Raw genomic sequence first — 112,667 nt, 5'->3', positions numbered from 1 at the left:
ATGCCGTCACCGAGGAACAGGATGACGTTCTTGGCCTTGCCGGACATCGCACCATTGGCCGCAGCCTGGGCGGCCCCGCTGCGGTACCACCACTGCGGGGTCTCGCCGGCCGGATGGGCGACGGGATCGACGGCGACCTTCAGGCCGGCCGGGGCGGACGCGGGGGCGGAGCTGGCGCAGGCGCCCAGCAGAAGGGTGGTGGCGCAGGCGGCCAACAGGGAGACGGAACGACGCATGGACGCTGGGATCTCACAAACTGTAACGGGACATTCATTATGCCCGCCCCAGCAAGGCACGCCGATGACACACTGATTTGCCGGCCGGGCGGTCGTTCTGCGGGCTGCCTTGGGCTATCGTGCCAGCATCCCTTCCTTCCCCTCTGGATTGCCTATGAAGCTGGTCTCTGCCTGGCTGCGGATTCCGTTCTGGCAGCGCGTGGTCGGTGGCTTCGTGCTCGGCGCGCTGGCCGGCTGGGCGCTCGGCCCGGCCGCGGAAACGTGGTTTGGCCCGCTCGGTGAGCTGTACGTCACCCTGATCAAGATGATCGCCGTGCCGCTGGTGTTCTTCGCGGTCATCAACGCGATCTCGTCGCTGCACGGGCAGAAGTCCGTGGCCGCGCTCAGTGGGCGCACCTTCCTGTGGTTCGTGATTACCGCTGCGCTGGCAGTGTGTGTCGGCCTGGCCGTGGGTACGGTGCTGCAGCCCGGCGCGGGTGGCCTGCAGTTGTCGATGGCCAGCAACTACGTGCCGCGCGAAGTGCCCAGCGTGGTGCAGGTGCTGCTGGACGTGGTGCCTGCCAATGTCTTCTATGCGCTGTCCGGCATCGGCACCAAGGTCAACGCGGCCGGTGAGACCGTGCTGGCTGCGGGTCGCGGCTCGATCCTGCCGGTGATCTTCTTCGCCGGCCTGGTGGGCTTTGCCATCGTCAAGCTGGGCGAGAAGGTGACCGAGGCGCGCAAGCTGGTTGGCCAGATGAGCGACATCATGATCCAGGTGACCCGCTTCGTGCTGGAAGTCACCCCGATCGGCACCTTCGGCCTGATCGCAGGCCTGGTCGGCAGCTATGGGTTCGAGAAGCTGCTGCCGCTGGGCCATTTCGTGCTGGCGTTGTACGTGGCCTGTGCGCTGCACATCGTGGTGGTCTACAGCGCGCTGCTGCTGGCGCACGGCCTGAACCCGCTGAAGTTCTTCCGTGGCGCCGCACCGGGCATGCAGGTTGCGTTCGTCAGCTCGTCCAGCTTCGCTGCGATGCCGGTGGCGCTGCGTTCGATCACCCACAACCTGGGCGTGAACAAGGACTACGGTTCGTTCGCGGTGCCGCTGGGCGCCAGCATCAAGATGGACGGCTGCGGCGCGATCTATCCGGCGCTGTGCGCGGTGTTCATTTCGCAGTACAGCGGCGTGCCGCTGACCCCGGAGCAGTACGTGGTGGTGCTGATCGCCTCGGTGCTGGGCAGCTTCGGCACCGCCGGCGTGCCGGGTACTGCGGTGATCATGGCCACGGTGGTGCTGAGCGCGGCGAACCTGCCGCTGGAGACCATCGGTTACCTGTATGCCATCGACCGCATCCTGGACATGATGCGCACGATGACGAATGTGACCGGCCAGATGCTGGTGCCGGTGCTCGTGGCCAAGGAAACCGGGCTGCTCGACCAGGCGGTGTATGACAATCCGTCCAGCAATGTGGGCGTGGACGATCCTGACCCGACTCCGCCACGCAGCTGAGGTTGCGTGGAGATGAAAGGCCCGCCTGACCGGCGGGCCTTTTGTTTGGGAGCTGGTTGGCGCGGTGGCGGCCAAGGCGGGTCCTGGTAGATCCACGCCATGCGTGGATGGAGGCAGTGCCGACCAACGGTCGGCACCCACCAGGGCAGGCGGCGCGATGCCGACCTACCGGGGGGGCGCAAACAAAAAAGCCGCTGCGGGGCAGCGGCTTTTTGTCTTTCAGGCGGCGCCGTAGCACCAGCGGGTCAGAGGTCGACCCGGCGGGCCTGCATGAACTTGTTGCCCCAGTAGCCACTGAGCAGGGTGTCCACGCGGACGTCCTTGCCGGAGCTCGGTGCGTGCAGGAAGCGGCCGTCGCCGACATAGATGCCGACGTGGTCGACGCGGCCCTTGCGGCCGAAGAACACCAGGTCACCTGCGGCCAGCGCGGTGCGGTCGTTGATCAGTTCGGCGTTGTCATCGTGGGCCATCTCGCGCGAGACGCGCGGCAGCTCGATGCCCAGGGCCGAACGGAACACATAACCGACCAGGCCGCTGCAGTCGAAACCGCTGTCCGGGTTGCTGCCACCCCAACGGTACGGGGTGCCCAGCAGGGTCATCGCGCGGCGCAGCAGCGACTGCACCTTGCCGTTGTCGGCGGCGGTACCGACAACGCTGCCATTGGCGGCGCTGCTGGTGTCGTAATTGGCGAGCAGGCGGCTGAGGTCGCCGGCCACCACGGCCGAGCGGTCCATCAGCGGAATGGTGTCGTTGGCGGCCAGGTGCGGCAGCAGGGCGGCCAGCGTGGCGCTGGCGGCGGCATCGACGCGGCTGCGCTGCGGAGCGGCAGCCTCGGCCTTGGCGGCCGGTCGGGCGGCGCTCTCGGCCACCGGGGCCGGGGGCACATCGGAACGGTTCGGAGCGGTCTGCGACCAGGCCGGAAGGCTGGTCAGGCACAGTGCCAGGCCAAGCAACAACGGGCGGGCACTGCGTGAAGATACGGAAGTCTGGCCTTCGCTTTTCAGGTCGTCAGTCGTCACGCGTCGGTCACAGGAAAAAAACGATGGGGCATCATGCCCTGTAAAAGCGCCGATAAGTTAAAAATTCCGTTAGTAAAACGTTATTTCAGCAGTGATTTTCGTCACAGTTTTGAACATATCGCCTGTTCATTTTAGCGAAGGACGCGTTTCGCCCCCGTGTAGTGGTCTTTCCAGTAGGGGCCGCTGAGCGAGTCGAGGCGTACCGTCCCGCCGGTACTCGGCGCGTGCACGAAACGCCCCTCACCTACATAGATGCCGACATGGGTGACGCTGCCTCGGCTGCCGAAGAACACCAGATCGCCGGTGGCCAGGCGCTGCGGATCGATCTTCGGGCCCTGTACCGCGGCCAGGTCGCGCGAGGTGCGCGGCAGTCGCAGGTCCAGCATCTCGCGATAGACATAGGCGACCAGGCCGCTGCAGTCGAAGCCCGAATCCGGGGTATTGCCGCCATAGCGGTAGGGCGTGCCGACCAGGCTGATGGCCCGCATCAGCACCGAGTTGGCGGCCTCGGGGTTGTCCGGCACGGTCTTCGGCCAGTTCGCCGTCGGCGGCGGCGGCGCCGGGCGGGTGGCCTTGCCGCCTCCACAGGCGGTCATCAACACGGGCAGGGCCAGCAACAGGGCCGGGGCGAGAAACCGGCGCGGGCCGGACGAAACTGGCGTGATGTGCATGATCTCCGGATAATGCGCCACCTTGGATTGGCCGTCATGATGGCGGCGTCCCCGCCGGGCGACAACCCGCCCCAACCCGCCTGCCTCCGGCAGATCCAGACAGAGTTGCGCATGAAGATCGAAAAAGACCGCGTTGTCCGCTTCCACTACACCGTTTCCGAAGTCGGCCAGGAGCCGATCGAGTCGTCCAAGGACCGCGGCGAGCCGCTGGCGATCCTGATCGGCCACGGCAACATCATCCCGGGCCTGGAAAACGCCATGATGGACAAGGAAGCCGGCGCGACCTTCAACGTCGACGTCAAGGCGGCCGATGCCTACGGCGAGCGTCGTGAAGGCCTGTCCCAGCGCGTGCCGAAGAAGCACTTCGGCAACACCAAGCTGGCCCCGGGCCAGCAGGTCGTGCTGCAGACCAACTTCGGCCCGCGTGCGGTGACCGTGCAGAAGGTCGGCATGAGCGTCGTCGACGTCGACCTGAACCACCCGATGGCCGGCAAGGATCTGCACTTCGACGTCGAGATCGTCGACGTGCGCGAAGCCGGCAAGGAAGAGATCGACCACGGCCACGTCCACGGCGACGGCGGTCACCAGCACTGATCGCAGCACGATCGTGATGGATGCAGCGGCCCGCTTCGGCGGGCCGTTGCGTTTCTGGAACACGGCGCGGCCATCCATGGCGTACGCGCCGGCGGCATAATGGCGGACCTGCCTGACGGACGCCCCGTGAACGCCGCTTCTCCTTCCCTGCAGCCGGTCGCTTCCGGCGAACGCATCGCCGTGCTGGACGTGCTGCGCGGTGCCGCGCTGCTGGGCATCCTGCTGATGAACATCGAGGCCTTCAGCGGACCGCTGGACCTGGCCTTCACCGGCATCGACGTGCATTGGCAGGGCATCGACTACTGGGCCGATGCCTTTGTGTACGTGTTCGTGCAGGGCAAGTTCTTCACCCTGTTCTCGCTGCTGTTCGGCGCCGGCTTCGCGGTGATGGCGCAGCGCGCTGAGGCCGCCGGGCGCGACTTCACCCCGTTCTACCTGCGCCGCAGCGCTGGCTTGCTGCTGATCGGCCTGTGCCACGCGCTGCTGGTCTGGTCCGGCGACATCCTGGTGATGTACGCGTTGGTCTCGTTGCCGTTGCTGGCCTGCCGCGAGGCGCCGCGCAGCTGGCTGCCGTGGATGGGCGTGATCGTCTATCTGGGCGGCGTTGCGCTGATGCTGCTGGTGGGCGCGATGGTGTCGATGGCTTCGGCCGAAGAAGTGCGGGGCATGCTTGCCGAGGCGCAGCAGAGCATCGACCTGCAGCGGCAGGTGTACGGGCAGGGCAGCTGGGCGCAGGCCACTGTGCAGCGCCTGAGCGAGTTCGGCACCTCGATGGGCGCGCTGCTGATCACCGGTCCGGAAGTGCTGGGCATGTTCCTGATCGGCAGCTGGTTCGCCGCCAGCGGCGCGTTGGCGACGCCGGAGCGCTTTCCGCGGCTGTACGCGGTGCTGCGTTGGGGGGCACTGCCGCTGGGCCTTGTGGTCACGCTGCTGGGTATTGCCTGGAAGCCCTACCTGGCGCCGGGTGCCTACGGCCTGCCGGTGACAGCGGCGATGGCGCTGGTGACGATCGGTGGCCTGCCGATGTGCCTGGGTTACCTCGCGTGGATCGTGCATTGGCGTGCGCGGTTGGCCTGGCTGGCACCGGTCGGGCGCATGGCGCTGACCCACTATCTTGGTCAGTCGCTGCTGTGTACCTGGACCTTCTACCACTATGGCCTGGGCAGGTTCGAGATGATGCCGCGCAGCGTGCAGCTGTTGTTCGCGCTGCTGCTGTTTGCCGCGCAGGTGGTCTTCTCGCACCTGTGGCTGCGCCATTTCCGCTTCGGCCCGATCGAGTGGGTATGGCGTGCGATGACCTATTGGCAGTGGCCACCGGTGCGGCGCAGGACGGAGCAGGGGTGAGCGATGGGCGCGCATGCGCTGAGCTGATCGGCCGCGCGCCCGCGCATCCTCACGTCTGGCTTGCAGCGGGGCATGGCATGCTCGGCATCAGCATGAGCGCCGGCACCGGCCAGCTGATCGCCGATCTCGTCTGCGGCCGCACGCCAGCGATCGATCCTGCCCCTTACCGACCCGAGCGATTCCGATGAGCACTGCACCTTATGATTACGACCTGATCGTCCTTGGCGGCGGTTCCGCCGGCCTGGCCGGTGCCATCCGTGCAGCGCAGCATGGCAAGCGCGTGGCGATGCTGGAACCGGGCGAACTGGGCGGTACCTGTGTCAATGTTGGCTGCGTGCCGAAGAAGGCGATGTGGCTGGCGGCCGATCTTCACGAGCGCATCGGCCTGGCCAATGCGATGGGCTTCGATGTCGAGGCACGCCCGGCGCTGTCGTGGAAGGAGCTGGTGATCCATCGCCAGGCCTACATCACCAACATCCACACCAGCTACCACAAGCGCCTGGATGAAACCGGCGTGGTGCGCATCCCTGCGCGCGGCCGTCTGCTCGATGCGCATACCGTGGCCTGCAGTGACGGCGTGCATTACAGCGCCGAGCACATCCTGATCGCCACCGGCGCGCATCCGCTGCGCCCGGATATTCCCGGCGCGGAACTGGGCCTGGTTTCCGATGATTTCTTCGATCTGCGTGCGGCACCGGCCGAGGTGGCGATCATTGGTGGTGGCTACATCGCGGTGGAACTGGCCGGGTTGCTGCAGGCACTGGGCAGCAAGGTGAGCCTGCTGGTGCGGGGCCAGCGGCTGCTGGATCGCTTCGATTACGAGCTGACCGATCAGCTGGCCGAGAACCTGAAGCAGCAGGGCGTGCGCATCCATTTCGGCTATCGCCTGCGCGAACTGCAGCGCGATGGCGAACGCGTACGTGCGTTCGGTCATGATGGCCCGCTCGACAGCGTGTTCGATGCAGTGTTCTTCGCCACCGGCCGGCGTGGCAACAGTCGCGACCTGGGCCTGGAAGAGCTGGGCATCGGCATCGGCGAGCACCAGCAGGTGGAGGTGGACGAATGGCAGACCACCTCTGTGCCGAGCGTGCACGCGGTGGGCGACATCGCTGGCAAGGTCGGCCTGACGCCGGTGGCGGTGGCCGCTTCACGGCGGCTGATGGACCGCCTGTTCGGTGGACGTCCGCAATCGAAGATGGATTACGAGAACGTGGCCAGCGTGGTGTTCTCGCACCCGCCGCTGGGTGCAGTGGGCATGAGCGAAGAAGAAGCGCGCGCGCGTTTTGACCAGGTGAGCGTTTACCACAGCCGTTTCCGCCCGATGCTGCAGGCGCTGGCCAACGGCACCCAGCGCAGCCTGTTCAAGATGGTGTGCGCGGGCCCGGAGGAGCGCGTGGTGGGTATCCACCTGCTGGGCGAAGCGGCCGACGAGATCCTGCAGGGCTTCGCGGTGGCGGTGAAGATGGGCGCGACCAAGGCCCAGTTCGACGACACCGTGGCGATCCACCCGACCTCGGCCGAGGAAGTGGTGCTGATGCGCTGAGCCCGCAGTTGTAGAGCCGAGCCCACGCTCGGCTGCTTTTCGCCCAGGCTTGGCGAAGCCGAACGCAGGCTCGGCTCTACAGGGCACCGGGGGCGCCCGTGCGACAATGGGCGCCCCCACGCCTTACCGGGCCGCTCTGCGCGGCCCGCCGTCGTCCTGATGTCCACGCCCGCTTCCCGCATCGCTACGGCTTCCCCCCGCATCGCGCTGGGGGGTATCGGCCTGGCCGCGATCGGCGCCATCGCCGCCTCCGGCAAGGCCATCATTGTCAAGCTCGGCCTGCGTCATGGCGTCGATGCCACCTCGCTGCTCGCCCTGCGCATGCTGATGGCGCTGCCGCTGTTCGTGCTGATGGCACTGTGGGCTGCGCGCCGGGCAGAGCCGCTGTCCTGGGCCGACCGCGCCCGCGTGCTGTGGCTGGGCTTCACCGGCTACTACCTGTCCAGCCTGCTCGATTTCCAGGGCCTGCAGTACATCAGCGTGACCCTGGAGCGGCTGATTCTTTACTTGAACCCGACCCTGGTGTTGCTGATCAACGTGCTGCTGGCACGGCAGCGGCCGGGCCGCTGGCAGATCGGCGCGCTGGTGCTGAGCTATCTGGGCGTGCTGCTGGCCTTTGGCCACGATCTGCAGCGCGAAGGTGGGCAGATCATCGTCGGCAGCCTGCTGGTGCTGGGCAGTGCGCTCAGCTACGCGCTGTACCTGTTCGGCAGCGGGCAGGTGGTCGCGCGCATCGGTGCAGTGCGGCTGACGGCCTATGCCAGCTGCGTGGCCAGCGTGCTGGTGCTGCTGCATTTCGCGGTGACCCATCCGCTGCCACTGCTGTGGCAGGCACCGGCGCCGGTACAGTGGCTGTCGCTGGTCAATGCCACTGTCTGCACGGTGCTGCCGGTGCTGGCGATCATGTTGGCGGTGCAGCGCGTGGGTTCGTCGCTGGCCGCACAGGTCGGTATGCTGGGCCCTGTTTCCACCATCGTGATGAGCCTATGGCTGCTCGACGAACCGATGGGGCCGGCACAGATCGCCGGCACCGTGCTGGTGCTGATCGGCGTTCTGCTGGTGACCCGCCTGCGGCGCTGACGCCGGAGCAGGCGCGTGCGCGCATCCTGGCGGTGATCCGCGCGATCCCGGCGGGGCAGGTGATGGGCTACGGCCAGGTGGCGATGCGCGCGGGCCTGCCCGGGCGTGCACGCCTGACCGCGCGCATCCTGGGCCAGAACGACGACCCGGACCTGCCCTGGCACCGCGTGCTGCGCTCGGATGGGCGCATCGCCATGGAAGAAGGGTCGGCGGGCTGGCGCGAGCAGTCGCAGCGGCTGCGTGCCGAGGGCGTGGTGGTTGAGAACGGCCGGGTGCAGATGCCCACGACCGATCCGGCGGTAGCGCTGGATGCTGCCGTATGGGGGCCGGGCTGAGCGCCGCTGGCGACTGAACAGGCCGGACCTGCGGGTCGCCAACAAGGCGCGGTGCGGCGGCTATGATGGAGGTCGTTCCATGCCGGTGCTCCCATGTTCCCGCGACTGCCAACCGTCACCAAGGCCCTGCTGATCGCCAACGCGATCCTGTTCCTGCTGCAGCAGCCGTTCCTGCTCGGCATGCAGACCTTTGAGCCGTTCATGCTGCAACCGCTGCAGCAGGGCTTCGATGCGTTCTCGCCGGGTGGCAACTTCCAGCCTTGGCAGCTGCTGACCTATGGCTTCCTGCATGGCAGCTTCGGCCACCTGTTCTTCAACATGCTGGCGGTCTTCATGTTCGGTGCGCCACTGGAGCAGACCTGGGGCGAGAAGCGCTTCCTGCTGTATTACCTGGTCTGCGTGGCCGGTGCCGGTGTCTGCCAGCTGCTGGTGGGTACGCTGCTGGAGAACCCGGCCACGGTGCTGGGTGCCTCTGGCGGCGTGTTCGGCCTGCTGCTGGCCTACGGCATGCTGTTCCCGAACCAGCGGGTGATGCTGCTGTTCCCACCAATCCCGATGAAGGCGCGCACCTTCGTGATCCTGTTCGGCGTGGGCGAACTGGTGCTGGGCATGACCGGCTGGCAGCCGGGCGTGGCCCACTTCGCGCACCTCGGCGGCATGCTGTTCGGCTGGTTGCTGATCCGCTACTGGCGCGGCCAGCCGCCGTTCAACAAGCGCCGACCGCCCGGCCCACCGAAGCGCCCGAACCATCTGCGCAGCGTCAAATGATCCGAAGGATCATTTGACGCTGTAGGTGCCGACCGTTGGTCGGCACGCCTTCTCCCACGCGGGTAGGTGCCAACCTTGGTTGGCACGCCCTCACAGATCCTGCAACACTACCTGCGCCGCATTGTGACCTGGCGCGCCGGTCACGCCGCCCCCGGGATGTGTTCCCGACCCGCACAGATACAGGCCGGGCAGGGCACCACGATAGCCAGCCTGGCCAACCATCGGCCGTGCCGAGAACAACTGGTTGGCACTGAGCGCTCCGTGGAAGATGTCGCCGCCGATCAGGCCGAAGGTGCGCTCCAGATCCAGCGGTGACAGCACCTGGCGGCCCAGTACGCTGCCAGCGAAACCCGGCGCATATCGTTCAACGGTGGCGATCATCAGATCGGCCACCGTTTCACGATGATCATCCCAGTGACGCCCACCGGGCAGCACGGGCGCCACGTGCTGGCAGAACAGGCTGGCCACATGCTGCCCGGGCGGCGCCAGCGAATCGTCCAGCGTGCTGGGAATGAGCATTTCCACGATCGGTTCGCGTGACCAGCCATTGCGACGCGCATCCAGCCAGGCACGGTCCATGTAATCCAGGCTGGGGGCCATGATGATCCCGGCGCTGAGGTGATCGCCGGGACCGGGCAGAGCGCGGAAGTCCGGCAGCTGCGACAGCGCGACATTCATCCGGAACGTGCCCGAACCGCAGCGCCAGTTCGCCATGCGTTCGCGCGTTGCGTCCGGTACCTGCTCCGGTGCCAGCATCTGCTCGTACAGCAGCTTTGGATTGACGTTGGCGATCATCGCGCGTGCGCGCAGGATTTCGCCGTTGGCCAGCGCCACGCCCACGACACGACCCTGCTCGATCAGCAGGCGTTGCACACCGGCATCCACGCGCAGCTCAGCGCCGGCCTCCCGCGCGGCAGTGGCGATGGCCTGGCTGATCGCGCCCATGCCACCGATCGCATGGCCCCACGCACCTTTCAGGCCATTGCACTGGCCGAACACGTGGTGCAGCAGTACGTAGGCACTGCCCGGTGTATAGGGGCTTGCGTAGTTGCCGACGATGCCATCGAAGCCGAACAGCGCCTTGATCGGTTCGCTTTCGAACCAGCGATCCAGATACTCGGCTGCCGACAGCGTGAACAGGTCCAGCAGCTCCTGCCGCAGCGAGGCATCCAGCGTGGCCAGTTCACGACCAAGACGACCCATCTGCCACAGCGCAGGCAACGCACGCCAACCACCCGCCACGCCCAAGTCCGGGGGCGCGCGCAGGGCCCAGGCGCGCAGCACGTCGGCGAAGATCTCCAGGCGCGCTTCGTATTCGGGTAGCCGCTGTGCATCCCGCTCGGAAAACTTCGCGACCTCGGCCTGGGTGCGGCCCGGTGCGGACAGCAGGTAGCGGCCGTCCGGCAATGGCAGGAAGTTGTTGGCCGGGCGATTGATGATGCGCAGCCCATGCGCATGCAGCTGCAGGTCGTCGATCACCTTCGGCTGCAGCAATGACACCGTGTAGGACGCCACCGAGTTGCGGAACCCGGGGTGGAATTCCTCGGTGACCGCCGCGCCGCCGAGAACGCCACGACGTTCCAGCACCAGCACCTTCTTGCCAGCGCGTGCGAGATAGGCCGCGCAGACCAGGCCGTTGTGGCCGCCACCGATGATGATCGCATCCCAGGACATCAGCACCTCGGAAAAAGGGGACGGAGGGAATTAAGTCGCAATCCGCATCTGCGCACAGGGGGGAAGAAACGACTTAATCCCCTCCGTCCCCTTTTTGGATTGCCGCTTCGATGGTGGCGATGTCGATCTTCTTCATCGGCATCATCGCGTTGAAGGCGCGCTTGGCCAGTGCCTTGTCCTGGCTGGTCACCGCTTCGATCAGCATGCGTGGGCTGATCTGCCAGGAAACGCCCCATCGGTCCTTGCACCAACCGCACTGGCTCTCCTGCCCGCCGTTGCTGACGATGGCGTCCCACAAGCGGTCAGTCTCGGCTTGGCCCTCGGTCTGGATCTGGAAGGAGAAGGCTTCGCTGTGCTTGAACGCGGTGCCGCCGTTGAGGCCGACGCAGGGGATGCCGCAGACCGTGAATTCGACCGTCAGTACGTTGCCTTCCTTGCCGTCCGGGTAGTCGCCCGGGGCGTGGTGGACAGCGGTCACCGCGCTGTCGGGAAAGGTGTTGGCATAGAAGGTGGCGGCCTCGAGCGCGCCGTTGTCGTACCAGATACAGATCGTGTTCTTGTGTGCCATGTCCGGCTCCACGTTGGACGAAGCCGCAGCGATAGCACGCGCAGTGTTAACCCGGGATCGTGCTGCACCCGCAAAAAAAGAGCGCCCGAAGGCGCCCTTTGTACTAACAGTGCGGCCGCGGGCTCAGCGCCAGACCTTGATCTGGTCGGCTTCGCTGCGCTGCATCGGCTGCCCGGCCTTGCAACTGAAGGTGGCACCGAACGCCGGCAGGTTGGCCAGCGTGCCGTTGCTGCGCCACAGGCCCGGTGCGCGGATGTCGGCAGTCAGGCGGCGCGCGGCCTCGTTCGGCGACAGCTGCTGTGCCCACAGCGTCGACCAGGCGCGGAAGAAGCCCTGCTGCTGTGCCTGCTTGGCCTTCGGCTCCTGCGCGGCATACGCCGCCCATGCCAGTTCCAGGCCGGCGATGTCGGCCAGGTTTTCTTCCTGGGTGAGCGTGCCGTTGACCTTGGCACCCTTCACGCCCGGGAAGTCGTAGGCGCTGTACTGCGCGGCCACGCGATTGCCGAGCAGGGTCCAGGCGGTCTTGTCGGCCGGGGTCCACCAGCTGCGCAGCTCACCCTTGGCATCGACCAGAGCGCCCTTGGCATCGATCGCACGGGTCAGCTCGTGGCCGACCAGGCCCCCGAAGCTGCCGAACTTGTCGGCGGCGTCGGCCTTGGCGTTGAACACCGGGCCCTGCAGGATCGCGGCGGTGACGATCAGGCGGTTCTGCGCCAGGTCGTAGGCCAGCGACGGCTGCTGCGGCAGCACGTCCCAGCGGCGGTCGGCATTGCCCTTGCCGATGCGCTTCATTTCCTCGCGGTGGCGCCAGGTCGATGCAATCAGCATGTTGCCACCAAACGAGCCGCGCCCCATCGGCTGCACGCTGTAGTCCAGGTCGCGCAGTGGAGTGCCGATCTCGATCTTCAGCGCAGCCAGCTTGGCCTGCGCTTCGGTCTTGGCTTCGGCACTCATCCAGCTGCTGTTCTTTACCGCCTCGATCTGTACTTCGCGCACCTTGTCGACGATCCATGCGGCCTGGCGACGATCTTCGGCCGACAGGTAGCGGGCGGCGTACTCGCGGCCGACCATCGGGCCGGCGGCCACGTTGATCGCATCGAGCACGCTTTCCCAGCGCTGCGGTGGCAGGGTTTCGCCGCGCAGCACGCGGCCACGGAATTCGAACTCGGCGTCGCGGTAGGCCTTGGACAGGTACGGCGCCATCGAGTCGCCCACGCGCCAGCGCAGGTAGGCTTTCCACTGGTCCGGCTTGAGCTTGGTGACCATGCCATCGAGCTGCTTGAACAGGCCCGGATCGGCCAGCGAGACCAGGTCGTCATCCACGCCCTGTGCCTTCAGGAACGCGTCCAGCTGCAGGTTGCGGTAGCGGCTGTTGAGCTCCTTTGTGGAGATCGGCGCGTAGTTGTTGAACGGGTTGTTGATGCCGGCCAGCGACTGCGCGTTGCGCGCCAGCTCGGTCTCCAGCGCGATCACCGCCTGCGATTCGGCATCCAGCTTGGCCGCCGGGGTGCCGGTCAGCGCCAGGATCTGCTTGACGTAGTTGCGGTAGCGGCCCATCAGCGCCACGGTATCGGCGTCGGTGCGGGTATAGAACGCCGGATCCGGCAGGCCCATGCCGCCCTGCATGAAGTAACCGATGTGGCGGTCCAGTGCCTTCAGGTCGACGTCAGGGCCGAAGTTGAAGGCGACCGGGATGCCCACCTGGTGCAGCGCGGCGATCGAGGCCGGCACATCCTTGGCCTTCTTGATGGCGTTGATGCGGGTCAGCAGCGGGGCGATTGGATTGGAACCGTCCGCTTCCACGGCGGCTTCGTCAAGGCCGCTGGCCCAGAAGTCACCCAGCAGCTTCTGCACATTGCCCTGCGGCGACTTCATCGCGGCGTCGAGCAGTTCACGCTGCTGCTGGCGGCTGCGGTCAACCAGCTGTCCCAGCGCGGTGACGGCGCCGGTCTGCGGCACCGGGTTGGCCTTCAGCCAGCCTGCATTGGTGGCGTCGTAGAAGTCGCTGCACTGGGCGCTGACGGCCGGGGCGCGTGCGGCCTTCTTCTTGGCGGCGGCAAACGCATCTTGGGTCGGGACCAGAGTCGCCAGGCTGATGCCCAGGGCGATGGCAAGCGGACGGAAGTTGGGCATGTGGAACGAATCCGTGATGGATTGAGGGCGCGCGCACTATAGCAAGCCAGGCATGGGCGCGGGATGCACGCGTCGCGGTGCATTCGCCGACCAAGGTCGGCAGCTACCGGGGAGCGCCGGGATCAGTAGATCCACGCCATGCGTGGATGAAAGACACCCGGAAAACAAAGGCCCGGGAATTCCCGGGCCTTTGCAGGTCTGCAACAGCGTCAGCCAGGACTTACCAGATCACCACCTGCTGCTCGCCGGTGCGGGCCATCGGCGAACCGGCCTTGCACTGGAACGCGGCGGCGAAGGTCGGCAGGTTCGACGGCGCACCCATGGCACGGAACTGCGCCGGGGCGTGCGGGTCGGTGGCCAGGCGGACCTTGGCGTTTTCCGGGGTGTACTTGGTGCGCCACACGGTGGCCCAGTTGAAGAAGAAGCGCTGGTCTCGGGTGAAGCCATCGACCTTCGCATCTTCCTTGCCGGCGGAGGCCTTCTGCAGGGCGTCGTAGGCGGTGGCCAGGCCACCCAGGTCGGCGATGTTCTCGCCCAGGGTCAGGTGGCCGTTCACCGCCTGGCCGTCGACCTTGTACTGGTCGAACTGCTTGACCAGCTTGCCGGTGAGGCCTTCGAAGTTCTTCTTGTCGGCCGGGGTCCACCAGTCTTCCATGTTGCCGGTCGGCCCGAAGCGTGCACCCTGGTCGTCGTAACCGTGGGTCATTTCATGGCCGATCACCGCACCGATGCCGCCGTAGTTCAGCGCGTCGTCGGCCTTCGGATCGAAGAATGGCGGCTGCAGGATGGCGGCCGGGAACACGATCTCGTTCTGCAGCGGGTTGTAGTAGGCGTTGACGGTCTGCGGGGTCATGCCCCACTCGGTCTTGTCCACCGGCTTGCCGATCTTGGACAGGTTGAACTTGTAGTTGAACTCGTTGGCCGCGCGCACGTTGCCGAGGAAGCTGTCGCGCTGGGTCTGCAGGCCCGACCAGTCGCGCCACTTGTCCGGGTAACCGATCTTCGGGGTGAAGGTCTCCCACTTGGCGATGGCCTTGGCCTTGGTTTCCTCGCTCATCCAGCTCAGGCCCTGGATGCGGTCCTTCAGCGCGGCGGCCAGGTTCTTCACCAGTTCTTCCATCTTCGCCTTGGCTTCCGGCGAGAAGGCAACCTTCACGTACAGCTGGCCGAAGGCTTCACCGGCATCATTCTCGATGGTGCCCAGCACGCGCTTCCAGCGCGGCTTCTGTTCCTTCTGGCCGTTGAGGGTCTTGCCGTAGAACTCGTAGTTCTCCTGCACGAAGGCGTCAGCCAGGTACGGCGAGGCACTGTCCACGGTGTGGAAGCGCAGGTAGGCGCGCCACACCGACGGATCGGTATCGCCCAGCGCCTTGCTCACTTCCTCATGGAAAGCCGGCATGGCCAGCGAGAACTTCTCCGGCGCGGCCACGCCCTGCGACTTGAAGAACTCGGTCCAGCTGAAGTTCGGGGTCAGCTTGTCGGCGTCGGCCAGGGTGACCGGGTTGTAGTACAGCTCGACGTTGCGCGACAGCTCGACGCGCGACTTGGAGGCCTTGGCCAGGCGGGTTTCGAACTTGACCACGTCCTCGGCCTGCTTGGCCGCGTCGGCCGCGGCGACGCCGGACAGCTCCAGCACCTTGGCGACGTGTGCCTGGTAGGCCTTCAGCTTGTCGGCGTTCTTGGCATCGGTGTAATAGGTGGTATCCGGCAGGCCCAGGCCGCCCTGGCTGGCGTAGGCCATGTTCATGGTCGAGTTCTTGAAGTCCGCTTCGGCGCCGAAGCCGAACAGGACGTTGTCACCCTTGGCGGCGCTGGTGCGCAGGTAGTTGGCGATCGCCGCCTTGTCCTGCAGGCCGTCGATCGCCGCCAGGTCGGCCTTCAGCGGCTCGATGCCCTGCGCGTTGATCTTCGCTTCGTCCATGCCGGTCGCCCACAGGTCGCCGACGATCTTCTCGATGTGGTTCGGGTTCTTGACCTGCGCGACCTGTTCGGCCAGCTGGTGCTGCACGGCCACCGAGCGCTCGTCGAGGATGGTGAACGCGCCCCAGCTGGTGCGGTCGCCCGGGATTTCATTGGCGGCCAGCCACTTGCTGTTGACGTAGTCGCCAAAGGCGGTGCAGGCGTCCTTGGTGGTGTCCAGGTCGCTCGGCTGGAAGGCGTTGTAGGCCGGCAGCTTGCTCTCGTCCAGCTTATAGGTGGTGGCTTCGGCGGTGGCCGGGGCGGAGGCGGCGGCGTCCTTGGCCGGGGTTTCAGTCTTGCCGCAGCCGACCAGCGCGGCCGAAACGGCCAGGGTCAGCAGCACGATCTTGGGAGTACGGGTCACTTGAATGGCCTCCGGGCCGAGTGAGTCAGGGAGTGGCCGCAGGTGCGACCGTGGGCCGAACGATACGCCGCCGGCCAGACCTGCAAGGGTGTCGAAGGTCATGGTCGGGCGCAAGGGCTTTTGCCGGGCCCGGAAAAGGCAGACCCGGCAAAAGCCGGGTCTGTCGGGTGTTGCGGTTCTGGATGGATCAGAACTTGTAGGTGGCGCCCATGTACATGTAACGGCCGATGTTGTCGTACATCGCCGAACCGACGTCGGAGCCGAAGTAGTTCACCGGCGGATCCTTGTCGAAGGCATTGTCGATGCCCAGGTAGACGTCGATCTTGTCACCCGGGAAGCGGTAGCCGAACTGGAAGTTGTGGTACGTGTACGAGCCGTTGCGGATCGGGCTGGTCTGTCCCGGGTTGGCCTGGTAGCTCTTCGGCTGCACACGCAGGTTCGGGCCGACGTAGGTCATGTCCCACGACGCGCGCCACTGGCCCAGCGAGTACTTGGTCTGCAGCTGGCCACGCCAGCGCGGATCGGTCACCCAGGTGACGTTCTCGTCGTACTCGTTCGGGAAGGCCTGGAAGGCCCACTCGCGCGACTGCAGCAGACGGGTGCCCACCAGGCGGATGACGGTGTCACCCTCGGCCAGCTTGAAGCGGTAGTCCATTTCCAGATCGACGCCGACGCGACGCGAGCGGGCGAGGTTTTCGTTCAGCGCAACCCAGCGGCTGATCGAGTATTCCGGGAAGGTGCGGCCGCCAGCATCGGTCTTGCCGCCCACCGGTGCGCGTTCGATGAAGCCGCAGAAGCTGTTGTTGATCCCCCCCGGCGAATCCACGCAACGGGTTGCATTGGTCTGCGCGGTCACCGCACCAATGGCGTCCTTCAAGCTGATCCACCAGTAGTCGATGGACATGCCGAAGCCCTGCAGGAAATCTGGCTGCCAGACCAGGCCATAGGTGAAGCTGCGTGCGCGTTCCGGCTTCAGGTCCGGATTGCCGCCGCTGACGCCCGGGCGGGTGGCAGTGTAGGTGTCGACCCAGCCGACCGGCACGCCCAGCGCCGAGCAGTTGGCCTGGCGCAGTGCCGGGTCCGCCGCGGTGTTCGGGCGGTTCGGGTTGGTGGCCAGGTAGTTGCAGGGGTCGTTGACCGTGGCGAAGTTTTCGCTCTGCGGGTTGTACAGCTCACCGATGCTCGGTGCGCGCACCGCCTGCGACAGGGTGCCGCGGGCACGCAGCGACGGGATGATGGTCCAGTCCAGGCCCACCTTCCAGGTGGTGGTCTTGCCGATGCTGCTGTAGTCCGACCAGCGGCCTGCGGCGTCCAGGGTCAGGTTGTAGATGCCCGGGATGTCGGCCAGCAGCGGCACGGTGGTTTCAACGAAGGCCTCGCGCACGTCGTACTTGCCCATGCGGTTGGGAATGGCGTTGAGGAAGGTCAGGCCCTGCGCGGCCAGCGGATCGGTGATTTCGCGGCTCTTTTCGCGGCGGTATTCAACGCCACCAGCCACGCCGACGTCACCGGCCGGCAGGCTGAAGAGCGAGCCGTTGGCCAGCGATGCGCTGAACACCGACTGCTGCAGGCGCGAGTAGTTGAACGAATTGACGTTCATCCAGTCACGTGCAGCTTGGGTCACCGCGCCGTTGCCGAACACCGAGAACGGCACGCAGCCTTCGCGGGCGAACTGCGAGTACACGCGGTTGCCGTTGTTGGGGTTGGTCGCGTTCGGGTTCAGCGTGGTGCGGCAGACGATCTGGCCAGTGGCCGGGTTGACCACGGTATCCAGGCCAGCCTGCCAACGCTCGTTGATACGGTTGTTGAGGTTCCAGCGCTTGACTTCGCTCTGGCCCCAGTTGCCGTAAACGTCGTAGGTCCAGTTCTCGGTCAGGTTGCCTTCCATGCCCAGCACAAAGCGCTGGGTGTTGCGCTCCACGTGCTCACCACGCTGGCCGGCGTCGACGTTGAAGCGGCTCAGGGTTAGCTGGCTCAGGCCGGCGCTGGTCATCAGTGCACGCAATTCCGGCGACACGTAAGCGTTATCGCGCTGGATGCGCAGGGTCTGGTCGAACGACGGCTGTGCCAGGAAGTCGGACACCGTTTCGGTGTACTTGCCCTCGAAGTACAGGCGGTGGTTGTCGGTCAGGTCGAAGTTGACGACCGTGTTGATGCTCTTGCGGTCGAACTTCGGCTGCAGGTCGGCAACCGAGTTCAGGTCGGCGAAATCACAGTTCACGCAACTGGTTGCGCTGACCACGGTGCCGTCGTAGCGCTGCTTGCGGAAGGTGCCATCCGGGTTGAACTGATAGCGGTTGCCCCAGGTAGCCGGATTGTTCGGGTTGAAGGTACCAATGTTGAAGGTACCGCCGAAGGAGATCGAGTGGTTGCCGCCCGGGCCTGCAAGCACGGTTTCCGGGTTGCTTTCGCTGGACGGCTTGCTGCTGTCGTAGTTCGGGTTGCGCACCGACACCAGGAACTCGTTGCCGATGGCGCGGTCGGTGCGGACGAAGCGGTCCTGCTTGCTGTACTCAAGGGCGACGGCGGCGTTGCCGCGGCCACCAGCGAAGTCGGTGCCGGCCGAGGCGCTGATGAAGGAGCGGTTGAAGCCGCCTTCGCTGGCCATGCCGGTCTGACCGCGCACTTCGGCGCCGTCGAAGGACTTCTTCATGATGAAGTTGACCACGCCAGCCACGGCGTCGGCGCCGTACACAGCCGAGGCACCACCGGTGATCACTTCCACGCGCTCGATCCATTCCACCGGGATGGTGTTGACGTCCACGGCCGAGGAACCCGAGGTCGCGCCGACGTGGCGGCGGCCATTGACCAGCACGAGAGTGCGCGAGGTGCCCATGCCACGCAGGTCCATCAGACCCACGCCGGCGGTGCCGATGAAGCGGGTCGAGTTGCCCAGCGTGTAGGTCGGTGTCAGTGCTGGCAGGCGCGTCATCAGATCGCCGATGTTGTTCGCACCGGTGGCACGAATCTCCTCGGCGGTGATGGCCGTGACCGGCGAGGGGGTCACAAAGCCCGTACGCGCAATGCGCGAGCCGGTCACACTGACGCGATCGAGGTCGATCGGGTTGGAGGAGGCTTCCTGCGCGAAGGCAGGTGCTGCGGCCACGGCGAGCAGACCGACGAGCAGGGCGCTGCTGAGCGGGTGACGGCCAGGTGGGCGGTTGTACGTCATCGTTATGGGTCCCCTAATGAATTGAAGCGTGCTGTTCCGTCCGTTCGTTACATCTAAGTTCATATAACGGGCGTCGTTCATGGAACCTAACACGGCCTTAACGAGAAATGCATACAAATGTCACAAAATGGTACCTGGGTGCACTTCGGAGTTGGCTGAAAGTGCAACAAATACAATCGTTTAATATCAATTGTGATCTGCCGGCGACAACTTGATGACGCGAAGCTGAACGTGGTGAGATGGGCCACTTTGCGCAAATAGGCGTTTCATCATCCGTCCAGGAGCGGTGTTCATCAGAGGGGCGGAGGAAGCTGCCGTAATTGGCCTGCCGCGTGGCGATCCCCTTGCCTGGCGACTAGGCCGTCGATGTGTCGGAACTGCCTTTGCGTAGCTTTCGTAGTTCCAAATCGACTTCGGGTTGCCCAGCAGGTCCTGGAAGTCCTCACCCGGCTGCACCTGCACTTCATGCTTCAGCATGTTGGTGTAGTTGTCCGAGAACTGCAGCGAACCGAAGCGGCCGATGTCTTGCAAGTACGTGAAGCCGACGGTAAGGGTCTGCAGGTTCTGGCAGGCTCATCTTCGGGGGGGGCACAGCGAGCTCAGGTTGCTGGCCGAATCGCGTACGACCCAGTCGGCCACGTTCTGACGGGTGGATGAGGAGCTCTTCGGCAAGTCGTTGCGGCAGCAGTACTCGGCCAGCAGCAGCGGGTCTGTGCTGGCTGCATCAACTTCGTTCTCGATCTTGCAGTTGTAGCAGTCGGCCGAGATCGACAGGTTTCTACAACCGGGGTATGGGCCGATTCGGCCAAGTTGCACTCGGTTTCTACGGCTACATGCCGAAGAATAGTGGTCAGGCGGCAAACGCGCTTGTGCCGTTCGTGGAGCGCGTGGATGCGTTCGATGAGCCCAAGTGCCAGCTCCGCTGGGGCCGGGAATGGGCAGGCCCTGTTCCACCAGGGCCTGTTCTTCCATCCGCTCAGGCCGGACACGAAAAAGCCCCGCCATGGCGGGGCTTTTCCGTTGCTGCGGTTGCGGGATTACTTCACGCCGAACGCGTACTTGGCCTGCACGTAGATCGCGCGCCCGTAGGCGTTGTACAGGTAGTTGTTGTACGGCTGGCCGCTGGTGCCGGCGAAGCTGTAGCGCTGGTTGTCCGGCATCTTGTTGAACACGTTGTTGACCATCAGCGACAGGGTCAGGTTTTCCATCGCGCGGTAGTTCACGCTCAGGTTGTAGGTGGTGTAGGAACCCCACTTGCCTGCCTTGTAGCCGGAGCTGTGGACGTAGTCATAGCCGTTGCCCACGTAAGCCATGTAGTTCGGCGTCTTGCCGATGTAGTTGGCATACAGGGTGGTGGTCCAGTTGTCCTTGGCCCAGCCGATCGAGCCGTCCGCGCGTACCTTGGCGTACGAGTCATACACCCACATCGCATACGGGTCGTGCAGCAGGTCCAGGAACTCGTCACCCGGCTGCGGCTGCAGCTTGCGCTTGAGCATGTCGGTGTAGTTGGCCGAGAACTGCAGCGAACCGAAGCGACCGATGTCCTGCACGTACTTGAAGCTGGCGGTCAGTGCTTCCAGGTTCTGGCGGGCGACGTTCATCTTCGGCGTGTAGATCTCGTCGAGCACGCCCGATGCATCACGGGTGATCCAGTCGTCGACGTTCTGGCAGCTGGCCGAGGTGTTGTTGGACTGGCCGTTGCGGCAGTAGTACTCGGCCAGCAGCAGCTGGTCGGAGCTGAGCGTATCGACCTCGTTCTTGATCTTCCAGTTGTAGTAGTCGACCGACAGCGACAGGTTGTTGATGGGAGCCCACACGACGCCTGCATTCCAGACATCGGCGGTGATCGGCTCCAAGTCGGGGTTGCCCGAGCGGGTGCCGAACACCGAGACGCTGTCGTACGGGCAGCCGGTGGTGTTGGCCGGGTCGTAGCCCAGCTGGCCGCAGCGGTAGTAGTCGGTGGAGCCGTTGGCGTAGTAACCGCTGCGACCCTGGAAGGCATCGGACAGGGTCGGTGCGCGGAACGCCGTACCGTACTTGCCACGGAACAACAGGCTTTCGATCGGGCGGAACTCGATGCCGACGCTGTAGGTGGCCTTGTCCACGGTGTTGCTGCCGATCTTGAAGGCGTCATAGCGGCCGGAGCCGGTGACGGTCAGCGTTTCCAGCAGCGGCATGCGCAGTTCGGTGGTCACCGCGTAGTTGCTGCGATGGCCGGCACCGGATACGGCGGTGGTCCCCCACACGCTGCCGTCCATCAGGCCCGGGTCGGGCGTGTAATCCCAGCCTTCACTGCCGCCTTCCAGAACCACGGCGAAGCCGGCATCGCCACCCGGCAGCTTGAACAGCGAGCCATTGGTGACCTGGGCGCGGGCCAGGTTCTGCCAGGTGCGGCTTTCGCTGTAGCTGTAGCCGGTGAAGCTCTGGAAGTCACCGGCGGGCAGCGGTGCGTAGAACGCTTCCCAGTTCGGGCTGTAGATGTTGTAGCCGGTGCTGGTGGTACCCAGCACCGGGCCCAGCACACGCTGCTCGAAGTAGTCGTTGATCGGGTCGTTCCAGCGCACGAAATTGCGCTCGGTCAGCTTGTACTCGCCACGGGTGAAGCTGAGGCTGTAGTCCCAGTTGCCTGCGGTGCCGCGGCCGCCGAGGGTGACCTGGTAGGCCTTGTTGCGGTCGGTGTTCATGATGTCGCGGTAACCGCCGCCACCGATGTCCTCCGGCGCGAACACGCGCTGCAGGTTCATGTACTGGCCGCTGGCCTGGTCGTAGAAGCGGCCCCAGCCCGAGGAGGTGCCCCACCAGGTGTAGCCGGAACCGGTGGCGTACTTGACCTCCTCCAGGCTGTACAGCGCGTCGCCGAACAGCTGGAAATTGTCGTTCACGTCGAAGGTGGCCGAGCTGTAGATCTGCCCGCTTTCCTTGCCGTTCTTGATGGTCTTGTACCCGGTGCCGTAGACCGAGCCGCAGGCCTGGCCGGTCGGACGGGTACCGAGCACGGTGGTGCCGTCGAACTGGCCCGCTACGTTGGCGCACCGGTTCGGGTCCATCATCGCGTAGCGGTTGTTGGCGGCCGGCAGCAGCACCAGGAAATCGTTGGAGACGTACTGCGGGCTGTAACCGTCGGGGTTGTTGACCTTGGTCAGGTCGCGCTGGTAACCCCAGATCGGGCTGGTCTTCTCATACTGCACGTTGACCAGTGCATGGAAGCGGTCATCCTTGGAGTTGAAACCGCGTGCGCCGCTGAAGCGGAAGCTGTTGCCGCCACCTTCGCTGTAGGCACCGCCGCGCACATTGAGCACGCCGCCATCCATGCGCTCCTTGAGAATGATGTTGACCACGCCGGCGATCGCGTCCGAGCCGTACAGCGACGACTGACCACCCGGCAGGATCTCGATGCGCTCGACGATGTCGATCGGGATGCCGCTGATGTTGTTGAAGGTATCGCCGCCGTTGTACAGCGCCGGATACGAGAGCATCGGGCGGCCGTTGATCAGGTACTTGGTATAGCCCGGGCTGAGGCCGAACATGCCCGCCGCTTCGGCGCCCTGGGTGAAGGATGCGGAGGTCTGGCCACCCTGCAGGCCGCCCGTGGACAGCGAGGACTGCTGCAGGACATCGGCGACGCTGGTGAAACCGCGGGTCTGGATATCCTCGGCGGTGACGGTCAGGACGGGCGTGTGGTTCTCGATCTCGGTCTGCGGAATCAGCGACCCGGTGACGGTCACACGATCAAGCTGGGTCGGCGCATTGCCGTCCTGGGCCAGGGCGGTGCCGGAGGCCAGGAGGGTGCCGAGCAGGGCGAGGGTCAGAGGGTGGCGCGAGAGCGTGGAACGTTGGCGAGACATGGTGGATCCCCGTAGTGAGCAATGTCTTGGCGGCGCATTCCCTGCGCATTAACAATTCGTTCAGTGTGACTCCATTCAGGTCGACCGTAACACGTCGTTAACGCTGCCAACACAGGTTTGTCACATCAAGGTGCCGTTGGGAGATGAAAAAAACGCTTCAGAATCAATGGATAAGGCGATTTGTTTTGGCATGTTTCAAAAGTTGGCGGCGTGCAAGGGAACATGTCGGCATTGCGGATATGCCTTGTAGATCAATGCGTTGCCTTGGATCAGCGCTGCCGGGAACCCGGATGTTTGTGCGTTGTGGATCACACTTTCTGCTACAGGCCGGACGGGAGGGTGGGGCGCAGTGGTGCAAAAAAAAGGCCCCGCCGAAGCGGGGCCTGGTCCAGACACGCGGTCCGGAATACGACGGGATCAGAAGTCGTACTTGACCTGGGCCGAGATCTGACGGCCGTAGACGCTGTAGAAGCCGTCGTTGAACGGGGTCGATTCGTTGCCCGGGTAGTTGTAGCGCTGGCCTTCCGGCAGCTTGTTGAACACGTTGTTGACCATCAGCGACAGGGTCAGATCGTCCTGTGCCTGGTAGTTCAGGCTCATGTTGTACGTGGTGTACGAGCCCCACTTGCCGGCCTTGGCGCCGGAGGAGTGGACGTAGTCATAGCTGCGGCCGGTGTAGGCCAGGTAGTTCGGGGTGCTGCCGACGTAGTTCGCGTACACGGTGGTGGTGAACTTGGAGATGGCCCAGCCCACCGACACGTCGCCGCGTACCTTGGCGAAGTTGTCGTAGTACCACATGTTGTACGGATCGCTCAGCAGGTCCAGCTTCTGCGCACCCGGCAGGGCCACCACTTCACGCTTGAGCATGTTGGTGTAGTTGCCGGAGAACATCAGCGAACCGAAGCGGCCCAGGTCCTGCTGGTACTTGGCACCGACGGTCACCGCTTCCAGGTTCTGGCTGGCCACGTTGAGCTTCGGGGTGTACACGCGGGTCAGGTTGCCACCGGCGTCGCGGGTCACCCAGTCGGTCACGTTCTGGCAGCTGGCCGAGGTGTTGTTCGGCAGGCCGTTGTGGCACTGGTACTCGGCCAGCAGCAGCTGGTCGGTGCTCAGGGTCTTGACCTCGTTCTTGATCTTCCAGTTGTAGTAGTCGACCGACAGCGAGAAGTTGCTCACCGGGGCCCACACCACGCCTGCGCTCCACACGTCGGCGGTGATCGGCTTCAGTTCCGGGTTGCCGGACTTTTCGCTGTACACCGAGGTGGTCTTGTAGAACGAGCAGGCTTCGTCACGCAGCGCGTAACCCATCTGGCTGCAGCGGTAATAGTCGTTCTGGCCGGAGGCGAACGAGCCGCTCATGCCCTGGAAGGCATCGGACAGGGTCGGCGCGCGGAACGCGGTGCCGTACTTGCCGCGCAGCAGCAGGCTTTCCACCGGACGGTATTCCAGGCCGATGCTGTAGGTGGCCTTGTCGACGGTCTTGTCGGCGATCTTGAAGGCGTCATAGCGGCCCGAGGCGCTGATGGTCAGCGACTCGAATACCGGCATGCGCAGTTCGCTGGTCACCGCGTAGTTGCTGCGGTGGCCGGCACCGGCCACGGCGCTGGCGCCCCACGCGTTGCCATCGACGAAGGCCTGGTCGGGCGAGTAATCCCAACCCTCGCTGCCGCCTTCCAGCACGACGGCCAGGCCGGCGTCGCCACCCGGCAGGGAGAACAGCGAACCGTTGGTCACCTGCACGCGACCCAGGTTCTGCCAGGTCTTGCTGCGGTGGGTGCCATAGCCGGTGAAGCTGGCGAACTGGTCCGGGGTGATCGGCGAGTAGAAGGCGGTGTAGTTCGGGTTGTAGATGCCGAAGCCATCAGCAGTGGTGCCCAGGCGCGGGCCCAGCACGGTGTCGCCGAAGAAGCCTTCGATCTTGTCCTTCCAGCGCGCGAAGCGGTTCTGGTCCAGACGGTATTCGCCGCGGGTGAAGCTGGCGCTGTAGTCCCAGTCGCCGACCATGCCCTTGCCGCCCAGGGTGACCTGGTAGGAACGGCTCTCATCGGAGTTCAGGATGTTGTTGTAGTGGCCCGGGCCGATTTCTTCCGGCGCGAAGGCGCGCTGCAGGTTCACGACCTTGCCCAGGCCCTGGTCGTAGAAGCCGCCCATCACCGACTTGGTGCCCCACCACAGGGCGCTGGAGCCGGAGGTGAACTCGGTCTTTTCCTTGCTGTACAGCACGTCGGCGAACAGCTGGAAGTTGTCGTTCACGTCGAAGGTCATCGACGAGTAGAACTGGCTGCTGTTCTTGCCGTTCTTCAGGGTCTTGTAGCCGGCGCTGTACACCGAGCCGCACGATTCGCCCGATGCACGCTTGCCGACGGTGGTGGTGCCGTCGTACAGGCCTGCCACGTTGGCGCAGCGGGTCGGGTCCATCATGTACAGCTTGTTGTCGGCGTTGCCGATGACAGCAAAGTCGTTCGACGGCAACTGCGCGGTGTAACCGACCGGGTTGTTCTGCTTGGTGATGTCACGCTGGTAGCCCCAGATCGGGCTGCCGTTTTCGATCTGCACGTTGACCAGCGCGTGGAAGCGGTCGTCGAACGCGTTGAAGCCCTTGGCGGCGCTGAAGCGGATGTTGCTGCCACCACCTTCGGTGTAGGTACCGCCACGGATCGACATCGTGCCGCCGTCCATGCGTTCCTTCAGGATGATGTTGACCACGCCGGCGATCGCGTCCGAGCCGTACAGCGACGACTGGCCGCCCGGCAGGACTTCGATGCGCTCGACGATGTCGATCGGAATGCCGCTGATGTTGTTGAACGACTCGCTGCCGTTGTACAGCGCCGGATACGAGAGCATCGGGCGGCCGTTGATCAGGTACTTGGTGTAGCCTGGATTCAGGCCGAACATGCCGGCGGCTTCGGCGCCCTGGGTGAACGCACCCGAGGTCTGGCCACCCTGCAGGCCGCCGGTGGTCAGCGATGACTGCTGCAGCACTTCAGCAACACTGCTGAAGCCGCGGGTCTGGATGTCTTCGGCGGTGATGGACATCACCGGGGTCTGGGTTTCGACCTGGGTCTGCGGGATCAGCGAACCGGTGACGGTGATCTTGTCCAGGTTGGTCGCCTTGTCTTGGGCCATTGCCGGGGCGGCGGCCATCAGAGCGGAAATCAGGGCGACGGCGAGCGTGTTGCGACGTGCGGTATTGCTGACGTGTTTCATGTAGTTCCAATGGAGAGCAAAAAACAAAAACGGCACTGCGCATGCGCCATCGCGCGGGCCGGAAAAGCGGGCTCCGCAGCTCAAAACAGTGCTGATCGAACGTAACATGAACTTAACAATCTGTGCACGAATCCGTCGCAATCCTGAATTTCAGTCAGGTTACGTCCAGCTTGTATGATGTCGGGTTATCCCCCTGACTCCGCCGGTGCTCGTTGTGAACAGTTCTCCCCGCCGTCCCCATGCCAGCCAGGTCCAGAAGGGACTTACGCCGCATGCCCGCATCCGCAATGTCATCGCGGTCGGTTCGGGCAAGGGCGGCGTCGGCAAGTCCACCACCTCGGTGAACCTGGCTGTGGCGCTGCAGCAGCTCGGTGCGCGGGTGGGCGTGCTCGACGCCGACATCTACGGCCCCAGCGTGCCGGCCATGCTGGGGCTGTCCGGCCGCCCGGAAAGCCCGGACAACAAGAGCATCGAGCCTCTGCGTGCGTTCGGCGTGGACACCATGTCGATCGGCTACCTGATCGAAGAAGACACCCCGATGATCTGGCGCGGCCCGATGGCCACCTCGGCGATGACCCAGCTGTTCAACGATACCCTGTGGGACGACCTGGATTTCCTGCTGATCGACCTGCCGCCGGGCACGGGTGACATCCAGCTGACCCTGACCCAGAAGATTCCGCTGGCCGGTGCGGTGATCGTCACCACGCCGCAGGACATCGCCACGCTGGATGCGAAGAAGGCGCTGAAGATGTTCGAGAAGGTCGAGGTGCCGGTGCTGGGCATCGTCGAGAACATGGCGGTGCACACGTGCAGCAGCTGCGGGCACATCGAGCACCTGTTCGGCGAGGGCGGCGGCGAGCGCATGGCCGCGCAGTACGGCGTGCCGCTGCTGGGGTCGCTGCCGCTGCAGATCGGCATCCGCGAGCAGGGCGATGCAGGCACGCCGATCACCGTGGCCCAGCCGGATTCGGCATCGGCCCAGGCCTATCGCCATGCCGCGCAGCGCCTGATCGAGGAAGTCGGCAAGCGCCCGCGGGCCTCGATCCCGATCCTGTCCTCGCTGCTGTAAGTGGAGGCGCAGGGGCCGCCGGCGCAGGCCGGCCCCCTGCTAGAATCCTCGCGCCCCCTCGTACCCCCAGGACAAAGCATGAGCATCAAGAGTGACCGTTGGATCCGCCGCATGTCCGAGCAGCAGGGCATGATCGAGCCGTTCGAGGCCGGGCAGGTCAAGCAGGCCAACGGCCAGCGCATCGTCAGCTACGGCACGTCCAGCTATGGCTATGACGTGCGCTGCTCGCGTGAGTTCAAGGTGTTCACCAACATCAACTCGACGATCGTCGATCCCAAGCACTTCGATCCGGGCAGCTTCGTGGATATCGTCGGCGATGAGTGCATCATCCCGCCCAACAGCTTCGCGCTGGCGCGTACCGTGGAGTACTTCCGCATTCCGCGCGATACCCTGGTGGTGTGCCTAGGCAAGAGCACCTACGCGCGCTGCGGCATCATCGTCAACGTGACGCCGCTGGAGCCGGAATGGGAAGGCCACGTCACCCTGGAATTCAGCAACACCACGCCGCTGCCGGCGCGCATCTACGCCAACGAAGGCGTGGCGCAGATGCTGTTCTTCCAGGCGGCCGCCGATGACATCTGCGAGACGTCGTACCGCGACCGTGGCGGCAAGTACCAGGGCCAGACCGGCGTGACCCTGCCGCGGACCTGAAGATTGCAGGCGATTTGTAGAGCCGAGCCATGCTCGGCTTCAAGGCAGGGCAGCCGAGCATGGCCCGGCTCCACATGAAGGAAGGCGGCGCAATGCGCCGCCTTTCTTATTTGCCGCGACCGAACAGCATCGCGATGCCGACACCCACCAGGGCCACCGGCCACCAGGTCAGCAGCAGCTTGGACAGGTTCAGGTGCGTCCAGCCGAGATTGCTGGCGAGCATGAACAGGCCGATCAGGATCAGCAGGACGGCGGCAACGAGGTTGAATCGCATCGGGTCGGCGAAGGCTCAGGACAGGGCCGGATATCCTAGCCGTTCCTTCCAGTAGGCGACATGCTGGTCCAGCGCCGCCGGCTCGTAGCGGTGCGCCGGGCCGCTGCCCCAGACCGGGCCCGGCCAGGCCGGATCACCGTCGTGGCGGCCGATCACATGGAAATGCAGCTGGCGCACGATATTGCCCAGCGCCCCGATGTTGATCTTTTCCACCCCGTCGGAGCCCTTCAGGGCCTTGCAGGCGCGGTTGAGCTCGGTGCGGAGCTTGTCCTGCTGCTCGCCGTCCAGCTCGATCCACTCGGTGACCCCGGCCAGGCGCGGTACCAGCACCAGCCAGGGGAATCGTTCGTCGTTCATCAGCCGCACTTGCGACAACGGTCCTTCCGCCACCAGCACGCTATCGGCGGCCAGGCGTGAATCGAGTTCGAATTCGCTCATCCAAGATGCTCCGAGAAGAAGTCCAGGGTGCGTTGCAGCGCCAGGGCGGCGCTGTCTGGATCATACGCATGTCCGACCTCCCGGTTGAAGGCATGATCGGCCGGATAGACGTAGGTGGCCATCTGCGGCAGCTTTTCGCGGTGGGCCTGCACGGCTTCTGGCGGGATGCTGCGGTCCTGGGCGCCGAAGTGGAAGATCACCGGGGCCTTGGGCGCCTCGTCGAGGAACTGCACGTTGCGCGCACCGTAGTAGCTGACCGACGGCAGCCCCAGGCGCAGTGCGGACAGCATCGCCACCGTGCCGCCCCAGCAGTAACCGACGGTGCCGACCTTGCCGTAGGGCGCCAGCCGGGTGGCCGCCGCGCGCACGACCTCCAGCGCCCGTTCCATGCCCAGCGCGCCGACCCGTTCCAGGCCCTGCTTCACGCCGTCGGCGTCGTAGGGCAGCGCGTCCGGATCGGCGTCGGGGCCATCGAGCAGGTCAAAGAACGAGGGCGCCAGCACCGCATAGCCTTCCGCCGCGAAGCGTTCGGCCACGCTGCGGATATGCGGATTGGCGCCGAAGATTTCCTGCACCACCACCAGGCCGCCGCGCGCGGTGCCTTCCGGCAGGGCCTGCCAGGCCCGTACCGGGCCGTGATGCGTATCCAGGGTGATCCACTCGGCCATCGTCATCTTCCTCGTTGCTGGAAACAGAACTGCATTGTCGGTGCTGCGCCGGTTAGCGCGGCGTCAGTGGCTGTGCCGGATCGGTCGGCTGGGCATACAGAGCGCGGCCGCCAACCCCGGTATACTGGCGCCCTTTCAGGCCCCGGCCCCCAGGAACCCCTGCCATGGCGGCAGGGGCCCAGGCCCCCAGAGTCCCGCGATTTCCATGTCCCAGCTGAACCCCAAAGTCGGCTTCGTCAGCCTTGGCTGCCCGAAGGCCCTCGTCGATTCCGAGCGCATCCTCACCCAGCTCCGTTCGGAAGGCTACGACATCGTCCCGTCCTACGATTCGGCCGACGTGGTGGTGGTCAACACCTGCGGCTTCATCGATTCGGCGGTGACCGAGTCGCTTGACGCGATTGGCGAAGCGATGAACCAGAACGGCAAGGTCATCGTCACCGGCTGCCTGGGCAAGCGCCCGGAGCAGATCCGCGAGGCGTACCCCAACGTGCTGGCGGTGTCCGGCCCGCAGGATTACCAGAGCGTGATGGAAGCGGTGCATGAAGCACTGCCGCCCAAGCACGATCCGTTCGTGGACCTGGTGCCCGACTACGGTATCAAGCTGACCCCGCGGCACTACGCGTACCTGAAGATTTCCGAGGGCTGCAACCACAAATGCAGCTTCTGCATCATTCCGTCGATGCGCGGCAAGCTGGTTTCGCGCCCGGTCGACGAGGTGCTGCGTGAAGCCGAGCGCCTGGTGCGTGGCGGCGTGCGCGAGCTGCTGGTGGTGTCGCAGGACACCTCGGCCTATGGCGTGGATGTGAAGTACGCCGAAAAGATGTGGCGCGACAAGGCCTACCAGACCCGTTTGAAGGCGTTGTGCGAAGGCCTGTCGGAGCTGGATGCATGGGTGCGCATGCACTACGTGTACCCGTATCCGCACGTGGACGAAGTGGTGCCGTTGATGGCCGAGAATCGCATCCTGCCGTACCTGGATATCCCGTTCCAGCACGCCAGCCCGCGCATCCTGCGCCTGATGAAGCGCCCCGGCGCGGTGGAGAAGACCCTGGAGCGCGTGCAGAACTGGCGCCGTATCGCGCCGGACATCACTGTGCGTTCGACCTTCATCGTCGGCTTCCCGGGCGAGACCGAAGCCGAGTTCGAGGAACTGCTGTCGTTCCTTGACGAAGCGCAGCTGGATCGCGTGGGTGCGTTCGCCTATTCGCCGGTTGAAGGGGCGACCGCCAACGATCTGCCCGATGCTGTGCCGGAGGAAGTGAAGCAGGAGCGTCTGGCCCGCTTCATGGAGAAGCAGGCGCAGATTTCCGCTGCACGCCTTGAGGCCAAGATCGGCACCGTGCAGCAGTGCCTGGTCGACGCCATCGAAGGCGACATCGCCGTGGCCCGCTCCAAGGCCGATGCCCCGGAGATCGACGGCCTGGTGCACATCCAGAATGCCGACCAGGTGCCGCTGCGCGTGGGCGAATTCGTCGAGGTGGAGATCACCGAGAGCGACGAGCACGACCTGTATGGTGACGCGCTGACGGCCGCCCCCCGTCCGGCGTTCGACCTCAAGGTGCTGTGACCGCAGCGACGGCCGCCACCGGCAACGGCGGCGGTTCACGACGCTTCGTACCGCCGCCACGTGCGGCGGTAGCTGCACGGCAGTTCGAGCATCCGCTGTTTGCCGGACTTCAGGACTTCCGTGACCTGCTGGACGGCACCGCGTGGCCGTCCATCGCGGCGCTCGATGCACGTCTGGCCGTGCCTGGCAAGCGCCTGGTTGAACAGGACGCCGCGTTGCTGGCCGATGGCCTGCATTATGAGGCGCGTATCGCGCAGGGACGCATCGCCACCCGTGCCGGCAACTGGCACGACCTGTTCAATGCGCTGGTGTGGGCCTCACAGCCGCAGCTGAAGCGCGCGCTCAACGTGCGGCAGTGCCTGCATATCGAGGCGATGCCTCCCGGCCAGCGCAATCGCGCGCAGGCCGCCTTGACCCAGTTCGACGAAACCGGCGTGATCGTGCGTGTGCGCGATGACTCACTGCGGGTTGCCTGGGATGCACACGACTGGCCCGCGTTGTTTGACCCGGTGAACTGGCAGAGCGGTGACATCGCCATCACCGTGGTATTCGGGCATGCGCTGATGGAACAGGCCCTGCTACCGGGGCGATTGCTGGTCGGCAAGTGCGTGGTGGTGCAGGGCGATGTCGAAGCCGCCTGTGTCGACGTGGTGAGCGCTGCCATTGCCGAGGGCAGGGCGGTGACCGATCCGCTGCAGCTGCGTCCGCTGCCGTTGGCTGGAATCCCAGGCTGGCACGACGTGCAGGATTCCGCCTTCTACCGCAATGCCGACTATTTCCGCCCGCTGCGTGCAGGGCGCACGTACCCGCCACCGTTGTAGAGCCGAGCCCATGCTCGGCTGCGTTGCCCATCAGCCGAGCATGGGCTCGGCTCTACAACGGCGGCGAGGTCGGGCATGGCTCGACGCTACACAGGCTCGTACTCCACGCCGATCACTGCAAAGGTGAACTGCCCGCCGGGCAGCTCCACCGAGAACTCATCATCCAGCCGCTTCTTCAGCAGCGCACGCGCCAGGGGGGAATCGATGCTGATCCAGCCCAGGCCCGCATCGGTCTCATCCGGGCCGACAATGCGATAGCGGCTGGTGTCGCCGCTGTCCACGTTCTCCAGTTCCACCCACGCGCCGAAGAACACTGCGAGCGGATCGGTTGGCGTCGTATCGACCACGCGCAGCGATTCCAGCCGCTTGGTCAGGTAGCGCACGCGGCGGTCGATCTCGCCCAGTTGCTTCTTGCGGTAGGTGTACTCGGCGTTTTCGGAACGGTCGCCTTCTGCTGCAGCGGCGGCGAGCGCTTTCACCACTTCCGGGCGGCGCACGCGCCATAGCTCATCCAGCTCGGCCTTCAGTCGCGCATGCCCGGAAGCGGTGATCAGGGCGGTGCTTTTTTCTGCGGGGGGACGCCAACGGGACATGCAATACGACTTCTTTTCTGGATGACAAATGAGAGAGCAGGGTCAGATCCCTTTCCAGCGGAAAGGGCTCTGACCCCAGCAGGGGCAGCTAGCGCTTGCCGCCGAAGATGCCACCGAGGATGCCGCGCACGATCTGGTTGCCCAGCTTGGTGCCGACAGTGCGCGTGGTCTGCTTGGCCATGGTTTCGATCATGCCCTGGCGGCGCTTGGTGCCGAAGATCGCGTCCTTGATGGCCTGGCCGAAACCTCCTTCCTGAGCTTCGTCCTGCTCGCGGCTGCGCGCGGCCGGCGCCTGTGCCTGCTCGATGCTCTTCTGCGCGCGCTGGGCCAGCAGTTCGGCGGCCGATTCGCGGTTGATCGCGGCGTCGTAGCGGCTGCCGACCGGGCTGCCGGCGCGTACCTGTGCACGCTCGGCCTCGGTGATCGGTCCCATCCGGCAGCGCGGCGGCGCGATCAACGTCTGCTGCACGGGCGTCGGCACGCCCTTGTCCTGCAGCGTGGATACCAGTGCCTCGCCGGTGCCGAGCTGGCTCAGCACCTTGGCCACGTCCAGCTTCGGATTCGGCACGAACGTCTCGGCCGCGGTTCTCACCGCCTTCTGGTCGCGCGGGGTGAACGCACGCAGTGCGTGCTGAACGCGATTGCCCAGCTGGCCGAGAATGTTGCCCGGCACGTCGTCGGGGAACTGCGAGCAGAAGTACACGCCCACGCCCTTGGAACGGATCAGGCGCACCACCTGCTCGATGCGCTGCACCAGCGACGGCGGTGCATCATCGAACAGCAGGTGCGCTTCGTCGAAGATGAAGACCAGCTTCGGCTTGTCCAGGTCGCCCACTTCCGGCAGCTGCTCGAACAGTTCCGACAGCAGCCACAGCAGGAAAGTGGAATAGAGTTTGGGCTTGAGCACCAGCTGGTCGGCGGCGAGGATGCCGATCATGCCGCGGCCGTCGTGGTTGACCCGCATGATGTCGGCCAGTTCAAGTGCCGGTTCGCCGAAGAAATTCTCGCCACCGTCCTGCGCCAGGCGCAGCACCGAACGCTGGATCGCCGCGATCGACTGCGCACTGACCAGGCCGTACTCGGTGGAAATGTCCTTGCGCTCCTCGGCAACCAGGCCGAGCAGGGCGCGCAGGTCGTCCATGTCCAGCAGCAGCAGGCCGCGGTCGTCGGCCAGCTTGAATACGATGTCGAGCACCCCGGCCTGGGTGTCGTTCAATTCGAGGATGCGCGACAGCAGGGTCGGGCCCATCTCGCTGACCGTGGTGCGCACCGGGTGGCCCAGTTTGCCGTACAGGTCCCAGAAGATGGTGGGGCTGGCGGCTGGCGCATAGTCGGCCACGCCGATCTCGGCGGCACGCTGGAGCAGGTTTTCTGCGCCGGTGCCGGGCACGGCCAGGCCGGAGACATCGCCCTTCACATCGGCCAGGAACACCGGCACGCCCCGTCGCGAGAAGCCCTCGGCCAGGGTCATCAGGGTCACGGTCTTGCCGGTACCGGTGGCGCCGGCCACCAGGCCGTGGCGGTTGCCGAGTTTCGGCAGCAGGGTGACGGCAACATCGTCGGTAATGCCTTTGCCGAGCAGAATCGGATCCATGGTCCAGCCCTTGTGATGAATAGCCCAATGTTAACGCCGGCAGTGACGGTCCGAAGGTCGGCTTGCCCGGACCTTGGCGGCGCCGCTACTCTGCCTGCCTGTTTCGCACACAGTGCCATCAATGCCCGTTCCTGTCCTGATTTCCCGCGGTTGGCCGCTGCTGGCCCTGGCCGGCCTGGTTTCCCTGGCGCCCGACGCCCACGCACAGCGGGTTTCGGCCCGGGACAAGGTGAAGGTGGATGCGCTGCAGCAGCGCATGACCGCCGCCGAAAAGCGCTACGGCGATGCCCTGCTGCTGGTCGCCAACGCCGATCCCAAGGGCAGCAACGAAGCCGATGCCGCGCTGGAGGACATGGAAGATGTCCTCAACGACTGCGTCAAGCAGAAGGGCTGCCAGATGGGGACCCTGCTGGCCAGCTACAAGCGCCTGCTCAAGCACGACGCCGATGCCGCCGCCAGCGATGACGTGGCCGATGAGGGCGGTGACCGTCTGGAAGCCGACCCGGACCACATCGGCCCCCTCACCGCCGACGTGCCCGAGGCCGCGCGCGCTGCCGCGCTGTTGAACGACAAACGGCACGCCTTCGACAGCATGGTCGAGTACAACCCGGCGGTGCAGGCCGGCATCCGTCGCTGGCTGACCGACATGCGACCGGCGCTGCTGACCAGCTACGAGAATTACCAGAACCTGCGCGCGGTGATGTGGCCGGAGTGGGAAAAGCGCGGCCTGCCCGAGGCGCTGCTGTTCGGGATCATGGCCAAGGAATCCAACGGCCGTGTGCATGCTTCCTCGCGCGCCGGCGCCGCCGGCCTGATGCAGTTCATGCCGGCCACCGGCCGCCGTTTCGGCCTGGGCCCGGACGGCACCGGCTTCGATACCCGCTTCGACGCGCGCAGCGCCGCTGAAGCCAGCGCCAGCTACCTCAACGAGCGCCTGCGCGAACTGAACAACAACGTGGAAATGTCGGTGGCCGCCTACAACGGTGGCGAAGGCCGTGCCGCGCGCGTGTTCAAGCAGAGCGCCGGCCAGAGCTTCTGGACCGACAGTGTCTACAACCAGTTCCCGGGCGAGACCAAGGACTACGTGCCGATGGTGATTGCCGCGGCCTGGATCTTCCTGCACCCGCAGCAGTACGGCGTGGAGTTCCCGAAGATCAGCGCGCAGCCGGCCACGCTGCGGCTGGCAAAGTCCACCACCATCTATGAATTGACCATCTGCCTGGGCAGCCACGGTACCCGCGATGGCTACATGCGTGCGCTGCGCAACCTCAACCCGCGCTATGAGGCCGATGGCTGGATTCCGGCCGGTACGCTGATCAACGCCACCACCCGCATCGCCGGCCTGTACCAGCGCAACTGTGTCAGTGGTCCGCGTGCCGACCTCGCCCGCACGCTGATCACCGCTGATCTCAACGCGGCGATCAAGCGCCCGACCGCGGCGAGCTATACCGGCAGCGTGGCGGTGGGTGGTGTGGTGCCGGTGGCCGACGCGGCTGCATCCACCAGCGTGCCGACCGCACCGGTGGCTGCAGTGGCGGCACCGCGCCCGGCGCCGGCCGCCCGGCCGAAGCCGGCGCGCAGCCACAAGGTGGGTCGGGGGGAGACCCTGGGCGCCATCGCCGCGAAGTTCCAGTGCGACCTGCCGACCCTGGCCCGCGCCAACGGCCTGAAGGCGCCGGCCTACAGCCTGCGCCAGGGCCAGACGCTGAAGCTGCAGGGCTGCGACAAGTAATTCCCCCGACCCCTGGAACCCGCATGGATCTCGAAGACACCCGCAACCTGTTCGCCAACCTCCGCGAGAACACCGACTGGGACATCAACGGCCCGTTGCTGTGGGGGTATTTCTTCGTCCACGCCAGTGCCGAGCCGCTGCAGGCGCTGGCCCAGCACCTGCAGGCACAGGGCTACACCTTCGTGGAACTCTTCGAGCAGGAACCGGAAGAGGGCGACGCGCCGTTCCACGTGCTGCACGTGGAGCGCGTGGAAATCCACGACGAAGCCTCGCTGGACCGCCGCAACCAGGAATTCGCGGCGCTGGCCGCGGAGCACGGCGTGGAAGACTACGACGGCATGGACGTCGGCCCAGCACCGGTCCTGCAGTAATCCGCTTCTGACTGTAGAGCCGAGCCCGTGCTCGGCTCTACAGACCCGGTAGTGCCGGCCGCTGGCCGGCATTCCGTTGAATCCATCCACGCGTCGCGTGGATCTACGGTCAGCGCAGCTTTGCCAGGGCCTGGCCCAGCTGCACCGGATGCTCGGCATCCAGATGCGGTGCGAATTCGGCCACGCCCGGCGGCAGCAGCACCACCACGGTCGAGCCGTAATTGAAGCGTGCCATCTCGGCGAAACGCTCCAGCTTGATGCCCTTGCCGCGGTAGTCCTTGCGGGTGATGCGATCGCCGTAGGCCGGGATCTCCTCGCCGCTCCATACGGTTTCCACGCCGGACACCAGCAGCGCGCCGACCATCACGCTGACCATCGGGCCGAAGCTGGTGTCGAAGTGGCAGACCAGGCGCTCGTTGCGGGCGAACAGGCGCGGCACCCCGTTGACGGCCGCAGGACCGACACTGAACAGGCGTCCTGGCACGTGCACGGTTTCACGCAGGGTGCCGGTCCACGGCATGTGCACGCGGTGGTAGTCGCGCGGCGACAGGTACACGGTGGCGTACAGACCGTCGTTGTACGGCTTGGCATCCTCGTCGCTGCCCAGCAGCTCGGCGGCGGTGAACGACTGGCCCTTGGCCTGGAAGATGCGGCCGGCCTCGATCTTCCCCAGCTGGCTGATGCGGCCGTCGGCCGGCATCACCAGGCTGCGCGGATCGGCATCGGCCACGCGCGCGCCCGGCTTCAGCGCGCGGGTGAAGAACTGGTTGAAGGTCGCATAGCTGCGCGGGTCCGGGTTGGCCGCTTCGTCCAGGTTGACGTTGAACTTGCGGGTGACGGTGTCGATCAGCCAGCGCGACACGCGCGGATCGTCCGAGTACGCCAGCGAGCGTGCCATCGAGGACAGCAGGCGATGGGGCAGGGCGTACGTCAGGGCGGTGGTGAGGCTCATGGGGCGGTTTTCTCGGTCAGCTTCTGCAGGTCGCGGGCGATCGCCGGCGCATTGAACGGGGGGCGCACCAGGCCGGCAAGGCGGCCCTGCGGGTCGAGCACGGCCAGGCTGGCCGAATGCTCGACGGTGTAATCCTCGGGGTTTTCGTCGAAATGCTTGCCCGGCACTTTCTGGAACACGAAACCCAGCGAGGTGGCGAAGCGCTCCAGCGAGGGGATATCGGCGGTGGCGGCCAGGGTGTCCTTGTGGAAGCCGTGCACGTACTCGCCCAGGCGGGTGGCGCTGTCGCGGTCCGGGTCGACCGAGATGAACAGCACGCGCGGGCGCAGGCCATCGGGCAGGGCCTCCCACTGGTTCTGCGCGCCGGCCAGCTCGGCCAGGGTGGTCGGGCAGACGTCCGGGCAGAAGGTGAAGCCCAGGAACACCAGGGTCCAGTGGCCCTTCAGTTCGCCCGGGATCAGGCGGGTGCCGTCGGACTGGGCCAGGTTGAAGTCGGGCAGTTCACGCGGCTGCGGGTACAGGGTGACCGCTTCGGTGGCCGGGGCGTTGGCCGGCGGCTTCGGCGCGAACACCTGCTGGGCGGCCAGCAGGCCAAGCCCCGCCGCCAGGGCGATCAGCAGGATGATGCCGGCATTGCGATTGAACATGGGGGCTCCCACGCGAAATGGGCTCCATCATACCGGCTGCGGCCCGATCGTTTCCGCCGCAACGGATGCTGCCGCGGGCGCCAGCCCCTATAATCGGGGGCCACTTTGCCCGCAGTACCGCCATGACCGCTGAAACGGCCGCCGAACTCCACACGATCATCGATCTGATCCGCTACGGCACCAGCCGTTTCAACGAAGCCGGGCTGACCTTCGGGCACAGCTACGACAATGCGCTGGACGAGGCAACCCAGCTGGTGCTGCACAGCCTGCACCTGCCGCACGACCTCGGCCCGGCCTACGGCCAGGCACGCCTGCTGCGGGCCGAAAAGCTGCGCGTGCTGGAACTGTTCCAGCGTCGCATCGACGAACGCATCCCCGCTGCCTACCTGACCGGTGAGGCCTGGTTCGCCGGCCTGAGCTTCAAGAGTGACACGCGCGCGCTGGTGCCGCGCTCGCCGATCGCCGAACTGATCGAATGTGGTTTCGAACCGTGGCTGGCCGGCCGCGATGTCAGCCGCGCGCTGGATCTTTGCACCGGTTCGGGCTGCATCGCCATCGCCATGGGCCACTACTACCCGAACTGGGAAGTGGACGGCGTCGACCTGAGTGACGACGCACTGTCGCTGGCCGAGGAGAACAAGGAGCGCCTGCAGGCGCACAACGTCACCCTGATCAAGTCGGACCTGTTCAATGGTCTGACCGGCCGCCACTACGACCTGATCGTCACCAACCCGCCGTACGTCACCAACGACGAGACTGATGCCCTGCCGCAGGAATATTCCTACGAGCCGGAAATGGGCCTGCGTGCCGGTGACGATGGCCTGGACCTGGTGCTGAAGATCCTGCGCGATGCCCCGCTGCACCTGAGCGAAGACGGTCTGCTGATCTGTGAAGTGGGTGAGTCCGAACAGCATCTGGTCAAGCTGCTGCCGGAAGTCGATTTTTCCTGGATCGAGTTCAAGGTCGGCCAGATGGGCATCTTCGCGGTCGAATGCCGCGAGCTGATCGCCCACAGCGCACGCATCACCGAACTGGCGGCGCAGCGCCCGTGAGCTCCAATTCGTTCGGCAAGCTGTTCACCGTCACCACGTTCGGCGAGTCGCACGGGCCGGCCATCGGCTGCGTGATTGATGGCTGCCCTCCGGGGCTGGCGCTGGACGCGACCGAATTCGCCCACGACCTGCAACGCCGTGCGACTGGCAAGAGCCGGCACACTTCCGCGCGGCGCGAGGCCGACGAGGTCGAGATCCTGTCCGGCGTATACGGGGGCCTGACCACCGGCACCCCGATCGCGCTGCTGATCCGCAACACCGACCAGCGCAGCAAGGATTACGCCAATATCGGCCAGCAGTTCCGCCCGGGCCATGCTGACTACAGTTACTGGCACAAGTACGGCATCCGCGATCCGCGTGGCGGTGGCCGTTCCTCGGCACGCGAGACCACCATGCGCGTGGCCGCTGGCGTGGTCGCCAAGAAGTGGCTGGCCGAGCGTTTCGGCGTGACCGTGCGTGGCTACCTGTCGCAGCTGGGCGACATCACCCCGGCCGGTTTCGACTGGTCGGCGGTGGAAGACAATCCGTTCTTCTGGCCGCACGCCGCACAGGTACCGGAACTCGAGGCGTACATGGATGCGCTGCGCAAGTCCGGTGATTCGGTCGGTGCGCGCGTGGACGTGGTCGCCGACAACGTGCCGCCGGGCTGGGGTGAGCCGATCTACGGCAAGCTTGATGGCGAACTGGCCGCTGCGCTGATGAGCATCAATGCGGTGAAGGGCATGGAGATCGGCGACGGATTCGCCAGCGCCGCGCAGAAGGGCACTGAACACCGCGACCTGCTGACCCCGCAAGGCTTCGCCAGCAACCATGCCGGCGGCATCCTCGGTGGCATCTCCACCGGCCAGCCGGTCGTTGCGTCGATCGCCCTGAAGCCGACGTCCAGCCTGCGTCTGCCGGGCCCGTCGCTGGATACGGACGGCAACGTGGTCGAGGTGGTCACCACCGGCCGCCACGATCCCTGCGTCGGCATCCGCGCCACGCCCATCGCCGAAGCGATGGTGGCGCTGGTGCTGATGGATCAGGCGCTGCGTCATCGCGCGCAGTGCGGCGATGTCGGCACGATCACCCCGCGCATTCCCGGGCAGATCGATGGCTGACACGCGGCCGACCGTGTGGGTGAGCCAGCCGCTGATCGAGGCGGCCATCGCGCCGCTGCGCGATCGCGTGCAGCTGCGCAGCACCGACACCGTCACCGCCTGGTCGCCGGACCAGATCGCCGCACAGCTGGCCAGCGCCGACGGCGCGATCATCACCCTCAACGAGCGCATCGGTGCGGCGCAGGTGGCCGATGCCAAGCAGCTGCAGGTGATCGCCAATGTCGGCGTCGGCTACAACAACCTGGATGTCGACGCGCTCAGCGCGGCCGGCATCCTGGCCAGCAACACGCCGGACGTGTTGACCGAAACCACCGCCGATCTCGGTTTCGCGCTGCTGATGGCAACCGCGCGCCGGATCACCGAGTCCGAGCGCTGGCTGCGTGACGGGCAGTGGCAGCAGTGGTCGTTCCAGACCATGCTGGGCGCGGAGGTCCATGGCAGCACACTGGGCATCCTTGGCATGGGCCGCATCGGCCAGGGCATCGCCCGCCGCGGCGCGCACGGTTTCGGCATGAAGGTGCTGTACCACAACCGTTCACGGTTGCCGGCCGACACCGAGGCGTCGCTCCGCGCGACCTACGTGGACCTGGATACACTGCTGGCACAGTCCGACCATCTGGTAATGGTGCTGCCCTACACGCCGGCCTCGCATCACATCATCGATGCGGTTGCCCTGACGAAGATGAAGCCGACGGCAACCCTGGTGAACATCGCCCGCGGCGGCATCGTCGACGAACTGGCGCTGGCCGGCGCACTGGCCAACGGCCACCTGGCGGCCGCTGGCCTGGATGTGTACGAGGGCGAGCCGAAGGTGCGCCCGGAGCTGCTGGCGCTGCGCAACGTGGTGCTCACGCCGCATATCGGCAGCGCCTCGCTGGCCACGCGCACGACGATGGTACAGCTGGCCGTGGATAATCTGGCTGCCGGGCTCGGCCTGGATGGTGGCCCGTCGCGCATGCCGAGCGCGATCAACGCTGACGCGGCGATGGCCGCGCGCGTGATGCTGGGCAAAAAAACCGGGAAACGATAGGGAACCTCCGCGCGCCCCGCTTGAGGAGGTTCCCCGAACCCAGCTGTCGTGCGTGTTTTCCCCCATTCCCGTTTTCGTGAGAGTTCCCCATGAGCAATGCACAGCGCAGTTTCCACGTCGCCGTCGTCGGTGCCACCGGCGCCGTTGGCGAGACCATGTTGTCGATCCTGGCCGAGCGTGATTTCCCGGTCGGTAGCCTGAGCGTCCTCGCCTCCGAGCGTTCGGCCGGTGGCGAGATCGAATTCAACGGCCAGAAGGTCAAGGTCCAGGACCTGGCCACCTTCGATCCGACCGGTGTCGAGATCGCGCTGTTCTCGGCTGGCGGCAGCGTGTCCAAGGAATACGCACCGAAGTTCGCCGCCGCCGGTGCGGTGGTGATCGACAACTCCTCGGCCTTCCGTTACGACGATGACGTGCCGCTGGTGGTGTCCGAGGTCAACCCGGAACAGGTCGCCAACCGTCCGCGCGGCATCATCGCCAACCCGAACTGCTCGACCATGCAGATGCTGGTGGCGCTGGCGCCGCTGCACCGCAAGTACGGCATCGAGCGCATCAATGTGTCCACCTACCAGTCGGTGTCCGGCGGTGGCCGCTCGGCGATGGAGGAACTGGGCAAGCAGACCGGCCAGCTGCTCAGCTTCCAGGAGATCGATCCGCAGCGCTTCCCGGTGCAGATCGCCTTCAACCTGATCCCGCACATCGATGACTTCCAGGACAATGGCTTCACCAAGGAAGAGATGAAGCTGATCTGGGAGACCCGCAAGATCCTCGGTGACGACAGCATCCTGGTGAACCCGACCGCGGTGCGCGTGCCGGTGTTCTACGGCCACTCCGAGTCGGTGGCGATCGAGACCCGCGACAAGGTCACCGTCGCTGAAGCGCGCGCGCTGCTGGAGCAGTCGCCGGGCATCGAAGTGGTGGATCGTCACGAGGCCGGTGGTTACCCAACCCCGGTCACCCACGCCTCGGGCACGGACGCGGTGTACGTCGGCCGCATCCGCGAGGACCTGTCGCACCCGCGTGGCCTGAACCTGTGGATCGTGTCGGACAACGTGCGCAAGGGCGCTGCCCTGAACGCCGTGCAGCTGGCCGAGCTGGTCGCCGCCGAGCAGCGCTGATCACAGCGGTTGCCTCACCGGTAGTGCCGGCCGCTGGCCGGCATTGCCGTGATGTGTGGACGTGCGTGTCTGCTGGCCAGCGGCCGGCGCTACCGAAGGTCCCCTCGGTGGGTGCGGACCCCGGTCCGCACGCTTTATAGTGTCGCCCATGAATAAACGGGCCAGGGGCGCGAAGCGCCCGCTCCTCTATCTTTCCACCGCGCTGCTGGCCCTGGCCAGCAGTTCGGCGCTTGCCCTGGGCTTGGGTGACATCCGTGTCCTGTCCAAGCCGGGCCAGCCCCTGCTGGCCGAAATCCCAGTAGTCTCGGCCGATCCATCCGAACTGGAGAACCTGCGCGTCGCGCTGGCCTCTGCGGTCACCTTCGAACGCGTTGGCCTGCAGCGGCCGGCCGGGCTGGTCAGCGAGCTGCAGTTCGAACTGACCCGCAATGCGCAGGGCAGGGCGGTGGTGCGGGTGACCTCGCAGACGCCGGTCGAAACCCCGTCGCTGAGCTTCCTGATCGAGGCCGACTGGGGCCAGGGCCGCTTGGTGCGCGAATACTCGGCACTGGTTGATGCGCCCTCGAGCGCACTGGCGGTGGCCGAACCGGAAATCGTCGCGCCGGCCGGTACCCTCTCCAACACCATCGTCCGTGACGTTGCACCGGCACCGGCCGCTGCGGAGAGCGCAAGCGCACCTGCGCCGTCCACTGCGGCAGCGCCGGCACCTGCATCGGCTCGCCCGCGTGCAGGGGCTGCACCCGCTGCCGCGCAGGCAGCCGATGGCAGCGTCATCGTCCAGCGTGGGCAGACCCTGTCGCAGATCGCCAGCGCGGTGGCCCGCGGCAACCAGGTCAGCCGCGACCGCGCGATGATCGCCCTGCTGCGGGCCAACCCGGAGGCCTTCATCCGCGGCAACGTCAACCTGCTCAAGCAAGGCGCCGTACTGCGCATGCCCGGCAGCGATGCACTGGCGGCGGTCGATGCCGCCGAGGCCGCAGCGCTGGTGCGCGAGCATGCAGCGCAGTGGCGGCAGGCGCGCACCGTGCCGCAACCGGCGGGTACCGTCGCCCCGATGGCCGCGGCGGCAACCACGAACGCTTCTTCCCCGGCCGCGGCCAATGGGGCACGACTTGAAATCGCTCCGGCGCTGGCTTCCGACGCCGCGCGCGTGGGCACAACCACCGGCACTGGAGCCGGCAGCGAGGGTGACATGCTGGGCAACGAACAACTGCGCCAGGCACGCGAGGACATCGCGACCCGCGATGCCGAGATTGGCGAGCTGAAGCAGCGCGTCGCCGACCTGGAAAAACTCAAGGAACAGCAGCAGTCGCTGATCGCGATGAAGGACAACGACCTGGCCGCCGCGCAGCAGCGACTGGCGCAGGCACCGGATACCCGCGATGCGGCAACGCCGTGGTACTGGCTGGGGCTGCCGGTGCTGCTGCTGGCGGCCGGTGCAGCCTGGCTGCTGCGTCGTCGCAAGCCGTCGCCGCTGCCGCCGCTGCGCGACGAAGACGATGCCGCCGGCCTGACCGCTGCGGTACCGGCGGGCGCGGCGCTGGATACCCTGGCCGAGCAGTCCTCGTGGTCGTCGGAGGTGCCCGAAGCGGGCCGCCAGGAGCCGGCGATGCCGGCTTGGGCGAGCGAAACCGGGGGGCAGGATGACGTGGCTGCCGAACCGGTCGCCGACGTCGCCGCCCAGGCTGACTGGCAGGCGCAGACGCTGCGCGATGACGAAGTGATGGAGCTGCCCGAGGCAGTGACCGACCTGCCGCGCTGGGACGAGCCGGTGGCCACGCAGGAGGATTCCGCGCCGGCCGCCGCCGCGCAGGATGAGCCGCTCGCGCAGGCGGCCCCTGGCGAGGTGGCAGTGCCGGACTACGCGCTGCACGCCGAACAGCAGCCGCAGTTCCGCGGCGTGTTCGACCTGCCGGCCGAGCACCCTGACGGCGAGGCTTCGGGCGCAGCGCCGCATGACGCGCTGGCCGCGGCGGCGCATGAAGACGGTACTGCGCCGCCGGCCAGCGATGCCGGCTGGGCGCCGCGCGCCGGGCAGGAACGCCTTGAGCTGGCCATCGCCTACCTCGACCTGGGCGATGCCCAGACCGCGCGTACGTTGCTGCAGGAAGTGGCCGAGGGCGGCGACCTGCACTGCCAGGCCCAGGCCCGCGAACTGCTGGCCCGCCTGCCGTGATCGACCCTACCGACAAGGACCGCGCCATGAGCCGCGAGCGCCGCATCGACTACGTTGAATTCGCTTCCACGGATCCTGCAGCCAGCCGCGCCTTCTTCGAGAAGGCGTTCGGCTGGTCGTTCGTAGACTATGGCAGCGACTACACCGCGTTCGACGACGGCCGCCTGCAGGGCGGCTTCTTCCGCGGCCAGCCGCTGCGTGCCAGCGATGCCGGTGCCCCGCTGCTGGTGCTGTACGCTGACCAGCTGGCACCGATCGAAGCGGCGGTGCTTGACGCTGGCGGTGAGATCGTGCGGCCGGTGTTTTCCTTCCCCGGCGGCAGCCGTTTCCAGTTCGTCGAGCCTGGTGGCAACGAACTGGCGGTGTGGTCCGAACGCGATCCGGCCTGAGCGCCGCCCCTCCCGCAACATCTGAGGTAGCACATGCGTTACGCGCTTGGCGTCGAGTACGACGGCAGCGATTTCAGGGGCTGGCAGAACCTGGGCGAGGGTGGCCCGAGCGTGCAGGCCAGCCTTGAGCAGGCCCTGTCGTCGGTGGCCGATGCGCCGCTGCAGGTGGTCTGTGCTGGCCGCACCGATGCCGGCGTGCACGGCCAGTGCCAGGTCGTGCATTTCGATACCGACGTGCTGCGCGATCCGCGCGCGTGGATGCTGGGCACTACCACCCGCCTGCCGCGCTCGATCGCAGTGCGCTGGTGCGTGCCGGTGGCCGAGGATTTCCACGCGCGTTTCTCCGCGCGCGCACGCCGCTACCGCTACCGCCTGCTCAACCGCGAAGTGCGGCCCGCGCTGGACCGGCAGACCTTGAGCTGGGAGCGCCGCGCGCTGGACGAGACCCTGATGCACGCCGCCGGCCAGGCCCTGCTCGGTGAGAACGACTTCAGCGCGTTCCGTTCGGTGCAGTGCCAGGCGCTGCACGCCCGGCGTGAGCTGCAGTCACTGCAGGTCAGCCGCCAGGGCGAGGTGATCGAGGTCGCCGTGCAGGGCAATGCATTCCTTCATCACATGGTCCGCAATATCGTCGGATCGCTGATCCTGGTGGGCAGTGGCGAGAAGCCGGTGGAATGGATCGCCGAACTGCTGGCCGGGCGCGATCGCACCGTAGCCGGTCCCACCGCACCGCCGCAGGGCCTGGTGTTCCTTGGGCCCCTGTACCCCGACAACTGGCACCTGCCCGCCGAGGTCACGCTATGAGCCGTTCCTACTACCGCACACGCATCAAGTTCTGTGGCATGACCCGGGCCGGCGACGTCCGCCTGGCCGGTGAGCTGGGCGTGGACGCGGTGGGTTTCATCTTTGCCCGTGAAAGCAGCCGCCGGGTCGCTCCGGCCGAGGCACGCGCGATGCGCCAGGCGATCGCGCCCATGGTCGACGTGGTGGCGCTGTTCCGCAACAACAGCAAGGAAGAAGTGCGCGAGGTGCTGCGCACGGTACGACCGACCCTGCTGCAGTTCCACGGCGAGGAAGACGAGAGCTTCTGCCGCAGCTTCAACATGCCGTACCTGAAGGCGATCGCCATGGGCGGCCGTGAAGAGATCAACGCCCGCACCCTGCAGCTGCGCTATCCCAGCGCCGCCGGCTTCCTGTTCGACAGCCACGCGCCGGGCGGCGGTGGCGGCACCGGCGTGGCCTTCGATTGGGGCCGCATTCCGACGGGCCTGCATCGCCCGTTCCTGCTGGCCGGTGGCCTGAACCCGGAAAACGTCTACGACGCGGTGCTGGGTACCCTGCCGTGGGGCGTGGATGTCTCCAGTGGCATCGAACTGGAGCCGGGCATCAAGGACGGCGATAAGATGCGCACCTTCGTCGAGGAAGTGCGCCGCGCCGATTGCACGGTTCTTGAGTGATTGGCGTCACTATTTGCCGTGATTTGGACCTGGATTTGAGCCTGCACGCATTCTTCACATAGGATGGACCCAAGCGCGCCTGCCATGAGGGTCGGCGCGGGGATCGACGGGACGTGCATGGCGCGTCCCGAACGGGCGGCCGCCGCCCACAGCCCAGGAAGGCAAGCGATGCAGGAGTTCCTCACCGTCGTGTTCGGTTTCCCGACCCTGCCGTACAGCATCGTGCTGGCGGTGGCGGTGCTGTATTGGGCACTGGCGGCCTTCGGCCTGGTCGACGACGGGTTTGGCGATGCCGGCGCCGATGGGGCGCTGCATGGCGACCCACATGATCTGCAGGGACTGTCCGCACTGCTGGCGCGTTGGGGCCTGGGTGGGGTTCCCCTCATGCTTGTGGTGACGCTGCTGGGTTTCTTCGCCTGGATCGTCACCTATTTCGTCCATCTGTTCGTGCTGTTGCCGCTGCCGGACCTGCTGCGCTGGGCGATCGGTGCGGTCGTGGCCCTTCTGGCGCCGTTGCCGGCGGTTCCGTTCACCGCGCTGCTGCTGCGCCCCGTCCGCAGGTTCCTGCTGCGCCTGCGCCCGGTGGCGCAGGCCTCGCTGCTGGGGCGTACCGGCGTGGTTGCCTCGCCGAAGGTGGATGCCCGCGGCGGTCACGCCACCTTCGACGATGGCGGCGCCGGACTGGTGCTGCAGGTGCGCAGCGAGATCGAACTGCAGCGTGGCGAGCGCATCGTGCTGGTCGAACACGTGGCTGATCAACACCATTACCGGGTGGTCCGCGCCGACGCGGTCGCCCTCGACTTCCAGGACAACCTGCTTCCGGGCAACAAGGAGAATCACTGATGACGTTGGCAACCATGGCCCCCTTCCTGATCGGCGTAGCCGTGCTGCTGGTCGCACTGCTCGGCCTGGCCGGCCTGTTCAAGGCCTTCTACCGCAAGGTCGACCAGGGCGTGGCCCTGATCGTCAACGACATGAGCTCCACGCCCAAGGTGCACTTCACCGGTGCGCTGATCATCCCGGTGCTGTACCGCGCCGAGCTGATGCGGATCAGCCTGATCACGCTGCAGATCGACCGCCGCGGCAAGGAAGGCCTGATCTGCCGCGACAACATGCGTGCCGATATCGCCGTGGCGTTCTACCTGCGGGTCAACGAGACCCAGGCCGACGTCCTGCGCGTGGCCAAGGCCATCGGTGCCGACCGTGCATCGGACAAGCATGCCGTCGACGAGCTGTTCAACGCCAAGTTCTCCGAAGCGCTGAAGACGGTCGGCAAGAAGTTCGACTTCACCGAACTGTTCGAGAAGCGCCAGGAGTTCCGCGACGAGATCATCGCGGTGATCGGCAATGATCTGAACGGCTACGTCCTTGAGGACGTGGCGATCGACTACCTGGAGCAGACCCCGAAGTCGCTGCTGGACCAGTTCAACATTCTCGATGCGCAGGGCATCCGCAAGATCACCGAATTGACGGCTGCGCAGAACGTGGTGACCAACGAGCTGGAGCAGAACGAGAAGCTCGCCATCACCAAGAAGAACGTGGAAGCGCGCGAAGCGCTGCTGGCCCTGGAACGCCAGCAGGCCGAAGCCGAAGCACGGCAGAAGCGTGAGATCGAGACCATCCGCGCACGCGAGGAGGCCGAGACCGCCAAGGTGCAGGAGGAGCAGCGCCAGTTGTCCGAGAACGCCCGCATCGAAGCGCAGCAGCTGATCGAGATCCGCGACCAGAACCGCCTGCGCGAAGTGGAAGTGGCCGAGCAGAACCGCCAGCGTGCCGTGGCCATCGAGGCCGAGCGCGTGGAGCGCGCACGCCAGCTGGAGCAGGTCACCACCGATCGTGAAGTGCAGCTGCAGGGCGTGGAGCGTGACAAGGTGGTCGAGCAGGGCAAGATGGACGTGGCCAACATCACCCGTGAACGCATCTCCATCGACAAGACCGTGGCGCAGGAAGAGGAGCGCATCAAGGAAGTGCGCGAAGTCTCCGAGGCCGACCGCCAGAAGCAGGTGCTGATCCTGGAAGCCGAGGCCAAGGCGCAGGAAGCGCTGGTGCGCGAAGTCAAGGAAGCGCAGGCGCGCGAGACCGCTTCAAAGCATCGCGCGGTGGAACTGACCACGCTGGCCCAGGCCGAGCATGAAGCGGCCGGCAAGCAGGCCGAAGCCAAGCGCCTGTTGGCCGATGCCCTGCGTGCCGAACAGGCAGCGCCGGGCCTGGCCGAAGCGCAGGTGCGTGAAGCTTCGGCGCTGGCCATCGAGAAGGTCGGCATTGCCGAAGCGCGCGTGATCGAAGCCAAGGCCGAAGCCAGCCTGAAGCAGGGCAGCAACGAAGCCCGCGTTCTGGCCGAGACCCTGCAGGCGCAGGCGCAGGGTGAAGAAAAGATGGGCCTGGCCCGTGCCACCGCCACCGAGTCGCTGGGCAATGCCGAAGCCGGAGTGGTGCAGAAGAAGCTGCTGGCCGAGGCCGAGGGCCTGGTGCGCAAGTTCGAAGCCATCGCCTCGCTGAGTGACCAGGCACGTGGCCATGAAGAGTTCCGCATGATGCTGGACAACAGCCTGAAGCAGGCGCTGGCCTCGATCGAAGCCGGCAAGGAAGTCTCGCGCGAGAACGCCAATGTCATCGCCAGCGCGCTGCGCAACGCCGATATCGACCTGGTCGGCGGCGACGGCGGCATGTTCGAGAACCTGGTCAAGGCGGTGTCGCTGGGCAAGTCGATCGAAGGCTTCGCCGGCAAGAGCCCGATCGTGCAGGAGCTGATGCAGCGCTACCTGGGCGTGGCCGTGGCCGAACCGGCGCCGCGCCAGATCGCCGAGGATGCCGAAGCGGTACCGACCGTGTCGGCTACCGTGGTCGACAGCGCCCGTTGATGCATCGGGCGATGGCCGTCGCCATCGCCCGCCCGCGCCGGCCGCAACCGCGGCCGTCCGCCCGTGAGCCGGAAACCTGCTGATGTCTGAAACCCATCCGTCCGCCGAATCCACTGCGCCGGAGGCCGGCGGCAGCACCGTCGACCAGGCTGTCGCCCAGGGCGGCGCCTACGAAGTCCTGCGCCGCCGCCTGGCCGAGCAGGGCCAGCGCCTGCAGGGCCTGGCCGAAACACTCAACCGCCAGCGCCTGGCCGAGTTCGGCGATAGCCGCCTGGAGGTGGTCGGGCGCTTCCGCATCCGCAGCGACAACAACTGCGTCGGCCGTGACATCGTGCAGGTGGGCCCGGACCGCCTGCTGTTCGGCTACAACGTGTTCATCGGGTTGAAGACCCAGACCCGCATCGAGGATGTGTTCGGCCTGTACCGGCTGGTGCAGGGCAGCGACGGCTACGACGTCGCTGCCCTGGAACTGAAGGGCAGCTTCCTCGACCAGCCCGGCTTCGTGCACGATTTCAACGAGCTGTATGCCTACTACAAGCACGCGCGCCTGCTGCAGCTGATCGTGGTCGGCGACAAGCTGCTGGCCTCGTTCCAGATCGGCGAGCGCAGCAGCGACGTGCGCGTGTTCCGCTGGGCGCTGTCGCGCGAGGGCGAGCTGACCTACCTGGATGCGCGCGGTGAGCGCGATATCGCGCTGCCGCCGCCGTTCGACTTCGAATGGACCCGGGCGACCCGCGACCTGGCGGTCAACGGCCGCCATTCGCACCTGAACATCCTCGACACCCTGTTCGTGGAAACCACCGGTGGCGACCTCACCATCAAGGTCGAAAACAACACCGAAACCGGACAGGGCATCTACAGTGAACCCGTGGAGGACAGCACGCAGTCGCTGGACGACGCCCAGTTCGAGTTCGCCCGGGTCGGCTCGCTGGTATTGCTGAAGGTGCTGCCGTACCGCGAGACCGAATGGCGCGGCCTGATCTACAACACGCTGACCGGCGGCATCGTGCGCAATGATGCGATCGTGCAGGCCTGCGTGCAGCTGCCCGAAGACCATGGCGTGATCTTCCCGGGTGGCTATTACCTGCAGGGCGGCGAGCACAAGGCATTTGATGCCTCGATGGCCGGCATGCAGTTCAAGCGCAGCATCCGTTCGCCAAACGGCGAGGACGTGCTGTACATCTTCTACGAGCGCGAAGGCGGGCGCTCGGCGCTGTTCGTCTACAACACCATCCAGCGCGTGCTGCAGAACCCGGTGTTCGGCCATGGCTACGCCTTGATGCAGGACGGGCGCATGGTGCTGTTCCATGCCGAGGGCAGCGAACCGACCCGCATCCATCCGATGCAGGTCTGGCAGACGCCGTTCAGCAGTGACGAGTTCGCCGCCAACCGGCCGCCCGGCAACACGTTCATGGGCCGCATCGGCAACGCCGAGCTGGTGCGCGGCATTTCCAACCTGTTCAACCTGGCGCGCGAGATCGATGGCCAGGACGTGTCGGTACAGCGCTACCAGCGCCTGGTGGCCGATACGCGGCGCCTCTTTGATGCACACCACTGGCTGGGTGACGCGGCCTGCGATGGCGCCGAGGCGCTGCTGCGGCAGATCAGCGCGACCGGCGAATCGGTGCTGGACGAGTACGAGAAGGTGCAGTCGATCCGTCAGCAATCGGCGCAGGCGATGCTGGAGGCCGAGGCCGCGCACAAGGCGCTGCTGGGCCGGCTGCAACCGCAGAACTGGAGCGAGGTGCAGGCCTTCGTCGAGGCCCTCAACGCGATCACCGCATTGCGCGGGCGGCTGCTGACCCTCCGCGAGCTGCGCTACATCGACACCGCGCGCATCGAGGCGATGACCGTCGAACTGGTGGAGGCACAGGACCGTGTTGGCGCCGCCACCGGTGACTTCCTCGCCGGCGAGGAAGCGCTGGCGCCGCTGGCCACGCGCCTGCAGGCGCTGGATGATGCCGCGCAGCAGGCACAGACGGCGCGCCAGCTGGACGAGCAGTTGGAAGGCCTGCGTGGCATGGCGTCCGACCTGGACATGCTGTCCGAGCTGATGGCCGGCCTGAAGGTGGACGATGCCACTGCCCGCACCCGCGTGGTCGAGTCGATCTCGGTGCTGTACGGTCGCCTCAACCAGGCGCGCGCGCGTGCTGACCAGCGCCGCAGGTCACTCGGTTCGGCCGAGGCCGTGGCGCAGTTCGCCGCCCAGTTCGCGCTGTTCTCGCAGTCGATCACCAGCGCGCTGGCGCTGGCCACCGACCCCGAACGTGCCGACGAGCAGTTGTCGCGCCTGCTGGTGCAGCTGGAGGAACTGGAGAGCCAGTTCGGCGAACACGAGCAGTTCCTCGGCGACATCCTGAGCAAGCGCGAAGAGCTGGTCGAGGCCTTCGAAACGCACAAGCAGGCGTTGCTGGATGACCGCCAGCGCAAGGCGCGCTCGGTACTGGATGCGGCCAATCGGATCCTCGACGGCCTGGCCAGGCGCACCGAGCGCTTCGCCACCGCCGATGAGCTCAACGCGTTCTTTGCCGGTGATCCGCTGATCCTCAAGCTGCGTGAGCTGGCCGAGCGCCTGCGCACGCTGCACGACAACGTCAAGGCCGACGACATCGAGGCGCGGCTGAAGGGCGTGCGTGACCAGGCGGTGCGCCAGCTGCGCGACCGCAGTGACCTGTACGAAGCCGGCGGCAACGTGGTGCGGCTGGGCCCGCGCCATCGCTTCAGCGTCAATACGCAGGCACTGGACCTGACCCTGTTGCCGCGTGGCGACACGTTGGCCATCCATCTGACCGGCACCGACTTCCTGGAGACCCTGCACGATCCGGAGCTGGACGCACTCAAGCCGTTCTGGCCGGTCACCCTTGACTCGGAATCGCCCACGCTGTATCGCGGCGAGTATCTGGCCGGCAGCCTGCTGCTGGCCGCGCAGGAGGGGCGCGATGGCCTCGATCTGGCTGCGCTGCAGCACGACGTCGCCAACCCGGAAGCGCTGGATCAGCGTGTGCGTGCGTTCGCCGCACCACGCTATCGCGAAGGCTACGAGCGTGGCATCCATGACCACGATGCGGCACTGATCCTGCGTGCGCTACTGCCCTTGCAGCAGGCGGCCGGCAGCCTGCGTCACGCACCGCGGGTGCGTGCGCTGGCGTTGCTGTTCTGGGCCGCTGAGCAGCGGCGCGAAGCGGTGGCGCAATGGCCGGCGCGGCAGGTGGGCGCCGAGGCGCTGGCACGCCTGCTGGGGTCCGACGAAGGGCGCCTGGCGTTGCGCACAGAAATGGCCGAGGCGCTGCTGGGGTATGCGCAGTCCCACGCGTTGCCGTTCGATGCCGATGCCGCGGAGGCTGCAGCCGCCTATCTGGGCGAAGAACTGGCGGCGGGCGATCCGGTGTTCAGCAGCAGCCGCCACGCGGTGGCGCTGCTGGAGGCATTGGCCGAGCAGCTGGAACAGGCGGGGCAGCGTGAGGCGGTCGAGCGTGCCCTGCAGCGCGGCCAGGATCCACTGGCTACGCGTTGGTCATTGGCTGGGCAGTGGCTGCGCGCAGTGGCGCGGATGCCGGCGCATGCGCAGCATGCCGGCTATGTCGACGAAGCCGCCGCGTTGCTGCTGGTGCAGCGCCAGTTGCGCACCCGTGCCAGCGATGCCGCACTGCAGGCGGAGGTCAATGGCCTGCTGGGTGAACACGCACGCATCAGCAATGGCGCGCTGGAGGTATCGCTGGATGATTTCCTCGCGCGCCTGCAGCAGCACCTGCGTCATTTCGTGCCAGCGTTTCATGCCTACCAGGCGCTGCGCCAGGGCATCATCGGTCGCGAGCGCGAGACCCTGCGGCTTTCCGAGTTCAAGGCGCGGCCGCTGTCCTCGTTCGTACGCAACAAGCTGATCAACGATGTCTACCTGGGCGTGATCGGTGACAACCTGGCCAAGCAGATGGGCACGGTCGGCGAGAACAAGCGCAGCGACCTGATGGGCCTGCTGATGATGATTTCGCCCCCGGGCTATGGCAAGACCACGCTGATGGAATACGTGGCGCACCGCTTGGGCCTGGTCTTCATGAAGATCAACGGCCCGGCGCTGGGCCACGAGGTGCGCTCGCTGGACCCGGCCCAGGCACCGGACGCGACCTCGCGGCAGGAGCTGGAGAAGCTCAACCTGGCGCTGGAAATGGGCAACAACACCATGCTGTATGTGGACGACATCCAGCACACCCATCCCGAGTTCCTGCAGAAGTTCATCTCGCTGTGCGATGGCACCCGCCGTATCGAGGGCGTGTGGCGCGGTCGCACCCGCACCTACGACATGCGCGGCAAGAAGTTCTGCGTGGTGATGGCCGGCAACCCGTACACCGAGTCCGGCGAGGTGTTCAAGATTCCGGACATGCTGGCCAACCGTGCCGACATCTACAACCTCGGTGACGTGCTCGGTGGCATGGAGGCCGCCTTCACCCTCAGCTACATCGAGAACAGCCTGACCTCCAATCCGGTGCTGGCGCCGCTGGCCACGCGCGACATGGCCGACCTGTATGTACTGGTCGACCGCGCGATGGGCAAGGAGGTCTCGACCAACGGCCTCAGCCACGCCTACAGCAGCGCGGAGATCAACGAGATCACCGCCACCCTGCAGCGCATGCTGCGTGTGCGTGACGTGGTCTACCGGGTCAACCAGCAGTACATCGCCAGCGCCGCACAGGACGACCGCTACCGCACCGAGCCGCCGTTCCGCCTGCAAGGCAGCTACCGCAACATGAACAAGCTGGCCGAGAAGATCTCCCCGGTGATGAACGAGGACGAACTGCAGCAGTTGATCTCCGACCACTACCTGGGCGAGGCGCAGCTGCTGACCACCGGTGCCGAAGAGAACCTGTTGAAGCTGGCCGAACTGCGCGGCGTACTGGATGACACGCAGGCGCAGCGCTGGGCACAGATCAAGCGCGACTTCCTGCGCAACAAGGCCATGGGGGCCGACGACAGCGATGTCGGCGGGCGCGTGGTGGCGCAGCTGGCCGATATCGCCACCGCGCTGCAGCTGCCACCGCCCGCGCCGGAAGCGATCGCCGTTGCGGACCCGGCGCCGTGGCCGGCGCTGCTGGAGGCCCTGCATCGCCTTTCAGAGGCGCGTCCGGCCGCTGCGCCGGCGCCGGTCGCGGCAGCCCCCGGCGTGCCGGCCACGGCCTTGGCCGAAGACCTGCAGGCGGGCCTGGCGCCGCTGGTGGAGCTGCTGGCGGCATCGCAGGCGCAGCAGGTGCAGGTGTCGCAGACCCTGGCCGCGTTCGCCGGCTGGGCGCGACAGCAGGTCGAGCGGGGCACGCCGAGCGCTGTGGTGGCGCAGCGCGCGCGCGTACGCCGCGCCGCGACGCCGGAGGAGCGGGCGCTGGATGAGGCGCTGATGCGCCACTTCTACGGCGAGTCATTGCCACCGGAAGACGGCGATGGCATGCCGGCATCCACGCCGAAGCCGCCGCCGCTGCCGTGACCACGCGCGTGCCACTGCCGCCACCGATGCTGCCGGATACGGTCGATGTCGCTGCGCTGGCCGACTATGGTGCGCCGTTGCTGCAGGCGCTGGCGCGGCGCGAAATGCCGTTGCCACCGGGTGCGGGCGAGCGCCTGGTGGCTGCGCTTGCGCGCATCGCGCTGGCCCTGCAGGCCGGCAACCCGGCGCAGATCCGGCAGCAGGAAGGCTGGTGGGGACGGCTGCTGGGGCGCGATGTCGCTCGCGAAGCAGAAGGGCACGCGCTGCAGTCGCAGCTGGGCGTACTGGCCCTGCAGGCGCGTGAGCAGGCCCAGCACCTGCAGCAGCACATGCATCTGCGGGCCATGGCCATCGTTGAGCATTCCGCGGCGGCCGCGGCGCTGGACGGCTGGGCCGAACTGGCTGCGTCGCGGCTGACGACGCTGGATATCGCCGGTCAGGCCGCGCTGTCGCACCGGCTGGACCATCTTCGCCGGCTGGCCTCGCTGCGCCGCCTGGAAGCCGGCCAATGGCAGCTGCTGCAGGACCAGGACAACATGCTGCTGCAACGCTTCGCGCGCATCCATGACGTGCTGCTGCCAGCCTGGCGGCAGGCTGCACTGGCGGGCCAGGCCGCTGCGGGCGCTGCGTTGGCCGGCAAGGCTGCCACGTTGCACGCACAGATCGATGACGAGGTGGCCGCGGCTCAGGCTAGACTGCCTTGAGCCGGCCGCCGCTGCCGCTTACCCAACTGCAAGGAGACTGCCCGATGACCCAGGACAGCCAGACCCCCGGTGCCCTCGTACCCGGCACGACCACCGCCACTGCGCTCGACGAAGGTGCACTGCAGGCGCTTGGGCTGGTCCGCGAGGATCTGCCGCGCATCGCCGAGATCCGTCTGGAACTGGACGATCTGCGCCCGGGCAACCTGCAGGTGTTCGGCCGCGAGGCGGCCACGCGCACCGCCGCGTTCTCCAGCCAGTTGCTGGACCAGGTCCGCAATCGTGACCTGGATGCCAGTGGCGAGAAGCTGGGCGAGGTGGTGCGCATCGCGCGCAGCCTGAAGCTGGACGGCTTCGCCCAGCGTTCGAAGGTGCCGGTGATCGGTGGCCTGATCGACCGCATGCGCGCCTCCAAGGGCGAGCTGGTGCAGAAGTTCAGCGACACCAACGCGCAGATCGAACAGCTGCTGGCCGACGTCGGCGTGCAGCAGGCGTTGATGGGCAAGCGCGTGGGCGAGTTCGACCGCATGCACGATATCGTCCGCGAAGAACGTCGTGCGCTCGGCCTGTATGCGGCAGCGGGCAAGCAGCGGCTGGCCGAACTGCAGGCCGAACAGCTGGCCGGGCAGGCCAGCGAGGACCCCCAGCAGCGCATCCGCCAGGGCGAGATCGACAATGCGATCCGGTTGATCGAGAAGCGCGTGTCCGACCTGCAGCTGATGCAGCACGCCGCCGATCAGTCGCTGCCGATGATCCGCCTGATCCAGGCCAACGCGCTGCAGCTGATCGAGAAGTTCAACACCGTCCGCGACATCACCATTCCGTCGTGGAAGCGCCAGTTCGCCATCCAGCTCTCGCTGGGCGAACAGAAGGCTGCGGTCGAACTGTCCACGGCCATCGATGACGCCACCAACGAACTGATGCGCCGCAATGCCGACCTGCTGCGCCAGGCCTCGGTGGATACCGCGCGCAGCAACCAGCGCGGCGTAATCGACGTGGCCACGCTGCGCCATGTGCACGACCAGCTGATCGCCACGGTGGAAGAAGTGCGCAGCATCCATCGCGAAGGGATGCAGCAGCGGCAGCAGGCGGAAGCGGAGCTGTCGCGCCTGCGCGAAGACCTGCAGCAGCGCCTGGCCACACCGACCGCCAGCTGAAAAAAGGGGACGGAGGGAATTAAGTCGTTTGTGCCACTTGCGACTTAATTCCCTCCGTCCCCTTTTTGTTGTCATCGGAGTTGCTGGCCCAGCCAGTCGGCGAGCGCATCCACGCGCGCATCAGGTGGTCCGTCCGGTTGCGCCAGCACCCAGAAACCACCAGTGGCGGCAAACCCCCACGGCGCGACCAGTCGTCCGGCGGCCAGGTCCTCGGCCACCAGTGGCTCGGGTGCGATCGCCGGGCCCAGCCCGGCCACCGCTGCCTCCAGCAGGTAGTACAGATGCTCGAAGGCCGTGCCCAGCTGCAGCTTCGCGGGGTCCAGAGAGTGCGCCTGCGCCCACGCCGGCCACGCCTGCGGCCGTGAGCTGGTGTGCAGCAGCGTCTCCTGCAGCAGCGCCGAGGGCGGTACATGCCGCAGGCGCTGCGCGGCCGGATGCGAGGGGGCCACTACCACGCCGACCCGTTCCGGGGCCAGCTCACGCACCTGCCAGCCCCGGGGCCACGGCCCCTGTGCCAGCAGCAGTACCGCATCCAGTGCCGCCTGTGCCTCGGTGAAGCTGCCATCCAGCGCTGACCACTGCAGGCGCACGCCGGGCAGGGCGGCCTGCAGCGCAGGCAGGCGCGGGATCATCCAGCGCGCCAGCACGCTGCCGCTGCAGCCCAGTACCAGCGCCGGGGCCGCCGCCGGCCGCCGCAGTTCGCGCACGCAGTCTTCGATGCCGCCGAAGGCCTCGCTGCACGCTGCCTGCAGCCGCGTGCCCGCAGCGGTCAGGCGCAGGCCGCGACCGGCACGCTGGAACAGCGCCAGGCCGAGATGGTCTTCCAGCAGCTTCAGCTGCCGGCTGACCGCACCGTGGGTGACATGCAGGTCGTGTGCGGCGCGGCCGACGCCGCCGAGACGGGCGGTGGCCTCGAACGCACGCAGCGCATTGAGTGGCGGCAGCAGGGAACGGCTCATGTGAGATTTCCTGACGATATGCGCAAGATAATATCCATTTTCCGGTCAAGACCCGTGCGCTAGAGTATCCACCTGTCTCGAACCAGCGGTCGCTTCCATGTCTGCCTCCCCCATTGCCGACTACCACGCCTTCCCGGATGCCCAGGGCCATTTCGGCCGCTACGGCGGCAGCTTCGTTGCCGAAACCCTGGTGGGTCCGCTGCAGGAACTGGCCCAGGCCTATGACCAGGCCCGCCAGGACCCGTCATTCCAGGCTGCCTACGACCGCGACCTGGCCCACTACGTGGGCCGGCCGAGCCCGATCTACCACGCCCAGCGCCTGAGCGACCATGTCGGCGGCGCGCAGATCCTGCTCAAGCGCGAAGACCTGAACCACACCGGCGCGCACAAGATCAACAACACCATCGGCCAGGCGCTGCTGGCCGCGCGGATGGGCAAGAAGCGCATCATCGCCGAGACCGGTGCCGGCCAGCACGGTGTTGCCAGTGCCACCGTTGCCGCCCGCCTGGGCCTGGAATGCGTGGTGTACATGGGCGCCACCGACATCGAGCGGCAGAAGATCAACGTCTACCGCATGAAGCTGCTTGGCGCGACGGTGGTGCCGGTCACCTCCGGCTCGGCCACCCTGAAGGACGCGCTCAACGAAGCGATGCGCGACTGGGTGACCAACGTGCAGGACACCTTCTACATCATCGGCACCGTGGCCGGCCCGGATCCGTATCCGCGCATGGTCCGTGACTTCAACGCCATCGTTGGCCGCGAGGCACGCGAGCAGATGCTGGCCGAGTATGGCCGCCTGCCCGATGCGATCACCGCGTGCGTCGGCGGCGGCAGCAACGCCATCGGCCTGTTCCACGCCTTCCTCAACGATCGCCAGGTCGAGATCGTCGGCGCCGAAGCCGCCGGCGACGGCATCGGCACCGGCCGCCACGCCGCATCGATCGCCGCCGGTCGGCCGGGCGTGCTGCATGGCAACCGCACCTATGTGCTGTGCGACGACGACGGCCAGATCATCGAGACCCACTCGGTGTCGGCCGGCCTGGACTATCCGGGCGTCGGCCCGGAGCATGCTTTCCTGGCCGATACCGGCCGTGCGCGCTACCTGGGCATCACTGATGAAGAAGCGCTGCAGGCCTTCCACCTGCTGGCGCATACCGAGGGCATCCTGCCGGCACTGGAGTCCAGCCACGCACTGGCACAGGCGATCAAGCTGGCGCGTGAGCGTCCGCGTGACCAGATCGTGCTGTGCAACCTGTCCGGCCGTGGCGACAAGGACGTGCACACCATCGCCGCGCGCGAAGGGCTGGTGCTGTGAGCGCGCTGCTGCGGAACAGCGGGGTGCTTCTGCTGGTGCTGGGCCTGGCCGCGTGCCAGCCGCCGGAACCGCCAGTGCTTGCGCCGGCTGCCAAAGCCACCGCGCAGCCCGCACAGCAGCCGGCCGCCAACGATGACCTCGACCCGATGGCGCGTACGCCGATCGTCGATCCGCCGTCTGCGGAAGAGAGCAACGACGACAACGCCCCCGCCGTCGCCTCGGTTGCGCTGGACCATGCCGGCGAAGTGCTGGTTGGTCAGCACATGGGGGACCTGAAGTCACTGGGGCCGTGGAAGGCACAGGGCGCGAAAGAGTTCTTCGAAGGCGACTGCGAGTACTACGTCGGCAGGGGGTTGCCGCCGGGCGTGTCGATGATGACCGACGACGACCGCGTGGTCCGATTTGATCTGAAGCCGGGCGACGACCCGGAGCTGCCGGTTGAACAGCCCGGTCCCTTCGGCCTGCGCATCGGCATGACCCGTGCCCAGGCCATGGCGCAGTTCCCGAAGCCGCCGGTATCCAGCCCGCATGCCTACGACGGTGACCAGGGCGAGTACCTCACCTGGCAGGACCCGGGTTCGGACCTGGGCATCCGCCTGGAACTGTTTGAAGGGAAGGTCACCCGGATGTACTGGGGAACCAGCGATGCGATTGAACTGATTGAAGGATGTGCCTGAAATGCCCGTATCCCGACTCGATGCCTGTTTCCTGCGTCTGCGCGAACAGCAGCGCAAGGCGCTGATTCCCTTCGTCACCGCCGGTGATCCCTCGCTGGAGGCGACCGTGCCGGTCATGCACGCACTGGTCGAGGCCGGCGCCGACGTGATCGAACTGGGCGTGCCGTTTTCCGACCCGATGGCCGATGGCCCGACCATCCAGCGCAGCTCCGAGCGCGCGCTGGCACGCGGCGCCGGCAGCCGCTACGTCCTGCAGGCCGTGGCGCAGTTCCGCGAACGCGATGCGCAGACCCCCGTGGTGCTGATGGGCTACCTCAACCCGGTGGAGATCCATGGCTACGCGGCCTTCGCCAAGGCCGCCGTCGACGCCGGCGTGGACGGCGTGCTGCTGGTCGACCTGCCGCCGGAAGAAGCGGGCGATGCCCAGCAGGCGTTCGACGCAGCCGGCCTTGCACTGGTCCTGCTGGCGTCGCCGACCACCAGCGAGGCGCGAGCCGACAAGCTGCTGGCGCTGGCCCGTGGCTATCTCTACTACGTCAGCTTTGCCGGTGTCACCGGCGCGTCCGAGCGCCTGGACAGCGATGCCGCCAGTACCCGCCTGCAGGCGTTGCGCGCGCGCGCATCGGTGCCGGTGGTGGCGGGCTTCGGTATCAAGGATGCCGCCAGTGCCGCGGCCATGGCCCGCCAGGCCGATGGCGTGGTGGTCGGAAGCGCGCTGGTGGCGGCGCTGGCGGAAGCGGGCTCGGCGGAAGACGCGGTGCAGCGCGCCCGGGCCTTCCTCGCCCCGCTGCGGCAGGCGCTGGACGCGTAACAGGACTGCCGGCCGCTGGCCGGCGTCCTCCTGATGGCTGGCGTGCAAAGGCTGCCGGCCGGCGGCGGGCACCGTCCAGCACCTAAACGTACGTCCCAGCATGGTTTTTTCCCGCTGCCCCGCGGCTGGCAAGGGGGTGCACGGGCGGGGAAAGCGGAGCTAGACTGTCCGCCTTTGCGGCCCCAGGGCCGCCCTGAACGGAAGTGTCCTCCCGCATGAGTTGGCTCAGCAAGTTGATGCCGTCCGGCATCCGCACCGACAACACCCCCAGCAAGAAGCGCAGTGTCCCCGAGGGCCTGTGGGAAAAGTGCAGCAACTGCGGCAGCGCGTTGTACCGTCCGGAACTGGAAGAGAACCTGGAAGTCTGCCCGAAGTGCGGCCATCACATGGCGATCCGCGCGCGCGCGCGCCTGGCCGCCCTGTTCGACGCCGACAGCACCACCGAGATCGGTGCGCGCCTGGGGCCGACCGACCTGCTCAAGTTCAAGGACCAGAAGAAGTACAGCGAGCGCATCAAGATCGCGCAGAAGAATACCGGCGAGTACGACGCGCTGATCGCCATGCGCGGCCTGCTCAAGGGCCGTGCGCTGGTGGCATCGTCTTTCGACTTCGCGTTCATGGGCGGCTCGATGGGCTCGGTGGTCGGCGAGCGTTTCGCACTGGCCGCAGAAACCGCAGTCGAGATCGGGGCGCCCTACGTGTGCTTCTCGCAGAGCGGTGGCGCCCGCATGCAGGAAGGCCTGTTCTCGCTGATGCAGATGGCCAAGACCTCGGCCGCGCTGGGCAAGCTGCGTGAAGCCGGGCTGCCGTACATCTCGGTGCTGACCCATCCGACCACCGGGGGTGTCTCGGCCTCCTTTGCGATGCTGGGCGACATCAACATCGCCGAACCGCAGGCGCTGATCGGCTTCGCCGGCCCGCGCGTGATCGAGCAGACCGTGCGCGAGAAACTGCCGGAAGGCTTCCAGCGCTCGGAGTTCCTGCTCGAACATGGTGCCATCGACCAGATCTGCGATCGCCGCGAGCTGCGCGACCGCCTGTCCGACCTGCTGGCGATGCTGGGCCGTCAGCCGGCGCCGGAGGTGGCTTGATGGGAGGCCGCAAGTACTTTGGTACTGATGGCATCCGTGGCCGGGTCGGCCAGGGCGTGATCTCGGCCGACTTCGTGCTGCGCCTGGGCAACGCCCTGGGCCGTGTCCTGGTCGCCCAGCGCGGCCAGGACGGGCGCCGGCCGATCGTGGTGATCGGCAAGGACACCCGCATTTCCGGCTACATGTTCGAGGCGGCGCTGGAAGCCGGCCTGGTGGCCGCCGGTGCCGACGTGCAGCTGCTGGGGCCGATGCCGACGCCGGCGGTGGCGTTCCTGACCCGTACGCTGGGCGTGGATGCCGGCATCGTCATCAGTGCCTCGCACAACCCGCACTACGACAACGGCATCAAGTTCTTCTCCGCTCAGGGCGAGAAGCTCGACGATGCCACCGAGCTTGCCCTCGAAGCGGCGCTGGACGTTCCGTTCACCACCGTCGAATCGGAGAAGCTGGGCAAGGCGTCGCGTGGCCGCGAGGCGGTCGGCCGCTACATCGAGTTCTGCAAGGCCAGCGTGCCGCGCGCGTTCGACCTGCGTGGCGTACGCCTGGTGCTGGACTGCGCGCACGGCGCCACCTACCAGATCGCACCGCTGCTGTTCCGCGAGCTGGGTGCCGAGGTGATCGGCATTGGCGCCGAGCCCAACGGCGTCAACATCAACGCCGGCGTGGGCTCCACCCATATCGACAATCTCGCGGCCAAGGTCCGCGAAACCCGCGCCGATCTCGGCATTGCCTTCGACGGCGACGGCGACCGCGTGCTGATGGCCGACGACCAGGGCAACCCGGTCGACGGCGACGACCTGCTTTACATCCTGGCCCGGGCATGGAAAGCCGAAGGCCGCCTGCGCGGCCCGGTGGTCGGCACGCTGATGAGCAACTACGGCGTGGAGAAGGCCTTCGCCGATCTGCAGATTCCGTTCGTGCGCAGCAATGTCGGTGATCGCTATGTGCACCAGGCGCTGATCGAAGGCGGTGGGGTGCTCGGCGGCGAAGCCTCCGGCCACCTGCTGTGCCTGGATCGGGCCACCACCGGTGACGGCATCGTCAGTGCGCTGCAGGTGCTGGTGGCGTTGCGCAACAGCGGGCAGACCCTGCGCCAGGCATTGAAGGGGCTGGTGCGGGTGCCGCAGAAGACGGTCAACGTGCGGCTGGGCAATGTCTCGGCCAAGGCCACCGTGCAGGCCGACAGCGTGCAGGCCGCGCTGGCCGTCGCGCAGCAGTCAGTGGCCGGCCGTGGCCGTGCGTTCCTTCGCCCGTCCGGTACCGAGCCGGTGGTGCGTGTCACGGTCGAGGCCGACGATGCAACGCTGATGCAGGACACGCTGGACCGCCTGTCCGCGGCGGTACGTGAAGCCGCCGCCTGAGGCAGCTGCGCATTCGCCCAAACAGAAACGCCCCGTAAAGCCGGGGCGTTTTTTCGTTCAGGCGGCAAGGCTGCGCGAGGCTCACGGCCCCGGCACCATCTTCTTCTGCCGCGCCTTGAAGCCATTGAACAGCGGCGCGATCAGGGGGGTGTAGCTCTGGGCGATGCGCTTGCGCAACCAGCTCGCCGGGCGGTTGCGGATCGCGAAGCGGTAGATGCGTTCCGGATCGCCGCCGACTACGTTACGGCCGAACGGGTGGGTGGTGTGCAGGTAGCGGAAGCCGTGCTCGCGTGCCACCTCGATGTGGTCCTGGTCGAAATCGCCGTAAGGCCAGCACAGCGTATCGGACACCTCGCCGAGCTTGTCCCGCAGGACTTCGCGCGAGACTGCCAGGTCGTGGCTCAGGCCCGCACGGCGCTGTGCGCGGTCCAGGTCGTCGCGGCGCAGCCAGCGGGTGTGGGTATGGGTGTGGCAATGCACTTCGAAGGTGCCGGCGGCGATGGCCGCGCGCGCTTCGCTCCAGCGCATCATCACGTCGTCGCTGCGGTTCTGCTCGTAGATCGCCGCTTCGCAACCGCGGTGGTCCGGCGTGGCAGGCAGCACTGCCCCGGCAAGCCCCGCGTGGGGCCGCTCCGGGCCTTCACCCATCCAGCCGGTGACCACGAACACCACTGCGTGCATGCCGTACTTCTGCAGGATCGGGTGCGCATACACCCAGTTGTCCAGGTAGCCATCGTCGAAGGTGATCACGATCGACTTGCGCGGCACCGGCTTGCCGGCCAGGAAGCCGGCGTACTGGTCCAGTGTCAGCGAAGTCCAGCCGTTGCCGGCCAACCAGGCGATCTGGCTTTCGAAATTTTCCGGTGACACGGTGATCATGCCCGGCGACGGACTGACGTGGTGGTGCATGAGCACCGGTACGGTTCGGGCATCAGCCATGTCCCAGCTCCTTCAGCCACTGGCGGTAGTAGTGTTCGGTGGTCTCACCGTGGCCATCGGGGGTGAACCGGTGCGCGCTGTGCATCCAGTCCCACCCGGCGCGGCCCATCTGCCGCCGCCGTTCCGGATCTTCCACCAGCAGGCGCAGTGCGCCTGTCAGGGCTGCATTGTCGCCCAATCGGGTGAGGATCGCATTGCTGCCCTCGACCACCATCTCCGGCACGCCACCTACGCGCGTGGCCACGATCGGTACCCCGACATAGGCAGCCTCCAGCAACACGGTACCGGCCGCTTCCTTGTGCGAAGCCAGCGCGAAGATGTCGAAGCCGGCCATCAGCCGGCACGCGCCGTCACGATAGCCGAGCAGGTGGACCTGTTGCTGCAGCCCATTCTCGTCGCGCAGCGCCTGCAGCCGATCCATGATCGGCTGGCCATCGCCGATCACCACCAGGTGCAGGTTCGGATGCGTCCTGCACAGCGGCACCATCGCCTGCAGGAGGTCGGCATGGCCCTTGGGTCCGCGCAGCACCGCCACGCAACCGACCACGATGTCCTGCTCGCCGAAACCGAGCTCGGCGCGCACCTCCGCGCGCACCTCCTGCAGGCATTGCCAGGGATCGGCCTTGCGGATCTCGCTCCAGCGCGGCGGGACTGCAATTGGCGGCACGATACCGATGTGCTCGGCCGGAATGCCGCGCTCCGTCAGCAGCTGCTTGACGAAGCTGCTGACGGTCATCACCCGGTGCGGCAGGCCGGTATAGGTCAGCAGCGAGTTGACCGGGCTCATCAGGTGGCGCGAGCGTATTACCAGCGGTGTGCCGCCCAGGCGTGCACCGGCGGCGGCGATCAGCGCGTCACGGCGGCTGGTGGTGTTGACCACGTCGTAGCGCTCGCGACGCACCAGGCGCGAGACCGACCAGATGCCGCGCAGCAGGCGCAGCAGGCCCCCCATGCGCAGGGTGTGCACGGTGAAACCGTCGTCGCGTGCCAGCTTGGCCAGTCGCGCTTCGGGCTGGCACAGCAGCGCCACCTCATGGCCACGCGCGCGCATCACCTGCATGTGGCGGAAGATGTAGATCTCCTGTCCGCCCATTCCCTTGGCGGCTTCGGTGTGCAGGATGCGCAGCGGACGGTTCATGCGGGATCGATCCTTGAAGGTCAACGATTGCGGAAGCGGGTCAATGCTTCCCATGCAGTTCGTACGGCAGCCGCATCAGGGGCCTGCTGGGGCAGCGGAAGGTAGTGCCGGTCCAGCGCTGTGGCGTTGCCGAACTTGTCGAACACGTAGATCGCGTCGCCATGGCGTATCGCGCGCTGCGACCAGCTTTCGACCACCAGGGCACGCGGGCCCTGCGGTTCGGCCAGCAGGTCCTGGCCGGTGCTGTAATCGCTCAGCGCGTTCTCGCAGCCCAGTGCATGGCGCATCAGTGTCGGTACCCAGTCTTCGTGCGAGCTGGTGCGGGCGTCGCGGCCAGTGGCCCTGCCTGGCCAATGCAGCACGAACGGGACCTGCAGCTGGTAGTCGGAGAAGTTGCCGTTGTGGCCCCAATAGTTCAGCTTGAGGTCGTTGAACTCTTCGGCATGGTCGCCGGTGACCAGCACGATGGTGTCCTCGGCCAGGCCCTGTGCGCGCAGGTCGTCCAGCAGCGAGCCGATCAGGCTGTCTGCGTAGTGCACGGCGGTGCGGTAGCGGTTGAGTTCCGGCGTCGGGTCATGCTCCGGGCCGAATTTGAGGAAGTCGATGTCCGCAGCCATCGGCGTCGCCACGGGCGGGTAACCATCGGGCATGTGGTACGGCGCGTGGGTGGAGTCGAGGAACACGAAGCCAAACCACGGGCGCTGCGCCGCCTGGCTGGCGCGGATGTCCTGCTGCAGTGCACTGATGATCGCGCGGTCGCGGCCGTCGGACTTCAGTGCCGATGGCCCCTGGTGCAGCTGGTCGCGCACATCGGCGAATGCCGTGCGATCGAATTCCGGGCTGTACAACGGCGCACTGCCGTACAGGTGCAGGTCGTAGCCCTGCTGGCCCAGCACCTGGAACAGCTGCGAGCCGCGCTGCTCGTCGAGCATGCTTGGCCAGTAACCACCGGGCAGGCCGTACAGCAGCCCGAACAGGCCGTAGCGGGTGGCATTGCCGGTGCTGAAGTGCTGGTCGAACACGCGCGCGTCCTGCGCCAGCGCCGACGTATTGGGCATCAGCTGCGGTGTCAGCACGTCCTGGCGCAGCGATTCCAGCACCACCATCAGCACATTGGGACGATGCGGGTTCTGGCACCGCAGCGGGTGCAGTGGGTACTGCAGCTGCGCATGGCGCGGGTCGGGCAGGCCGGCCTGCTGCTGGCTGACCACGCCCAGGCGCCGCATGAAGCTCTTGGCGGTGATCGGTTGCGCCCACGGCAGGTAGTTCCACTGCGCGATCACATCGCGGTCGCCGCGGGCGTCGTAGTAGGCGGTGGCCACCTGGCCGCCGGCCATCAGAAGCGCGACCGCTGCCCACGCCTGCAGCACCCGTCGCCGGCGCGGCACTGCCGGCAGCAGCTTCCAGCACGCCCAGGCCAGCAGGCCTTCGGCGGCGAAGACCGCGGCGACCAGCAGCGCGACCTGCAGCCAGGTCTTCCAGGACAGGGCGACCTGGTCCTGCAGGGCGCCGCCGAACACCATGTTCACGACCATGGCGTTGAGGTGGAAGCGATACAGGGTGAACACCTTGGCGTCGACCAGCAGCAGGCACAGCCACAGGCCCTGCAGGAGAACGGCGCTGATGCTCAGCGTACGGGCAGTGCGTGGCCACAGCCCCAGCAGCAACGGCAGCAGGCCGGCCAGCGCGCCGAACGCGAGCAGGTGGCCGGGCAGGGCGATCGCGAGGTAGGCCAGGCCCGCGCTGCCGCCTGGATTGTCCCGCAGCGGCACGTTGCCCAGTGCGATCGCCGCAGCCAGGACTGCATTGCCGGCGACGAACAGCGACCACCAGGCCAGCCGGCGCCAACGCCGGGTGGAGCCTTCAAGGGCGAGTGCGGCAGGGGCGGCTGCAGACATGGCGAAGCGGATTCAGGGAGCGGGGAAAAGGTCGGGCGCCACGTGACGGAAGCGTTAATCCGCGCGCGGGTCGCGCATTGTATCGGTTTGTTTCTTCGTATCGAGTGGCGTCCCCCGGGCGATCTGTCACAATGTTCAGGCGGGCCATGAATGCGCTGGCCCCCCAGACCCAATGACAAGCCAGGAACCGCTGTGAGCCAGATCCCCACCCTCGACATCACCCGTTTCGACAGCGACCGCGAGGCCTTCGTGGCCGAGCTGGGCGCGGCCTATCGCCAATGGGGATTCGCGGGCATCCGCAACCACGGCATCCCGCAGGCCGACATCGACGCGGCCTACGATGCCTTCAAGGCCTTCTTCGCCCTGCCGGAAGAGGTCAAGCGCAAGTACCACGTGCCTGGCAGCGGCGGGGCCCGCGGCTATACCCCCTTCGGCGTGGAGACCGCCAAGGGCTCCAAGCACTTCGACCTGAAGGAGTTCTGGCACATCGGCCGCGAGATCGCTGACGACTCCAAGTACCGTGACGTGATGGCGCCGAACCTGTGGCCGACCGAAGTAGAGGGCTTCCGCGAGCGGGGGTACGGCCTGTACCAGGCGCTGGACAACCTGGGGTCGCGCGTGCTGTCGGCGCTCGCCCTGCACATCGGCCTGCCGGAGAATTTCTTCGCCGACAAGACCAACTTCGGCAATTCGATCCTGCGCCCGATCCACTACCCGCCGATCACCACCGACGACATCCCGAACGTTCGTGCCGGTGCTCATGGCGACATCAACTTCATCACCCTGCTGGTGGGTGCCAGTGCCGCGGGCCTGGAAGTGCAGTCGCACGACGGCGAGTGGGTGCCGTTCACCTCGGACGCGGACACCATCGTGGTCAACATCGGCGACATGCTGCAGCGCCTGACCAATCATGTGTATCCGTCGACCATCCACCGCGTGGTCAATCCTCCGGGCGAGCTGGCGCGCCAGCCGCGCTACTCGGTGCCGTTCTTCCTGCACCCGAACCCGGACTTCCTGATCGACGTGCTGCCCTCGTGCATCACCCCGGAGAACCCGAGCCGGTACCCGGAGCCGATCACCGCCCACGGCTTCCTCGAGGAGCGCCTGCGCGAGATCAAGCTGAAGTAAAGAGAAGTGAGGCCGCCGAAAGGCGGCCTTTTTCTTTGCAGGGCTTCGCCCTGCACCCGTAGAGGCCAAAGCCAAAGCCAAGGCCCAAAGCCAAATCGGCTCTGGGTTTCTGCGTGTTGGGCGGGGCGGCGTGGGTTGGCAGGACACGCCGTGAACCCGTCCTTGGGGGCTCGATGGCGCCATCCATGGCGCCAACGGTCCTGCCAACCCACACCGCCCCGCCTTCGACGGTTTCCCGGTGGCGCTGGGTAGGTGTCGACCGTGGTCGACGCGGTAGATCCACGCCATGCGTGGATGAGATCTGTCAGATCGAAGTGGGTTAGGGGGTTGGTCCAGCCGGCAGCAACCCGGAATGCAGCTTTTGCCTTTGCTCTTGCTCATCTTTTTTCCTTCCGTGGCGGGCGGAACCGCCGGAATGTGTCAGAGGTCGGGCGGGTGGGGATGACGGGGGTGTCCGCGGCATGGATGCCGCGGCCGAGCCCCCACGGACGGGTTTACGGCGTCCCCCGCCATCCCCACCCGCCCGGCCAAGCCCCAGATCTAGTCGGGCTCTCCGCGACCAACCAAACCCCGCCCCCGGCCACGAGGGGCTGCGCCGTTGGCTGAAAACCCATGTAACCGCTTACACAGAAACGGATTTTTGCCGTAGCGGGTATCATGAGCGGCTGACTTCACACAGGAGCCACCCGCTCATGCGCCGCAAGATCGTCGCCGGAAACTGGAAGCTGCACGGCAGCCGTCAATTCGCCACTGAACTGCTGGAGCAGGTGGCCGCCGGGCTGCCGCTGGAGGGCGTGGACGTGGTGATCCTGCCGCCGCTGCCGTACCTGGGCGAGCTGGTCGAGGACTTCGGCGCGACCGGCCTGGCCTTTGGTGCACAGGACGTCAGCAGCAACGAGAAGGGCGCCTACACCGGCGAGGTCTGCGCAGCCATGCTGGTCGAGGTCGGGGCCCGCTATGGCCTGGTCGGCCACTCCGAACGCCGCCAGTACCACCATGAAAGCAGCGAGCTGGTCGCGCGCAAGTTCGCCGCCGCCCAGCATGCTGGCCTGGTCCCGGTGCTGTGCGTGGGCGAGACCCTGGAACAGCGAGAGGCCGGGCAGACCGAAACGGTCATCGCCAGCCAGCTGGCGCCGGTACTGGAACTGGTCGGTGCGGCCGGTTTCGCCAGCGCCGTGGTCGCCTACGAGCCGGTCTGGGCCATCGGCACCGGCCGTACCGCCAGCAAGGAGCAGGCGCAGCAGGTGCACGCGTTCATCCGTGGCGAAGTCGCGCGTATCGATGCTAGAATCGCCGATTCACTGCCCATTGTTTACGGCGGTAGCGTGAAGCCCGACAATGCCGGGGAACTGTTCGCGCAGCCGGATGTCGATGGTGGGCTGGTCGGCGGCGCCTCCCTGGTGGCCGCGGACTTCCTGGCCATCGCACGGGCGGCGGCCGCGAACTAATCCTAGAAGTATTGTCCGAGGGCGGTTTCCAATGCTGATGTTGATCCTCAATGTCGTCTACGTGCTGGTCGCTGTGGCCATGATCGCGCTGATCCTGATGCAGCGTGGCTCGGGTGCGGCGGCAGGTTCGGGCTTTGGTGCCGGTGCCTCGGGCACGGTGTTCGGTGCGCGTGGCGCCTCGAACTTCCTGTCCAAGTCGACCAAGTGGCTGGCTGTCGTGTTCTTTGGCATCAGCCTCTTCATGGCCTGGTATGCCGGTCACGGCACCCGTCCGGCGGCCGACCAGGATCTGGGTCTGATGTCCGCCCCGGCAGCGACCGCTCCGGCGGCTCCGGCGGGCGAGTTGCCGGCCGTCCCGAAGGCCGATGCGGTCCCGGCAGCCCCGGTTCCGGCCGCCAATGTGCCGGCTCAGGCGGAATCTTCGGTTTCTGGTGAAGAAAAGCCTTCGGAAGGCTCCCAGAAAGACTGAAGCCGGTTACAATACGCGGCGCATCGGAAAGATAGTCTGATGTGATCGTTTGCCCAGGTGGCGGAATTGGTAGACGCACTACCTTGAGGTGGTAGCGACGCAAGTCGTAGGGGTTCGAGTCCCCTCTTGGGCACCATTTGTAAGTAAAGCGGGTTCGTCTGGCGCGCAAGGCGCCAGGCAGGTTCCCGTCCACTCCCCCATGCCAAAGCGCCTGCAGGCGCAGCGGCAGAGGCAAGAGAGAATCGCTGTGCTGGCCGAATATTTGCCGTCTCTGCTGTTTCTGATCGTTGCCACCGGTATCGGCGTTACGCTGATGCTGGTTGGTCGATTCCTCGGTCCCCGCCGCCCCGATCTGGAAAAGCTGTCGCCGTATGAGTGCGGCTTCGAAGCCTTCGAAGACGCGCGCATGAAGTTCGACGTGCGCTACTACCTGATCGCGATCCAGTTCATCGTCTTCGACCTGGAAATCATCTTCATCGTGCCGTGGACCCAGGTCTTCATGGAACTGGGCGCCCGTTCGCTGGTCACCATGGGCCTGTTCGTCGGCATGCTGTTCCTCGGTTTCATTTACGTCTGGAAGAAGGGAGCGCTGGAATGGGAGTGATTCAGACTCTCGATGGCCTCATGAACAATCCGTCGCCGGAAGGCCGGGTTGATGACATCCTGCGGCCGGAAGGCGACAACCCGCTGCTGGAAAAGGGCTTCGTCACCACCAGCGTCGACGCACTGCTGAACTGGGCGCGCACCGGCTCGATGTGGCCGATGACCTTCGGCCTGGCCTGCTGTGCGGTCGAGATGATGCACGCCGGCGCCGCGCGCCTGGACCTGGATCGCTACGGCGTAGTGTTCCGCCCGTCGCCGCGTCAGTCCGACGTGATGATCGTGGCCGGTACCCTGGTCAACAAGATGGCCCCGGCGCTGCGTAAGGTCTACGACCAGATGCCGGACCCGAAGTGGGTCATCTCGATGGGTAGCTGCGCCAACGGTGGCGGCTACTACCACTACTCCTATTCTGTGGTGCGCGGCTGTGATCGCGTGGTGCCGGTGGACGTCTACGTCCCGGGCTGCCCGCCGACCGCCGAGGCGCTGGTGTACGGGATCCTGCAGCTGCAGAAGAAGATCTGGCGTACACAGACCATCGCCCGCTGACCCCTTCACCTGACTAGAGCGCGCCAAGCCCCCATGGCAGAGCAAGCATCCTTCATCGACCGACTCTCCGCACGTTTCGCTGGTGCGAAGGTCATCGTGGTCGAACCCCGCGGCGAAGTGACGCTGGAAGTGCCTGCCGCCGAGTGGCACGCCACCGCCCTGGCGCTGCGTGACGAGTTTGGTTTCGAGCAGGCCGTGGATCTGTGCGGCGTCGACTACCTCGGTTATGGCTCCGACGAATGGGACACCGCCGATGTGTCCTCGCAGGGCTTCAGCCGAGGCGTCGAAGGCAAGGCCCAGGGCCGCTTCGCGTGGGGCGAGTTCCCCACCGAGGAAAACGGTGCCGACGGTGCCCGCCCGCAGCACATGCCGACCCAGCGCTTCGCCGTGGTCGCGCAGCTGCGTTCCTACCAGCACAACCTGATGATGCACCTGCGCTGCTTCGCCCCCGACGAAGCACTGCCGGTGGTGTCCTCGCTGACCAGCATCTGGCCGGGCCTGAACTGGTTCGAGCGCGAGGCGTTCGACCTGTACGGCGTGATCTTCGAAGGCCACCCGGACCTGCGCCGGATCCTGACCGACTACGGTTTCGTCGGCCATCCGTTCCGCAAGGACTTCCCGCTGATCGGCAATGTCGAAGTCCGCTACGACGAAGAGAAGAAGCGCGTGATCTACGAACCGGTCACCTCGGTGGAGCCGCGTGTCGGCGTGCCGCGCGTGATCCGCGACGACGCCCGTCTGCAGACCGCAGAAGGTGAGCGCGCGCAGGAGGCAGTGAAGTGAGCCACGTACACCAGGCCGGCGAAGCATTCGCCAGCAACGCCGCCGAGAGCCGGCAGGAAATCCGCAACTACACCATGAACTTCGGCCCGCAGCATCCGGCCGCTCACGGTGTGCTGCGCCTGATCCTGGAAATGGACGGTGAAACCATCATGCGCGCCGACCCGCACGTGGGTCTGCTGCACCGTGGTACCGAAAAGCTGGCCGAGTCCAAGCCGTTCAACCAGTCGATCGGCTACATGGATCGCCTGGATTACGTGTCGATGATGTGCAACGAGCACGCCTACGTGCGCGCGATCGAGACCCTGATGGGCATCGAGGCGCCGGAGCGTGCCCAGTACATCCGCACCATGTACGATGAAATCACCCGCATCCTCAACCACCTGATGTGGCTGGGCTCCAACGCGCTCGACCTGGGCGCGATGGCGGTGATGCTGTACGCCTTCCGCGAACGCGAAGAGCTGATGGACTGCTACGAAGCGGTTTCCGGCGCGCGCATGCACGCGGCGTACTACCGTCCGGGCGGTGTCTACCGCGACCTGCCGGACCACATGCCGAAGTACAAGGAATCGCGCTGGCACAAGGGCAAGGCGCTGAAGCAGCTCAATGCTTCGCGCGAGGGTTCGCTGCTGGACTTCCTGGAGAACTTCACCGTCGAGTTCCCCAAGCGCATCGACGAATACGAAACCCTGCTGACCGACAACCGCATCTGGAAGCAGCGTACCGTCGGCATCGGCGTGGTCACGCCCGAACTGGCCCACCAGTGGGGCATGACCGGCGTGATGCTGCGCGGTTCGGGCATTGCCTGGGACCTGCGCAAGAAGCGTCCGTACGCCAAGTACGATGCCGTCGATTTCGACATCCCGCTGGGCAAGGAAGGCGACTGCTACGACCGCTATCTGGTCCGCGTTGCCGAAATGCGCGAATCCAACCGCATCATCAAGCAGTGCGTGGCGTGGCTGAAGGCCAACCCGGGCCCGGTGATGGTGAAGAACTTCAAGGTCGCTCCGCCCAGGCGCGAGGACATGAAGGACGACATGGAAGCGCTGATCCACCACTTCAAGCTGTTCAGCGAAGGCTACTGCGTGCCGGCCGGCGAGACCTACTCGGCGGTGGAAGCCCCGAAGGGCGAATTCGGCTGCTACCTGGTCTCCGATGGCGCCAACAAGCCGTTCCGCGTGCACCTGCGTGCGCCGGGCTTCGCCCACCTGTCCTCGATCGATTCGGTCGTGCGCGGCCACATGCTGGCTGACGTGGTGGCGATGATCGGCACCTACGACCTGGTGTTCGGCGAGGTTGACCGGTAATGCCGTCCGCCACGCCAACGCCCGCTGCAGGCAGCCGGCGCAAGCCGGCGCCGCAGTTTCTGGAATTTCACGTTATGCATTTCGCTGAGGTCGGCCGATGAAGGCGACAGGTAATTTCGAGGCGGCGCGCGACGTCGACCCGATGGTGGTGCTGAGCGACAAGACCCGCGCTCACATCGATCACTGGCTGTCCAAGTTCCCGCCGGACCGCAAGCGCTCTGCCGTGCTGCAGGGCCTGCATGCGGCCCAGGAGCAGAACCAGGGCTGGCTGACCGACGAACTGATCGCCGGCGTGGCCAAGTACCTGGACCTGCCGCCGGTGTGGGCCTACGAGGTCGCCAGCTTCTACTCGATGTTCGAGACCGAGAAGGTGGGCCGTAACAACGTGGCCATCTGCACCAACATCAGCTGCTGGCTCAATGGCGCCGAGGACATCGTGCGCCATTGCGAGAAGAAGCTGGGCATCAAGCACGGTGAATCGACCCCTGACGGCCGCGTCTACCTCAAGCGCGAGGAAGAGTGCCTGGCCGGCTGCGGTGGCGCGCCGATGATGGTCATCAACGGTCACTACCATGAGCGTCTGACCCTGGAAAAGGTCGACGAGCTGCTGGACGGGCTGGAGTAAGGGCATGGCACATCACCACGAATCCAAGGGTCCGGTCGGCCCCGCGCCGCTGCCGCACCAGGTGGTCTATACCACCTTGCATTACGACACCCCGTGGTCGTACGAAAGCTACCTGAAGACCGGTGGCTACGCTGCCCTGCGCAAGATCCTCGAAGAGAAGATCCCCCCGGAGCAGGTCATCGAGATGGTCAAGGCCTCGGGCCTGCGCGGCCGCGGTGGCGCAGGCTTCCCGACCGGCCTGAAGTGGTCGTTCATGCCCAAGGGCAACATGCAGAAGTACATCCTCTGCAACTCGGACGAATCCGAGCCGGGCACCTGCAAGGATCGCGACATCCTGCGCTACAACCCGCATTCGGTGGTGGAAGGCATGGCGATCGCCTGCTACGCCACCGGTTCGACCGTGGGCTACAACTACCTGCGCGGTGAATTCCACCACGAGCCGTTCGAGCACTTCGAGCAGGCCCTGGCCGACGCCTATGCGAACGGCTGGCTGGGCAAGAACATCCTCGGCAGCGGCGTGGACATCGACATCTACGGTGCGCTGGGCGCCGGCGCGTACATCTGCGGCGAAGAAACCGCGCTGATGGAATCGCTGGAAGGCAAGAAGGGCCAGCCGCGCTACAAGCCGCCGTTCCCGGCCAACTTCGGCCTGTACGGCAAGCCGTCGACGATCAACAACACCGAAACCTACGGTTCGGTGCCGGCGATCATCCGCAACGGCCCGGAGTGGTTCAAGGGCCTGAGCCTGACCGCCAACGGCGGCCCGAAGTGCTTCTCGGTGTCCGGCTGCGTGCAGAACGGCGGCAACTTCGAAGTACCGCTGGGCACCACCTTCGACGACCTGCTGGAAATGGCCGGTGGCCTGCGCCCGGGCCGCAAGCTCAAGGGCGCGATCCCGGGCGGCGTGTCGATGCCGGTGCTGACCGCGGCCGAGCTGAAGGGCCTGCCGATGGACTACGACACCATCCGTGCGCTGGGCTCCGGCCTGGGCTCGGGTGCGATCGTCGTGCTCGACGACAGCGTCTGCTGCGTCAAGTTCGCCTGCCGCATCAGCCAGTTCTTCCACAAGGAATCCTGCGGCCAGTGCACCCCGTGCCGTGAAGGCACCGGCTGGATGCACCGCGTGCTGGAGCGCATCGTCGCCGGCAAGGCCACGATGGAAGACCTGCACCAGCTGAAGGCAGTGGCCGGGCAGATCGAAGGCCACACCATCTGTGCGTTCGGCGAAGCGGCTGCATGGCCCATCCAGGGCTTCCTGCGCCAGTTCTGGGGCGAGTTCGAGTACTACATCGTCAACGGTCATTCGATGGTTGACGGCAAGAAGGTGGAGGCAGCCGCTGCATGAGCGCGCAACCCGTAAATCCGAGCGTCCCACCCGATCACGTCACCATCGAGATCGATGGCAAGTCGCTGGTCGTGCCCAAGGGCTCGATGATCATCCAGGCGGCCGACAAGGCCGGCATTCCGATTCCGCGCTTCTGCTATCACGAGAAGCTGCCGATCGCCGCCAACTGCCGCATGTGCCTGGTGGACGTGGAGAAGTCGCCGAAGCCGGCGCCGGCCTGTGCCACCCCGGTGATGGACGGCATGAAGGTCGCCACCCGCAGCGAGAAGGCGCTGAAGTTCCAGCGCTCGGTGATGGAGTTCCTGCTCATCAACCACCCGCTGGACTGCCCGATCTGTGATCAGGGCGGCGAGTGCGAGCTGCAGGACGTGTCGCTGGGCTATGGCCGTTCGGTCAGCCGCTTCAACGAGCGCAAGCGTGTGGTGCCGGACGAGGACATGGGTCCGCTGGTTGCCACTGAGATGACCCGCTGCATCCAGTGCACCCGCTGCGTCCGCTTCACCGCCGACGTTGCCGGTACCTACGAACTGGGTGGCATGTACCGCGGTGAGAACCTGCAGATCGGTACCTTCGACGGCAAGCCGCTGACCACCGAGCTGTCCGGCAACGTCGTCGACGTCTGCCCGGTCGGCGCGCTGACCAACAAGGTGTTCCAGTTCCGCGCCCGCCCGTGGGAACTGACCGCGCGCGAGTCGCTGGGCTATCACGACGCGATGGGTTCGAACCTGTTCCTGCACGTGCGTCGCGGCGAAGTGCTGCGCACCGTGCCGCGCGACAACGAAGCCGTGAACGAGTGCTGGCTGTCCGACCGTGACCGCTACTCGCACCAGGGCCTGTACAGCGAAGACCGTGCGGTCAAGCCGCTGCGCAAGGTCAACGGCGAGTGGAAGGAAGTGAGCTGGGCCGAAGGCCTGGCCGCGGCCGCCGAAATCCTCAAGGCCAACCAGGGCGACAACCTGGGCGTGCTGGTGCACCCGTCGACCTCGAACGAGGAAGGCGCACTGCTGGCCCGCCTGGCCAAGGGCCTGGGCTCGGGCAACATCGACCACCGCATCAACAACCGCGATTTCTCCGACGCCGCAACCGCCGAAGTGTTCGGCCTGCCGCTGGCCGAGATCGAGGGCGCCGACCGCATCGTGGTCCTGGGCAGCAACATCCGCCACGAACTGCCGCTGCTGCACGCTCGCCTGCGCAAGGCGCAGACCACCAAGGGCGCGAAGATCCACGTCGTCAATCCGGTGGACTTCGACTTCGCCTTCAGTGTCGCCGGCAAGCAGATCGTTGCCCCGTCGAAGTTCGTCGACGCGCTGGCCAACGTCGAGCTGCGTTCGGCAGTGCAGGGCGGCAACAACACCGTGCTGATCGTTGGTGGCATCGCCGAGAACCACCCGCAGGCTGCCGCTATCCGCGCTGCCGCGCGTGACTTCGCTGCCGCTACCGGTGCCAAGCTGTGCCGCATCCCGCAGGGCGCCAACGCCGTTGGCCTGACCCGCGCCGGCGTGCTGCCGGCTGGCAAGGACGTCGCCGCGATGCTGGCGCAGCCGCGCCAGGCCTACGTGGTGTACGGCCTTGAGCCGGGCCTGGACTTCGCCGACGCCCCGGCCGCCCGCAAGGCGCTGGCCGGTGCCCAGGTGGTGGCCTTCAGCCAGTTCGCCTGCGCCTCGACCCGCGACGTTGCCGACGTGATCCTGCCGATCGGTGCGCTGCCGGAAATCGATGCCACCCTGACCAACCTCGATGGTCGCGAGCAGTCGGCCCGTGCCGGCGGCAAGCTGCCGGGCGAGGCCCGCGAAGGCTGGCGCGTGCTGCGCGCACTGGGCGGCGACATGGCCCTGGCCGGTTTCGACTTCACCGACCTGGCCGGCCTGCGTGCCAGCCTGGCCCCGGTGTCGGTCACCGTCGCTGCTTCGGCGCAGCCGGCAGTTGCCGGTGAAGGCCTGGAAGTGGCTTCGACCGCCGCGATCTACCGCACCGATGCGGTGGTCCGTCGCGCGCCGGCACTGCAGTCGCATCCGCTCAACAACGCCCCGCGCATCGTGCTGAACGCAGAAGATGCCGCTCGCCTGCAGCTGCAGGAAGGGCAGATGGCCAAGGTCGGCACCGACGCCGGCAAGGCCACCCTGCCGGTGGTGGTCGACGCCCGCGTCGCTGCGGGTTCGGTCTGGATTGAATCGGGCCACGGCGCGACCGCGCCGCTGGGTGCCGCTCGCGTATCGGTGGTGGCTGCATGAACGAATTGCTGTTGAACGCGGTCGACCCGCTGCACCAGTGGCTGCTGGGCCTCGGTGACATCGGCGCGCTGATCTGGATCATCCTGAAGATCCTGGTGATCGCCGTGCCGGTGATCATCTCGGTGGCCTTCTACGTGGTCTGGGAACGCAAGCTGATCGGCTGGATGCACGTCCGCCACGGCCCGATGTACGTGGGCATGGGCATCTTCCAGGCCTTCGCCGACGTCTTCAAGCTGCTGTTCAAGGAAGTGGTTCAGCCGAGCAGCGCCAACAAGGCGATCTATCTGCTGGCCCCGCTGATCACCCTGGCCCCGGCCTTCGCGGCCTGGTCGGTGGTGCCCTTCGATTCACAGATCGTGCTGTCCAATGCCAACGCCGGCCTGCTGTACCTGCTGGCGATGACCTCGCTGGGCATCTACGGCATCATCCTGGCCGGTTGGGCATCGAACTCGAAGTACGCGTTCCTGGGTGCCATGCGCGCCTCGGCGCAGATGATCAGCTACGAAATCGCCATGGGCTTCGCCCTGGTCGGCGTGATGATCGCCTCGGGCAGCCTGAACCTGAGCAACATCGTCGCTGCGCAGGCCGGCAGTTCCGGCTTCTTCGACTGGTTCCTGCTGCCGCTGTTCCCGCTGTTCGTCATCTACTGGGTGTCGGGCGTGGCTGAAACCAACCGCGCGCCGTTCGACGTGGTGGAAGGCGAATCGGAAATCGTTGCAGGCCACATGGTCGAGTACTCCGGCGGTGCGTTCGCCCTGTTCTTCCTGGCCGAATACGCGAACATGATCCTGATCAGCTTCCTGATCTCGATCTTCTTCCTCGGCGGCTGGCTGAGCCCGGTCCAGGGCTGGGTCGATTTCGGCAATGTCTCGCCGCTGGTCGACTGGATCTGGAAGGGCGGTGCACCGTGGTTGTTCGTCAAGGTGTTCTTCTTCGCCAGTGCCTACATCTGGTTCCGTGCCAGCTTCCCGCGCTTCCGCTATGACCAGATCATGCGCCTGGGCTGGAAGGTCTTCATCCCGCTGGCCATTCTGTGGATCGCGGTTACCGCCGTCATGGTGTTCTTCGGCGTGATTCAAAAGGGCGTCTAAGTGATGAACAGGATTACCCATTACTTCAAGAGCCTGCTGCTGCTCGAACTGCTGGCCGGCCTCTGGCTGACGCTGAAGTACAGCTTCAAGCCGAAGTACACGATGATGTACCCGATGGAGAAGTTCCCGCAGTCGCCGCGCTTCCGTGGCCTGCACGCCCTGCGCCGTTATCCCAACGGCGAAGAGCGCTGCATTGCCTGCAAGCTGTGTGAAGCGGTGTGCCCGGCGCTGGCCATCACCATCGACTCGGCCAAGCGCGAGGACGGCACCCGCCGCACCACCCGCTACGACATCGACCTGTTCAAGTGCATCTTCTGCGGCTTCTGCGAAGAAAGCTGCCCGGTGGACTCGATCGTCGAAACCCACATCCTCGAGTACCACTTCGAGAACCGTGGCGAAAACATCGTTACCAAGCCGCAGCTGCTGGCCCTTGGCGACCGTCTCGAGTCCGAGATCGCCGAGCGTCGTGCAGCCGATGCCGCTTACCGCTGAGGTCGAGAGATGGATTGGGTAAATATCGCTTTCTGGGTGTTCGCCATCGCGGCAACGGTTTCGGCCGGTGCGGTGATCAGCGTGCGCAACCCGGTTCACGCCGTGCTCTGCCTGGTGCTGACCTTCTTCTCCATTGCCTGCGTGTGGCTGCTGGTGGGCGCCGAGTTCCTCGGCGTGGCGCTGGTGCTGGTCTACGTTGGCGCGGTGATGGTGCTGTTCCTGTTCGTGGTGATGATGCTGGACATCGACCCCACCAAGCTGCGTGAGGGCTGGGTGCGCTACCTGCCGGTCGGCCTCATTGTCGCGGTGGCGATGCTGGCGCAGATGCTGATCCTGATCGGCGTCAAGGCACGCTCGGTCACGCCGTTCCCGGCCGACAACGCCGCTGCGGTCGCCGCCGACAGTTCCAACATCACCTGGCTGGCACGCACGCTGTTCACCGAGTACCTGCTGCCGTTCGAGTTCGCCGCCGTCATCCTGACCGTGGCCGTGGTTGCCGCCGTGATGCTGACCCTGCGCCGCCGTACCGGCGTCAAGAGCCAGAACCCGGGCGAGCAGACCATGGTCAAGGCCGGCCAGCGCCTGCGCATGGTCAAGATGGGTGCCGAAGCACCGGTCGTGCACAGCAACAGCAAGCCGGCCACCGGCGAGGAGACCCAGCCGTGATTACCCTTGGCCACATCCTTGCGCTTGGCGCGGTGCTGTTCGCCATCAGCCTGGCCGGCATCTTCCTCAACCGGAAGAACGTCATCGTCCTGCTGATGTCGATCGAACTGATGCTGCTGTCGGTGAACATCAACTTCGTCGGCTTCTCGCGCCAGCTGGGCGATCCGTCCGGCCAGCTGTTCGTGTTCTTCATCCTGACCGTCGCCGCCGCGGAAGCCGCCATCGGCCTGGCGATCCTGGTGACCCTGTTCCGTACCCGCCGCACGATCAATGTCGGCGAAGTCGATTCGTTGAAGGGCTGATCCACAGATGGAAATCACTCTCTCCAAGAGTCTGTTGATCGCAGTGGTGCTTGCGCCGCTGTTCGGCAGCATCATCGCCGGCCTGTTCGGTCGCCAGGTCAAGCGCTTCGGCGCGCAGACCATCACCATCCTCGGCGTCGCGGTGGCCTGCGGCCTGTCGATGTACACGCTCTACCAGCTGCTGTGGGGCGGCGCACAGCCGTTCAACCAGAACATCTACACGTTCTTCGAAGTCGGCCAGTACTCGGCCCACGTCGGCTTCATGGTCGACAAGCTGACCGCGATGATGATGGTGGTGGTGACCTTCGTGTCGCTGCTGGTCCACATCTACACGATCGGCTACATGCAGGACGATCCGGGCTACCAGCGGTTCTTCAGCTACATCTCGCTGTTCACCTTCTCGATGCTCACCCTGGTGATGAGCAACAACTTCCTGCAGCTGTTCTTCGGCTGGGAAGCGGTGGGCCTGGTGTCGTACCTGCTGATCGGCTTCTGGTTCAAGCGCCCGACCGCGATCTTCGCCAACATGAAGGCGTTCCTGGTCAACCGCGTCGGCGACTTCGGCTTCCTGCTCGGCATCGCCGGCGTGCTGTGGGTGTTCGGCACCCTGGACTACTCGCAGGTGTTCTCGCAGGCCGGCATGCTGGCTGATCCGCGCGCCCAGCTGCAGATCTGGGACGGCACGATCCTGGGCATGCAGCTGCTCAACGAGCCGGTGATCTGGTCGATCGCTACCGTCATCTGCATCTGCCTGTTCATTGGTGCCATGGGCAAGTCGGCCCAGGTCCCGCTGCACGTGTGGCTGCCCGACTCGATGGAAGGCCCGACCCCGATCTCGGCACTGATCCACGCCGCGACGATGGTGACCGCCGGTATCTTCATGGTCACCCGCATGTCGCCGCTGTTCGAGCTGTCGCAGACCGCGCTGAACTTCGTGCTGTTCATCGGTGCCACCACCGCGTTCTTCACCGGCCTGATCGGTATCGTGCAGAACGACATCAAGCGCGTGGTCGCGTACTCCACGCTGTCGCAGCTGGGCTACATGACGGTTGCACTGGGCGTGTCGGCCTACTCGGCAGCCGTGTTCCACCTGATGACCCACGCCTTCTTCAAGGCGCTGCTGTTCCTGGGTGCCGGCTCGGTCATCATTGCCATGCACCACGAGCAGGACATGCGCAAGATGGGTGGCCTGCGCAAGTACATGCCGATCACCTTCATCACCATGTGGATCGGTACGCTGGCACTGGTGGGTACGCCGTTCTTCTCCGGCTTCTACTCGAAGGACACCATCATCGAGGCCGCCGAGCTGCACGCGCACCTGTCCGACAACTGGGTGGCCACCTACGGCTACTGGGCAGTGCTGGGTGGCGTGATCGTCACCAGCTTCTACAGCTTCCGCCTGCTGTTCCTGACCTTCCACGGCAAGGAGCGTTTCCGCGACGTGCATCATGACGATCATGGTCACGGCCATGACGCTCACCACGCCGCCGACGCCCACCACGGCGATGCGCATCACGATGACCACGGCCATGGCCACGGTCCGCATGAGCCGCACGAAACCCCGTGGGTGGTGACCTTGCCGCTGATCCTGCTGGCCATCCCGTCGATCGCCATCGGTTTCTTCAGCATCGGTCCGATGCTGTACGGCACCGACTGGGCCGGCCACCATGCCCACGATGCCATCAAGGGCCAGGCGCATACGTTCTTCACCGGAATCGTCGACTTCTACGATCCGGCCAAGAACACCATCGGCTTCCTGGGTGAGGAGTTCCACGGCCCGGTCGCCTTCGCGCTGCACGGCATGATGGCTCCGGCGTTCATGCTGACCGTTGCGGGCTTCCTGCTGGCCGCACTGTTCTACCTGTGGAAGCCGGACCTGTCGGGCAAGGCACGCAAGGCCTTCGCTCCGCTGGTGTCGGTGCTGGAAAACAAGTACGGCTTCGACAAGCTGTGGATCGATGGCTTTGCCGGTGGCAGCGTCAAGCTGGGCAAGGTCTCGCGCTGGATCGACAGCAACATCGTCGACGGCGTGGTCAATCTCTCGGCACGTGTTGTGGACGTTGCAGCCGGCGTGCTGCGTCGTACCCAATCCGGTTTCCTCTATCACTACGCCTTCGCGATGATCATCGGCCTGATTGCCCTGCTGGGCGTGCTGATGCATTACCTGCGTTGATGACCTGTACGGAATAAGAAGACGTGTCGAACTGGCCTCTACTCAGTGTCCTCATCTGGCTGCCGATCATCGGTGGCGCCCTGATCCTTGCGATCCGTGATGCGCAGACCGCCCGCTGGGCGTCGCTGGGCGTAGCGGTGCTGACGTTCGTGGCGAGCCTCTCGCTGCTGAGCGGCTACAACGCGGGCATCGACGGTCTGCAGTTCGTCGAGACCCATGCCTGGATCCCGGCGTACAAGATCGGCTACAACCTGGGCGTGGACGGCATTGCCGTGGCGCTGATCCTGCTGACTACCCTGGTCAGCGTGCTTGCCCTGATCGGCGCCTGGAGCGCCATCGACAAGCGCGTGAACCAGTACGTGGCGGCTTTCCTGATCCTGGAAGGCGTCACGGTCGGTATCTTCGCGGCGACGGACGCGATGCTGTTCTACGTGTTCTTCGAGGCGATGCTGATCCCGATGTTCCTGATCATCGGTGTCTGGGGCGGCCCGCGTCGCATCTACGCTGCGCTGAAGTTCTTCCTGTACACCTTCCTCGGCTCGGTGCTGATGCTGGTGGCACTGATCTACCTGTACATGAAGGGCGGCAGCTTCCAGCTGGCCGACCTGTATGCACTGCCACTGTCGGCCAAGGAACAGACCTGGATCTTCTTCGCGTTCCTGATCGCCTTCGCGGTCAAGGTGCCGATGTTCCCGGTCCATACCTGGCTGCCGGACGCCCACGTGGAAGCGCCGACCGCCGGTTCGGTGATCCTGGCCGCCATCGCCCTGAAGATCGGTGGCTATGGCTTCCTGCGCTTCAACCTGCCGATCGTCCCGGACGCGTCGCAGGAATGGGCCTGGCTGGTGATTGCGCTGTCGTTGATCGCAGTGATCTACGTTGGCCTGGTCGCCCTGGTGCAGGACGACATGAAGAAGCTGATCGCCTATTCGTCGATCGCGCACATGGGCTTCGTCACCCTGGGCACCTTCATTGCCCTGTGGCTGGTCCGTGAAGCCGGCAACGCCGATGCCGCCCGCCTGGGCCTGCAGGGCGCCATGGTGCAGATGATCTCGCACGGCTTCGTCTCCGGCGCGATGTTCTCCTGTGTCGGCGTGCTGTACGACCGCATGCACAGCCGCCGCATCGCCGATTACGGCGGCGTGGTCAACGTGATGCCGTGGTTCGCCACCTTCGCCATGCTGTTCTTCATGGCCAACGCGGGCCTGCCCGGTACCAGCGGTTTCGTTGGCGAGTTCATGGTCATCCTGTCGGCCTTCCAGCGCAATCCGTGGATCGCGCTGGGCGCGGCCACCACCCTGATCATCGGCGCCGCCTACACCCTGTGGCTGTACAAGCGCATCTTCTTCGGTGAAGTGGCCAACAGCCATGTTGCCGAACTGAAGGACATCAACGGCCGCGAATGGCTGGTGCTGGGCGTGTTCGCCATCGGCGTGCTGGCCCTGGGCATCTATCCCAAGCCGCTGACCGACCTGATGGAGCCCTCGATCGCGAAGCTGGCGATGCAGATCGCATCCAGCAAGCTGCTGTAATTCCAGGATTTGATGATGACCACCTCGCCGCTGCTGCCATTGACCGCCGCTGACCTGCCACCGCTCGCTCCCGAGCTGGTGCTGATCGGCAGCGCCTTCGCCCTGATGATCCTCGACCTGTTCGTCAGCAACCGGAACAAGATCGTCACCCACCTGTTCTCGCTCGCTGCGCTGGCCGTGGTGCTGTTCATGCTGGTCACCGGCGTGGGCGGGCAGGGCGAGGTCTTCCATGGCATGTTCGTGCGCGATACCGCCGCGGACGTGATGAAGACCGGGATCGTGCTGCTCAGCGGCCTGACCCTGGTCTACGGCTGGCGTTACCTGCGTGACCGCAACCTGTTCCAGGGCGAGATCCCGGTGCTGATCCTGTTCGGCACCGCCGGCATGATGATCCTGGTGTCGGCCGGCAGCCTGCTGATGGTCTACCTGGGCCTGGAACTGCTGGCGCTGTGCTCCTACGCCCTGGTCGCCAGCAACCGCGAAAACGGCCTGGCCTCGGAAGCGGCGATGAAGTACATCGTGCTCGGCTCGCTGGCCTCTGGCCTGCTGCTGTACGGCATGTCGCTGATCTACGGCGCTACCGGCAGCCTGCACCTGGACGTCATCCGTGACGCCATCCCGCACTCGGAAGAGCGCGTGCTGCTGATCACCGGTGCGGTGTTCATGATCGCCGGCGTCGCCTTCAAGCTGGGTGCCGCACCGTTCCACATGTGGCTGCCGGACGTGTACCAGGGTGCCCCGGCACCGATCGCACTGTTCATCAGCTCGGCGCCGAAGCTGGCCGCCTTCGGCATGGCCTACCGCCTGCTGGAAATGGGCGTGGGTCCGCTGTCGACCGAACTGCAGCTGCTGATCGCCGGCCTGGCCGCAGTCTCGCTGGTCATCGGCAACCTGATGGCCATCGCGCAGAGCAATCTCAAGCGCATGCTGGCGTTCTCCACCGTCTCGCACATCGGCTTCCTGCTGATGGGCATCGCCGGTGGTGGCGCACAGGGCTATGCCGCTGCGCTGTTCTACGCATTGGCCTACGCCATCATGTCGACCGCCGCCTTCGGCGCGATCATCGCGCTGTCGCGTGCCGGTTTTGAAGCCGAGAACATCGAGGACTTCAAGGGCCTCAATGCCCGCAACCCGTGGATGGCCGGCCTGGTGCTGTGCATCATGGCGTCGCTGGCCGGCATCCCGCCGTTCCTGGGCTTCTGGACCAAGCTGGCGGTGCTGGGCGCGGCCGTCAACGGCGGCCTGCTGTGGCTGGCCATCCTGGGCGTGCTGTGCGCCGTGGTCGGCTGCTTCTACTACCTGCGCGTCATCAAGGTCATGTACTTCGATGAGCCGGTGGGCGAGGCCATGCCGCGCAACAACGACCGCGTGCTGGGTGTGGTGCTGGGTGTCAATGCCCTGGCGCTGCTGGCCTTGGGCCTGGCCTGGAACCCGATCATGGTCTGGTGCCAGCAGGCATTTGCGCATCTTGCATAAAAGTTGACACAAAGCTGCGCGATTCGTGTAATATGCGCAGCCTGAGTTGTCACTGCAGCGGTTCAGCCAGAACATCGTTGCGGTAGCCCCCCTCGAAAGAGCAGGGCAGCAGTTCAAACACTTCCGGTGCGGGGTGGAGCAGTCTGGCAGCTCGTCGGGCTCATAACCCGAAGGTCGCAGGTTCAAATCCTGCCCCCGCTACCAACTTCGGATCGGCGCCAACCGATTTGATGAATGAGGGGAAGCTTGCAGTTTTTGGAGCAACCGCTCATAATTCCGCTTCTGATGCGGGGTGGAGCAGTCTGGCAGCTCGTCGGGCTCATAACCCGAAGGTCGCAGGTTCAAATCCTGCCCCCGCTACCAAGTAGAGAAATCGCCTTCGAAGTGCTGCTTCGAGGGCGTTTTTCTTTGGGGTCTGCGTCGTTTCTGCGTGATCGGGGTCAGATCCCTTTTCCCGTGGAAAAGGGATCTGACCCCAGGTCCGCACCTTGCACCAGCGCGGTGCAGCCGCTATCATCAGCGGCCTAGCAGTACCCCTGAAGGCGGCCTCCCAGCGGGAGTCCGGACCCGGAAGGAGGGCCGCAACCGGCAGGCAATGCAGGTTGCAACCGGAATCCAGTCACCGGAGTCTTTCCGGAAAAGGGGCCCAACGGGCCCTTTGTCGTTTCCGGGGCGTCATGTTTCCACGCCGGCCAAGGCCGGCACCCAACCATAGAGATCAAGGCAGGCTGTGAGCGACAAGGCAACCGACATCGCGAATCTGCTCGCCCCGACCGTTGTGTCGCTGGGCCTGGAGCTGCTGGGCGTTGAGTATCTGCCGGCCCCCGGCGGTGCGACCCTGCGCCTTTACATCGACGTGCCGCTGGCTGAACAGCCCGAGCGCATCATCAATGTCGACGACTGCGAGCGGGTCAGCCGCGAAGTCTCGGCGCAGCTGGACGTCGAAGACCCGATCAGCGGCAATTACACGCTGGAAGTGTCCTCGCCGGGCGTGGACCGCCCGCTGTTCAACCTGGAGCAGTTCGGCCGCCACCAGGGTGAATCGGCCAAGGTCACGCTGAAGCTGCCGCAGTACAACCGTCGTCGCCTGCAGGGCCGCATCGAAGCGATCGACGAGGCCGCGGGCACCATCACCTTCATCGTCGACAAGGCTGAAGTGGTCGTGTCGGCCGACAACATCGACAAGGCACGGATCATGCCCGACTGGGTGGCGCTGGGGCTGGCCCCGAGCAAGCCGACCGGTCCGGCGCCGAAGCGTCCGAAGCCGAACACGAATTCTTCTTCCAACGAGCCGGCGGCAAAGAAGCCGCGCGCGGAGTGAGCCAATGAGCAAGGAACTGTTGCTGGTAGTCGACGCAGTCGCCAACGAGAAGGGCGTGCCGCGTGAAGTGATCTTCGATGCCATCGAGGCCGCCCTGGCCTCGGCAGCGAAGAAGCGCTATCCCGAGGAGGAAGTGCTGACCCGCGTGGTCATCGACCACAAGGATGGCAGCTACGAAACCTTCCGCCGCTGGGAAGTGGTGGCCGATGACGTGGTCATGGAATCGCCGGATCGCCAGATCCGCCTGATGGACGCCGTCGACGAGGCCGAAGGCGTCGAGGTCGGCGACTACATCGAAGAGCAGATCGAGAACCCGGACTTCGGCCGCATCGCTGCCCAGGCCGCCAAGCAGGTCATCGTCCAGCGCGTGCGCGAAGCCGAGCGCCAGCAGGTCGTGGATGCATGGAAGGATCGCGTGGGTGAGCTGATCACCGGTGTGGTCAAGCGCGCCGAGCGCGGCAACATCTACGTCGACCTCGGTGGCAATGCCGAAGGCTTCATTCCGAAGGACAAGGGCATTCCGCGCGACGTGCTGCGTGCCGGCGACCGCGTGCGCGGCTACCTGGCCGAAGTACGCTCGGAGCCGCGTGGCCCGCAGCTGTTCATCAGCCGCGCCGCGCCGGAGTTCATGATCGAGCTGTTCAAGCTGGAAGTGCCGGAAGTCGGCCAGGGCCTGGTGGAAATCAAGGCCTGCGCCCGCGATCCGGGCGACCGCGCCAAGATCGCCGTGCTGGCCCACGACCAGCGCACCGATCCGATCGGTGCCTGCATCGGCATGCGCGGTTCGCGCGTGCAGGCCGTGTCCAACGAGCTCAATGGCGAGCGCGTGGACATCGTGCTGTGGAACGACAACCCGGCCAACTTCGTCATCAACGCGATGGCTCCGGCCGAAGTGCAGTCGATCATCGTCGATGAGGACAAGCACTCGATGGACCTGGCCGTTGCCGAAGACCGCCTGGCCCAGGCGATCGGCAAGGGCGGCCAGAACGTGCGCCTGGCCAGCCGCCTGACCGGCTGGCAGCTCAACGTGATGACCCAGGACCAGGTCACTGCCAAGTCGGAGGCCGAGCAGGCTGCCGCCCGCCAGCTGTTCATGGACAAACTGGAAGTGGACGAGGAAATCGCCGGCATCCTGGTCAGCGAAGGCTTCGGCACCGTCGAGGAAATCGCATATGTCCCGGTCGGCGAACTGCTGGCCGTGGAAGGTTTCGACGAGGACATCGTCGAAGAGCTGCGCGCTCGTGCCCGCGATGCGCTGCTCAATGAGGCCCTGGCAGTCGAGGAAGGCCTTGAAGACGGCCAGCCGGCGCAGGACCTGCTGTCCCTGAAGGGCATGGACGAAGCCACCGCATATGCGCTGGCCGGCCACGGCGTGCGTACCAGCGAGGACCTGTCCGACCTGGCCGCCGACGAGGTCATGGACTTCGGCATCGAAGGACTGGATCAGGCGCGCGCCGCTGCGCTGATCCTGGCCGCCCGTGCCGAGGAGATCGCCCGACTGGAACGCGGCGAATGAGCCGGCAATGAACAGGGCCCTGAGCCGCTCAGGGCGTAGAATCCGCGCCACCTCCAGATGCGGGGGGGCGCCCACAAGATCATAGGATCCGAATGTCGCAGCAAACCACCATCCGCAAGCTTGCCGAACTGGTCAACACGCCGGTCGAAAAACTGCTGGAACAGCTGGCCGGTGCCGGCATGAAGTTCAGCGGTCCCGACCAGGTCGTGACCAGCTCCGAGAAGGTAAAGCTCCTGGGCTTCCTTCGTCGTTCGCACGGCAAGCCCGAGCAGGCCCCGGAAGAGACCGATCAGTCTGCAAAGAAGATCACGCTCAACCGCCGGAAGCAGCAGGAAGTGACGGTCAATTCCGGTCGCAGCAAGACGACCGTGAATGTCGAGGTGCGCCAGAAGCGTACCTACGTCAAGGATGGTGCTCGCGCCATGACGCCGGACGAAGAGCGCGCCGACATCCTGCGCAAGCTGGAAGAGTCGCGTGCGCGCAACCTCGCCGAACAGCAGGCCCTGGCCGAGAAGGATCGTCTGCGCGACGAGGCCATCGTCCGTGCCCGTGAGGAAGAGGCTGCCGCCAAGGAACGCGCCGAGGCCGAGAAGAAGGCCGCCGAGGAAGCTGCGGCTGCGGCCAAGGCGGCCGAGGCACTGGCCGCCAGCAAGCCCAAGCGTGCTCCGATCGACGAAACCGCGCCGCGCCCGCCGCGCGCCCCGGCCGCCGCCCCGGCTGCGCCGCGTGGTGCTCCGCCGCCGCCGCCGCGCAACGACGAGCGCAACAACCGCAGCGCGCCGCGCAACGAGCGTGGCCCGGGCGACCGCTTCGCCGGCCAGATGCACCTGTCGGCCGCCGACCGTGCGCGTCGTGGCAACAGCAACAACAGCAATTCGCGTGGACGTCCGGGTGGCCGCAACCAGACCGGTGGCCGTCGCGACATGTCGCGTGGTGGCAACAATGCCGGTCCGCACGCGTTCGAACGCCCGACCGCACCGGTCGTGCGTGAAGTCGCGATCGGCGAGACCATCACCGTGGCCGACCTGGCGCAGAAGCTCGCGCTGAAGGGCGGCGAGGTGGTGAAGGCGCTGTTCAAGATGGGCGTGATGGTGACCATCACCCAGTCCATCGACCACGACACCGCTGCGCTGGTGACCGAAGAACTCGGCCACAAGGCGATCCGTGCCAACGACAACGATGCCGAAGACGCGCTGCTGGCTTCGACCGGTGAAAACCAGGGCGAAGCCGTACAGCGCCCGCCGGTGGTCACCATCATGGGTCACGTGGACCACGGCAAGACCTCGCTGCTGGACTACATCCGCCGCACCAAGGTTGCCCACGGCGAAGCCGGCGGCATCACCCAGCATATCGGCGCCTACCACGTCGAGACGCCCAAGGGCGTCATCAGCTTCCTGGATACCCCGGGCCACGCCGCGTTCACCTCGATGCGTGCCCGCGGTGCCAAGCTGACCGACATCGTGGTGCTGGTGGTTGCTGCCGACGACGGCGTCATGCCGCAGACCAAGGAAGCGATCCAGCACGCCCGTTCGGCGGGTGTGCCGCTGATCGTGGCGATCAACAAGATCGACAAGTCCGGTGCCGACCCGATGCGGGTCAAGAACGAGCTGCTCTCCGAGCAGGTCGTGGCCGAAGAGTTCGGTGGTGACATCCAGATGGTGGAGATCTCGGCCAAGACCGGCCTGGGCATCGACGACCTGCTGGACGCGGTGTCGGTGCAGGCCGAACTGCTGGAACTGAAGGCCGTCGACGAAGGTCGCGCCTCGGGCGTGGTGATCGAATCGTCGCTGGACAAGGGCCGCGGCCCGGTCGCTACGGTGCTGGTGCAGCAGGGCCGCCTGAAGAAGGGCGACTACCTGGTGTGCGGTATCCAGTACGGCCGCGTGCGTGCGCTGTTCGACGAAACCGGCAAGCAGCCGGAGTTCGCCGGCCCGTCGATCCCGGTGCAGGTCCTGGGCCTGTCCGGTGTGCCGGAAGCCGGAGACGACTTCGTGGTGGTCGAGGACGAGCGCCTGGCCAAGGATGTTGCGCAGCAGCGTGAGACCAAGCGCCGTGAGTCGCGCCTGGTCGCCACCGCTGGCAGCCGCATGGAAGACATCATGGCGACCCTGGGCAAGGGCGAGGGCCAGCAGGTCCTCAACCTGGTCATCAAGGCCGACGTGCAGGGTTCGGTGCAGGCCCTGAGCCAGGCACTGGTCGCGCTGTCCAACGACGACATCCGCATCAACGTGATCCACTCCGGCGTCGGCGGCATCACCGAATCGGACGCCAACTCGGCGGCTGCTTCGAAGGCCACCGTCATCGGCTTCAACGTGCGTGCGGATGCTTCGGCCCGCCGCATCATTGAATCCAACGGCGTCGACCTGCGTTACTTCTCGATCATCTATGACGTGATCGATCAGGTGAAGCAGGTGGCATCCGGTCTGCTGGGCGTGGAGATCCGCGAAGAGATCATCGGTATCGCCGAGGTCCGCGACGTCTTCCGCAGCTCCAAGCTGGGCGCCGTTGCCGGCTCGATGGTCATCGAGGGCGTGGTCAAGCGCAACAAGCCGATCCGCGTGCTGCGCGACAGCGTGGTGATCTTCGAGGGCGAGCTGGAATCGCTGCGTCGCTTCAAGGAGAACGTCGAGGAAGTCCGCAACGGTACCGAATGCGGTATCGCGGTGAAGGCCTACAACGACGTCAAGCCAGGCGACCAGATCGAGTGCTTCGAGCGTATCGAAGTGCCGCGCACCCTGTAATGCTGCAAGGTGGCCCGACCAACGGTCGGGCCCTACCATGTACCTGTAGCGCCCGACCGTTGGTCGGGCGACAATCGAATCAAAGGTAGCGCCCGACCGTTGGTCGGGCGACAACTGAACCAAGAGCTGCTCGTGCCCAAGACTTTCCATCGAACCGACCGTGTCTCCGCCCAGCTGCGCCGTGAACTCGGCACCCTGGTGCACAACGCCGTGCGCGAGCACGGGTTGCCCTCGGTGAGCGTGTCCGACGTGGAAATCACCCGCGACATGGCCCATGCCAAGGTGTTCGTCACCGCCCTGATGCCGGAACGCTCGGCTGAAGCCGTGGCCGGCCTGAAGGAGCTGGGCTACCGCCTGCGCATGGACCTGGCCCGTGCGATGAAGCTGCGCCACGTGCCGGAGCTGCATTTCCACTACGACGATTCGGTCGACCGTGGTGAGCACATCGACAACATCCTGCGCGACCTGCCCGATACGCTGGCCGCGGAGAAGCGTCGCGAGAGCGACGAAGAATAAGCTAGCGCCGGGCCCATGCCCGGCGTCTTTCCATTCCGGCAACGCGATGCCTGTGCGGGCCGCGCCGCTGCAGCCGAGCATGGCTCGGCTCTACAACATCCTGTCATGACCCGATTTCAGTTCCGCCGCCTGGATGGCATCCTGCTGCTCGACAAGTCGACCGGCATGAGCTCCAACGCCGCCCTGCAGGGGGCGCGCCGCCTGTTCCGTGCCGAGAAGGGTGGCCACACCGGCAGCCTCGACCCGTTGGCCACCGGCCTGCTACCGCTATGCTTCGGCGAGGCGACCAAGATCGCCGGCCTGCTGCTGGGTTCGGCCAAGGCGTACGATGCCGAGATCGTGCTCGGCCAGACCACGGATACCGATGATGCCGAGGGCCAGGTGCTGCTGCAGCGTCCGGTGCCGGCGATCAGCGCCGAGGCCCTGCAGGCTGCGCTGGCTCCACTGACGGGGAACATCCGCCAGCGGGCGCCGATCTATTCGGCGCTGAAGCAGGGCGGTGAACCGCTGTATGTGAAGGCCCGCCGCGGCGAGGCCATCGAGGCCCCGGAGCGCGAGGTCCAGGTGCACGCCATCGAGGTACTCGAGCAGCAGCCGGAACGGCTGCGGCTGCGCGTGACCTGTGGCTCCGGCACCTACATCCGCAGCCTGGCACGCGACCTCGGCGAACGCCTGGGCTGCGGCGCCCATATCAGTGCGCTGCGCCGGCTGTGGGTCGAGCCGTTCCGTGAACCGGTGATGGTCACCCTGGACCAGCTGCGGGTGATGGCCGAGGCCGGCGACGAGGCGGGCATGGACGCGCTGCTGCTGCCGTTGGCGGCCGGCCTGGCCGAGTATCCGCGGGTCGACCTCGACGCCGCCCAGGCTCACCGTTTCTGCGTCGGCCAGCGCCAGCGTGACATGTCCTGGCCGCATGGCCTGGTGGCCGTGTTCGGTCCGGACGATGCTGTCCAAGGCCTGGGCCAGGTCGACGACAGTGGCCTGCTGGCCCCGCAGCGCCGTTTCAACCTCTGACCGGGCAGGGTGGTTCAGCCCCGGTCCTTGTCCCGGAAGCCCCTGGCCGTTACAATTTCGCGGCCGTTTTCCGGCAACCTGCCTCCCGCAGGTTTCATCCTCGTAGTCCACGGCGAGCCTGGCGGTGCGCGAAGCGCGTTCCTGCCGGCCACGCATCACAGAGAAAAAAGAAATGTCGATCGACACCCAGAAGGTCATTGAAGACAACAAGCGCAGCGCCGCTGACACCGGCTCCCCGGAAGTCCAGGTTGCCCTGCTGACCGCCCGCATCGAACTGCTGACCGGCCACTTCAAGACCCACAAGAAGGATCACCACAGCCGCCGCGGCCTGCTGCAGATGGTCAACCGCCGTCGCAGCCTGCTCGACTACCTGAAGAAGAAGGACGTCGAGCGTTACAAGGCCCTGATCGAAAAGCTTGGCCTGCGTCGCTAAGCAACGAATCCCCCGCGGCGCAGCGATGCGCCGCGGTTTTGTTTTGTAGCACCGCAATCCCCGATTCAGGCCGGAACGATCCGGCCACCCGCTGGCGGCAAGGGTCGCCGACGGTCCAAATTCGCAGACAGCATCCCCAAGGACACCCTCCGTGGCAAAAATCACCAAAACCTTCCAGTACGGCAAGCACACCGTCACGCTTGAGACCGGCGAAGTCGCCCGCCAGGCCAGCGGTGCGGTCATCGTCAAGATGGACGACACCGTACTGCTGGTCACCGCCGTCGCCGCCAAGAGCGCGCGCGAAGGCCAGGACTTCTTCCCGCTGACCGTCGATTATCAGGAAAAGTTCTACGCCGGCGGCCGCATCCCGGGTGGTTTCTTCAAGCGTGAAGGCCGTGCAACCGAGAAGGAAACGCTGATCTCGCGTCTGATCGACCGTCCGATCCGTCCGCTGTTCCCGGAAGACTACAAGAACGAAGTGCAGATCATCGCCACGGTCATGTCGCTGAACCCGGACGTGGACGGCGACATCCCGGCCCTGATCGGCGCCTCGGCTGCCCTGGCCCTGGCCGGCACCCCGTTCATGGGCCCGATCGGCGCTGCCAAGGTCGGCTACAAGAACGGCGAGTACATCCTGAACCCGACCGTCAGCGAACTGGCTGACTCGCAGCTGGAGCTGGTTGTCGCCGGTACCTCCAACGCCGTGCTGATGGTCGAATCCGAAGCCGCGCTGCTGTCCGAGGAAGTGATGCTGGGCGCCGTGACTTTCGGTCACCGCGAAATGCAGAAGGTCATCAACGCGATCAACGAGCTGACCGTCGAAGCTGGCACCAAGCCGTCGACCTGGGAAGCCCCGGCCAAGAACGACGCGCTGATCTCCGCCCTGAAGGAAGCCATCGGCCCGCGCCTGGGCGAAGCCTTCCAGGTGCGTGACAAGCTGCAGCGCCGTGACGCCATCTCGGCGATCAAGAAGGACGTGTTCGAAGCCCTGGCCGGCCGTGTGGCCGCCGAAGGCTGGAACCCGGCCGAGCTGTCGAAGGAATTCGGCGAACTGGAATACCGCACCATGCGTGACTCGGTGCTGGACACCAAGGTCCGCATCGACGGCCGTGCGCTGGACACCGTCCGCCCGATCACCGTGAAGACCGGCGTGCTGCCGCGTACCCACGGCTCCTCGCTGTTCACCCGTGGCGAAACCCAGGCCATCGTGACCATCACGCTGGGCACCGCCCGTGACGGCCAGGTCATCGACGCCGTTGCCGGTGAGTACAAGGAAAACTTCCTGTTCCACTACAACTTCCCTCCGTTCTCGGTGGGTGAGTGCGGCCGCATGATGGGCCCGAAGCGCCGCGAAATCGGCCACGGTCGTCTGGCCAAGCGCGGCGTGCTGGCTGTCATGCCGTCGCTGGAAGCCTTCCCGTACACCATCCGCGTCGTCTCGGAAATCACCGAGTCGAACGGTTCTTCGTCGATGGCGTCGGTCTGCGGCTCGTCGCTGGCCCTGATGGACGCCGGCGTGCCGGTGAAGGCACCGGTGGCCGGTATTGCCATGGGCCTGGTCAAGGAAGGCGACCGTTTCGTGGTCCTGTCCGACATCCTGGGTGACGAAGATCACCTGGGCGACATGGACTTCAAGGTGGCCGGTACCGCTGAGGGCATCTCCGCCCTGCAGATGGACATCAAGATCGAAGGCATCACCGAAGAGATCATGAAGCAGGCCCTGCAGCAGGCCAAGGCTGGCCGTCTGCACATCCTGGGTGAAATGGCCCACGGCCTGACCGCTCCGCGTGAGGAGCTGTCGGACTACGCGCCGCGCCTGCTGACCATCAAGATCCACCCGGACAAGATCCGCGAAGTGATCGGCAAGGGTGGCTCGACCATCCAGGCCATCACCAAGGAAACCGGCACCCAGATCGACATCCAGGACGACGGCACCATCGTCATCGCGTCGGTCAACGCCATCGCTGCCCAGGCTGCCAAGGCCCGCATCGAGCAGATCACCTCGGACGTCGAGCCGGGCCGCATCTACGAAGGCAAGGTCGCCAAGATCATGGACTTCGGTGCGTTCGTCACCATCCTGCCGGGCAAGGACGGCCTGGTCCACGTGTCGCAGATCTCCAGCGAGCGCGTCGAGAAGGTCGGCGACAAGCTGAAGGAAGGCGATGTGGTCAAGGTCAAGGTGCTGGAAGTCGACAAGCAGGGCCGTATCCGCCTGTCGATGAAGGCCGTCGAAGAAGGCGAAGGCGCCTGCGCCGAATAATCGGTACTGCTGATCGTGCGGTGGGTGAGGACCGTTGGTCCTCACGCTTTCGCAAATGAAAAAGCGGGCTTCGGCCCGCTTTTTCTTTGCCTCGATGTTGTGAAGAGACGCTCATCCAGGTCGCTGCATGTCCTGCTGCAGTGCATGATCGCCGCCACGCAGCCATCGTTCTGTCACGGTTGCATGGATCGCGCCTGTCCATGGGACGACATGCCGCGACATCCGTACCGCAGCCCTATCGGTTTGCTAACGTGGCGGCGCCTTTGAACCGGGAGATCCCATGTTCCGCCAGACCGTGGCCGTCCTTGCCGTGCTGATTGCCGGTGCCTTGCCCATTGCCGCGCACGCAGCGCCCGCACAGCAGCCGATCTTCGGCGCCTATTACCCTGGTGGATCGGCCGAGCGCTTTCCGGTGTCGAGCATTCCGGCCGAGCGCCTGACCCACCTGTTCTACGCGTTCTCCACCATCGAGGACGGCCGCTGCACGGTCGGTGCGGAAGCGCCGAAGAATTTCGCCGCACTGGCCGAACTCAAGAAGGCGCACCCGCACCTGCGCACGCTGATTTCCATTGGCGGCTGGGGCGCAGGCGGCTTCTCCGATGCGGCACTGACCGAAACCAGCCGCAAGCGCCTGGTCGACTCATGCATGGCGCTGTTCTTCGAGCGCCATGCAGGCAGCTTCGATGGTGTGGACATCGACTGGGAATTCCCGGTCAGTGGTGGGCCGAAGGAGCTGGCACACCGCCCGCAGGATCGCGCCAACCTGACCCGGCTTGCGCAGGCCTTCCGCCAGGCACTCGATGCGCGCGGTCGCAAGGTTGGCCAGCCGATGCTGCTGACCGCCGCGTTGGCCGCCGGTCGCCTGCAGGCCGATGGCCCCTATGATCCGGCGGCGAGCTACGACCTGCCGGCGCTGGCCAGGGTGTTCGATTTCATCAACCTGATGAGCTACGACATGGGCACCGGCTTCTCGTCGGTGTCGACCTTCAATGCGCCCTTGCATGAAGTGCCGGCCGATCCGCTGGCGCCGGAGCTGCGTCGCTGGAACAACGTGGCCGGCGCGGTGCAGTACTACCGCGAGCACGGTGTACCGGCCGACAAGCTGGTGCTGGGCGTGCCGTTCTACGGGCGCGGCTTCAAGGTCACCGGCGATGCACCGGATGGCCTGTATCAGCCTTACAGCACACCGGCCGACGCCGGCGACTGGCGGGTGATCAAGGCGCGCTATCTCGACCAGCCGGGCTGGACCAGGCACTGGCAGCCGCAGGCGCAGAGCCCGTGGCTGTACAACGCCGAACAGAAGGTCTTCATCAGCTATGAAGACCCGCGCTCGATCGGGCTGCGTGCGCAGTTCGCCCGCGAGCAGGGCCTGGCCGGGGTGTTCATGTGGGAGCTGACCGGCGACGACGAGCAGGCCAGCCTGCTCAACGCCATGCTCGGCCCGTGGCAGAAGGCGCGCATCGGCGATTGAGTCGCGTGCTGGCGCCGGGCTCATGCCCGGCGACGCTTCAGTTCGCCCAGACGCTGTTCGGATCGCCGTTGCGGGCGCGGCGCTGGCTGGCGACGGCCAGGCGGGCGAAGCCGAAGGCCATGGCCAGCGCGATGGCATCGATCCAGAACAGCGGCCACTGGCCACGCCCGGCGGCGCGCCACAACCAGTCACCATTGAGTGCACCGTGCAGGACCGGCACCAGTGCAGTGCTGATCGCTGCGGCCCACAGCAGTTCGCGCGCGGCCTGCGCGGGACGGCGCAGTGCAGCCCACAGCGCACAGGCTGCCCAGCTGCCGAAGCAGGCCCAGCGGATGCCGTGGTCGACCGCCGACGGTGCCAGCCGCTCCAGCACCAGTGCGGTGACGAACGCGATCGAGATCGCCACGCACAGGCCGATGCACACGCCGACCGTGGCCCGCGCCATGTTCACACCGGCACGTGGCTGTTGCGGCTGGCGACGCTTGCGCCGCGACTCGATCCACAACAGGTTGCCGGAGTAGAACAGGAACGCACCGCCGAGGCCGAGCAGGAAGTACAGCCAGACCACCACGCCGTTGCCGAACTCACCGAAGTGCAGCGCGTAGACGGCGCTGAGCGTGGCGTGGTTGGCGTCGCGCTGGCCCGGCAGCTGGGAGGCCAGCAGGTCGCCGCTGGCCACGTCCAATGCCACGGCACCAAGCGGACCGAGGGTGCCACTGGCCTCGCCGGTGATCTCGATCGTGGCGTTGGCATCGCCGCCATTGGCCAGCTTCAGGTAGGCCGGCTCGAAGTTGGCCACGCCCTGCGCGCGGGCCACTTCAAGTGCGCGCGCATGCAGCACGCGCAGGCTGCCCGGTGGCGCCGGAATCCCGCTGGCATCGCGCACCGGCGCAGTGTCCATCGCGGTCGGTACCGCCTGCAGCGCCTTGCCATCGTAGATCAGCGGATTGAGCAGGGCCATCTGCACGAACACCAGGCACAGCAGGGCGCCCGTGACCGCGAACATCAGGTGGAAGGGCAGGCTGAGCACGCCGATCACGTTGTGCGCGTCCTGCCACAGCTGCTTCAGGTTGCGGCCCGGGCGCAGCGCGAACAGGTCGCCGAACAGCTTCGGCAGATGGATCACCAGGCCGCTCAGCAGCGCCATGCCATACAGCAGGCTGACGATGCCCATCACATAGATGCCGGCCACCGGCAGGCCGAGGCTGTAGTGCAGTTCGTTGACCAGTTCGGCCAGTCCGGTCTGCGGCGGCGCGGGGCTGCCGGCGATCTGGCCCGGCCAGGCGTAGCGCCAGCTGCCGTCGCCGGCCTGCCAGTACGCCAGGGGCTGCGGGTGTTCGGTACCGGGGAAGGTCATGCCAACGTGGCGGCGGGCCTCCGGGTGTGTCGCCAGTACGTCTTCCAGCAGATACTGCGCATCGTCCAGGCCCGCCGGCAAGGCGGTGGCGGCGCCCGGGGTCTGCCACAGCGGCAGGTCGTGATGGAACAGGGTCAGCGCACCCGCATAGAAGGCCACGAAAAGGCCGAAGCCGGCGACCAGGCCGACCCAGGTGTGCAGGGTGGTGAATGTGCGCAGCGTCTGCGAACTGAACTTCATGGGGGAGCTCTCATTGCACCGCGCCGGCCAGGCGCAGCAGCCCGAGCACGGCGAAGCCGGCTGCGGCGCTGCCACCCAGAACCAGCCAGGCGCGCAGTGCGCTGCGGAAGCTGAACGCCCACAGGGCGGCCAGCATCCATAACGGGATGAAGGCGATCAGGGTCGGCACCAGTGCGCGCTGCCACGGGCCGGGCGGCAGCCAGGCCAGCAGGCCGGTCGCGGCGGCCGCAAGCAGGAAGCCAGCGATGATGCCGGCGATGGCGCGCGACCACATCACGGCGACTCCGTGCCCGGGCGATGCCAGGCGGCCAGCGCCGGCAGCAGCATCGCGACGAGCATCCAGGTGCACAGCATCGCCACCAGACCGGCAGCGAAGCCGAGTTCGGCCATCCACAGCCACAATGCGGCAGCCGCGGCGACCAGGCCGATCTGGCGGCCGAGGCGACCGGCGCGGCGCAGGCGCGGCCAACGGCAGTGCGGCGAGGCGGCATAGAAGGCCAGTGCCGAAAACATCGCTGCCAGCATGCCCAGGCTGCAGAAGCCCAGGGTGGAAAGGCCGACGGTGATCATTGCGGGCGGGCGCCGCGGCAGTGGGCCGGCGAACGCGGGGCACGGGCGGGGCCGGCGGGAGCCGGTCGGAGCGGGTGGCGCATCACGAGGTCCTGGGGGAAGCGGGCAGGCTGGCACGGGGCGGGCTGCGTGGACATGGTAATCATTGCGTTTTCACGCCGCCAGCGCCGGCCATTCAGCGGACCGTACGGCAGCCCTTGGGCTTTCCGGTGCGCTGGTTTAAGATCGTCGCAGACTCCTGACTGGAACAAGGTGGCCCGCGCCCAGCGCCGGCCGAGCGTGCGACATGAGCACTACCACCGCCCACTGTTGACCTGCCCCCGAAGGCCCTGTGTTCCAGGCGCCCTCGCGGCGCTTTTTTATTGCCCGGGCCGCGGCCCGGGAACGCTTTCCAGCCCGCCCCGCGGGCCCCGCACGAAGCCACTGCGATGATCAACATTACCCTTCCCGACGGCAGCCGCCGCGAGTTCGAAAATCCCGTCAGCGTCATGGACATCGCCCAGTCGATCGGTGCCGGCCTGGCCAAGGCCACCATCGCCGGTTCCGTCGATGGCGTGCTGGTCGATGCCAGCGACGTCATCGACCACGATGCCAGCCTGCGCATCATCACCGCCAAGGACGAGGAGGGCGTGGAGATCATCCGCCACTCCTGCGCCCACCTGGTCGGCCACGCCGTCAAGCAGCTGTACCCGGACGTGAAGATGGTGATCGGCCCGGTGATCGCCGAAGGCTTCTACTACGACATCTATTCCGAGCGCCCGTTCACGCCGGACGACATGGCCGCGATCGAGAAGCGCATGGGTGAACTGATCGCCCAGGACTACGACGTCATCAAGAAGATGACGCCGCGCGCTGAAGTGATCGAGATCTTCAAGGCCCGTGGCGAGGACTACAAGCTGCGCCTGATCGAAGACATGTCCGACGACATCCAGGCGATGGGCATGTACTACCACCAGGAATACGTGGACATGTGCCGGGGCCCGCACGTGCCGAACACGCGCTTCCTGAAGGCCTTCAAGCTGACCCGCATCTCCGGCGCCTACTGGCGCGGCGACGCGCAGAACGAGCAGCTGCAGCGCATCTACGGCACCGCCTGGGCCGACAAGAAGCAGCTCGAGGCGTACATCAAGCGCATCGAGGAAGCCGAGATGCGCGACCACCGCCGCATCGGCAAGCAGCAGGACCTGTTCCACCTGCAGGAAGAAGCCCCGGGCCTGGTGTTCTGGCATCCGAAGGGCTGGGCACTGTGGCAGGTGGTCGAGCAGTACATGCGCAAGGTCTACCGCAACAGCGGCTACGGCGAAGTGCGCTGCCCGCAGATCCTGGACGTGAGCCTGTGGAAGAAGTCCGGCCACTGGGACAACTACCAGGACAACATGTTCTTCACCGAATCGGAGAAGCGCACGTACGCGGTCAAGCCGATGAACTGCCCGGGCCACATCCAGGTGTTCAACCAGGGCCTGCACAGCTACCGCGACCTGCCGATCCGCTACGGTGAATTCGGTTCCTGCCACCGCAACGAGCCATCCGGCGCGCTGCACGGCATCCTGCGCGTGCGTGGCTTCACCCAGGACGACGGCCACGTGTTCTGCACGGAAAACCAGATCGAGTCGGAAGTGACGGCCTTCCACCAGCAGGCGCTGGCGGTATACCGGCACTTCGGTTTCGACGAGATCCAGATCAAGATCGCGCTGCGTCCGGAATCGCGCCTGGGTGACGACGCCACCTGGGACAAGGCCGAAGGCGCGCTGCGCTCGGCACTGACCGCCTGTGGCGTGGAGTGGCAGGAGCTGCCGGGCGAGGGTGCCTTCTACGGCCCGAAGATCGAGTACCACCTGAAGGACGCGATCGGCCGTACCTGGCAGCTGGGCACCATGCAGGTCGACTTCATGATGCCGGGTCGCCTCGGCGCCGAGTACGTGGACGAGAACAGCCAGAAGAAGCACCCGGTCATGCTGCACCGCGCCATCGTCGGCTCGATGGAGCGCTTCCTGGGCATCCTGATCGAGCACCATGCTGGCCAGTTCCCGGCCTGGCTGGCGCCGACCCAGGTGGTGGTGGCCAACATCACCGATGCCCAGGCCGACTACGTCGCGGGCGTGACCAAAACCCTTGCGGAGCAAGGCTTCCGCGTCAGCTCGGATTTGCGTAACGAGAAGATCGGCTATAAAATCCGCGAGCATACGTTGCAGCGCGTGCCCTACCTGCTGGTCATCGGTGACCGCGAGAAGGAGAATGGGGCTGTAGCGGTGCGTACGCGTTCTGGCGAAGACCTGGGCAGCATGAGCCTGCAGGCCTTCATCGAGCGGCTCCACGCCGAGGGCGCGTAAGCAAAGGTCCGGTCCGGGCGCACAGGCACCCGGACCGGTTCGATACCCTTGGGAGAACGTAATATCAGCACCCCTGACAACAAACAGAACCGCAAGAATCAGGAAATCCGTGTGCCGCGCGTCCGCGTGATCGGCAGTGACGGAGAAATGATCGGCGTGTTGTCGCGCGACGAAGCGCTGTCCATGGCCGAAGATGAAGGCCTGGACCTGGTCGAGATCCAGCCGCAGGCCGATCCGCCGGTCTGCAAGATCATGGACTTCGGCAAGTTCAAGTTCGAAGCGCAGAAGAAGGCCAGCGAGGCCAAGAAGAAGACCAAGCAGGTCGAGATCAAGGAAGTGAAGTTCCGTCCGGTCACGGACGAGGGCGACTACCAGATCAAGCTGCGCAAGATGCGCGGGTTCCTTGAAGAAGGCGACAAGATCAAGGTCAACATCCGCTTCCGTGGCCGTGAAATGAGCCACCAGGAACTGGGTCGTGAAATGGCCAACCGGATCGAGGCCGATCTGGGCGAGGACATCGTCATCGAATCCCGTCCGCGCCTGGAAGGGCGTCAGATGGTCATGATGATCGCGCCGAAGAAGAAGACCTGAGGCCTGACGGGCCGCCTTGCGGGGCGCCTGGCTGAATGGTTCAGGGTAAGGGGGCGCCGCTGGCGTCCCTTTGCTTTTGCAGGATGCCGGTGAAGTGCCGGCGAAAGGGTTGCAGGGGCTGGTGGCAGGGCGGTTTTGCCTGTATCATGCCCGGCTCGACCCACCCAGGACGGGTCGTACGCCGATCATGGCAGGACGGAAAGAGCGGCCCAGGCCGCCGCCAGATCAGTCAGAAACCAGGGTCATATCCCATCAAGGACATTGCAATGCCCAAGATCAAGACCAACCGGGCAGCGGCCAAGCGTTTCCGCAAGACCGCCTCGGGCAAGTACAAGTGCGGCCACGCCAACCGTAGCCACATCCTCACGAAGAAAGCGACCAAGCGTAAGCGTAATCTGCGTCAGACGGGCCATGTCCGTGCAGAAGACGCAGGCCGTCTGGACCGCATGCTCCCTTACCTCTGAGGAACTGAAAAATGGCACGAGTTAAGCGTGGCGTACAGGCGCGTCGCCGCCACAAGAAGATTCTGGATCTCGCCAAGGGCTATTACAACGCCCGTCGCAAGGTCTTCCGCGTCGCCAAGCAGGCGGTCATCAAGGCACAGCAGTACGCCTACATCGGCCGTAAGCAGAAGAAGCGCAACTTCCGTTCGCTGTGGATCACCCGTATCAATGCGGCTGCCCGCATCAACGGCCTGAGCTACAGCCGCTTCATGAACGGCCTGCTGAAGGCTGGCATCACCCTGGATCGCAAGGTCCTGGCTGATATCGCCGTGCACGACGCAGCCGGTTTTGCCGCGCTGGCCGAAAAGGCCAAGGGCGCGCTGGCGGCATAAGTCCTTCCCGATGCCGTAACCGTTCACTCGGAACGGTGTCAGGTCAAGGCAATGCATGGGGAAGGGCGCAAGTCCTTCCCCATTCTTTTTTGGGTTCCGGCGAGGCCATGGCGGCAGCGCGGGGACGGCGGTGGCGACAGGGGTCGGCCCTTCGCGCATCGCGATGGCAGATCGACTGGAGTTCCGGCCCCCCATGAGCGACATCCAATCCCTCACCACCCAGGCGCTGGCCGATGTGGCCGCCGCACAGAGTCCCGACGTGCTGGAACAGCTGCGCGTTGCCCTGCTTGGCAAGAGTGGGAGCATCACCTCGCAGCTCAAGCAGCTCGGCGCCCTGCCGGCGGACGAGCGCAAGGCCGCTGGTGAAGCGATCAACCAGGCCCGCGACGCGCTGACCCGCGCGCTGGGCGAGCGCAAGGCGCTGCTGGAAGACGCGGCGCTGGATGCGCGCCTGGCCGCCGAAGCCATCGACATCACCCTGCCGGGCCGCAACGGCGAGCGTGCCGGCCTGCACCCGATCACCCGCACCCTGGAGCGCATCACCGGCATCTTCTGCCGGCTGGGCTACGAGCTGTCGGAAGGGCCGGAGATCGAGGACGACTGGCACAATTTCGAGGCGCTGAACTTCCCGCCGCACCATCCGGCGCGCGCCATGCACGACACCTTCTACTTCGGCGACGGCCGCCTGCTGCGCACGCACACCTCCGGCGTGCAGGTGCGCTACATGGGCGACCACGCGCCGCCACTGCGCATGATCGCCGCCGGCAAAGTGTACCGCAGCGACAGCGACCAGACCCACTCGCCGATGTTCCACCAGGTCGAAGGCCTGCTGGTGGACGAGCATTCGACCTTCGCCGACCTGAAGGGCACGCTGGCCGAGTTCGTGCGCGCGTTCTTCGAGCGCGATTTCGAGATGCGTTTCCGCCCCAGCTACTTCCCGTTCGTGGAGCCGGGCGCGGAAGTGGACATTGCCTGGCAGCAGCCCGACGGCAGCACCCGCTGGCTGGAAGTGCTGGGCTGCGGCATGGTCCATCCGAACGTGCTGCGCAACGTCGGCATCGATCCGGAGCGCTACACCGGCTTCGCGTTCGGCATGGGCGTGGAGCGTTTCGCGATGCTGCGTTACGGCGTCAACGATCTGCGCGCGTTCTTCGAGAACGACGTGCGATTCCTGAAACAGTTCGCGTAAGCCGCAACCACGTAGAGCCGAGCCATGCTCGGCTGCTCCTAAATTTGCAGGCCCAGGCGCATGCGCCGGGCCCACCAGGGTGACACCATGAAATTCTCCGAAAACTGGCTGCGCAGCCATGTCCCGACCGGCGCCTCGCGCGATGAACTGAGTGCAGTGCTGACCGCCATCGGCCTGGAAGTGGAAGACGTGACCGCGCTGGGCGAAGGCCTCGATCACGTGGTCGTGGCGCGCATCGTTGAGGCCGTGCGCCATCCCGAAGCTGATCGCCTGCAGGTGTGCAGGGTCGATGCCGGGCAGGGCGAACTGCTGCAGATCGTCTGCGGCGCACCGAACGCGCGCCCGGGCCTGGTCGCGCCGCTGGCCATGGTGGGTGCGCAGATCGGCGAGCTGAAGATCAAGCCGGCCAAGCTGCGCGGCGTGGAGTCCAACGGCATGCTGTGCTCGGCCAAGGAGCTGGGCCTGGACAACGATGCCTCCGGCTTGCTCGAACTGCCCGATGACGCCCCGGTCGGTCAGGCCCTGGTCGAGTACCTGGGCCTGCCGGACGCCAGTATCGAAATCAAGCTGACCCCGAACCGCGCCGACTGCTTCAGCCTGCGCGGCATCGCCTACGACGTCGCCGCCGCTACCCGCAGTGAAGTGCTGGATTTCGCCGCCGACGCCATTCCGGCGGTCGGCAGCCGTGAGCTGGCCATCCAGCTCGACGCTGGCGCCGAAGCGCCGCGTTATCTGGGCCGTGTGATCGAGGGCGTCAACGCTGCCGCCAAGACCCCACTGTGGATGGCCGAGCGCCTGCGCCGCAGTGGCGTGCGTCCGGTCTCGCTGCTGGTCGACATCACCCAGTACGTGATGCTGGAGCTGGGCCAGCCGATGCATGCCTACGACCTCGGCACCCTGCAGGGCAGCATTGCCGTGCGCCGTTCGCGCGCGGGCGAGACGCTGAAGCTGCTGGACGGCCGCGATGCCGCGCTGGACGACAGCTTCCTGGTGGTCACCGACGCCGATCGTGCGATCGGCCTTGCCGGCCTGATGGGCGGCTTCGACACCCGCGTCACCGACGCGACGACTGCCGTGTTCCTGGAAGCCGCGCACTTCGCGCCGGCTGCGATCATGGGCCGTGGCCGCAAGCTGGGCCTGCACACCGATGCCGGCCACCGCTTCGAGCGTGGCGTAGATCCGGCACTGCCGCGCACCGCCATCGAATACGCCACCCGCCTGGTGCTGGACCTGGCCGGCGGTACCCCGGCGCCGGTCACCGAGGCCGTGCGCGCCGATGACCTGCCGCAGCCGGCGACGATCGCACTGCGCCGCGCACGCATCACCCGCGTGCTGGGCATCACCATCGACGACGCCGAAGTCGAGCGCATCCTGCGCGCGCTGGGCATGGACGTGGCTGCCACGGCCGAGGGCTGGCAGGTCGCCGCGCCGAGCCGCCGCTTCGACATCGCCATTGAAGAAGACCTGATCGAAGAGCTGGCCCGCATCCACGGTTACGAGCAGATCCCGACCACGCTGCCGGGCGGTGCCTCGCGCGTGGCGATGCCGAGCGAGACCCAGCTGGACGCGCTGAGCGTGCGCCGCCAGCTGATCGCCCGCGACCTGCAGGAAACCGTCAATTTCGCCTTCGTCGACGATGCCCTGCTGGCCCAGTGGCAGCTGCGCGACGCCTTAGTGCCGCTGGCCAACCCGCTGTCGGCCGAACTGGCGGTGATGCGCCCGTCGCTGCTGCCGGGCCTGGTCGCCACCCTGGGCCGCAACGCCGCCCGCCAGCTCGGCCGCGTGCGCCTGTTCGAGCTCGGCCGCGTGTTCGCCCAGCAGGCCGGAGATGGCCAACTGGCACCGCTGGAAACCCTGCGCGTGGCGGCAGCTATCTGCGGTGACGCGCAGGCGGTGCAGTGGGGCCTGCCGACTCGCAAGGCCGACTTCCATGACCTGAAGGGCGACCTGGAATCGCTGGCGGCTGCCAGTGGTGCGGTACTGGAGTTCCGCCCGTCGGCCCGTGCCTACGGCCACCCGGCGCGGTCGGCCGAGGTGTTCCGCGATGGCGTGGCGATCGGCTGGATCGGCCAGATCCACCCGCGTCTGGCCAAGGCGATGGATATCGAGGCCGATGTCTACGCCTTCGAGCTGGATCTGGAACCGCTGACCGCCCGTCGCCTGCCACGTGCCGGCGAGCTGTCGCGCTTCCCGGCGGTGCGTCGCGACCTGGCGTTCCTGGTGCCTGAACAGGTGGCCTGGGCCGATCTGGCGGCGACCGTGCGCCAGGCCGCCGGCCCGCTGCTGCGCGACCTGAACCTGTTCGACCGTTACGTCGGCCAGGGCGTCGAGCCGGGATTCAAGAGTCTCGCTATGGGCTTGATTTTGCAGGACAAGTCGCGCACTCTGACGGACCGCGACGTGGATGCGGTGGTGGCCGAGGCGGTCACTGCCATCGAGCGTGAACACCACGCCCGGATCCGCGGCTGAGCGGGCGGCACTCGGGGGTAGCAGGCAATGGCATTGACCAAGGCGGAGATGGCGGAAAAGCTGTTCGACGAAGTCGGTCTGAACAAGCGGGAAGCCAAGGAATTCGTCGACGCGTTTTTCGATGTGCTGCGTGAAGCATTGGAACAGGGACGTCAGGTGAAGCTGTCGGGCTTCGGTAATTTCGATCTGCGGCGCAAGAACCAGCGCCCGGGTCGCAACCCGAAGACCGGCGAGGAAATTCCGATTTCCGCCCGTACGGTGGTCACCTTCCGTCCGGGCCAGAAGCTCAAGGAGAGGGTGGAAGCTTATGCTGGATCCGGGCAGTAATCGCGAACTACCGCCGATCCCGGCCAAGCGCTACTTCACCATCGGTGAGGTCAGCGAGCTGTGCGACGTCAAGCCGCACGTCCTGCGCTACTGGGAAACCGAGTTTCCCAGCCTTGAGCCGGCCAAGCGCCGAGGCAACCGCCGCTACTACCAGCGCCATGACGTGCTGATGGTGCGGCAGATCCGCAGCCTGCTGTACGAACAGGGCTACACCATCGGTGGTGCACGCCTGCGCCTGGATGGTCCCGATGCCCGCGAGGAATCGGCGCTGAGCAACCAGATCATCAAGCAGGTGCGCATGGAGCTGGAAGAAGTGCTGCAGTTGCTGCGCCGCTGATCCCATTTCCATCGTAATCCGCTATACTTCACGGCCCGCCGCACTGGCGGGCACATCGCAGCATCAGTCGGGGCGTAGCGCAGCCTGGTAGCGCATCTGCCTGGGGGGCAGAGGGTCGTCGGTTCGAATCCGGCCGTCCCGACCACTGTGATGAATCAAGAAGCCCGCGCAGCGATGCGTGGGCTTTTTTGTGCGTGCGGTGTATGCTGCGCGCCACTCGTACTACCGCGGCTGCTGAACCCGGTACTCACGAGAACACATCATGGAATCTGCAAGAAACCGTGCCTGGCGTCGCAGCCAGGCCCGCAATCGTGGTGGCGACCGCGCCACGACCGCCTACCGCTACAAGCCCGAGAAGAGCTGGAAGCTGTTGTATACGCGCGATGCCAAGCTCGCGCGTGCACGCCAGCTGGGCTTCACCTATCCGGTTCTCAGCGCCCGGCAACTGCAGGAACAGGAATGATCAACCTGCTGTTCGTCTGCAGCCGCAACCAGCTGCGGAGCCCGACCGCCGAAGCCATGTGGCGACGGCGGCCCGGCTTCAACGCGCTGTCGGCCGGCACCAGCCCGCATGCACGACGCCCCATCGGCCCGGCGGATATCCGCTGGGCCGATGTCATCCTCGTGATGGAAGCCAAGCACCAGCATCGCCTGCAGGCCGCATACGCGCGCCTGCTGGAACACAAGCGCCTGCATTGCCTGGACATCCCCGACGACTATCGCTGCATGGATCCGGTGTTGATGGACCTGCTGGACGCAAAGGTGACCACGTATCTCGATCAGCTGCCGGAAAAGCGGTAGATCAGCTCCGGATCGCCTTCGTCCAATCCATGCCCGATGCCGCTGTCGATGAAACCCGAGGCGGGCATCACCTCGCGGATATGCAGCATCGTCGAGGAAGGATCGGGTGGTGCCATCGCAGGCTCCTGGACTGGATGCGCCCAGTCCATCGATCACGTCGGCCGTGTCTGCGTATCCGCCAAAGCCAGCGTGTGGTCGGCAGTCAATACACGCGGAACTCGGCACGGCAGCCGTCGCTGACCCACACCCCGCGGCGGTCCCAGCCCCAGTTGCGGTCCTCGACGCACGGCGTCACCGACTTCTGCTTGACCAGGCGCACTTCATGGCGCACCCGGATGCGGCATTCCTTGTCCTTCTGCTCGTAGGACTCGCAGACCAGGCGCTCGCCGTCGTCATCCCGATCACGATCCCGGCCGCGCCCCTGTTCGTCTGCCACGAACTCAGCGCGGCAGCCTTCGGTGACCCAGAGCATGCGGCGGCTCTGGCCCCAGTTCTGGTCCTCGACGCAGCGGGTGACCGACAGCTGCCTGGCCATGCGCATGCGGCCTTCGATCGGGCACTGCTGGGTCTTGTTGAACTGCGACTCGCAACGCAGCGGCGGAATGTGATCGCTGTCGTAGTCCTGGGCGGTCACCGTGGTGGCCACCAGCAGCAGGGCCAGGGCGGAGGTGGCAATGGGCGGCAACAGGCGATGGGTCATGGAGAGCCTCGGCAGGGGGAATGGGCCGCAAGAATGGACCAGCCCGAGGCCGTCGGAACGGATCGTTCCGGCGCTGGCTCAGTGGGGATTTAGTAGTGCGCACCGGCCCATGCAGGGCCTTACATCCCTTATCATCGCGGCACATCCGATCGCATCGGCTTACACCTTCTTACATGTCTCCCACGCATGCCGGCGCAGCCTGTGGCTGCCGTCACTGGCGTGCAGCCGGCTTGCGGAGGAGGATGCGCGGACCACGACGACCACAGGGGGTTGCGTTGATCAGCAGTACCGTCATTCATCGCTCGGCTGGCGCAGAGGCCGGGCAGGTGCGTGTCCTGGACACCACGTTCAAGGGCAAGCATGTGTTCATTGCGTGGGGCCTGCGCGGGCCGGAACTGACCCGCAGCGCAGACCCGCCCGCCACCGTGGCTGCGCGCAAGGCGTTGCACGCCGTGGCCGGCCACAGCGAAGGGCCGCGCAGCCCGGAGGTGTTCATTGCCAACCAGTCGGCGGTGGCGATTACCGTCTATCGGCTGCTGACCGAAGCGCGTTCGGGTGATGCCATCTTCTTCCTGTGTGATTCGCAGGCCGTGGTCGACTGGCTGATCACCGCACTGGAAGTCCAGGGCGAAGGCTGACGCTGCGCGCGGTCAGGCCAGCGCCGCGTCCACCGCCGCAAGCGCGTGCAGGGTGGTGGTGTCGAACAACGGCACCGCACTGTCTTCGGGGCGCACCAGCAGCATGATCTCGGTACAGCCGAGGATGATCGCTTCGGCGCCGCGCGCGACCAGGCGCGCGATCACGCCGGCGTAGGCCTGCCGTGAGTGCTCGCTGACCACGCCGGCGATCAGCTCCTGGTAGATGATGTCGTGCACGCAGCGGCGATCATCAGCCTCCGGAACCAGTACCTGCAGCCCGAAGCGGTCCTGCAGCCGGTCGCGGTAGAACGCCTGCTCCATGGTGAAGGCGGTGCCGAGCAGTCCGACCTTGCGGATGCCTGCCTGCAGGATCGCCGTGGCGGTCGGGTCGGCGATATGCAGCAGGGGCAGCGGGCATTCGGCTTCGATCCGGCCGGCCAGCATATGCATGGTGTTGGTGCAGATCACCAGCAGCTCGGCGCCACCGGCCTGCAGTCGCCGCGCGGCATCGAGCATGTGGTTGCCCAGCACATCCCACTGACCGTCGTGCTGCAACTGCTTGATGTCGGCGAAATCCACCGACCACAGCAGCAGTTGCGCCGAATGCGCGCCACCGAGGCGGTGCCGCACCGTCTCGTTGATGAGACGGTAGTACTGCGCCGAGCTTTCCCAGCTCATGCCGCCGATCAGGCCAAGGGTCTTCATGCTCAGCTCCATGCCAGGAAGTCGTCATTGCAGCACAGCAGGTGTGGCAGTTGCACCATACATTAGTGACTGCTAATGTTTTGATCATGATCGAGAACGCCCTGTTCAAGGCGCTGGCTGACCCCACCCGCCGCCACATCTTCGAAAAGCTGGCCGATGGCGGGCGGCATGCCAGCGCGCTGCGCGAGGGCATTGCGATCAGCCAGTCTGCGATGTCCCAGCACCTGGCAGTGCTGCGCGATGCAGGGCTGGTGCGTGAGCAGCGCCAGGGGCGCTTCGTCCACTATGAAGTCGATCCGCGCGGGCTGGCCCACATCGGACGCTGGCTGCAGCGATACCGGGCCTACTGGCCGGCGCGGATGTCCGCACTGCAGAACCTGCTGGAGGAGATGGACTGATGGACGATGTACTGAAGGAAGCGGCTCCCGCGCTGGTGATGGAGCAGCGGTTGCCTGCGCCGCCGGAACGGGTCTGGCGCGCACTGTTCGATCCGGCACTGCGTGAGCGCTGGTTGCCTGCCGCCGATCTTGCCGATCCACAGCCCTGCCTGTGCGAGGAGGGGCGGGAGCTGGGATTCCGCTTGCGCGATGCACAGCCCCCACATCTGCACAGCCTTGTGTGTTTTCGGCTGCGCGCTGATGAGGATGGGGGAACGGTGCTGACCATCGTGCATCGGCTCACCGACCGGCGCGCGCTGATACCGCCGGCGTCCAACGATGACCATCGCACGGTGATGCGCGCGGCGTGAGCCGGCGCCTGGATCGAACGCTACAGGGAGCAGGCACATGCGGGACAGAATGCAGCTGGTACCGATGGTGGTGGAACGCAGCGAGCGCGGTGAGCGCTCCTATGACATCTACTCGCGGCTCCTGCGCGAGCGCATCATCTTTCTCAACGGCGAAGTCGATGACACCGTATCGGCGCTGGTCTGCGCGCAACTGCTGTTCCTTGAATCTGAAAATCCGGAGAAGCCGATCCATCTGTACATCAATTCGCCGGGTGGGGTGATCTCCAGCGGCCTGGCGATGTACGACACGATGCAATACATCTCGGCCCCGGTGCATACGCTGTGCATGGGCACCGCGCGGTCGATGGGTTCGTTCCTGCTGATGGCCGGCGAGCCGGGTCACCGCGCGGCGCTGGCCAATGCCAGCCTGCATGTGCACCAGCCGCTGGGCGGGGTGCAGGGCCAGGCTTCGGACATCTTCATCCACGCCGAGGAGATGCAGCGCACCAAGCAGCGCATCACCCAGCTGTATGCGCGCCATTGCGGACGCAGTTTCGAGGAGGTCGAACAGACCCTGGACCGCGATCGGTTCATGAGCGCCGAGCAGGCATGCGAATGGGGCCTGATCGACCAGGTACTGGTACGGCGCGACGCGCCCGCGGCCTGAGCCTGCCTCTGTAACCACCGCATCCATGCTGCACTGTGTGTGCCGCGCCAGGCCGGCGCACTCTATGCTGGTTGGATGTTCTGAAGTGGACGCCCGACATGGCCCTGCATACCTGGTGGTGGTTCCTGGCCACGGTCTTCGTGCTGTGCGGGACGCCTGGGCCCAACATGCTGCACATCCTTGGCCGCAGCGTCGGGCTGGGATTTCGCGGCAGCGTGCCGGCCATGGCCGGCTGCCTGCTGGCGATGCTGCTGGTGCTGGCGGCTTCCGCAGCGGGCCTGAGTGCGCTGCTGCATTCCTCGCCCATGCTGTTCGAGGTGCTGCGCTATCTCGGTGTGGCCTACCTGGCCTGGCTCGGCATCAAGGCCTGGCGCGACAGTTGCCGGCCCGCACCCGCGGTGGCCGATGCTGACGAGGTCACACTGGCGCCGGTACATGGCGCAGGAACGGTGTTCCGCGGCGGCCTGTGGGTTGGCCTGAGCAATCCCAAACTACTGCTGTTCGCCGCAGCGTTCCTGCCACAGTTCGTCGATCCGTCGCGCAGCCAGGCCGTGCAGTACAGCGTGCTGGTGGCGACCTTCGCGGCCTGCGAACTGTTCTGGTACGTGATGTATGCGGCCGGTGGCCACGGCCTGCGCCGTTGGCTTGCAAAGCCATTCGCACGGCGCTGGTTCGAGCGGCTGGTGGGAAGCGTGTTCCTGGCTTTCGCAGTGGCGCTGCTGCGCTTCCGGCCGCGTTGATTCACGCCGCACACGCGGCCCGTTCACGGGCGCCGCATCGGTGGCGGCCTAGCCTGATCGCACCGTTTGCATTCCCTGCAGGGAAAGGATCGACATGATCAAGTGGGCCATCATCTTCGCCATCATCGGCATCATCGCGGGCGTGCTGGGCTTCGGCGGCATCGCTGGCGCCGCCGTGGGCATCGCCAAGTTCCTGTTCTGGGCAGGCATCATCATCGCCGTGGTCCTGTTCCTGATCGGCATGAGCGTGGCGAAGAAGGTCAGCTAGCGCCAGTCGCGCAGCAGCGTCTTCAGTGCGCGCTGCTGCGCGAGAACAGATTGATCACCAGTACGCCGGCGCAGATCAGGCCGATCCCGATCAATGCCGGTGCATCCAGCCGCTGCTTGAACACCACCAGGCCGATCAGCGAGATCAGCACAATGCCGACGCCGGACCAGATTGCATAGGCGATGCCGGTCGGCACCGACTTCATGGTGACCGACAGCAGGTAGAAGCACAGCCCATAGCCAACCAGCGCGCCCACTGTCGGCCACAGCCGGCTCATGCCGTCCGAGGCTTTCAGCAGTGACGTGGCGATCACTTCCAGCACGATGGCGGCGGCCAGGTAGATATAGGGGTTCATCGCGGGCTCCGGGTCACTGCGGGTCGCACCGGATCAATCGTCGATGCGAGCGAAGCGCGCCTGCGGGCCGTGTTCGCCCGGAACCTGCTCGATGAACATCGGGTAGGGGCGTACCCACAGGCCGCCTTCGCCATAGCGTGCGCGATAAAGCACCATCGGTTCCAACGTCTCGCTGCTGCGGACGATGTCGAGCACCTCGTATTCGCCGCCCTTGAAGTGGCGATACCGGCCACGGGCGAGATCGGGCAGGGGAGTCAGCTCAGCCATGGCAGGGCGTGCTCACTTGCGCGCCGGGCTGGCGGGCTTGGCGCAGTACGCGTCGATGGCCTCGGCCGTGTTGGCCAGGCCCTGCGCCTGCGCCAGTTCCCAGGGGCGCTCGCAGCGCTGGCTGTGTTCGCACCACTGATAGCCGGCAGAGCCGATACAGCCGTGCGCATCACGATCGCCCCCGACCACCGGCGTCGCTGGCGACGCCTCAGCGGCATCAGCGCGCGCGGTCGCCGTGTCCTGGCTGGCACAGGCGGCCAGAGCCAGCAGGGCCGGGATCAGAAGAAGCACCTTCATGCGCGAGCTCCGTGCGTAAAGCGACATTTTCTGTCGCAAATAGCCCGTCAGCAAGCGCTCAATGCACGGCGGCGCGGATCAACTCTTCGATCAGGATCAGATAGCTGGCCACGAAATAGAACTTCAGCAACGTCGAACGCTGGTGCGAGAAGAAGGTGCGCATGTGGAAGGGGCCCCTGTTGATGACGGTAGTGTGAAGCCAGCCTGACTCCGTGACAAGGATCACGGAATGAACGGGCTAAACGGACTCAGGGATGTGAGGAAAGCCAAGATCCGACGCGAGGGCGCGGCATTTTCGTACAAATCTGATAGGCCATCCCGGAGGCGGTCGCTAGCCTGATGGTGTAACGGCAAGCGGCCAACTGCCTGCCACTGCACCCTTTCATCCGCAGGAGACTCCGATGGTCATCACCGTCCAATGCAATGCCCAGCGCTGGTCCGTACTGCATCCTCAGCTGAGCGACACCACGGGTTACGCGCGGGGCGCCGACGCCTTTGATGCCGCCGCCGCGCTGGCCCTGGAGCATCACCGCCGCACCGGCCAGCGCAGCACGGTGCGGGTCGAGGCGCTTGGCAACACGGTAGACGCGCTTTACGTTGGAGAGTGACGCCAGCCCCCTTAGTGCAGTCAGCCACGGTTGAGTTGTTTGAATGGGGGAACAACTGCCATCGCGCCTCCCTCTGTGCGCCGGG

Annotated in this window: 104 protein-coding genes, 4 tRNA genes and 2 pseudogenes (1 of these 110 cut by a window edge); 78 read left to right on the top strand and 32 right to left on the bottom strand. The window is 66.1% G+C overall.

Going from position 1 to position 112,667, the window contains the following annotated elements; genetic code table 11:
* Nucleotides 1-236: the beginning of an alkaline phosphatase gene (locus tag ACM0PK_RS01780; protein ID WP_414607024.1), read on the bottom strand. It extends 1,471 nt beyond the left edge of the window; the window shows 236 of its 1,707 coding nt (coding positions 1-236); it begins with the start codon at nucleotides 234-236; its stop codon lies off the left edge, out of view.
* 154 nt (nucleotides 237-390) lie between these two features.
* On the opposite strand from ACM0PK_RS01780, the gene ACM0PK_RS01775 reads away from it, so the two are divergent.
* A complete protein-coding gene (locus ACM0PK_RS01775) occupies nucleotides 391-1,725 on the top strand; it encodes a dicarboxylate/amino acid:cation symporter (protein WP_065179181.1) in 1,335 nt (444 codons plus the stop codon).
* Between the two features lie 245 nt (nucleotides 1,726-1,970).
* On the opposite strand, the gene ACM0PK_RS01770 is transcribed toward ACM0PK_RS01775, so the two are convergent.
* Both ACM0PK_RS01770 and ACM0PK_RS01765 read right to left on the bottom strand, forming a co-directional pair.
* Nucleotides 1,971-2,744 (bottom strand): C40 family peptidase, encoded by a 774-nt coding sequence (locus tag ACM0PK_RS01770; RefSeq protein ID WP_053497133.1) that lies wholly within the window; start codon nucleotides 2,742-2,744, stop codon nucleotides 1,971-1,973.
* A 131-nt stretch (nucleotides 2,745-2,875) separates the two neighbouring features.
* Nucleotides 2,876-3,415 (bottom strand): C40 family peptidase, encoded by a 540-nt coding sequence (locus ACM0PK_RS01765; protein WP_005418044.1) that lies wholly within the window; start codon nucleotides 3,413-3,415, stop codon nucleotides 2,876-2,878.
* Nucleotides 3,416-3,526: 111 nt separating this feature from the next.
* On the opposite strand from ACM0PK_RS01765, the gene ACM0PK_RS01760 reads away from it, so the two are divergent.
* The 7 genes and pseudogenes from ACM0PK_RS01760 to ACM0PK_RS01730 all read left to right on the top strand — a co-directional run bounded on the left by ACM0PK_RS01760 (nucleotide 3,527) and on the right by ACM0PK_RS01730 (nucleotide 9,079).
* Entirely contained in the window at nucleotides 3,527-4,009 is a 483-nt protein-coding gene (locus ACM0PK_RS01760) for an FKBP-type peptidyl-prolyl cis-trans isomerase (RefSeq protein ID WP_005418041.1), read from the top strand.
* Nucleotides 4,010-4,108: 99 nt separating this feature from the next.
* Nucleotides 4,109-5,353, top strand: coding sequence for a DUF418 domain-containing protein (locus ACM0PK_RS01755; protein ID WP_414607023.1), 1,245 nt, complete (start codon nucleotides 4,109-4,111; stop codon nucleotides 5,351-5,353).
* A 35-nt stretch (nucleotides 5,354-5,388) separates the two neighbouring features.
* Nucleotides 5,389-5,541: pseudogene (locus tag ACM0PK_RS01750) on the top strand (amino acid dehydrogenase); the annotation flags it as partial.
* Entirely contained in the window at nucleotides 5,538-6,896 is a 1,359-nt protein-coding gene (gene gorA, locus ACM0PK_RS01745; protein ID WP_111201703.1) for a glutathione-disulfide reductase, read from the top strand. The pseudogene ACM0PK_RS01750 and the gene gorA, both read left to right, overlap by 4 nt.
* Before the next feature lie 159 nt (nucleotides 6,897-7,055).
* The gene (locus tag ACM0PK_RS01740; protein WP_005418025.1) at nucleotides 7,056-7,976 is read left to right on the top strand and encodes a DMT family transporter; all 921 of its coding nucleotides are present in this window, start codon (nucleotides 7,056-7,058) and stop codon (nucleotides 7,974-7,976) included.
* The gene (locus ACM0PK_RS01735) at nucleotides 7,883-8,311 is read left to right on the top strand and encodes an MGMT family protein (RefSeq protein ID WP_404830527.1); all 429 of its coding nucleotides are present in this window, start codon (nucleotides 7,883-7,885) and stop codon (nucleotides 8,309-8,311) included. The genes ACM0PK_RS01740 and ACM0PK_RS01735 overlap by 94 nt, the downstream gene beginning before the upstream one ends.
* A 93-nt stretch (nucleotides 8,312-8,404) precedes the next feature.
* The gene (locus ACM0PK_RS01730) at nucleotides 8,405-9,079 is read left to right on the top strand and encodes a rhomboid family intramembrane serine protease (protein ID WP_005410509.1); all 675 of its coding nucleotides are present in this window, start codon (nucleotides 8,405-8,407) and stop codon (nucleotides 9,077-9,079) included.
* A gap of 90 nt (nucleotides 9,080-9,169) precedes the next feature.
* On the opposite strand, the gene ACM0PK_RS01725 is transcribed toward ACM0PK_RS01730, so the two are convergent.
* The 9 genes from ACM0PK_RS01725 to ACM0PK_RS01685 form a co-directional block, all read right to left on the bottom strand.
* Complete coding sequence (locus tag ACM0PK_RS01725; protein ID WP_111201708.1) at nucleotides 9,170-10,753, bottom strand: phytoene desaturase family protein; 1,584 nt, start codon at nucleotides 10,751-10,753, stop codon at nucleotides 9,170-9,172.
* A gap of 73 nt (nucleotides 10,754-10,826) precedes the next feature.
* Nucleotides 10,827-11,321, bottom strand: a complete 495-nt coding sequence (locus ACM0PK_RS01720; RefSeq protein WP_414607022.1) for a VOC family protein — start codon at nucleotides 11,319-11,321, stop codon at nucleotides 10,827-10,829.
* Nucleotides 11,322-11,444: 123 nt separating this feature from the next.
* Nucleotides 11,445-13,454 carry a M13 family metallopeptidase gene (locus ACM0PK_RS01715; RefSeq protein ID WP_111201701.1) on the bottom strand — a complete coding sequence of 670 codons (2,010 nt, stop codon included), beginning with the start codon at nucleotides 13,452-13,454 and terminating at the stop codon, nucleotides 11,445-11,447.
* Between the two features lie 220 nt (nucleotides 13,455-13,674).
* A complete protein-coding gene (locus ACM0PK_RS01710; protein ID WP_111201700.1) occupies nucleotides 13,675-15,777 on the bottom strand; it encodes a M13 family metallopeptidase in 2,103 nt (700 codons plus the stop codon).
* A 187-nt stretch (nucleotides 15,778-15,964) separates the two neighbouring features.
* Nucleotides 15,965-18,949, bottom strand: coding sequence for a TonB-dependent receptor domain-containing protein (locus ACM0PK_RS01705; protein ID WP_414607021.1), 2,985 nt, complete (start codon nucleotides 18,947-18,949; stop codon nucleotides 15,965-15,967).
* A gap of 186 nt (nucleotides 18,950-19,135) precedes the next feature.
* Entirely contained in the window at nucleotides 19,136-19,480 is a 345-nt protein-coding gene (locus ACM0PK_RS01700) for a hypothetical protein (RefSeq protein ID WP_235642161.1), read from the bottom strand.
* 42 nt (nucleotides 19,481-19,522) lie between these two features.
* The gene (locus tag ACM0PK_RS01695; RefSeq protein ID WP_414607020.1) at nucleotides 19,523-19,765 is read right to left on the bottom strand and encodes a hypothetical protein; all 243 of its coding nucleotides are present in this window, start codon (nucleotides 19,763-19,765) and stop codon (nucleotides 19,523-19,525) included.
* Nucleotides 19,766-19,986: 221 nt separating this feature from the next.
* Nucleotides 19,987-22,794 (bottom strand): TonB-dependent receptor domain-containing protein, encoded by a 2,808-nt coding sequence (locus ACM0PK_RS01690; RefSeq protein ID WP_065179173.1) that lies wholly within the window; start codon nucleotides 22,792-22,794, stop codon nucleotides 19,987-19,989.
* 417 nt (nucleotides 22,795-23,211) lie between these two features.
* A complete protein-coding gene (locus ACM0PK_RS01685; RefSeq protein WP_414607019.1) occupies nucleotides 23,212-26,001 on the bottom strand; it encodes a TonB-dependent receptor plug domain-containing protein in 2,790 nt (929 codons plus the stop codon).
* Between the two features lie 214 nt (nucleotides 26,002-26,215).
* Between ACM0PK_RS01685 and apbC the strand changes: the two genes are divergently transcribed.
* Both apbC and dcd read left to right on the top strand, forming a co-directional pair.
* On the top strand, nucleotides 26,216-27,070 hold the full coding sequence (gene apbC, locus ACM0PK_RS01680) for an iron-sulfur cluster carrier protein ApbC (protein WP_414607018.1): 855 nt from the start codon (nucleotides 26,216-26,218) through the stop codon (nucleotides 27,068-27,070).
* Between the two features lie 78 nt (nucleotides 27,071-27,148).
* The gene (gene dcd / locus ACM0PK_RS01675) at nucleotides 27,149-27,721 is read left to right on the top strand and encodes a dCTP deaminase (RefSeq protein ID WP_188219036.1); all 573 of its coding nucleotides are present in this window, start codon (nucleotides 27,149-27,151) and stop codon (nucleotides 27,719-27,721) included.
* Between the two features lie 106 nt (nucleotides 27,722-27,827).
* On the opposite strand, the gene ACM0PK_RS01670 is transcribed toward dcd, so the two are convergent.
* The 3 genes from ACM0PK_RS01670 to ACM0PK_RS01660 are packed head-to-tail and all read right to left on the bottom strand — an operon-like array spanning nucleotide 27,828 to nucleotide 29,101.
* Nucleotides 27,828-27,995, bottom strand: coding sequence for a LiaI-LiaF-like domain-containing protein (locus tag ACM0PK_RS01670; protein WP_005418011.1), 168 nt, complete (start codon nucleotides 27,993-27,995; stop codon nucleotides 27,828-27,830).
* Between the two features lie 15 nt (nucleotides 27,996-28,010).
* Entirely contained in the window at nucleotides 28,011-28,433 is a 423-nt protein-coding gene (locus ACM0PK_RS01665) for an HIT domain-containing protein (RefSeq protein WP_005418010.1), read from the bottom strand.
* The gene (locus tag ACM0PK_RS01660; RefSeq protein WP_329845183.1) at nucleotides 28,430-29,101 is read right to left on the bottom strand and encodes a dienelactone hydrolase family protein; all 672 of its coding nucleotides are present in this window, start codon (nucleotides 29,099-29,101) and stop codon (nucleotides 28,430-28,432) included. The genes ACM0PK_RS01665 and ACM0PK_RS01660 overlap by 4 nt, the downstream gene beginning before the upstream one ends.
* Before the next feature lie 205 nt (nucleotides 29,102-29,306).
* On the opposite strand from ACM0PK_RS01660, the gene rimO reads away from it, so the two are divergent.
* Both rimO and ACM0PK_RS01650 read left to right on the top strand, forming a co-directional pair.
* Complete coding sequence (gene rimO / locus ACM0PK_RS01655) at nucleotides 29,307-30,668, top strand: 30S ribosomal protein S12 methylthiotransferase RimO (protein WP_005418008.1); 1,362 nt, start codon at nucleotides 29,307-29,309, stop codon at nucleotides 30,666-30,668.
* Nucleotides 30,665-31,489: a DUF3025 domain-containing protein gene (locus ACM0PK_RS01650; protein ID WP_005418007.1), complete on the top strand. Its 825-nt coding sequence runs from the start codon at nucleotides 30,665-30,667 to the stop codon at nucleotides 31,487-31,489. Before rimO ends, ACM0PK_RS01650 begins: the two co-directional genes overlap by 4 nt.
* Nucleotides 31,490-31,575: 86 nt before the next feature.
* On the opposite strand, the gene greB is transcribed toward ACM0PK_RS01650, so the two are convergent.
* A complete protein-coding gene (gene greB / locus ACM0PK_RS01645; RefSeq protein ID WP_005418006.1) occupies nucleotides 31,576-32,082 on the bottom strand; it encodes a transcription elongation factor GreB in 507 nt (168 codons plus the stop codon).
* An 88-nt stretch (nucleotides 32,083-32,170) separates the two neighbouring features.
* Nucleotides 32,171-33,676: a helicase HerA-like domain-containing protein gene (locus ACM0PK_RS01640; RefSeq protein WP_414607017.1), complete on the bottom strand. Its 1,506-nt coding sequence runs from the start codon at nucleotides 33,674-33,676 to the stop codon at nucleotides 32,171-32,173.
* A 121-nt stretch (nucleotides 33,677-33,797) separates the two neighbouring features.
* Here ACM0PK_RS01640 and ACM0PK_RS01635 point away from each other — a divergent pair, with 121 nt between their 5' ends.
* Complete coding sequence (locus ACM0PK_RS01635; RefSeq protein ID WP_053501135.1) at nucleotides 33,798-35,408, top strand: transglycosylase SLT domain-containing protein; 1,611 nt, start codon at nucleotides 33,798-33,800, stop codon at nucleotides 35,406-35,408.
* Nucleotides 35,409-35,431: 23 nt separating this feature from the next.
* Nucleotides 35,432-35,779 (top strand): ribonuclease E inhibitor RraB, encoded by a 348-nt coding sequence (locus ACM0PK_RS01630; protein ID WP_262220157.1) that lies wholly within the window; start codon nucleotides 35,432-35,434, stop codon nucleotides 35,777-35,779.
* Nucleotides 35,780-35,888: 109 nt separating this feature from the next.
* On the opposite strand, the gene asd is transcribed toward ACM0PK_RS01630, so the two are convergent.
* Nucleotides 35,889-36,731 carry an archaetidylserine decarboxylase gene (gene asd, locus ACM0PK_RS01625; protein WP_069139587.1) on the bottom strand — a complete coding sequence of 281 codons (843 nt, stop codon included), beginning with the start codon at nucleotides 36,729-36,731 and terminating at the stop codon, nucleotides 35,889-35,891.
* Entirely contained in the window at nucleotides 36,728-37,378 is a 651-nt protein-coding gene (locus ACM0PK_RS01620) for an SCO family protein (RefSeq protein ID WP_414607016.1), read from the bottom strand. The genes asd and ACM0PK_RS01620 overlap by 4 nt, the downstream gene beginning before the upstream one ends.
* Before the next feature lie 122 nt (nucleotides 37,379-37,500).
* Between ACM0PK_RS01620 and prmB the strand changes: the two genes are divergently transcribed.
* The 13 genes from prmB (at nucleotide 37,501) to ACM0PK_RS01555 (ending at nucleotide 55,889) form a co-directional block, all read left to right on the top strand.
* Nucleotides 37,501-38,430 carry a 50S ribosomal protein L3 N(5)-glutamine methyltransferase gene (gene prmB / locus ACM0PK_RS01615; protein ID WP_053500256.1) on the top strand — a complete coding sequence of 310 codons (930 nt, stop codon included), beginning with the start codon at nucleotides 37,501-37,503 and terminating at the stop codon, nucleotides 38,428-38,430.
* On the top strand, nucleotides 38,427-39,530 hold the full coding sequence (gene aroC, locus ACM0PK_RS01610; protein ID WP_414607015.1) for a chorismate synthase: 1,104 nt from the start codon (nucleotides 38,427-38,429) through the stop codon (nucleotides 39,528-39,530). Before prmB ends, aroC begins: the two co-directional genes overlap by 4 nt.
* Nucleotides 39,523-40,560 carry a 2-hydroxyacid dehydrogenase gene (locus tag ACM0PK_RS01605; protein ID WP_414607014.1) on the top strand — a complete coding sequence of 346 codons (1,038 nt, stop codon included), beginning with the start codon at nucleotides 39,523-39,525 and terminating at the stop codon, nucleotides 40,558-40,560. Before aroC ends, ACM0PK_RS01605 begins: the two co-directional genes overlap by 8 nt.
* A gap of 89 nt (nucleotides 40,561-40,649) precedes the next feature.
* A complete protein-coding gene (locus tag ACM0PK_RS01600) occupies nucleotides 40,650-41,678 on the top strand; it encodes an aspartate-semialdehyde dehydrogenase (RefSeq protein WP_065179163.1) in 1,029 nt (342 codons plus the stop codon).
* Nucleotides 41,679-41,826: 148 nt separating this feature from the next.
* Nucleotides 41,827-43,854, top strand: a complete 2,028-nt coding sequence (locus tag ACM0PK_RS01595) for a FimV/HubP family polar landmark protein (protein WP_414607013.1) — start codon at nucleotides 41,827-41,829, stop codon at nucleotides 43,852-43,854.
* Nucleotides 43,855-43,880: 26 nt separating this feature from the next.
* Nucleotides 43,881-44,243: a VOC family protein gene (locus tag ACM0PK_RS01590; RefSeq protein WP_049414720.1), complete on the top strand. Its 363-nt coding sequence runs from the start codon at nucleotides 43,881-43,883 to the stop codon at nucleotides 44,241-44,243.
* Nucleotides 44,244-44,276: 33 nt separating this feature from the next.
* Entirely contained in the window at nucleotides 44,277-45,047 is a 771-nt protein-coding gene (gene truA / locus ACM0PK_RS01585) for a tRNA pseudouridine(38-40) synthase TruA (protein ID WP_065179161.1), read from the top strand.
* Complete coding sequence (locus ACM0PK_RS01580) at nucleotides 45,044-45,700, top strand: phosphoribosylanthranilate isomerase (RefSeq protein WP_065179160.1); 657 nt, start codon at nucleotides 45,044-45,046, stop codon at nucleotides 45,698-45,700. The genes truA and ACM0PK_RS01580 overlap by 4 nt, the downstream gene beginning before the upstream one ends.
* A gap of 168 nt (nucleotides 45,701-45,868) precedes the next feature.
* A complete protein-coding gene (locus ACM0PK_RS01575) occupies nucleotides 45,869-46,543 on the top strand; it encodes a DUF1449 family protein (protein ID WP_134969110.1) in 675 nt (224 codons plus the stop codon).
* A complete protein-coding gene (locus ACM0PK_RS01570) occupies nucleotides 46,543-48,561 on the top strand; it encodes a hypothetical protein (protein ID WP_005417967.1) in 2,019 nt (672 codons plus the stop codon). The genes ACM0PK_RS01575 and ACM0PK_RS01570 overlap by 1 nt, the downstream gene beginning before the upstream one ends.
* 82 nt (nucleotides 48,562-48,643) lie before the next feature.
* Nucleotides 48,644-54,031, top strand: a complete 5,388-nt coding sequence (locus ACM0PK_RS01565) for a DNA repair ATPase (protein ID WP_414607012.1) — start codon at nucleotides 48,644-48,646, stop codon at nucleotides 54,029-54,031.
* Nucleotides 54,028-54,735: a hypothetical protein gene (locus ACM0PK_RS01560; protein WP_414607011.1), complete on the top strand. Its 708-nt coding sequence runs from the start codon at nucleotides 54,028-54,030 to the stop codon at nucleotides 54,733-54,735. Before ACM0PK_RS01565 ends, ACM0PK_RS01560 begins: the two co-directional genes overlap by 4 nt.
* Nucleotides 54,736-54,779: 44 nt before the next feature.
* Entirely contained in the window at nucleotides 54,780-55,889 is a 1,110-nt protein-coding gene (locus ACM0PK_RS01555; RefSeq protein ID WP_072168499.1) for a toxic anion resistance protein, read from the top strand.
* 71 nt (nucleotides 55,890-55,960) lie between these two features.
* On the opposite strand, the gene ACM0PK_RS01550 is transcribed toward ACM0PK_RS01555, so the two are convergent.
* The gene (locus ACM0PK_RS01550) at nucleotides 55,961-56,848 is read right to left on the bottom strand and encodes a LysR family transcriptional regulator (RefSeq protein WP_072168498.1); all 888 of its coding nucleotides are present in this window, start codon (nucleotides 56,846-56,848) and stop codon (nucleotides 55,961-55,963) included.
* A 97-nt stretch (nucleotides 56,849-56,945) separates the two neighbouring features.
* Between ACM0PK_RS01550 and trpB the strand changes: the two genes are divergently transcribed.
* From trpB to glmM, 5 genes are all read left to right on the top strand, one after another.
* Nucleotides 56,946-58,163, top strand: coding sequence for a tryptophan synthase subunit beta (trpB, locus tag ACM0PK_RS01545; protein ID WP_072168497.1), 1,218 nt, complete (start codon nucleotides 56,946-56,948; stop codon nucleotides 58,161-58,163).
* On the top strand, nucleotides 58,160-58,840 hold the full coding sequence (locus ACM0PK_RS01540; RefSeq protein WP_111201688.1) for a hypothetical protein: 681 nt from the start codon (nucleotides 58,160-58,162) through the stop codon (nucleotides 58,838-58,840). The genes trpB and ACM0PK_RS01540 overlap by 4 nt, the downstream gene beginning before the upstream one ends.
* 1 nt (nucleotide 58,841) lies before the next feature.
* Nucleotides 58,842-59,651, top strand: coding sequence for a tryptophan synthase subunit alpha (gene trpA, locus ACM0PK_RS01535; protein WP_005417949.1), 810 nt, complete (start codon nucleotides 58,842-58,844; stop codon nucleotides 59,649-59,651).
* Nucleotides 59,652-59,866: 215 nt separating this feature from the next.
* Nucleotides 59,867-60,742 (top strand): acetyl-CoA carboxylase, carboxyltransferase subunit beta, encoded by an 876-nt coding sequence (accD, locus tag ACM0PK_RS01530; protein ID WP_005417947.1) that lies wholly within the window; start codon nucleotides 59,867-59,869, stop codon nucleotides 60,740-60,742.
* Complete coding sequence (gene glmM, locus ACM0PK_RS01525) at nucleotides 60,742-62,103, top strand: phosphoglucosamine mutase (RefSeq protein ID WP_072168494.1); 1,362 nt, start codon at nucleotides 60,742-60,744, stop codon at nucleotides 62,101-62,103. The genes accD and glmM overlap by 1 nt, the downstream gene beginning before the upstream one ends.
* Nucleotides 62,104-62,184: 81 nt before the next feature.
* On the opposite strand, the gene ACM0PK_RS01520 is transcribed toward glmM, so the two are convergent.
* From ACM0PK_RS01520 to ACM0PK_RS01510, 3 genes are read right to left on the bottom strand one after another with little or no spacing between them, the layout of a single operon-like run.
* Complete coding sequence (locus tag ACM0PK_RS01520) at nucleotides 62,185-63,042, bottom strand: polysaccharide deacetylase family protein (RefSeq protein ID WP_061480014.1); 858 nt, start codon at nucleotides 63,040-63,042, stop codon at nucleotides 62,185-62,187.
* Nucleotides 63,035-64,180, bottom strand: a complete 1,146-nt coding sequence (locus tag ACM0PK_RS01515; RefSeq protein WP_111201687.1) for a glycosyltransferase family 4 protein — start codon at nucleotides 64,178-64,180, stop codon at nucleotides 63,035-63,037. The genes ACM0PK_RS01520 and ACM0PK_RS01515 overlap by 8 nt, the downstream gene beginning before the upstream one ends.
* Nucleotides 64,181-64,200: 20 nt before the next feature.
* Nucleotides 64,201-66,078, bottom strand: coding sequence for a DUF3413 domain-containing protein (locus tag ACM0PK_RS01510; RefSeq protein WP_134972207.1), 1,878 nt, complete (start codon nucleotides 66,076-66,078; stop codon nucleotides 64,201-64,203).
* A gap of 150 nt (nucleotides 66,079-66,228) precedes the next feature.
* On the opposite strand from ACM0PK_RS01510, the gene ACM0PK_RS01505 reads away from it, so the two are divergent.
* The 28 genes from ACM0PK_RS01505 (at nucleotide 66,229) to ACM0PK_RS01370 (ending at nucleotide 95,564) form a co-directional block, all read left to right on the top strand.
* A complete protein-coding gene (locus ACM0PK_RS01505; RefSeq protein ID WP_049414703.1) occupies nucleotides 66,229-67,206 on the top strand; it encodes an isopenicillin N synthase family dioxygenase in 978 nt (325 codons plus the stop codon).
* 692 nt (nucleotides 67,207-67,898) lie between these two features.
* Nucleotides 67,899-68,654, top strand: coding sequence for a triose-phosphate isomerase (gene tpiA / locus ACM0PK_RS01500; protein WP_111200649.1), 756 nt, complete (start codon nucleotides 67,899-67,901; stop codon nucleotides 68,652-68,654).
* A 31-nt stretch (nucleotides 68,655-68,685) separates the two neighbouring features.
* Nucleotides 68,686-69,123 (top strand): preprotein translocase subunit SecG, encoded by a 438-nt coding sequence (gene secG / locus ACM0PK_RS01495; protein WP_049415231.1) that lies wholly within the window; start codon nucleotides 68,686-68,688, stop codon nucleotides 69,121-69,123.
* Nucleotides 69,124-69,174: 51 nt separating this feature from the next.
* Nucleotides 69,175-69,259: transfer RNA gene (locus tag ACM0PK_RS01490), tRNA-Leu, on the top strand.
* Between the two features lie 111 nt (nucleotides 69,260-69,370).
* Complete coding sequence (locus tag ACM0PK_RS01485) at nucleotides 69,371-69,727, top strand: NADH-quinone oxidoreductase subunit A (protein WP_005417937.1); 357 nt, start codon at nucleotides 69,371-69,373, stop codon at nucleotides 69,725-69,727.
* Complete coding sequence (locus ACM0PK_RS01480; protein WP_005417936.1) at nucleotides 69,718-70,272, top strand: NuoB/complex I 20 kDa subunit family protein; 555 nt, start codon at nucleotides 69,718-69,720, stop codon at nucleotides 70,270-70,272. The genes ACM0PK_RS01485 and ACM0PK_RS01480 overlap by 10 nt, the downstream gene beginning before the upstream one ends.
* 33 nt (nucleotides 70,273-70,305) lie before the next feature.
* Nucleotides 70,306-71,055, top strand: coding sequence for an NADH-quinone oxidoreductase subunit C (locus ACM0PK_RS01475; RefSeq protein WP_010486428.1), 750 nt, complete (start codon nucleotides 70,306-70,308; stop codon nucleotides 71,053-71,055).
* Complete coding sequence (locus tag ACM0PK_RS01470; RefSeq protein WP_005417935.1) at nucleotides 71,052-72,359, top strand: NADH-quinone oxidoreductase subunit D; 1,308 nt, start codon at nucleotides 71,052-71,054, stop codon at nucleotides 72,357-72,359. Before ACM0PK_RS01475 ends, ACM0PK_RS01470 begins: the two co-directional genes overlap by 4 nt.
* A 97-nt stretch (nucleotides 72,360-72,456) precedes the next feature.
* A complete protein-coding gene (gene nuoE, locus ACM0PK_RS01465; protein ID WP_005410460.1) occupies nucleotides 72,457-72,984 on the top strand; it encodes an NADH-quinone oxidoreductase subunit NuoE in 528 nt (175 codons plus the stop codon).
* Between the two features lie 4 nt (nucleotides 72,985-72,988).
* Nucleotides 72,989-74,329, top strand: coding sequence for an NADH-quinone oxidoreductase subunit NuoF (nuoF, locus tag ACM0PK_RS01460; protein WP_329842396.1), 1,341 nt, complete (start codon nucleotides 72,989-72,991; stop codon nucleotides 74,327-74,329).
* The gene (gene nuoG / locus ACM0PK_RS01455) at nucleotides 74,326-76,560 is read left to right on the top strand and encodes an NADH-quinone oxidoreductase subunit NuoG (RefSeq protein ID WP_111200648.1); all 2,235 of its coding nucleotides are present in this window, start codon (nucleotides 74,326-74,328) and stop codon (nucleotides 76,558-76,560) included. Before nuoF ends, nuoG begins: the two co-directional genes overlap by 4 nt.
* Nucleotides 76,557-77,651, top strand: a complete 1,095-nt coding sequence (gene nuoH / locus ACM0PK_RS01450; RefSeq protein WP_065186670.1) for an NADH-quinone oxidoreductase subunit NuoH — start codon at nucleotides 76,557-76,559, stop codon at nucleotides 77,649-77,651. The genes nuoG and nuoH overlap by 4 nt, the downstream gene beginning before the upstream one ends.
* A 3-nt stretch (nucleotides 77,652-77,654) precedes the next feature.
* Nucleotides 77,655-78,143, top strand: coding sequence for an NADH-quinone oxidoreductase subunit NuoI (gene nuoI / locus ACM0PK_RS01445; protein ID WP_005417924.1), 489 nt, complete (start codon nucleotides 77,655-77,657; stop codon nucleotides 78,141-78,143).
* Between the two features lie 9 nt (nucleotides 78,144-78,152).
* Entirely contained in the window at nucleotides 78,153-78,809 is a 657-nt protein-coding gene (locus ACM0PK_RS01440) for an NADH-quinone oxidoreductase subunit J (protein WP_005417923.1), read from the top strand.
* The gene (gene nuoK / locus ACM0PK_RS01435; protein WP_005417921.1) at nucleotides 78,806-79,111 is read left to right on the top strand and encodes an NADH-quinone oxidoreductase subunit NuoK; all 306 of its coding nucleotides are present in this window, start codon (nucleotides 78,806-78,808) and stop codon (nucleotides 79,109-79,111) included. Before ACM0PK_RS01440 ends, nuoK begins: the two co-directional genes overlap by 4 nt.
* Nucleotides 79,112-79,118: 7 nt before the next feature.
* Entirely contained in the window at nucleotides 79,119-81,284 is a 2,166-nt protein-coding gene (gene nuoL, locus ACM0PK_RS01430; RefSeq protein WP_005417918.1) for an NADH-quinone oxidoreductase subunit L, read from the top strand.
* A gap of 23 nt (nucleotides 81,285-81,307) precedes the next feature.
* Nucleotides 81,308-82,816 carry an NADH-quinone oxidoreductase subunit M gene (locus tag ACM0PK_RS01425; protein ID WP_005410452.1) on the top strand — a complete coding sequence of 503 codons (1,509 nt, stop codon included), beginning with the start codon at nucleotides 81,308-81,310 and terminating at the stop codon, nucleotides 82,814-82,816.
* 15 nt (nucleotides 82,817-82,831) lie between these two features.
* Nucleotides 82,832-84,292 (top strand): NADH-quinone oxidoreductase subunit NuoN, encoded by a 1,461-nt coding sequence (nuoN, locus tag ACM0PK_RS01420; RefSeq protein ID WP_065179770.1) that lies wholly within the window; start codon nucleotides 82,832-82,834, stop codon nucleotides 84,290-84,292.
* Nucleotides 84,293-84,419: 127 nt separating this feature from the next.
* Nucleotides 84,420-84,496 (top strand) — tRNA-Met (locus ACM0PK_RS01415).
* 82 nt (nucleotides 84,497-84,578) lie between these two features.
* A tRNA-Met gene (locus tag ACM0PK_RS01410) sits at nucleotides 84,579-84,655 on the top strand.
* A 367-nt stretch (nucleotides 84,656-85,022) separates the two neighbouring features.
* Entirely contained in the window at nucleotides 85,023-85,613 is a 591-nt protein-coding gene (gene rimP / locus ACM0PK_RS01405; protein ID WP_414607916.1) for a ribosome maturation factor RimP, read from the top strand.
* A 4-nt stretch (nucleotides 85,614-85,617) separates the two neighbouring features.
* Nucleotides 85,618-87,129: a transcription termination factor NusA gene (gene nusA, locus ACM0PK_RS01400; RefSeq protein WP_005417911.1), complete on the top strand. Its 1,512-nt coding sequence runs from the start codon at nucleotides 85,618-85,620 to the stop codon at nucleotides 87,127-87,129.
* Nucleotides 87,130-87,221: 92 nt separating this feature from the next.
* Nucleotides 87,222-89,870, top strand: a complete 2,649-nt coding sequence (infB, locus tag ACM0PK_RS01395; protein WP_414607915.1) for a translation initiation factor IF-2 — start codon at nucleotides 87,222-87,224, stop codon at nucleotides 89,868-89,870.
* 132 nt (nucleotides 89,871-90,002) lie between these two features.
* On the top strand, nucleotides 90,003-90,386 hold the full coding sequence (gene rbfA / locus ACM0PK_RS01390) for a 30S ribosome-binding factor RbfA (RefSeq protein WP_005410447.1): 384 nt from the start codon (nucleotides 90,003-90,005) through the stop codon (nucleotides 90,384-90,386).
* 105 nt (nucleotides 90,387-90,491) lie between these two features.
* Complete coding sequence (gene truB, locus ACM0PK_RS01385) at nucleotides 90,492-91,400, top strand: tRNA pseudouridine(55) synthase TruB (protein WP_414607914.1); 909 nt, start codon at nucleotides 90,492-90,494, stop codon at nucleotides 91,398-91,400.
* 172 nt (nucleotides 91,401-91,572) lie between these two features.
* Nucleotides 91,573-91,833 carry a 30S ribosomal protein S15 gene (rpsO, locus tag ACM0PK_RS01380; RefSeq protein ID WP_005417886.1) on the top strand — a complete coding sequence of 87 codons (261 nt, stop codon included), beginning with the start codon at nucleotides 91,573-91,575 and terminating at the stop codon, nucleotides 91,831-91,833.
* Nucleotides 91,834-91,984: 151 nt separating this feature from the next.
* Nucleotides 91,985-94,093, top strand: coding sequence for a polyribonucleotide nucleotidyltransferase (gene pnp, locus ACM0PK_RS01375; RefSeq protein ID WP_414607913.1), 2,109 nt, complete (start codon nucleotides 91,985-91,987; stop codon nucleotides 94,091-94,093).
* Between the two features lie 280 nt (nucleotides 94,094-94,373).
* Nucleotides 94,374-95,564 (top strand): glycoside hydrolase family 18 protein, encoded by a 1,191-nt coding sequence (locus tag ACM0PK_RS01370; RefSeq protein WP_414607912.1) that lies wholly within the window; start codon nucleotides 94,374-94,376, stop codon nucleotides 95,562-95,564.
* Nucleotides 95,565-95,601: 37 nt separating this feature from the next.
* Here the strand turns inward: ACM0PK_RS01370 and ACM0PK_RS01365 are convergent, their stop codons facing one another.
* Genes ACM0PK_RS01365 through ACM0PK_RS01355 form a run of 3 tightly spaced genes read right to left on the bottom strand, consistent with a single transcriptional unit; the run spans nucleotide 95,602 to nucleotide 97,731 of the window.
* Nucleotides 95,602-97,161, bottom strand: coding sequence for a PepSY-associated TM helix domain-containing protein (locus tag ACM0PK_RS01365; RefSeq protein ID WP_111200642.1), 1,560 nt, complete (start codon nucleotides 97,159-97,161; stop codon nucleotides 95,602-95,604).
* 10 nt (nucleotides 97,162-97,171) lie between these two features.
* Nucleotides 97,172-97,435 (bottom strand): hypothetical protein, encoded by a 264-nt coding sequence (locus tag ACM0PK_RS01360; RefSeq protein ID WP_061478092.1) that lies wholly within the window; start codon nucleotides 97,433-97,435, stop codon nucleotides 97,172-97,174.
* Nucleotides 97,435-97,731 carry a hypothetical protein gene (locus ACM0PK_RS01355; RefSeq protein ID WP_111200641.1) on the bottom strand — a complete coding sequence of 99 codons (297 nt, stop codon included), beginning with the start codon at nucleotides 97,729-97,731 and terminating at the stop codon, nucleotides 97,435-97,437. The genes ACM0PK_RS01360 and ACM0PK_RS01355 overlap by 1 nt, the downstream gene beginning before the upstream one ends.
* A 428-nt stretch (nucleotides 97,732-98,159) precedes the next feature.
* On the opposite strand from ACM0PK_RS01355, the gene thrS reads away from it, so the two are divergent.
* From thrS to ACM0PK_RS01300, 11 genes are all read left to right on the top strand, one after another.
* Entirely contained in the window at nucleotides 98,160-100,061 is a 1,902-nt protein-coding gene (gene thrS, locus ACM0PK_RS01350) for a threonine--tRNA ligase (RefSeq protein WP_111200640.1), read from the top strand.
* A 48-nt stretch (nucleotides 100,062-100,109) separates the two neighbouring features.
* Nucleotides 100,110-100,652: a translation initiation factor IF-3 gene (infC, locus tag ACM0PK_RS01345; protein ID WP_080104334.1), complete on the top strand. Its 543-nt coding sequence runs from the start codon at nucleotides 100,110-100,112 to the stop codon at nucleotides 100,650-100,652.
* Between the two features lie 266 nt (nucleotides 100,653-100,918).
* Complete coding sequence (rpmI, locus tag ACM0PK_RS01340) at nucleotides 100,919-101,116, top strand: 50S ribosomal protein L35 (RefSeq protein WP_005410436.1); 198 nt, start codon at nucleotides 100,919-100,921, stop codon at nucleotides 101,114-101,116.
* An 11-nt stretch (nucleotides 101,117-101,127) separates the two neighbouring features.
* Nucleotides 101,128-101,487, top strand: coding sequence for a 50S ribosomal protein L20 (rplT, locus tag ACM0PK_RS01335; protein ID WP_005410435.1), 360 nt, complete (start codon nucleotides 101,128-101,130; stop codon nucleotides 101,485-101,487).
* 193 nt (nucleotides 101,488-101,680) lie between these two features.
* Nucleotides 101,681-102,676: a phenylalanine--tRNA ligase subunit alpha gene (locus tag ACM0PK_RS01330; RefSeq protein WP_414607911.1), complete on the top strand. Its 996-nt coding sequence runs from the start codon at nucleotides 101,681-101,683 to the stop codon at nucleotides 102,674-102,676.
* A gap of 87 nt (nucleotides 102,677-102,763) precedes the next feature.
* The gene (gene pheT / locus ACM0PK_RS01325) at nucleotides 102,764-105,145 is read left to right on the top strand and encodes a phenylalanine--tRNA ligase subunit beta (protein ID WP_414607910.1); all 2,382 of its coding nucleotides are present in this window, start codon (nucleotides 102,764-102,766) and stop codon (nucleotides 105,143-105,145) included.
* Nucleotides 105,146-105,172: 27 nt separating this feature from the next.
* On the top strand, nucleotides 105,173-105,472 hold the full coding sequence (locus tag ACM0PK_RS01320) for an integration host factor subunit alpha (RefSeq protein WP_005410432.1): 300 nt from the start codon (nucleotides 105,173-105,175) through the stop codon (nucleotides 105,470-105,472).
* Nucleotides 105,453-105,809 (top strand): MerR family transcriptional regulator, encoded by a 357-nt coding sequence (locus ACM0PK_RS01315; RefSeq protein WP_005410431.1) that lies wholly within the window; start codon nucleotides 105,453-105,455, stop codon nucleotides 105,807-105,809. Before ACM0PK_RS01320 ends, ACM0PK_RS01315 begins: the two co-directional genes overlap by 20 nt.
* Before the next feature lie 68 nt (nucleotides 105,810-105,877).
* Nucleotides 105,878-105,954: transfer RNA gene (locus tag ACM0PK_RS01310), tRNA-Pro, on the top strand.
* 117 nt (nucleotides 105,955-106,071) lie between these two features.
* Nucleotides 106,072-106,272: a hypothetical protein gene (locus tag ACM0PK_RS01305; RefSeq protein ID WP_005417854.1), complete on the top strand. Its 201-nt coding sequence runs from the start codon at nucleotides 106,072-106,074 to the stop codon at nucleotides 106,270-106,272.
* Entirely contained in the window at nucleotides 106,269-106,610 is a 342-nt protein-coding gene (locus tag ACM0PK_RS01300) for a low molecular weight protein tyrosine phosphatase family protein (RefSeq protein WP_065179582.1), read from the top strand. The genes ACM0PK_RS01305 and ACM0PK_RS01300 overlap by 4 nt, the downstream gene beginning before the upstream one ends.
* Here the strand turns inward: ACM0PK_RS01300 and ACM0PK_RS01295 are convergent.
* Together ACM0PK_RS01295 and ACM0PK_RS01290 are read right to left on the bottom strand one after the other, a co-directional pair.
* Nucleotides 106,589-106,675, bottom strand: a pseudogene (locus ACM0PK_RS01295) (GNAT family N-acetyltransferase); the annotation flags it as partial. The gene ACM0PK_RS01300 and the pseudogene ACM0PK_RS01295 sit on opposite strands and share 22 nt — an antisense overlap.
* Before the next feature lie 137 nt (nucleotides 106,676-106,812).
* On the bottom strand, nucleotides 106,813-107,310 hold the full coding sequence (locus tag ACM0PK_RS01290; RefSeq protein WP_414607909.1) for a DUF3011 domain-containing protein: 498 nt from the start codon (nucleotides 107,308-107,310) through the stop codon (nucleotides 106,813-106,815).
* 242 nt (nucleotides 107,311-107,552) lie between these two features.
* On the opposite strand from ACM0PK_RS01290, the gene ACM0PK_RS01285 reads away from it, so the two are divergent.
* Entirely contained in the window at nucleotides 107,553-107,948 is a 396-nt protein-coding gene (locus tag ACM0PK_RS01285) for a hypothetical protein (RefSeq protein ID WP_061478088.1), read from the top strand.
* 12 nt (nucleotides 107,949-107,960) lie between these two features.
* Here ACM0PK_RS01285 and ACM0PK_RS01280 read toward each other — a convergent pair whose 3' ends face one another.
* Nucleotides 107,961-108,665: an aspartate/glutamate racemase family protein gene (locus ACM0PK_RS01280; RefSeq protein ID WP_414607908.1), complete on the bottom strand. Its 705-nt coding sequence runs from the start codon at nucleotides 108,663-108,665 to the stop codon at nucleotides 107,961-107,963.
* A 74-nt stretch (nucleotides 108,666-108,739) separates the two neighbouring features.
* On the opposite strand from ACM0PK_RS01280, the gene ACM0PK_RS01275 reads away from it, so the two are divergent.
* From ACM0PK_RS01275 to ACM0PK_RS01255, 5 genes are all read left to right on the top strand, one after another.
* On the top strand, nucleotides 108,740-109,051 hold the full coding sequence (locus tag ACM0PK_RS01275) for an ArsR/SmtB family transcription factor (protein WP_005417843.1): 312 nt from the start codon (nucleotides 108,740-108,742) through the stop codon (nucleotides 109,049-109,051).
* Nucleotides 109,051-109,401: an SRPBCC family protein gene (locus ACM0PK_RS01270; protein WP_049413658.1), complete on the top strand. Its 351-nt coding sequence runs from the start codon at nucleotides 109,051-109,053 to the stop codon at nucleotides 109,399-109,401. Before ACM0PK_RS01275 ends, ACM0PK_RS01270 begins: the two co-directional genes overlap by 1 nt.
* A gap of 37 nt (nucleotides 109,402-109,438) precedes the next feature.
* A complete protein-coding gene (locus ACM0PK_RS01265; RefSeq protein WP_414607907.1) occupies nucleotides 109,439-110,047 on the top strand; it encodes an ATP-dependent Clp protease proteolytic subunit in 609 nt (202 codons plus the stop codon).
* Nucleotides 110,048-110,145: 98 nt separating this feature from the next.
* Nucleotides 110,146-110,787, top strand: coding sequence for a LysE family translocator (locus tag ACM0PK_RS01260; protein WP_005417837.1), 642 nt, complete (start codon nucleotides 110,146-110,148; stop codon nucleotides 110,785-110,787).
* 94 nt (nucleotides 110,788-110,881) lie between these two features.
* On the top strand, nucleotides 110,882-111,055 hold the full coding sequence (locus tag ACM0PK_RS01255; RefSeq protein ID WP_005417836.1) for a DUF1328 domain-containing protein: 174 nt from the start codon (nucleotides 110,882-110,884) through the stop codon (nucleotides 111,053-111,055).
* Nucleotides 111,056-111,077: 22 nt separating this feature from the next.
* Here the strand turns inward: ACM0PK_RS01255 and ACM0PK_RS01250 are convergent, their stop codons facing one another.
* From ACM0PK_RS01250 to ACM0PK_RS01240, 3 genes are read right to left on the bottom strand one after another with little or no spacing between them, the layout of a single operon-like run.
* On the bottom strand, nucleotides 111,078-111,410 hold the full coding sequence (locus ACM0PK_RS01250) for an SMR family transporter (RefSeq protein WP_053499229.1): 333 nt from the start codon (nucleotides 111,408-111,410) through the stop codon (nucleotides 111,078-111,080).
* A 33-nt stretch (nucleotides 111,411-111,443) separates the two neighbouring features.
* A complete protein-coding gene (locus ACM0PK_RS01245) occupies nucleotides 111,444-111,677 on the bottom strand; it encodes a DUF1653 domain-containing protein (protein WP_180884609.1) in 234 nt (77 codons plus the stop codon).
* A gap of 12 nt (nucleotides 111,678-111,689) precedes the next feature.
* Nucleotides 111,690-111,974, bottom strand: coding sequence for a hypothetical protein (locus ACM0PK_RS01240; RefSeq protein WP_053499224.1), 285 nt, complete (start codon nucleotides 111,972-111,974; stop codon nucleotides 111,690-111,692).
* A 401-nt stretch (nucleotides 111,975-112,375) separates the two neighbouring features.
* Between ACM0PK_RS01240 and ACM0PK_RS01235 the strand changes: the two genes are divergently transcribed.
* Nucleotides 112,376-112,582 carry a hypothetical protein gene (locus ACM0PK_RS01235; protein WP_072169134.1) on the top strand — a complete coding sequence of 69 codons (207 nt, stop codon included), beginning with the start codon at nucleotides 112,376-112,378 and terminating at the stop codon, nucleotides 112,580-112,582.
* Nucleotides 112,583-112,667: the final 85 nt, after the last annotated feature.

Origin of the sequence: Stenotrophomonas sp. FR010 (assembly GCF_047520755.2) — a bacterium.
GTDB lineage: Bacteria > Pseudomonadota > Gammaproteobacteria > Xanthomonadales > Xanthomonadaceae > Stenotrophomonas > Stenotrophomonas sepilia.
The sequence above is the reverse complement of the archived record's forward strand: the minus strand, read 5'-3'. Positions and strand labels throughout refer to the sequence as shown.

Bases quoted from the DNA above. Each gene is read 5' to 3' on its own strand.
- ACM0PK_RS01775 (WP_065179181.1), top strand. From the start codon at position 391: ATGAAGCTGGTCTCTGCCTGGCTGCGGATTCCGTTCTGGCAGCGCGTG.
- ACM0PK_RS01765 (WP_005418044.1), bottom strand. From the start codon at position 3,415: ATGCACATCACGCCAGTTTCGTCCGGCCCGCGCCGGTTTCTCGCCCCG.
- ACM0PK_RS01760 (WP_005418041.1), top strand. From the start codon at position 3,527: ATGAAGATCGAAAAAGACCGCGTTGTCCGCTTCCACTACACCGTTTCC.
- ACM0PK_RS01755 (WP_414607023.1), top strand. From the start codon at position 4,109: ATGGCGGACCTGCCTGACGGACGCCCCGTGAACGCCGCTTCTCCTTCC.
- gorA (WP_111201703.1), top strand. From the start codon at position 5,538: ATGAGCACTGCACCTTATGATTACGACCTGATCGTCCTTGGCGGCGGT.
- ACM0PK_RS01740 (WP_005418025.1), top strand. From the start codon at position 7,056: ATGTCCACGCCCGCTTCCCGCATCGCTACGGCTTCCCCCCGCATCGCG.
- ACM0PK_RS01735 (WP_404830527.1), top strand. From the start codon at position 7,883: ATGGCTGCTCGACGAACCGATGGGGCCGGCACAGATCGCCGGCACCGT.
- ACM0PK_RS01730 (WP_005410509.1), top strand. From the start codon at position 8,405: ATGTTCCCGCGACTGCCAACCGTCACCAAGGCCCTGCTGATCGCCAAC.
- ACM0PK_RS01725 (WP_111201708.1), bottom strand. From the start codon at position 10,753: ATGTCCTGGGATGCGATCATCATCGGTGGCGGCCACAACGGCCTGGTC.
- ACM0PK_RS01720 (WP_414607022.1), bottom strand. From the start codon at position 11,321: ATGGCACACAAGAACACGATCTGTATCTGGTACGACAACGGCGCGCTC.
- ACM0PK_RS01715 (WP_111201701.1), bottom strand. From the start codon at position 13,454: ATGCCCAACTTCCGTCCGCTTGCCATCGCCCTGGGCATCAGCCTGGCG.
- ACM0PK_RS01705 (WP_414607021.1), bottom strand. From the start codon at position 18,949: ATGACGTACAACCGCCCACCTGGCCGTCACCCGCTCAGCAGCGCCCTG.
- ACM0PK_RS01690 (WP_065179173.1), bottom strand. From the start codon at position 22,794: ATGTCTCGCCAACGTTCCACGCTCTCGCGCCACCCTCTGACCCTCGCC.
- ACM0PK_RS01685 (WP_414607019.1), bottom strand. From the start codon at position 26,001: ATGAAACACGTCAGCAATACCGCACGTCGCAACACGCTCGCCGTCGCC.
- dcd (WP_188219036.1), top strand. From the start codon at position 27,149: ATGAGCATCAAGAGTGACCGTTGGATCCGCCGCATGTCCGAGCAGCAG.
- ACM0PK_RS01670 (WP_005418011.1), bottom strand. From the start codon at position 27,995: ATGCGATTCAACCTCGTTGCCGCCGTCCTGCTGATCCTGATCGGCCTG.
- ACM0PK_RS01665 (WP_005418010.1), bottom strand. From the start codon at position 28,433: ATGAGCGAATTCGAACTCGATTCACGCCTGGCCGCCGATAGCGTGCTG.
- ACM0PK_RS01660 (WP_329845183.1), bottom strand. From the start codon at position 29,101: ATGGCCGAGTGGATCACCCTGGATACGCATCACGGCCCGGTACGGGCC.
- rimO (WP_005418008.1), top strand. From the start codon at position 29,307: ATGTCCCAGCTGAACCCCAAAGTCGGCTTCGTCAGCCTTGGCTGCCCG.
- greB (WP_005418006.1), bottom strand. From the start codon at position 32,082: ATGTCCCGTTGGCGTCCCCCCGCAGAAAAAAGCACCGCCCTGATCACC.
- ACM0PK_RS01640 (WP_414607017.1), bottom strand. From the start codon at position 33,676: ATGGATCCGATTCTGCTCGGCAAAGGCATTACCGACGATGTTGCCGTC.
- ACM0PK_RS01635 (WP_053501135.1), top strand. From the start codon at position 33,798: ATGCCCGTTCCTGTCCTGATTTCCCGCGGTTGGCCGCTGCTGGCCCTG.
- ACM0PK_RS01630 (WP_262220157.1), top strand. From the start codon at position 35,432: ATGGATCTCGAAGACACCCGCAACCTGTTCGCCAACCTCCGCGAGAAC.
- asd (WP_069139587.1), bottom strand. From the start codon at position 36,731: ATGAGCCTCACCACCGCCCTGACGTACGCCCTGCCCCATCGCCTGCTG.
- ACM0PK_RS01620 (WP_414607016.1), bottom strand. From the start codon at position 37,378: ATGTTCAATCGCAATGCCGGCATCATCCTGCTGATCGCCCTGGCGGCG.
- prmB (WP_053500256.1), top strand. From the start codon at position 37,501: ATGACCGCTGAAACGGCCGCCGAACTCCACACGATCATCGATCTGATC.
- ACM0PK_RS01605 (WP_414607014.1), top strand. From the start codon at position 39,523: ATGGCTGACACGCGGCCGACCGTGTGGGTGAGCCAGCCGCTGATCGAG.
- ACM0PK_RS01600 (WP_065179163.1), top strand. From the start codon at position 40,650: ATGAGCAATGCACAGCGCAGTTTCCACGTCGCCGTCGTCGGTGCCACC.
- ACM0PK_RS01595 (WP_414607013.1), top strand. From the start codon at position 41,827: ATGAATAAACGGGCCAGGGGCGCGAAGCGCCCGCTCCTCTATCTTTCC.
- ACM0PK_RS01590 (WP_049414720.1), top strand. From the start codon at position 43,881: ATGAGCCGCGAGCGCCGCATCGACTACGTTGAATTCGCTTCCACGGAT.
- truA (WP_065179161.1), top strand. From the start codon at position 44,277: ATGCGTTACGCGCTTGGCGTCGAGTACGACGGCAGCGATTTCAGGGGC.
- ACM0PK_RS01580 (WP_065179160.1), top strand. From the start codon at position 45,044: ATGAGCCGTTCCTACTACCGCACACGCATCAAGTTCTGTGGCATGACC.
- ACM0PK_RS01575 (WP_134969110.1), top strand. From the start codon at position 45,869: ATGCAGGAGTTCCTCACCGTCGTGTTCGGTTTCCCGACCCTGCCGTAC.
- ACM0PK_RS01570 (WP_005417967.1), top strand. From the start codon at position 46,543: ATGACGTTGGCAACCATGGCCCCCTTCCTGATCGGCGTAGCCGTGCTG.
- ACM0PK_RS01565 (WP_414607012.1), top strand. From the start codon at position 48,644: ATGTCTGAAACCCATCCGTCCGCCGAATCCACTGCGCCGGAGGCCGGC.
- ACM0PK_RS01555 (WP_072168499.1), top strand. From the start codon at position 54,780: ATGACCCAGGACAGCCAGACCCCCGGTGCCCTCGTACCCGGCACGACC.
- ACM0PK_RS01550 (WP_072168498.1), bottom strand. From the start codon at position 56,848: ATGAGCCGTTCCCTGCTGCCGCCACTCAATGCGCTGCGTGCGTTCGAG.
- trpB (WP_072168497.1), top strand. From the start codon at position 56,946: ATGTCTGCCTCCCCCATTGCCGACTACCACGCCTTCCCGGATGCCCAG.
- trpA (WP_005417949.1), top strand. From the start codon at position 58,842: ATGCCCGTATCCCGACTCGATGCCTGTTTCCTGCGTCTGCGCGAACAG.
- accD (WP_005417947.1), top strand. From the start codon at position 59,867: ATGAGTTGGCTCAGCAAGTTGATGCCGTCCGGCATCCGCACCGACAAC.
- glmM (WP_072168494.1), top strand. From the start codon at position 60,742: ATGGGAGGCCGCAAGTACTTTGGTACTGATGGCATCCGTGGCCGGGTC.
- ACM0PK_RS01520 (WP_061480014.1), bottom strand. From the start codon at position 63,042: ATGGCTGATGCCCGAACCGTACCGGTGCTCATGCACCACCACGTCAGT.
- ACM0PK_RS01515 (WP_111201687.1), bottom strand. From the start codon at position 64,180: ATGAACCGTCCGCTGCGCATCCTGCACACCGAAGCCGCCAAGGGAATG.
- ACM0PK_RS01510 (WP_134972207.1), bottom strand. From the start codon at position 66,078: ATGTCTGCAGCCGCCCCTGCCGCACTCGCCCTTGAAGGCTCCACCCGG.
- ACM0PK_RS01505 (WP_049414703.1), top strand. From the start codon at position 66,229: ATGCGCTGGCCCCCCAGACCCAATGACAAGCCAGGAACCGCTGTGAGC.
- tpiA (WP_111200649.1), top strand. From the start codon at position 67,899: ATGCGCCGCAAGATCGTCGCCGGAAACTGGAAGCTGCACGGCAGCCGT.
- secG (WP_049415231.1), top strand. From the start codon at position 68,686: ATGCTGATGTTGATCCTCAATGTCGTCTACGTGCTGGTCGCTGTGGCC.
- ACM0PK_RS01480 (WP_005417936.1), top strand. From the start codon at position 69,718: ATGGGAGTGATTCAGACTCTCGATGGCCTCATGAACAATCCGTCGCCG.
- ACM0PK_RS01475 (WP_010486428.1), top strand. From the start codon at position 70,306: ATGGCAGAGCAAGCATCCTTCATCGACCGACTCTCCGCACGTTTCGCT.
- nuoE (WP_005410460.1), top strand. From the start codon at position 72,457: ATGAAGGCGACAGGTAATTTCGAGGCGGCGCGCGACGTCGACCCGATG.
- nuoF (WP_329842396.1), top strand. From the start codon at position 72,989: ATGGCACATCACCACGAATCCAAGGGTCCGGTCGGCCCCGCGCCGCTG.
- nuoG (WP_111200648.1), top strand. From the start codon at position 74,326: ATGAGCGCGCAACCCGTAAATCCGAGCGTCCCACCCGATCACGTCACC.
- nuoH (WP_065186670.1), top strand. From the start codon at position 76,557: ATGAACGAATTGCTGTTGAACGCGGTCGACCCGCTGCACCAGTGGCTG.
- nuoI (WP_005417924.1), top strand. From the start codon at position 77,655: ATGAACAGGATTACCCATTACTTCAAGAGCCTGCTGCTGCTCGAACTG.
- ACM0PK_RS01440 (WP_005417923.1), top strand. From the start codon at position 78,153: ATGGATTGGGTAAATATCGCTTTCTGGGTGTTCGCCATCGCGGCAACG.
- nuoL (WP_005417918.1), top strand. From the start codon at position 79,119: ATGGAAATCACTCTCTCCAAGAGTCTGTTGATCGCAGTGGTGCTTGCG.
- nuoN (WP_065179770.1), top strand. From the start codon at position 82,832: ATGACCACCTCGCCGCTGCTGCCATTGACCGCCGCTGACCTGCCACCG.
- nusA (WP_005417911.1), top strand. From the start codon at position 85,618: ATGAGCAAGGAACTGTTGCTGGTAGTCGACGCAGTCGCCAACGAGAAG.
- infB (WP_414607915.1), top strand. From the start codon at position 87,222: ATGTCGCAGCAAACCACCATCCGCAAGCTTGCCGAACTGGTCAACACG.
- truB (WP_414607914.1), top strand. From the start codon at position 90,492: ATGACCCGATTTCAGTTCCGCCGCCTGGATGGCATCCTGCTGCTCGAC.
- rpsO (WP_005417886.1), top strand. From the start codon at position 91,573: ATGTCGATCGACACCCAGAAGGTCATTGAAGACAACAAGCGCAGCGCC.
- ACM0PK_RS01370 (WP_414607912.1), top strand. From the start codon at position 94,374: ATGTTCCGCCAGACCGTGGCCGTCCTTGCCGTGCTGATTGCCGGTGCC.
- ACM0PK_RS01365 (WP_111200642.1), bottom strand. From the start codon at position 97,161: ATGAAGTTCAGTTCGCAGACGCTGCGCACATTCACCACCCTGCACACC.
- ACM0PK_RS01360 (WP_061478092.1), bottom strand. From the start codon at position 97,435: ATGTGGTCGCGCGCCATCGCCGGCATCATCGCTGGCTTCCTGCTTGCG.
- ACM0PK_RS01355 (WP_111200641.1), bottom strand. From the start codon at position 97,731: ATGATCACCGTCGGCCTTTCCACCCTGGGCTTCTGCAGCCTGGGCATG.
- thrS (WP_111200640.1), top strand. From the start codon at position 98,160: ATGATCAACATTACCCTTCCCGACGGCAGCCGCCGCGAGTTCGAAAAT.
- rpmI (WP_005410436.1), top strand. From the start codon at position 100,919: ATGCCCAAGATCAAGACCAACCGGGCAGCGGCCAAGCGTTTCCGCAAG.
- rplT (WP_005410435.1), top strand. From the start codon at position 101,128: ATGGCACGAGTTAAGCGTGGCGTACAGGCGCGTCGCCGCCACAAGAAG.
- ACM0PK_RS01330 (WP_414607911.1), top strand. From the start codon at position 101,681: ATGAGCGACATCCAATCCCTCACCACCCAGGCGCTGGCCGATGTGGCC.
- pheT (WP_414607910.1), top strand. From the start codon at position 102,764: ATGAAATTCTCCGAAAACTGGCTGCGCAGCCATGTCCCGACCGGCGCC.
- ACM0PK_RS01320 (WP_005410432.1), top strand. From the start codon at position 105,173: ATGGCATTGACCAAGGCGGAGATGGCGGAAAAGCTGTTCGACGAAGTC.
- ACM0PK_RS01315 (WP_005410431.1), top strand. From the start codon at position 105,453: ATGCTGGATCCGGGCAGTAATCGCGAACTACCGCCGATCCCGGCCAAG.
- ACM0PK_RS01305 (WP_005417854.1), top strand. From the start codon at position 106,072: ATGGAATCTGCAAGAAACCGTGCCTGGCGTCGCAGCCAGGCCCGCAAT.
- ACM0PK_RS01300 (WP_065179582.1), top strand. From the start codon at position 106,269: ATGATCAACCTGCTGTTCGTCTGCAGCCGCAACCAGCTGCGGAGCCCG.
- ACM0PK_RS01290 (WP_414607909.1), bottom strand. From the start codon at position 107,310: ATGACCCATCGCCTGTTGCCGCCCATTGCCACCTCCGCCCTGGCCCTG.
- ACM0PK_RS01285 (WP_061478088.1), top strand. From the start codon at position 107,553: ATGCGCGGACCACGACGACCACAGGGGGTTGCGTTGATCAGCAGTACC.
- ACM0PK_RS01280 (WP_414607908.1), bottom strand. From the start codon at position 108,665: ATGGAGCTGAGCATGAAGACCCTTGGCCTGATCGGCGGCATGAGCTGG.
- ACM0PK_RS01275 (WP_005417843.1), top strand. From the start codon at position 108,740: ATGATCGAGAACGCCCTGTTCAAGGCGCTGGCTGACCCCACCCGCCGC.
- ACM0PK_RS01270 (WP_049413658.1), top strand. From the start codon at position 109,051: ATGGACGATGTACTGAAGGAAGCGGCTCCCGCGCTGGTGATGGAGCAG.
- ACM0PK_RS01265 (WP_414607907.1), top strand. From the start codon at position 109,439: ATGCGGGACAGAATGCAGCTGGTACCGATGGTGGTGGAACGCAGCGAG.
- ACM0PK_RS01260 (WP_005417837.1), top strand. From the start codon at position 110,146: ATGGCCCTGCATACCTGGTGGTGGTTCCTGGCCACGGTCTTCGTGCTG.
- ACM0PK_RS01255 (WP_005417836.1), top strand. From the start codon at position 110,882: ATGATCAAGTGGGCCATCATCTTCGCCATCATCGGCATCATCGCGGGC.
- ACM0PK_RS01250 (WP_053499229.1), bottom strand. From the start codon at position 111,410: ATGAACCCCTATATCTACCTGGCCGCCGCCATCGTGCTGGAAGTGATC.
- ACM0PK_RS01245 (WP_180884609.1), bottom strand. From the start codon at position 111,677: ATGGCTGAGCTGACTCCCCTGCCCGATCTCGCCCGTGGCCGGTATCGC.
- ACM0PK_RS01240 (WP_053499224.1), bottom strand. From the start codon at position 111,974: ATGAAGGTGCTTCTTCTGATCCCGGCCCTGCTGGCTCTGGCCGCCTGT.
- ACM0PK_RS01235 (WP_072169134.1), top strand. From the start codon at position 112,376: ATGGTCATCACCGTCCAATGCAATGCCCAGCGCTGGTCCGTACTGCAT.